At 74.9% G+C, this 115343-nt stretch carries 107 protein-coding genes and 1 riboswitch (1 of these 108 running past the window's edge); of the genes, 52 read left to right on the forward strand and 55 right to left on the reverse strand.

Going from position 1 to position 115343, the window contains the following annotated elements; translation table 11 throughout:
* Positions 1–136: 136 nt before the first annotated feature.
* Positions 137–430: a hypothetical protein gene (locus ACI79Y_RS09170; RefSeq protein ID WP_457158177.1), complete on the forward strand. Its 294-nt coding sequence runs from the start codon at positions 137–139 to the stop codon at positions 428–430.
* Between the two features lie 24 nt (positions 431–454).
* On the opposite strand, the gene ACI79Y_RS09175 is transcribed toward ACI79Y_RS09170, so the two are convergent.
* From ACI79Y_RS09175 to ACI79Y_RS09185, 3 genes are all read right to left on the reverse strand, one after another.
* On the reverse strand, positions 455–757 hold the full coding sequence (locus ACI79Y_RS09175; RefSeq protein ID WP_457158178.1) for a thiamine-binding protein: 303 nt from the start codon (positions 755–757) through the stop codon (positions 455–457).
* Positions 754–2676, reverse strand: a complete 1923-nt coding sequence (gene dxs / locus ACI79Y_RS09180; protein WP_457158179.1) for a 1-deoxy-D-xylulose-5-phosphate synthase — start codon at positions 2674–2676, stop codon at positions 754–756. The genes ACI79Y_RS09175 and dxs overlap by 4 nt, the downstream gene beginning before the upstream one ends.
* A 103-nt stretch (positions 2677–2779) precedes the next feature.
* Positions 2780–3148, reverse strand: a complete 369-nt coding sequence (locus ACI79Y_RS09185) for a hypothetical protein (protein ID WP_457158180.1) — start codon at positions 3146–3148, stop codon at positions 2780–2782.
* 161 nt (positions 3149–3309) lie between these two features.
* Here ACI79Y_RS09185 and ACI79Y_RS09190 point away from each other — a divergent pair, with 161 nt between their 5' ends.
* Positions 3310–3747: a hypothetical protein gene (locus ACI79Y_RS09190; protein WP_457158181.1), complete on the forward strand. Its 438-nt coding sequence runs from the start codon at positions 3310–3312 to the stop codon at positions 3745–3747.
* Positions 3748–3783: 36 nt separating this feature from the next.
* Positions 3784–4446: a class I SAM-dependent methyltransferase gene (locus ACI79Y_RS09195; RefSeq protein WP_457158182.1), complete on the forward strand. Its 663-nt coding sequence runs from the start codon at positions 3784–3786 to the stop codon at positions 4444–4446.
* On the opposite strand, the gene ACI79Y_RS09200 is transcribed toward ACI79Y_RS09195, so the two are convergent.
* From ACI79Y_RS09200 to ACI79Y_RS09210, 3 genes are read right to left on the reverse strand one after another with little or no spacing between them, the layout of a single operon-like run.
* On the reverse strand, positions 4422–4691 hold the full coding sequence (locus ACI79Y_RS09200) for a hypothetical protein (RefSeq protein ID WP_457158183.1): 270 nt from the start codon (positions 4689–4691) through the stop codon (positions 4422–4424). The genes ACI79Y_RS09195 and ACI79Y_RS09200 overlap by 25 nt on opposite strands.
* A 60-nt stretch (positions 4692–4751) precedes the next feature.
* Positions 4752–6041, reverse strand: a complete 1290-nt coding sequence (locus ACI79Y_RS09205; RefSeq protein ID WP_457158184.1) for a class I SAM-dependent RNA methyltransferase — start codon at positions 6039–6041, stop codon at positions 4752–4754.
* Positions 6034–8070, reverse strand: a complete 2037-nt coding sequence (locus ACI79Y_RS09210; protein WP_457158185.1) for an APC family permease — start codon at positions 8068–8070, stop codon at positions 6034–6036. Before ACI79Y_RS09210 ends, ACI79Y_RS09205 begins: the two co-directional genes overlap by 8 nt.
* A 188-nt stretch (positions 8071–8258) precedes the next feature.
* On the opposite strand from ACI79Y_RS09210, the gene ACI79Y_RS09215 reads away from it, so the two are divergent.
* Positions 8259–8930, forward strand: a complete 672-nt coding sequence (locus ACI79Y_RS09215) for a potassium channel family protein (protein WP_457158186.1) — start codon at positions 8259–8261, stop codon at positions 8928–8930.
* Positions 8930–9598: a potassium channel family protein gene (locus tag ACI79Y_RS09220; protein WP_457080761.1), complete on the forward strand. Its 669-nt coding sequence runs from the start codon at positions 8930–8932 to the stop codon at positions 9596–9598. Before ACI79Y_RS09215 ends, ACI79Y_RS09220 begins: the two co-directional genes overlap by 1 nt.
* 58 nt (positions 9599–9656) lie before the next feature.
* Here the strand turns inward: ACI79Y_RS09220 and ACI79Y_RS09225 are convergent, their stop codons facing one another.
* The 7 genes from ACI79Y_RS09225 to ACI79Y_RS09255 form a co-directional block, all read right to left on the reverse strand.
* Entirely contained in the window at positions 9657–10472 is an 816-nt protein-coding gene (locus ACI79Y_RS09225) for a DUF3159 domain-containing protein (protein WP_457158187.1), read from the reverse strand.
* Complete coding sequence (locus ACI79Y_RS09230; protein WP_457158188.1) at positions 10469–10873, reverse strand: OB-fold nucleic acid binding domain-containing protein; 405 nt, start codon at positions 10871–10873, stop codon at positions 10469–10471. Before ACI79Y_RS09230 ends, ACI79Y_RS09225 begins: the two co-directional genes overlap by 4 nt.
* Entirely contained in the window at positions 10870–11667 is a 798-nt protein-coding gene (locus ACI79Y_RS09235) for an alpha/beta hydrolase family protein (protein ID WP_457158189.1), read from the reverse strand. Before ACI79Y_RS09235 ends, ACI79Y_RS09230 begins: the two co-directional genes overlap by 4 nt.
* A complete protein-coding gene (locus ACI79Y_RS09240; protein ID WP_457158190.1) occupies positions 11664–12401 on the reverse strand; it encodes a DUF3710 domain-containing protein in 738 nt (245 codons plus the stop codon). Before ACI79Y_RS09240 ends, ACI79Y_RS09235 begins: the two co-directional genes overlap by 4 nt.
* Position 12402: 1 nt before the next feature.
* The gene (dut, locus tag ACI79Y_RS09245) at positions 12403–12939 is read right to left on the reverse strand and encodes a dUTP diphosphatase (protein WP_457080751.1); all 537 of its coding nucleotides are present in this window, start codon (positions 12937–12939) and stop codon (positions 12403–12405) included.
* Positions 12940–12948: 9 nt separating this feature from the next.
* Positions 12949–13878: a hypothetical protein gene (locus tag ACI79Y_RS09250; protein ID WP_457158191.1), complete on the reverse strand. Its 930-nt coding sequence runs from the start codon at positions 13876–13878 to the stop codon at positions 12949–12951.
* Between the two features lie 113 nt (positions 13879–13991).
* Entirely contained in the window at positions 13992–14315 is a 324-nt protein-coding gene (locus ACI79Y_RS09255; protein ID WP_457158192.1) for a DUF4193 domain-containing protein, read from the reverse strand.
* A gap of 248 nt (positions 14316–14563) precedes the next feature.
* On the opposite strand from ACI79Y_RS09255, the gene ACI79Y_RS09260 reads away from it, so the two are divergent.
* Positions 14564–15610: a phosphotransferase family protein gene (locus ACI79Y_RS09260; RefSeq protein WP_457158193.1), complete on the forward strand. Its 1047-nt coding sequence runs from the start codon at positions 14564–14566 to the stop codon at positions 15608–15610.
* A 30-nt stretch (positions 15611–15640) separates the two neighbouring features.
* Positions 15641–16183: a LytR C-terminal domain-containing protein gene (locus tag ACI79Y_RS09265; RefSeq protein ID WP_457158194.1), complete on the forward strand. Its 543-nt coding sequence runs from the start codon at positions 15641–15643 to the stop codon at positions 16181–16183.
* Between the two features lie 99 nt (positions 16184–16282).
* Here the strand turns inward: ACI79Y_RS09265 and ACI79Y_RS09270 are convergent, their stop codons facing one another.
* Complete coding sequence (locus ACI79Y_RS09270) at positions 16283–17152, reverse strand: inositol monophosphatase family protein (RefSeq protein WP_457158195.1); 870 nt, start codon at positions 17150–17152, stop codon at positions 16283–16285.
* Positions 17153–17227: 75 nt separating this feature from the next.
* On the opposite strand from ACI79Y_RS09270, the gene ppgK reads away from it, so the two are divergent.
* A complete protein-coding gene (gene ppgK, locus ACI79Y_RS09275; RefSeq protein ID WP_457158196.1) occupies positions 17228–17971 on the forward strand; it encodes a polyphosphate--glucose phosphotransferase in 744 nt (247 codons plus the stop codon).
* Positions 17972–18304: 333 nt separating this feature from the next.
* Positions 18305–19615 carry an RNA polymerase sigma factor gene (locus tag ACI79Y_RS09280; RefSeq protein WP_457139462.1) on the forward strand — a complete coding sequence of 437 codons (1311 nt, stop codon included), beginning with the start codon at positions 18305–18307 and terminating at the stop codon, positions 19613–19615.
* Between the two features lie 133 nt (positions 19616–19748).
* Here ACI79Y_RS09280 and ACI79Y_RS09285 read toward each other — a convergent pair whose 3' ends face one another.
* Entirely contained in the window at positions 19749–20651 is a 903-nt protein-coding gene (locus ACI79Y_RS09285) for a PaaX family transcriptional regulator (protein WP_457158197.1), read from the reverse strand.
* A 399-nt stretch (positions 20652–21050) separates the two neighbouring features.
* Here ACI79Y_RS09285 and ACI79Y_RS09290 point away from each other — a divergent pair, with 399 nt between their 5' ends.
* The 3 genes from ACI79Y_RS09290 to ACI79Y_RS09300 all read left to right on the forward strand — a co-directional run bounded on the left by ACI79Y_RS09290 (position 21051) and on the right by ACI79Y_RS09300 (position 24897).
* Positions 21051–21275 (forward strand): DUF7455 domain-containing protein, encoded by a 225-nt coding sequence (locus ACI79Y_RS09290; RefSeq protein WP_457080732.1) that lies wholly within the window; start codon positions 21051–21053, stop codon positions 21273–21275.
* Positions 21276–21421: 146 nt separating this feature from the next.
* The gene (locus ACI79Y_RS09295) at positions 21422–23770 is read left to right on the forward strand and encodes a VanW family protein (RefSeq protein WP_457158198.1); all 2349 of its coding nucleotides are present in this window, start codon (positions 21422–21424) and stop codon (positions 23768–23770) included.
* Between the two features lie 77 nt (positions 23771–23847).
* Complete coding sequence (locus tag ACI79Y_RS09300) at positions 23848–24897, forward strand: YihY/virulence factor BrkB family protein (protein WP_457158199.1); 1050 nt, start codon at positions 23848–23850, stop codon at positions 24895–24897.
* A gap of 89 nt (positions 24898–24986) precedes the next feature.
* Here the strand turns inward: ACI79Y_RS09300 and ACI79Y_RS09305 are convergent, their stop codons facing one another.
* The 4 genes from ACI79Y_RS09305 to ACI79Y_RS09320 form a co-directional block, all read right to left on the reverse strand.
* A complete protein-coding gene (locus ACI79Y_RS09305) occupies positions 24987–25214 on the reverse strand; it encodes a DUF3039 domain-containing protein (protein ID WP_457075486.1) in 228 nt (75 codons plus the stop codon).
* Positions 25215–25435: 221 nt separating this feature from the next.
* Positions 25436–25780 carry a DUF3099 domain-containing protein gene (locus ACI79Y_RS09310; RefSeq protein ID WP_457158200.1) on the reverse strand — a complete coding sequence of 115 codons (345 nt, stop codon included), beginning with the start codon at positions 25778–25780 and terminating at the stop codon, positions 25436–25438.
* Positions 25781–25938: 158 nt separating this feature from the next.
* On the reverse strand, positions 25939–26529 hold the full coding sequence (locus ACI79Y_RS09315; protein WP_457158201.1) for an HhH-GPD-type base excision DNA repair protein: 591 nt from the start codon (positions 26527–26529) through the stop codon (positions 25939–25941).
* Between the two features lie 63 nt (positions 26530–26592).
* Positions 26593–27669, reverse strand: a complete 1077-nt coding sequence (locus tag ACI79Y_RS09320) for a polysaccharide deacetylase family protein (RefSeq protein WP_457158202.1) — start codon at positions 27667–27669, stop codon at positions 26593–26595.
* A 250-nt stretch (positions 27670–27919) separates the two neighbouring features.
* Between ACI79Y_RS09320 and dtd the strand changes: the two genes are divergently transcribed.
* Positions 27920–28342, forward strand: a complete 423-nt coding sequence (gene dtd / locus ACI79Y_RS09325) for a D-aminoacyl-tRNA deacylase (protein WP_457158203.1) — start codon at positions 27920–27922, stop codon at positions 28340–28342.
* A 247-nt stretch (positions 28343–28589) separates the two neighbouring features.
* Complete coding sequence (gene sigB, locus ACI79Y_RS09330; protein WP_457080694.1) at positions 28590–29573, forward strand: RNA polymerase sigma factor SigB; 984 nt, start codon at positions 28590–28592, stop codon at positions 29571–29573.
* Between the two features lie 116 nt (positions 29574–29689).
* Here sigB and ACI79Y_RS09335 read toward each other — a convergent pair whose 3' ends face one another.
* Complete coding sequence (locus ACI79Y_RS09335) at positions 29690–32392, reverse strand: bifunctional acetate--CoA ligase family protein/GNAT family N-acetyltransferase (protein WP_457158204.1); 2703 nt, start codon at positions 32390–32392, stop codon at positions 29690–29692.
* A 66-nt stretch (positions 32393–32458) separates the two neighbouring features.
* Entirely contained in the window at positions 32459–33643 is a 1185-nt protein-coding gene (locus ACI79Y_RS09340; RefSeq protein ID WP_457158205.1) for an acetoin utilization protein AcuC, read from the reverse strand.
* A gap of 199 nt (positions 33644–33842) precedes the next feature.
* On the opposite strand from ACI79Y_RS09340, the gene ACI79Y_RS09345 reads away from it, so the two are divergent.
* The gene (locus tag ACI79Y_RS09345; RefSeq protein WP_457158206.1) at positions 33843–34562 is read left to right on the forward strand and encodes a metal-dependent transcriptional regulator; all 720 of its coding nucleotides are present in this window, start codon (positions 33843–33845) and stop codon (positions 34560–34562) included.
* Positions 34563–34723: 161 nt separating this feature from the next.
* Positions 34724–36799 carry a S9 family peptidase gene (locus tag ACI79Y_RS09350; protein WP_457158207.1) on the forward strand — a complete coding sequence of 692 codons (2076 nt, stop codon included), beginning with the start codon at positions 34724–34726 and terminating at the stop codon, positions 36797–36799.
* A gap of 4 nt (positions 36800–36803) precedes the next feature.
* Here ACI79Y_RS09350 and ACI79Y_RS09355 read toward each other — a convergent pair whose 3' ends face one another.
* Together ACI79Y_RS09355 and ACI79Y_RS09360 are read right to left on the reverse strand one after the other, a co-directional pair.
* A complete protein-coding gene (locus ACI79Y_RS09355) occupies positions 36804–37886 on the reverse strand; it encodes a DUF4192 domain-containing protein (RefSeq protein ID WP_457158208.1) in 1083 nt (360 codons plus the stop codon).
* A 243-nt stretch (positions 37887–38129) separates the two neighbouring features.
* The gene (locus tag ACI79Y_RS09360) at positions 38130–38423 is read right to left on the reverse strand and encodes a Dabb family protein (RefSeq protein WP_457158209.1); all 294 of its coding nucleotides are present in this window, start codon (positions 38421–38423) and stop codon (positions 38130–38132) included.
* Between the two features lie 100 nt (positions 38424–38523).
* Here ACI79Y_RS09360 and ACI79Y_RS09365 point away from each other — a divergent pair, with 100 nt between their 5' ends.
* The 6 genes from ACI79Y_RS09365 (at position 38524) to ACI79Y_RS09390 (ending at position 43989) form a co-directional block, all read left to right on the forward strand.
* Positions 38524–39798 carry a glycosyltransferase family 4 protein gene (locus ACI79Y_RS09365; RefSeq protein ID WP_457158210.1) on the forward strand — a complete coding sequence of 425 codons (1275 nt, stop codon included), beginning with the start codon at positions 38524–38526 and terminating at the stop codon, positions 39796–39798.
* On the forward strand, positions 39792–40520 hold the full coding sequence (locus ACI79Y_RS09370) for a class I SAM-dependent methyltransferase (RefSeq protein WP_457158211.1): 729 nt from the start codon (positions 39792–39794) through the stop codon (positions 40518–40520). The genes ACI79Y_RS09365 and ACI79Y_RS09370 overlap by 7 nt, the downstream gene beginning before the upstream one ends.
* Positions 40513–41571, forward strand: coding sequence for a prenyltransferase (locus tag ACI79Y_RS09375; protein WP_457158212.1), 1059 nt, complete (start codon positions 40513–40515; stop codon positions 41569–41571). Before ACI79Y_RS09370 ends, ACI79Y_RS09375 begins: the two co-directional genes overlap by 8 nt.
* Positions 41568–42461: a glycosyltransferase family 2 protein gene (locus tag ACI79Y_RS09380; RefSeq protein WP_457158213.1), complete on the forward strand. Its 894-nt coding sequence runs from the start codon at positions 41568–41570 to the stop codon at positions 42459–42461. Before ACI79Y_RS09375 ends, ACI79Y_RS09380 begins: the two co-directional genes overlap by 4 nt.
* The gene (locus ACI79Y_RS09385; protein ID WP_457158214.1) at positions 42458–43393 is read left to right on the forward strand and encodes a glycosyltransferase family 2 protein; all 936 of its coding nucleotides are present in this window, start codon (positions 42458–42460) and stop codon (positions 43391–43393) included. The genes ACI79Y_RS09380 and ACI79Y_RS09385 overlap by 4 nt, the downstream gene beginning before the upstream one ends.
* Positions 43394–43473: 80 nt before the next feature.
* Complete coding sequence (locus ACI79Y_RS09390) at positions 43474–43989, forward strand: GNAT family N-acetyltransferase (protein ID WP_457158215.1); 516 nt, start codon at positions 43474–43476, stop codon at positions 43987–43989.
* Between the two features lie 339 nt (positions 43990–44328).
* On the opposite strand, the gene ACI79Y_RS09395 is transcribed toward ACI79Y_RS09390, so the two are convergent.
* The 4 genes from ACI79Y_RS09395 to ACI79Y_RS09410 all read right to left on the reverse strand — a co-directional run bounded on the left by ACI79Y_RS09395 (position 44329) and on the right by ACI79Y_RS09410 (position 46713).
* Positions 44329–44658 carry a hypothetical protein gene (locus ACI79Y_RS09395; protein ID WP_457158216.1) on the reverse strand — a complete coding sequence of 110 codons (330 nt, stop codon included), beginning with the start codon at positions 44656–44658 and terminating at the stop codon, positions 44329–44331.
* Entirely contained in the window at positions 44580–45113 is a 534-nt protein-coding gene (locus tag ACI79Y_RS09400) for an alpha/beta fold hydrolase (protein WP_457158217.1), read from the reverse strand. Before ACI79Y_RS09400 ends, ACI79Y_RS09395 begins: the two co-directional genes overlap by 79 nt.
* A 16-nt stretch (positions 45114–45129) precedes the next feature.
* Positions 45130–45750, reverse strand: a complete 621-nt coding sequence (locus ACI79Y_RS09405) for a TPM domain-containing protein (RefSeq protein ID WP_457158218.1) — start codon at positions 45748–45750, stop codon at positions 45130–45132.
* A 246-nt stretch (positions 45751–45996) separates the two neighbouring features.
* Positions 45997–46713 carry a 4'-phosphopantetheinyl transferase family protein gene (locus ACI79Y_RS09410; protein WP_457158219.1) on the reverse strand — a complete coding sequence of 239 codons (717 nt, stop codon included), beginning with the start codon at positions 46711–46713 and terminating at the stop codon, positions 45997–45999.
* 282 nt (positions 46714–46995) lie between these two features.
* Between ACI79Y_RS09410 and ACI79Y_RS09415 the strand changes: the two genes are divergently transcribed.
* The 3 genes from ACI79Y_RS09415 to ACI79Y_RS09425 are packed head-to-tail and all read left to right on the forward strand — an operon-like array spanning position 46996 to position 53206.
* Positions 46996–51150 (forward strand): Pls/PosA family non-ribosomal peptide synthetase, encoded by a 4155-nt coding sequence (locus tag ACI79Y_RS09415; RefSeq protein WP_457158220.1) that lies wholly within the window; start codon positions 46996–46998, stop codon positions 51148–51150.
* On the forward strand, positions 51147–52496 hold the full coding sequence (locus ACI79Y_RS09420; protein WP_457158221.1) for a heparan-alpha-glucosaminide N-acetyltransferase domain-containing protein: 1350 nt from the start codon (positions 51147–51149) through the stop codon (positions 52494–52496). Before ACI79Y_RS09415 ends, ACI79Y_RS09420 begins: the two co-directional genes overlap by 4 nt.
* Positions 52497–52498: 2 nt before the next feature.
* Complete coding sequence (locus tag ACI79Y_RS09425) at positions 52499–53206, forward strand: BPL-N domain-containing protein (RefSeq protein WP_457158222.1); 708 nt, start codon at positions 52499–52501, stop codon at positions 53204–53206.
* 86 nt (positions 53207–53292) lie between these two features.
* On the opposite strand, the gene ACI79Y_RS09430 is transcribed toward ACI79Y_RS09425, so the two are convergent.
* Positions 53293–54012 (reverse strand): hypothetical protein, encoded by a 720-nt coding sequence (locus ACI79Y_RS09430; protein ID WP_457158223.1) that lies wholly within the window; start codon positions 54010–54012, stop codon positions 53293–53295.
* Positions 54013–54862: 850 nt separating this feature from the next.
* Here ACI79Y_RS09430 and ACI79Y_RS09435 point away from each other — a divergent pair.
* Positions 54863–56149: a M1 family aminopeptidase gene (locus tag ACI79Y_RS09435; RefSeq protein ID WP_457158224.1), complete on the forward strand. Its 1287-nt coding sequence runs from the start codon at positions 54863–54865 to the stop codon at positions 56147–56149.
* A gap of 27 nt (positions 56150–56176) precedes the next feature.
* Here ACI79Y_RS09435 and ACI79Y_RS09440 read toward each other — a convergent pair whose 3' ends face one another.
* The 4 genes from ACI79Y_RS09440 to ACI79Y_RS09455 form a co-directional block, all read right to left on the reverse strand.
* Entirely contained in the window at positions 56177–56509 is a 333-nt protein-coding gene (locus ACI79Y_RS09440) for a TraR/DksA family transcriptional regulator (protein ID WP_457158225.1), read from the reverse strand.
* A gap of 83 nt (positions 56510–56592) precedes the next feature.
* On the reverse strand, positions 56593–57213 hold the full coding sequence (locus tag ACI79Y_RS09445; RefSeq protein WP_457158226.1) for a class I SAM-dependent methyltransferase: 621 nt from the start codon (positions 57211–57213) through the stop codon (positions 56593–56595).
* 32 nt (positions 57214–57245) lie between these two features.
* Complete coding sequence (locus ACI79Y_RS09450) at positions 57246–58604, reverse strand: YibE/F family protein (protein WP_457158227.1); 1359 nt, start codon at positions 58602–58604, stop codon at positions 57246–57248.
* A complete protein-coding gene (locus tag ACI79Y_RS09455; protein ID WP_457158228.1) occupies positions 58601–59803 on the reverse strand; it encodes an MFS transporter in 1203 nt (400 codons plus the stop codon). The genes ACI79Y_RS09450 and ACI79Y_RS09455 overlap by 4 nt, the downstream gene beginning before the upstream one ends.
* Positions 59804–59823: 20 nt before the next feature.
* Between ACI79Y_RS09455 and ACI79Y_RS09460 the strand changes: the two genes are divergently transcribed.
* The 4 genes from ACI79Y_RS09460 to ACI79Y_RS09475 all read left to right on the forward strand — a co-directional run bounded on the left by ACI79Y_RS09460 (position 59824) and on the right by ACI79Y_RS09475 (position 62730).
* Positions 59824–60429 (forward strand): TetR/AcrR family transcriptional regulator, encoded by a 606-nt coding sequence (locus ACI79Y_RS09460; protein WP_457158229.1) that lies wholly within the window; start codon positions 59824–59826, stop codon positions 60427–60429.
* 149 nt (positions 60430–60578) lie between these two features.
* Positions 60579–61094 carry an Hsp20/alpha crystallin family protein gene (locus ACI79Y_RS09465; protein ID WP_457158230.1) on the forward strand — a complete coding sequence of 172 codons (516 nt, stop codon included), beginning with the start codon at positions 60579–60581 and terminating at the stop codon, positions 61092–61094.
* An 85-nt stretch (positions 61095–61179) separates the two neighbouring features.
* Positions 61180–61554, forward strand: a complete 375-nt coding sequence (locus ACI79Y_RS09470; RefSeq protein WP_457158231.1) for a MerR family transcriptional regulator — start codon at positions 61180–61182, stop codon at positions 61552–61554.
* A gap of 183 nt (positions 61555–61737) precedes the next feature.
* Entirely contained in the window at positions 61738–62730 is a 993-nt protein-coding gene (locus ACI79Y_RS09475; protein ID WP_457158232.1) for an IS481 family transposase, read from the forward strand.
* On the opposite strand, the gene ACI79Y_RS09480 is transcribed toward ACI79Y_RS09475, so the two are convergent.
* Positions 62727–63674, reverse strand: coding sequence for a M56 family metallopeptidase (locus tag ACI79Y_RS09480; protein WP_457158233.1), 948 nt, complete (start codon positions 63672–63674; stop codon positions 62727–62729). The two genes, ACI79Y_RS09475 and ACI79Y_RS09480, sit on opposite strands and share 4 nt — an antisense overlap.
* A gap of 2 nt (positions 63675–63676) precedes the next feature.
* A complete protein-coding gene (locus ACI79Y_RS09485) occupies positions 63677–64054 on the reverse strand; it encodes a BlaI/MecI/CopY family transcriptional regulator (protein ID WP_457158234.1) in 378 nt (125 codons plus the stop codon).
* 148 nt (positions 64055–64202) lie between these two features.
* Between ACI79Y_RS09485 and ACI79Y_RS09490 the strand changes: the two genes are divergently transcribed.
* The 6 genes from ACI79Y_RS09490 to ACI79Y_RS09515 all read left to right on the forward strand — a co-directional run bounded on the left by ACI79Y_RS09490 (position 64203) and on the right by ACI79Y_RS09515 (position 74582).
* Complete coding sequence (locus ACI79Y_RS09490; protein WP_457158235.1) at positions 64203–65804, forward strand: cytochrome ubiquinol oxidase subunit I; 1602 nt, start codon at positions 64203–64205, stop codon at positions 65802–65804.
* Positions 65805–65847: 43 nt separating this feature from the next.
* On the forward strand, positions 65848–66864 hold the full coding sequence (gene cydB / locus ACI79Y_RS09495; RefSeq protein WP_457158236.1) for a cytochrome d ubiquinol oxidase subunit II: 1017 nt from the start codon (positions 65848–65850) through the stop codon (positions 66862–66864).
* The gene (gene cydC, locus ACI79Y_RS09500) at positions 66861–70394 is read left to right on the forward strand and encodes a thiol reductant ABC exporter subunit CydC (protein ID WP_457158237.1); all 3534 of its coding nucleotides are present in this window, start codon (positions 66861–66863) and stop codon (positions 70392–70394) included. Before cydB ends, cydC begins: the two co-directional genes overlap by 4 nt.
* A 140-nt stretch (positions 70395–70534) precedes the next feature.
* Positions 70535–71716, forward strand: coding sequence for an HD domain-containing phosphohydrolase (locus ACI79Y_RS09505; protein ID WP_457158238.1), 1182 nt, complete (start codon positions 70535–70537; stop codon positions 71714–71716).
* Positions 71716–73725: a PAS domain-containing sensor histidine kinase gene (locus tag ACI79Y_RS09510; RefSeq protein ID WP_457158239.1), complete on the forward strand. Its 2010-nt coding sequence runs from the start codon at positions 71716–71718 to the stop codon at positions 73723–73725. The genes ACI79Y_RS09505 and ACI79Y_RS09510 overlap by 1 nt, the downstream gene beginning before the upstream one ends.
* Positions 73726–73841: 116 nt before the next feature.
* Positions 73842–74582: a GAF domain-containing protein gene (locus ACI79Y_RS09515; protein WP_457158240.1), complete on the forward strand. Its 741-nt coding sequence runs from the start codon at positions 73842–73844 to the stop codon at positions 74580–74582.
* Between the two features lie 6 nt (positions 74583–74588).
* Here ACI79Y_RS09515 and ACI79Y_RS09520 read toward each other — a convergent pair whose 3' ends face one another.
* Positions 74589–75266, reverse strand: a complete 678-nt coding sequence (locus ACI79Y_RS09520; RefSeq protein WP_457158241.1) for a hypothetical protein — start codon at positions 75264–75266, stop codon at positions 74589–74591.
* Positions 75267–75285: 19 nt separating this feature from the next.
* Here ACI79Y_RS09520 and ACI79Y_RS09525 point away from each other — a divergent pair, with 19 nt between their 5' ends.
* Complete coding sequence (locus ACI79Y_RS09525; RefSeq protein ID WP_457139518.1) at positions 75286–75588, forward strand: hypothetical protein; 303 nt, start codon at positions 75286–75288, stop codon at positions 75586–75588.
* Between the two features lie 57 nt (positions 75589–75645).
* Positions 75646–76911 carry a PP2C family protein-serine/threonine phosphatase gene (locus ACI79Y_RS09530; RefSeq protein WP_457158242.1) on the forward strand — a complete coding sequence of 422 codons (1266 nt, stop codon included), beginning with the start codon at positions 75646–75648 and terminating at the stop codon, positions 76909–76911.
* 4 nt (positions 76912–76915) lie between these two features.
* Here ACI79Y_RS09530 and eutC read toward each other — a convergent pair whose 3' ends face one another.
* The 4 genes from eutC to ACI79Y_RS09550 form a co-directional block, all read right to left on the reverse strand.
* Entirely contained in the window at positions 76916–77719 is an 804-nt protein-coding gene (eutC, locus tag ACI79Y_RS09535; RefSeq protein ID WP_457158243.1) for an ethanolamine ammonia-lyase subunit EutC, read from the reverse strand.
* Positions 77716–79125, reverse strand: a complete 1410-nt coding sequence (locus ACI79Y_RS09540) for an ethanolamine ammonia-lyase subunit EutB (protein WP_457158244.1) — start codon at positions 79123–79125, stop codon at positions 77716–77718. The genes eutC and ACI79Y_RS09540 overlap by 4 nt, the downstream gene beginning before the upstream one ends.
* Positions 79122–80534 (reverse strand): ethanolamine permease, encoded by a 1413-nt coding sequence (gene eat / locus ACI79Y_RS09545; protein ID WP_457158245.1) that lies wholly within the window; start codon positions 80532–80534, stop codon positions 79122–79124. Before eat ends, ACI79Y_RS09540 begins: the two co-directional genes overlap by 4 nt.
* Before the next feature lie 197 nt (positions 80535–80731).
* The gene (locus ACI79Y_RS09550) at positions 80732–82150 is read right to left on the reverse strand and encodes an MFS transporter (protein WP_457158246.1); all 1419 of its coding nucleotides are present in this window, start codon (positions 82148–82150) and stop codon (positions 80732–80734) included.
* A gap of 207 nt (positions 82151–82357) precedes the next feature.
* Between ACI79Y_RS09550 and ACI79Y_RS09555 the strand changes: the two genes are divergently transcribed.
* Entirely contained in the window at positions 82358–83320 is a 963-nt protein-coding gene (locus tag ACI79Y_RS09555) for a hypothetical protein (RefSeq protein ID WP_457158247.1), read from the forward strand.
* 6 nt (positions 83321–83326) lie between these two features.
* Here the strand turns inward: ACI79Y_RS09555 and ACI79Y_RS09560 are convergent, their stop codons facing one another.
* From ACI79Y_RS09560 to ACI79Y_RS09580, 5 genes are all read right to left on the reverse strand, one after another.
* On the reverse strand, positions 83327–83935 hold the full coding sequence (locus ACI79Y_RS09560) for a TIGR03086 family metal-binding protein (RefSeq protein WP_457158248.1): 609 nt from the start codon (positions 83933–83935) through the stop codon (positions 83327–83329).
* Positions 83932–84348: a hypothetical protein gene (locus tag ACI79Y_RS09565; protein ID WP_457158249.1), complete on the reverse strand. Its 417-nt coding sequence runs from the start codon at positions 84346–84348 to the stop codon at positions 83932–83934. The genes ACI79Y_RS09560 and ACI79Y_RS09565 overlap by 4 nt, the downstream gene beginning before the upstream one ends.
* 4 nt (positions 84349–84352) lie before the next feature.
* Positions 84353–84511, reverse strand: a complete 159-nt coding sequence (locus ACI79Y_RS09570) for a hypothetical protein (protein WP_457080599.1) — start codon at positions 84509–84511, stop codon at positions 84353–84355.
* A gap of 32 nt (positions 84512–84543) precedes the next feature.
* Positions 84544–85506 (reverse strand): siderophore-interacting protein, encoded by a 963-nt coding sequence (locus ACI79Y_RS09575; RefSeq protein WP_457158250.1) that lies wholly within the window; start codon positions 85504–85506, stop codon positions 84544–84546.
* A 197-nt stretch (positions 85507–85703) separates the two neighbouring features.
* The gene (locus ACI79Y_RS09580; RefSeq protein WP_457158251.1) at positions 85704–89159 is read right to left on the reverse strand and encodes a TM0106 family RecB-like putative nuclease; all 3456 of its coding nucleotides are present in this window, start codon (positions 89157–89159) and stop codon (positions 85704–85706) included.
* 129 nt (positions 89160–89288) lie between these two features.
* Between ACI79Y_RS09580 and ACI79Y_RS09585 the strand changes: the two genes are divergently transcribed.
* The gene (locus tag ACI79Y_RS09585; protein WP_457158252.1) at positions 89289–90302 is read left to right on the forward strand and encodes a LacI family DNA-binding transcriptional regulator; all 1014 of its coding nucleotides are present in this window, start codon (positions 89289–89291) and stop codon (positions 90300–90302) included.
* Positions 90303–90314: 12 nt separating this feature from the next.
* Here the strand turns inward: ACI79Y_RS09585 and ACI79Y_RS09590 are convergent, their stop codons facing one another.
* From ACI79Y_RS09590 to ACI79Y_RS09600, 3 genes are all read right to left on the reverse strand, one after another.
* Positions 90315–91532, reverse strand: coding sequence for an acetyl-CoA C-acetyltransferase (locus tag ACI79Y_RS09590; protein WP_457158253.1), 1218 nt, complete (start codon positions 91530–91532; stop codon positions 90315–90317).
* 127 nt (positions 91533–91659) lie between these two features.
* Complete coding sequence (locus ACI79Y_RS09595) at positions 91660–92445, reverse strand: SDR family NAD(P)-dependent oxidoreductase (RefSeq protein ID WP_457158254.1); 786 nt, start codon at positions 92443–92445, stop codon at positions 91660–91662.
* 1648 nt (positions 92446–94093) lie between these two features.
* Positions 94094–94420, reverse strand: coding sequence for a hypothetical protein (locus tag ACI79Y_RS09600; RefSeq protein WP_457158255.1), 327 nt, complete (start codon positions 94418–94420; stop codon positions 94094–94096).
* A 146-nt stretch (positions 94421–94566) separates the two neighbouring features.
* On the opposite strand from ACI79Y_RS09600, the gene ACI79Y_RS09605 reads away from it, so the two are divergent.
* The 3 genes from ACI79Y_RS09605 to ACI79Y_RS09615 all read left to right on the forward strand — a co-directional run bounded on the left by ACI79Y_RS09605 (position 94567) and on the right by ACI79Y_RS09615 (position 97173).
* Entirely contained in the window at positions 94567–94776 is a 210-nt protein-coding gene (locus ACI79Y_RS09605; protein ID WP_457158256.1) for a hypothetical protein, read from the forward strand.
* 4 nt (positions 94777–94780) lie between these two features.
* Positions 94781–94889: riboswitch (TPP riboswitch) on the forward strand.
* A complete protein-coding gene (locus ACI79Y_RS09610; protein WP_457158257.1) occupies positions 94880–95890 on the forward strand; it encodes an alcohol dehydrogenase catalytic domain-containing protein in 1011 nt (336 codons plus the stop codon). It overlaps the preceding riboswitch by 10 nt.
* Before the next feature lie 32 nt (positions 95891–95922).
* A complete protein-coding gene (locus ACI79Y_RS09615) occupies positions 95923–97173 on the forward strand; it encodes an MFS transporter (protein ID WP_457158258.1) in 1251 nt (416 codons plus the stop codon).
* A 3-nt stretch (positions 97174–97176) separates the two neighbouring features.
* On the opposite strand, the gene ACI79Y_RS09620 is transcribed toward ACI79Y_RS09615, so the two are convergent.
* Entirely contained in the window at positions 97177–98076 is a 900-nt protein-coding gene (locus ACI79Y_RS09620) for a potassium channel family protein (protein WP_457158259.1), read from the reverse strand.
* 154 nt (positions 98077–98230) lie between these two features.
* Here ACI79Y_RS09620 and ACI79Y_RS09625 point away from each other — a divergent pair, with 154 nt between their 5' ends.
* The 3 genes from ACI79Y_RS09625 to ACI79Y_RS09635 are packed head-to-tail and all read left to right on the forward strand — an operon-like array spanning position 98231 to position 101617.
* Positions 98231–99895: an FAD-dependent oxidoreductase gene (locus tag ACI79Y_RS09625; protein ID WP_457158260.1), complete on the forward strand. Its 1665-nt coding sequence runs from the start codon at positions 98231–98233 to the stop codon at positions 99893–99895.
* Positions 99892–101319, forward strand: a complete 1428-nt coding sequence (locus ACI79Y_RS09630; protein ID WP_457158261.1) for a sensor histidine kinase — start codon at positions 99892–99894, stop codon at positions 101317–101319. Before ACI79Y_RS09625 ends, ACI79Y_RS09630 begins: the two co-directional genes overlap by 4 nt.
* 10 nt (positions 101320–101329) lie before the next feature.
* Positions 101330–101617: a UBP-type zinc finger domain-containing protein gene (locus ACI79Y_RS09635; RefSeq protein ID WP_457158262.1), complete on the forward strand. Its 288-nt coding sequence runs from the start codon at positions 101330–101332 to the stop codon at positions 101615–101617.
* Between the two features lie 107 nt (positions 101618–101724).
* Here ACI79Y_RS09635 and ACI79Y_RS09640 read toward each other — a convergent pair whose 3' ends face one another.
* Entirely contained in the window at positions 101725–102183 is a 459-nt protein-coding gene (locus tag ACI79Y_RS09640) for a hypothetical protein (RefSeq protein ID WP_457158263.1), read from the reverse strand.
* 142 nt (positions 102184–102325) lie between these two features.
* A complete protein-coding gene (locus ACI79Y_RS09645; protein ID WP_457158264.1) occupies positions 102326–103309 on the reverse strand; it encodes a ferritin-like domain-containing protein in 984 nt (327 codons plus the stop codon).
* Positions 103310–103504: 195 nt separating this feature from the next.
* Here ACI79Y_RS09645 and ACI79Y_RS09650 point away from each other — a divergent pair, with 195 nt between their 5' ends.
* A complete protein-coding gene (locus ACI79Y_RS09650; RefSeq protein WP_457158265.1) occupies positions 103505–104308 on the forward strand; it encodes a TetR/AcrR family transcriptional regulator C-terminal domain-containing protein in 804 nt (267 codons plus the stop codon).
* A gap of 18 nt (positions 104309–104326) precedes the next feature.
* Here the strand turns inward: ACI79Y_RS09650 and ACI79Y_RS09655 are convergent, their stop codons facing one another.
* Positions 104327–104503: a hypothetical protein gene (locus tag ACI79Y_RS09655; protein ID WP_457158266.1), complete on the reverse strand. Its 177-nt coding sequence runs from the start codon at positions 104501–104503 to the stop codon at positions 104327–104329.
* Positions 104504–104734: 231 nt separating this feature from the next.
* Between ACI79Y_RS09655 and ACI79Y_RS09660 the strand changes: the two genes are divergently transcribed.
* The 4 genes from ACI79Y_RS09660 to ACI79Y_RS09675 all read left to right on the forward strand — a co-directional run bounded on the left by ACI79Y_RS09660 (position 104735) and on the right by ACI79Y_RS09675 (position 112870).
* On the forward strand, positions 104735–105553 hold the full coding sequence (locus ACI79Y_RS09660) for a DUF2382 domain-containing protein (RefSeq protein ID WP_457158267.1): 819 nt from the start codon (positions 104735–104737) through the stop codon (positions 105551–105553).
* Positions 105554–105626: 73 nt separating this feature from the next.
* On the forward strand, positions 105627–106274 hold the full coding sequence (locus tag ACI79Y_RS09665; protein WP_457158268.1) for a hypothetical protein: 648 nt from the start codon (positions 105627–105629) through the stop codon (positions 106272–106274).
* 168 nt (positions 106275–106442) lie between these two features.
* Positions 106443–106682: a hypothetical protein gene (locus ACI79Y_RS09670; protein WP_457158269.1), complete on the forward strand. Its 240-nt coding sequence runs from the start codon at positions 106443–106445 to the stop codon at positions 106680–106682.
* Between the two features lie 101 nt (positions 106683–106783).
* Positions 106784–112870: a DUF3320 domain-containing protein gene (locus ACI79Y_RS09675; protein WP_457158270.1), complete on the forward strand. Its 6087-nt coding sequence runs from the start codon at positions 106784–106786 to the stop codon at positions 112868–112870.
* A 24-nt stretch (positions 112871–112894) separates the two neighbouring features.
* Here the strand turns inward: ACI79Y_RS09675 and ACI79Y_RS09680 are convergent, their stop codons facing one another.
* The 4 genes from ACI79Y_RS09680 to ACI79Y_RS09695 form a co-directional block, all read right to left on the reverse strand.
* Complete coding sequence (locus ACI79Y_RS09680; protein WP_457158271.1) at positions 112895–113488, reverse strand: HD domain-containing protein; 594 nt, start codon at positions 113486–113488, stop codon at positions 112895–112897.
* Positions 113489–113595: 107 nt separating this feature from the next.
* Positions 113596–113754, reverse strand: a complete 159-nt coding sequence (locus tag ACI79Y_RS09685) for a hypothetical protein (RefSeq protein WP_457158272.1) — start codon at positions 113752–113754, stop codon at positions 113596–113598.
* A 160-nt stretch (positions 113755–113914) separates the two neighbouring features.
* A complete protein-coding gene (locus ACI79Y_RS09690; RefSeq protein WP_457158273.1) occupies positions 113915–114586 on the reverse strand; it encodes a hypothetical protein in 672 nt (223 codons plus the stop codon).
* Positions 114587–114617: 31 nt separating this feature from the next.
* On the reverse strand, positions 114618–114974 hold the full coding sequence (locus ACI79Y_RS09695; RefSeq protein WP_457158274.1) for a winged helix-turn-helix transcriptional regulator: 357 nt from the start codon (positions 114972–114974) through the stop codon (positions 114618–114620).
* Between the two features lie 71 nt (positions 114975–115045).
* Here ACI79Y_RS09695 and ACI79Y_RS09700 point away from each other — a divergent pair, with 71 nt between their 5' ends.
* Positions 115046–115343, forward strand: partial view of a zinc-binding alcohol dehydrogenase family protein gene (locus ACI79Y_RS09700; protein WP_457158275.1) — the start only. The gene runs 707 nt beyond the window's last position; only the first 298 of its 1005 coding nucleotides appear in the window; it begins with the start codon at positions 115046–115048; its stop codon lies off the right edge, out of view.

Below are 115343 nucleotides of genomic sequence, written 5' to 3' on the forward strand. Positions count from 1 at the left end.
CCCCCCCCCCCCCCCCCCCCCCCCCCCCCCCCCCCCCCCCCCCCCCCCCCCCCCCCCCCCCCCCCCCCCCCCCCCCCCCCCCCCCCCCCCCCCCACGGTGAGCCAGGACGCGGCCGATCGGTGCGAGCATGCGGGCATGAGCAGCGACGTCGGCCCCGCGGTGAGCGCACTGGCCATCAACGTCACGGTGCCCGAGGCGCTCCGCTGGACGGACACCCGGCGGGGCGAGGAGTTCGTGCTGACGACGCTCAACGTCCGGCTGCTCCCGGACGGGCACGTCGCGGCCAAGGCCTACGGGCGACCCACCGCCGGTGGCCGCGGCGGGTACGTCTCGTTCCCCGTGCCCGCCCGCGGCGAGCTCACCGCGCTGGTGGTCGCGGCAGCCGACCGGGCGGCACAGCTGTGGGCGGCCCACCGCGGACTCGGCTGACGCCAGCGGCCCCGGCCGGCGGGCTCAGCGGAACTTGTGGGTGAGGCTGTCCATCGTGCGCTGCACGGAGGCGATCTTCACGTGCGACAGCCCGCCGTCGGCACCGGCCAGCATCATCGCCTCGTGCGCGGCGCGCAGGGTGTCCCAGACGACGTCCGCCGGGCCCTCCAGCGTGGTGCCCAGCGCGCCGACCTCGTAGCGCAATCCGGAGCCGGCGATCGCGCCGATCGCCGCCTCCACGTGCGCGTGCGGGTTCCCGGGGGTGCCGGGCGGCGAAGGCGCGACCTGGATCTCGGCGATCACCCACTCGCCGCTGGGCTCGGTCACTGCTGCTGGCCCTCGACGTCGGCCACCCGGTTCTCCCCGGCACTGCGGTCGGCGACCCGGGCCGCCCACTCGACGATCCGGCGGGCGACGTCCTGCTCGGTCAGCCCGGCGTCGGCCAGCACCTGACCGCGGCTGCCGTGGTCGAAGAAGCGCTGCGGCAGGCCCAGGGTGCGCACCGGCACGTCGCAGTCGCGGTCCTGCAGCGCCTGGCTGAGCGTCGTCCCCACGCCGCCGGCGCGGCCGCCGTCCTCGACGGTGACGACCAGCCGGTGCTCGCCGGCGAGCGCGACCAGCTCGTCGGCGACCGGCAGCACCCACCGCGGATCGACGACCGTCACATCGATGCCGTGGTCGGCCGCGCGCTCGGCGACGGCCAGGCACATCGGCACCAGCGAGCCGACGGCGACCAGCAGCACCTCCGGCGTCGCCGCCCGGCGCAGCACGTCGACCGGGCCGCGACGCTCCAGCGCGGGCACCTCGACCGGCAGCGCGCCCTTGGGGAAGCGGACGACGGTGGGCGCGTCGGCGACCTCCATCGACTCCCGCAGCGCCTCGCGCAGCGTCGGCTCGTCCCGCGGCGCGGCCAGGCGCAGGCCGGGGACGACGGAGAGGATCGACATGTCCCACATGCCGTTGTGCGAGGCGCCGTCGGAGCCGGTGACCCCGGCGCGGTCGAGCACCACGGTGACCGGCTGCCGGTGCAGCGCGACGTCCATCAGCAGCTGGTCGAAGGCCCGGTTGAGGAACGTCGAGTAGACGGCGACGACCGGGTGCAGCCCGGCCATCGCCAGCCCGGCGGCCGAGGTCAGCGCGTGCTGCTCGGCGATGCCCACGTCGTAGGTGCGTTCGGGGAACCGCTCGGCGAACGGCGCGAGGCCGGTGGGGTGCAGCATCGCGGCGGTGATCGCGACGACGTCGGACCGCTCGGTGCCGATGCGCACCAGCTCGTCGGCGAAGACGTCGGTCCACTCCGGCCCCTTGGCCGCCGACGAGAGTCCGCTGTCGGGCTCGAAGACACCCGTGGAGTGCCAGGCGTCGACGGTGTCGGTCTCCGCCGGCGGGTAGCCGAACCCCTTGGTGGTGACCGCGTGCACGATCACCGGCCCACCGAAGGAGCGGGCGCGGCGCAGCGCGTGCTCCATCATCTCGACGTCGTGGCCGTCGACCGGGCCGACGTACTTCATGCCGAGGTCCTCGAACATGCCCTGCGGGGACAGGACGTCCTTGAGGCCCTTCTTGATCGCGTGCAGCGCGTCGTAGAGCTTCGTGCCCACCACCGGCGCCTTGTGCAGCGCCTGCCGGACGGCGGCCAGCGCCTCCTCGTAGCCCGGGCGCAGCCGCAGGCTGGCCAGCGCGTCGGCGACGCCGCCGATGGTCGGCGAGTAGGAACGGCCGTTGTCGTTGACCACGATGACGACGGCGCGGTCCTGGGCGGCGGCGATGTTGTTCAGCGCCTCCCAGGCCATGCCGCCGGTCAGCGCGCCGTCACCGATGACCGCGGCCACCGGCCGCACGTCGCCGCGGACGGCGAAGGCCTTGGCCAGCCCGTCGGCGTAGGACAGCGAGGTGGAGGCGTGGCTGTTCTCCACCCAGTCGTGCGGGCTCTCCGCCCGGCTCGGGTAGCCGGACAGGCCGCCCCGCTGGCGCAGCTGGGCGAAGCCGTCCAGGCGCCCGGTGAGCAGCTTGTGCACGTAGGACTGGTGCCCGGTGTCGAAGACGATCGGCTCGCGCGGGGAGTCGAACACCCGGTGCAGCGCGATGGTCAGCTCGACCGCGCCGAGGTTGGGGCCGAGGTGCCCACCGGTCTTCGCCACGCTGGCGACCAGCGCGTCGCGGATCTCGGCGGCCAGGACCGGCAGCTGGTCCGGTCGCAGCGCCCGGAGGTCGGCGGGCCCGGTCAGCGAGCTGAGCAACGACACGACGGGGCAGGGTCCTCTCGACGACGACGGCGCCCGGGAGGGCACTGCCGGTGGGATCCCAACTGTAACTGCGAACCGGCGAGCTGCCCGGTGAGCGGCGGATCTACAGCCGCGGTACCCAGCGTTCACCGCGCAGCGCGCCGGCGACCACCTCGACGCCCCGCGCCGCCCGGTTGAGCCGGGCACCCTCGCGCTCGTAGGCCGTCATCGCCGCCTCCATGGCGTCGGGCGGCAGCTGGTCGGCCAGCTCGACCCGCACCGTCCGCCAGCCGGCGCGGGCGGCCTCCAGGCCCGCGGCCACGTGGTCGGCGGCGAAGCGGGCCAGCAGCACCGGGTACCGGCGCAGCACCTCGTGCGCGCGGTAGTCCGGCGGCACCAGGTCGTAGAGCCAGGCGACGGCGGTCTGCTCCCAGTCGGGGGCGCCCGGCGGTGCGACCTCGTCCGGCCAGCCCGGGGGCAGTGCGTCGCTCACCGGACCAGTGTGCGGCCGACCCGGCCGCCACCCCGGCACCGGATCGCACGTGTGTTCGAAGTGTGACCCGGCGTCGCGGTCGCGCTGCAGGCCCACCGTCCGTCCATCATGATCAACTCGCCCCCTCCCCCCGGGAGCAGCGGCACGAGAGAGGAGCTCGGGTGAACGGCGGGACGGCATCGGTCAGCGGCGGGTGGTCCAGTCTCGTGGCCACGGTGGTCACGGTCGCCCTCGTGGTGGTCTTCCACCGGCTGCGCGACCGCAGGGTGCTCGCCGGCGACGCCCGGTCGGTGTTCTCGACGCGCCTGGCCGGCAGCTACCTCGCCGGAGTGCTGGCCTTCTGGGCGGCGAACGTCGTCGGGTTCACCTGGCTGGCGGTGACCGGCCGGACGTCGGCCAGCACGTCGGAACCGCTGATCGCCCTGCCCGCCGGACTGGCCATCCTGGCCTACGCCGTCCTGGCGGCGCTGGTCTGGAACCGGGTGGCACGGGCCGATCCCGAGCTCTCGGGTCCGGTGGCCCAGCTCGGCCGGTTCGTCCGGGTGGCCTACGGGTCCGCCGCGCCCGCCGCGTGGCGCCGGCTCCGCGCGGACGCCTGACGCCGTCCCGTCGGACCCGCTCCCTACGGTCACGGCGTGCCCGAGACCGACGCCACCGACCACCTGACCGAGACCCGCACCGCCTACGACACGGTGGCGGCCTCCTACGAGGAGCTGGCCCGGTCGCTGCTCGCGGAGAGCCCGATGGACCGGGCGCTGCTGGGCGTCCTCGCCGAGCAGGTGCTCGCCGGCGGTGGTGGTCCGGTCGGCGACCTCGGGTGCGGGCCGGGGCGGATCACCGCCCACCTCGCCGGCCTCGGCCTGGACGCGTTCGGGGTCGACCTCTCCCCCGGCATGGTCGAGGTGGCCCGGGGGTGCCACCCGCAGCTGCGCTTCGAGGTCGGGTCGCTGCAGGCACTCGACCTGCCGGACGGCGGCCTGGCCGGCGCGCTCGCCTGGTACTCGGTGATCCACACCCCGCCCGAGCGGCAGCCGGCCGTCTTCGCCGAGCTGGCCCGGGTGCTGCGGCCCGGCGCACCGCTGCTGCTGGCGTTCCAGGCCGGCACCGACGAACCGGTGCACCACCGGCAGGGTTACGGCCACGAGATCTCGCTGCACGGCTGGCGCCTGGACCCCGACCGGGTGGAGCGGCAGCTGGCCGACGCCGGCCTCGCCGTGCGCGCCCGGGTGCTCCGCGAACCCGACGGCTCCCCGTACGAGAAGAGCCGCCAGGCCTACCTGCTCGCCGCTCGGTCCTGACCCGCCGGCCGCCCGGCCCGCACCGCAGGGCGCAGCGTCCACAGCCGGGCGCCGGCCACCGCGGCGAGCAGACTCCCCAGCAGCGCCGACAGCCGGTCGCCGTCGGCCGCGTTGACGACGGTGGTCCCGACGGTGAACAGCAGTGCCGCGAGCCAGAAGCCGCGGCTCACCGGGCGCAGCAGCAACCAGGCGTACGCCGAGCGCGCCCAGCCGGCCAGGCGCGCGCCGCCCGTCGGATCAGCCACGGCGCGAGCGTAGGGGCGGAGGCGGGTGACGCCGTGGCGACGCCCCGGGCAGCCCCGAGCTCAGGCGGGCACGAGCAGCGCGACGCACTCCACGTGGGCGGTCATCGGGAAGCAGTCGAAGGCGCGCAGGTCGGCCAGCCGGTACCCGGCCCCGGCGAACGCGGCGACGTCCCGGGCCAGCGACGCGGGGTCGCACGCCACGTAGACGACCGCCCGTGGCCGCGCGCCGGCGATCACCCGGCTCACCTCCGGCCCGGCGCCCGCCCGCGGCGGGTCCAGCACGACGACGTCGGGCCGCTCCAGGTCGCCCAGCAGCTCGGTGAGCCCGGCGGCGTCCACGTCGCCCTGCCACACCTCGGCCTGCGGCAGGCCGGCCAGGTTGGCGTCGGCGGCGGCGCAGGCGGCCTCGTCGGACTCCACGCACACCACCCGCCCACGCTCCCCCACCGCGGGCGCCAGCGCGCCACCGAAGAGACCGGCGCCGGCGTAGAGGTCCAGCACCGTCTCCTCCGGCTGCGCCGCGGCGAACTCCCGGACGGCGCCGACCAGCGCGTCGGCGGCGGCCGGGTGCACCTGCCAGAAGCCGGTGCCCTCGACCTCCCAGTCTCGGCCGCCGGCGGTGCGCTGCGCCCTCCCGGCCGGCTCCTCGGGCACCTCGGCCCCGGGCCGCAGCACCTGGGTCTCCAGCGGCCGGCCGCGGCGGTCCAGCGTCGTCGTCGTGACCACGCCGGCCGAGTCCAGCGCGACGTCCACCGCGCCGGCGTCCAGCCAGCGGCGGGACAGCACCGCCTGCGCGGCGGGCTCGGCGGTGATCGGGCAGTCGTCGAGTGGGACGACGTCGTGCGAGCGGTGCCGGCGCAACCCGGGCGCACCGGTGCGGTCGACGGCGAACCGGGCCCGCGAACGCCAGCGCAGCGGGCCCCCGGGCAGCGGCTCGACGGCCACGTCGACGTCCAGCCCGGCCAGCCGGGACAGCTGCTCGCGCACGACGTCGGACTTCAGCCGGAGCTGGCCCTCGTGGCTCACGTGCTGCCAGTCGCAGCCACCGCAGCGCCCGGGCCCGCTGTAGGGGCAGGGCCGCTCGACCCGATCCGCCGCGGCCTCGAGCACCTCGACGGCGTCGGCGCGGCAGAAGCCCTTCTGCCGGTCCTCGGTCACCTCGACGACGACCCGTTCACCGGGCAACGTGTGCCGGACGAACACCACCCGGCCCTCGTGCCGGGCCACGCAGTGCCCCCCGTGCGCGACGGGGCCCACGGTCACCTCGAAGCGGCGGCCCGTCCATCCGCCGGACGAGTCCGGCGCCTGGCGCTGCGTCCGGGCCGGGGGACGTCGGCGGCGCTCAGCCATAGGGCGTGTGCTCGCTCTCGTCGGTCAGCCCACGGCGCAGGTCGCCCGGCGCGGGGCCCCCGGCGGGGGTGCTCTCCCGGTCCATCGAGCTCTCCAGCTGCCACGGCACGCTGGTGATCATCACGCCGGGCTGGAACTGCAGCCGGGTGCGCAGCCGCAGCGCGCTCTGGTTGTGCAGCACGTTCTCCCACCAGTGGCCGACGACGTACTGCGGGACGAACACCACCACCAGCTCCCGCGGGCTGGCGCGGCGGATGTCCTTGACGAAGTCGACGACCGGCCGGGTGATCTCCCGGTAGGGCGACTCCAGCACGGTGAGCGGGACGGGGATGTCGTAGCGGTCCCAGTCGGCCTGCAGCGCCCGGGTCTCGGCGTCGTCGACGTTCACCGTCAGTGCGGTGAGCACGTCCGGGCGGGTGGCCCGGGCGAACGCCAGCGCCCGCAGCGTGGGCTTGTGCACCTTGGAGACGAGCACCACCGCGTGCACCTTGCTCGGCAGCGTGCGGGCGTCGGTGTCGGGCACCAGCTGCCGGGAGACGTTCGAGTAGTGCCGGTTGATCGCCCGCATCAGCAGGAAGATGAACGGCATCACCAGGATGACCAGCCACGCCCCGCGGGTGAACTTGGTGATCACGATGATCACCAGCACGACCGAGGTCAGCGACCCGCCGATGGTGTTGATCAGCTGCGAGCGGCGCATCCGGGCCCGCTCCTGGCGGTCCTCGGTGCCCCGCAGCTCCCGGTTCCAGTGCCGGACCATGCCCCACTGGCCGATGCTGAAGCTGGTGAAGACCCCCACGATGTACATCTGGATCAGCCGGTTCGGGTCGGCGTCGAACCCGACGATGAGCAGTGCGGCGAAACCGGCCAGCAGCAGGATCCCGTTGCTGTAGACCAGCTTGTCGCCGCGGGTGTGCAGCTGGCGGGGCATGAACCGGTCCTGGGCGAGCACCGAGCCGAGGAGCGGGAAGCCGTTGAACGCGGTGTTGGCCGCCAGGATCAGCACCATCGCGGTGGCCGCCTGGATGTAGAAGAAGCCGACCGAGGTGTCCCCGCCGAAGGTGGCCGCCGCCAGCTGCGCGATGACGGTGCGCTGCGGGTCGGTCTCGCAGTCGCCCGGGAAGCCGACCAGGTCGCAGGTGTGCTCGGCGTACTTGACGTCGGCGAGCAGGGCCAGCGCCGTCACCCCGGCGAACATCGTCGCCGCGATGCCGCCCATCAGCGCCAGCGTGGTGGCGGCGTTCCTGCTCTTGGGCGGGCGGAAGGCGGGCACCCCGTTGGCGATCGCCTCGACACCGGTCAGCGCGGTGCACCCGGACGCGAAGGCGCGCAGCGCGAAGAACACCAGGGCCAGCCCGGCGAGGTTGTCGTAACCCGGCTCCGGGGTGATCGACCAGCCCGCGCTCTCGGCGATCACCGGGGAGTCGGTGGCGAAGTCCCGGATCAGCCCGGTGACGATCATGATCATGATGCCGGCGACGAAGAGGTACGTGGGGACGGCGAAGGTCTTCCCCGACTCCCGCAGCCCCCGCAGGTTCGCCGCGGCCAGCAGCGCGACCAGCCCGACCGCGATGAGCACGCGGTGCTCGTTGAGCGTCGGGAACGCCGAGATGATGTTGTCGGTGCCCGCCGACACCGACACCGCCACGGTGAGCACGTAGTCGGTGAGCAGCGCGCTGGCCACGGTCAGCCCGGCGAACTGGCCGTGGTTCTTCATCGCGACCTCGTAGTCGCCCCCGCCGGAGGGGTAGGCGTGCACCACCTGCCGGTAGGACAGCACGACCACGGTGAGCAGCAGCACCACGACCACGGCCAGCCAGGGCGCCAGGAACAGGAAGGCCGTGCCGGCCAGCGTGAGCACGATCAGGATCTCCTGGGTGGCGTAGGCCACGGAGGAGAGCGGGTCGCTGGCGAAGATGGGCAGCGCCAGGTGCTTGGGCAGCAGCGACTCACCGACGCGGTCGCTGCGGACCGGCCGGCCGAGGACGAGTCGCTTCGGGAGTTGTCCGAGGTCGGACAGGGATGGCACGGCGGCGATGGTACGGACGCGCGGGGTCGCTGGACGCCCGGACGGGGCGACCTCACTCACACGGGCCCCCCGGTGGGGTCGGCAGCGGCCGTGCGCACCCGCCGTCGCCCTGACCCGGGTGTAGCTTCGCCCGCTGGGACCCGGGCGTCGCGCGCGGGCACGAGATGTCGATCGGGCGGGGTGGGACAGTGCACGTGGTCGTCATGGGCTGCGGCCGCGTCGGGTCGGCGATCGCCCGGCGCCTGGAGACGATCGGGCACAGCGTCGCGGTCATCGACCAGGACCCGGAGGCGTTCCGCCGGCTCGGCCCGGAGTTCGGCGGCCGGCAGGTGACCGGGCTCGGCTTCGACCGGCAGACGCTGCTCGACGCCGGCATCGACTCCGCCGGCGCCTTCGCCGCGGTCAGCAGCGGCGACAACTCCAACATCATCAGCGCCCGGGTCGCCCGGGAGACCTTCGGCGTCGAGCACGTCGTGGCGCGCATCTACGACTCCAAGCGCGCGGAGGTCTACGAGCGGATGGGCATCCCGAGCGTGGCCACCGTCCCGTGGACGGTGAACCGGCTCATGCGCGAGCTGCTGTCGGTCAAGGTCACCGAGATCTGGCGCGAGCCCACCGGACAGGTGCTGCTCATGCGGGTCACCGTCACCGACAGCTGGGTGGGCCGGCGGCTCACCGAGCTGGAGGCCGCCTCCGGCGCCCGCGCCGCCTGGTTGCTCCGGTTCGGGGAGGCCCAGCTCCCCACCCCGGCCACCGTGCTGCAGACCGGCGACCACCTGGTCGTCGCCGCCACCGACGACATCACCGACCGCGTGCACGAGGTCATGAAGCAGGCCCCGGCCGCAGGAGGGCACCGCTGATGCGCGTCGCCATCGTGGGGGCCGGGGCCGTCGGCCGCTCCATCGCCACCGAGCTGCTCGGCAACGGGCACAGCGTGATGCTCATCGAGCGCAACGGCTCGCGGGTCAAGCCCAAGGCCGTGCCGGGCGCCGAGTGGGTGCAGGCCGACGCCTGCGAGGTCTCCTCGCTGGAGGAGGCCCAGCTGGCCACCTGCGACGTGGTCATCGCCGCCACCGGTGACGACAAGGCCAACCTGGTGGTCTCCCTGCTGGCCAAGACCGAGTTCGCGGTCAACCGCGTCGTCGCCCGGGTCAAGGACCCGCGCAACGAGTGGCTCTACACCGAGGCCTGGGGCGTCGACGTCGCCGTCTCCACCCCGCGGGTGCTCGCCGCCCTGGTCGAGGAGGCCGTCACCGTCGGCGACGTCGTCCGGCTGATGAGCTTCCGCAAGGGGGCGGCGAACCTGGTGGAGATCACGCTGGCCGAGGACACCCCCTGGGTGGGCCGGCCGCTGCGTGAGGTGCCGCTGCCCCGGGAGACCGTGCTGACCACGATCCTGCGCGGTGACCGGGTGATCACCCCGGCTCCCGACGAGCCGCTGGAGGCCGGCGACGAGCTGCTGTTCGTCACCCACGGCGACATCGAGGAGGAACTCCAGCGGATCCTCTGCCCCGACGGCAGCTGTTGATCGAGGGGCCCCCTCCCCCACGCCTCGCGAGCTCGGCGCAGGCCCCTGAGGGTGGCCGTCAGGCGGGGCGCTGCTCCTGGTCGGGAGTCGACTCCGGAGCGCGGTGGCGGTGCAGGCGGGCCACCACCCACAGCGTGACCACCAGCTGGACGGCGGTGACCGGCAGGCCCAGCACCACCGACGAGGTGCCCAGCCAGCCCACCTCGTTCTGCCAGTAGAAGAGGCCCTGGACCAGGGCGCGGAGCAGGAACACCCCGCCCCACAGCACGGTGAGCCAGGAGTAGGCCCGCAGCATCCGCGGGTCGTCACGCCAGTGCACCTCCGGGGCGGCGTCCGGCTGCCGGGCCCGGACGACCACCTCGGCGGCGGCGTCGACGTCGACCGCGGGCACCGCGCTCCGCCGACCGGGGAGCCGGCCGCGCAGCGACGACAGCCGGTGCCCCGACATGGCCCCGAGGTGGCTGGGCGCCAGCCACTCGGCGACCACCCCGACCAAGGGCCGGCGGAACAGCAGCGACCCGAGCAGCACCACGGCGATGCCGGCGTTGCGCACGATGCCGAGGACGAAGAAGTCGCGGGCCTCCCCGGTCCGCCAGGCGATGGCCACGGCGACGGCGACGGCGAACAGGCCGCTGATCGCCTGCTGGACGGTCTGCCGGCGGACCAGCCGCAGCAGGAACACCACCAGCGCAGCGACGACCGCCGTCCAGATGCCGACCCGCAGGCCACCGATGGCGTTGGCGACGACGAACGCCACGGTCGGCAGCGAGGCGTCGACCATGCCGCGCCACCCGCCGAGCTGATCGAGCACCAGGTGCCGGTCGAAGGTGAACGCCTCGTCGTCGGACCGGCCGGCCCCCGACGGGCGGGTCACCCGGCGCTCAGCTCGTACCGGGGGTTGTAGATGACCCGCCGCCCCTCGAACGCCGCGAAGCGGCCACGGGCGGTCAGTCGCCGGCCGGGCTCGATCCCGGGGATCCGCCGCCGGCCGAGCCAGACGAGGGTGACCGACCCGGAGCCGTCGAACAGCTCGGCCTCCAGGGTGGGCACCGTCTCCCGCGGGGTGTAGACGACCGACTTCAGCCGGCCGGTGACGGTGACCACCTCACCCTTGCGGCAGTCGCTGAGCGGCTCGCATCCGGAAGAGGCGACGTCGGACTGCAGGGCCTGGGCATCGACCTCGTGGTCGTCGGCGGTGAGCTTCTGCAGGGTGCGGGACAGCCAGCCCCGCGCTCCCGGCTGGGCGGCCGGTGCCCCGGCCCTGGTCTCGGTCACGCGCCCAGGGTAGTGCCGTGCCGGGCGGCTGTCCGGCGTGTGCTGAGCCACTCGACGGTGCGTCGCCAGGGGTCGCCGCCGACGTCGATGAGGGCCATGTGGTCGCCGTCCACGACGTCCACGTCGACCCGGTCGCCGGCACGCGCGGCCGCCGCGGCGTACCGCTCGCTCTGCGCCTGCGGGACGGAGGTGTCCCGGGCGCCGTGCACGCACAGCGTCCTGGCACCGGTGGGCAGCAGCCGGACCGGGTCGGCGAGGGCGTACCGGTCGGGGACGTCGTCCGGGCCGCCCCCGAGGAGCTCCTGGGTCGCGCCGTTCCCGAGGCCCGCCGCGGCGGCGGCGGCGAGGTCCAGCACGCCGGCCTGCAGCACCGCGGTGGTCACCCGCACCCGGGGGGTCGCACCGGGCGCACCCGGCGGCAGCGACCCGCGCCCGGCCAGCCAGGCGGCCAGGTGCCCGCCCGCCGAGTGGCCGACCACCGTCACGTCACCGAGATCGAGGCGCCCCCGGTCGGGCAGCTCGGCCAGCGCGTCCACGGCCGCCGCGACGTCGGCGAGGGTGGTCGGCCAGCCCCCGCCGGCACCGACCCGGCGGTACTCGACCGCGACGGCCGCCCAGCCGCGCCCGGCCAGGTCGGCAGCCAGCGGGCGGGCCAGCTCGATGCCGTAGGGGGCGCGCCAGAAGCCGCCGTGCACGACCACCGCGACCGGCGCGGGCGCATCGCCGCCCGGCAGGGTGAGCTCGAGGAACTGGTCGGTCGCCGGCCCGTAGCGGTGCACCGCCGGTGCGGTCACCCGGCGGTGCCGGTCGGCGGGGCCGCCGGGCGGCCGGTCGGCGGTGCCGCCGGGCGGCCGGCCTGCTGCTGGCGGGCCAGCTGCTCGGCCGCCTGCGGCGGCAGGGTGAGGGGCAGCGGGTCGCGCACCGGCATCGGCTGGCTGCCGCGGACCACCACGATCTCCCGGAACGCGCCCTCCAGGGCGGTCGCGTCGCCGTCCGGCGCCGCGGCCGGCCCGCTCAGCAGCCCGCGCAGGAACCACCGCGGGCCGTCGACGCCCAGGAACCGGGCCGCTCGCCGCTCCGGCTTGGGCGGGGCCGGCTGACCGGGCTGCGCCCCCGCGGTGGCCACCACCGTGCCGGTCAGCTCCGCACCGAACGGCCCCTCGGACTCCGTCAGCCGCCCGCCCTGGCCGCTGGCGCTGCGGGCCAGCTCCGCGCGGACCTCGTCCCACAGGCCACCGGCCCGCGGCGCGGCGAACACCGAGACCTGCAGCAGCGACTCCCCCGCCCGCAGGGTGGCAGCGACCACCTGCTGCTGCTGGTTGACCTCGACCCGCAGCTCCATCCCGGGCAGGGCCGGCAGGCGCAACGACCCGAGGTCGATGCGCGGCATCCCGTCGTCCGGGGCGTCGGCGACGTCCCACGGACCGGAGGTCTCCAGCTCGACCCGCTCGCGGACCTGCGGCTCCGGCGGGACACCGCGCTCGCGCAGGGTCCGGTCGATCCGATTGCGCCGTCGTCCGATGGGCATGTCAGGGCCGTCCTTCCGTGGGGTCTGCGGCCAGCGCCGTGTCGTCTGCGACCAGTGCCGTGGCGCCGCCGGTGGAGCCGTGGCCGCCGCTGCCGCGCTCGCTGCCCGGCAGCTCGGTCACCGGCACGAACCTGGCCCGCACCACCGGCTGCACGACCAGCTGGGCGACCCGGTCACCGCGGGAGAGCCGGAGGGTGGCGCCGGGATCGAGGTTCACGAGGTTCACCTTGATCTCGCCGCGGTACCCGGCGTCGATCGTGCCGGGGGCGTTGACCAGGCTCAGGCCCAGCCGGTGGGCGAGTCCGGAGCGCGGGTGCACGAACCCGGCGTACCCGGCCGGGATGGCCACCGCCACCCCGGTGCCGACGAGCGCCCGCTGGTGCGGGGCCAGCTCGACGTCCTCGGCCAGGCAGAGGTCGGCGCCCGCGTCACCGGGGAGGGCGTAGGCCGGCGCCACCGCACCGGCGGAGGTGAGCAGCACCGGGACGTCGACGGCGTCGTCGGCCGGGGCCGGACGGCCGGGAGGGAGTGCGGACACGCCGCGAGGCTAGCCGCGCGGCGTGGCTCCGGACCGGGGCGGGGGCAGCGGCGTCCGCAGGTCCGCGCGCACCCGCTCGGCCAGTGCGGTGGTCGCCTTCCGGTTGCCCCGCGCAGCGAGGGTGGCGCCGACCAGCAACGGCGCCAGGGACGTGGTGCTGCGGGCCAGCCGGCGGGTGAGCTGGCGGCGCAGGGCCGCCGCCCCGGCCGAGCCGATCATCCCGAACAGCCCGCCGGAGGAGGTGGTCCCGACGGCGTGCTGGGTGCTCCAGCTGGCCAGGTAGGCGGAGGCGCGCCGGCGGGCGTCACCGGCGGCCGGCCGGCCGGCGAGCTCGTGCAGCTCGCCGACGAGCACCACCTCGACGGCGGCGGTGAGCGCCGTCTGCGCGCCGAGCTCCAGCGGCACGGCGAGCATCGTCGGCGGGGCGAACCACTGGGCCGCCGCCAGCCCACCCGTGGCCGCGCCGACGGCCCCGGTCAGGCGGGCCGCCCGGGCGACCAGCGCCTCGGCGATCTCCTCGTCGGTTGCACCCGGGTGGGCGGCGCGCAGCCGCGCCCGGTCCCGGATCGGCAACCGTGGGGCGGCGGCGTCGAGCAGGTCGCCCAGCAGCCCGCCCGGAGCCGTGGCCCCACGCGACCGGCCGCTGCCGGCAGCGCGGTCGTCCCCGCCCCGGGCCGATCGGGCGGCGCCGGCGATGGCCGCGGCCACCTCCGACAGCACCCGGCCCGCGGCACCCGCGCCGGTCCGGTCCTGCCCCGGGGAGGAGGCCGAGGCCGCCTCCCGGCCCAGCAGGCCGGCGACGGCGTCGGCCAGTGCCCGGGCCGCCGCTCCGAGGCCGGGGCCGACGACCTCGCCGACCAGCGGCTCCTCGGTGGCGCCGACGGGGCGCGCCGGCGGGACGTCCCGCGGCGCGCCGTTCCGGTGACCGGACTCGCTCATCGTCGTCCCCCAGGTGAGGTGCTGGAACGGCCCCCGTGCCGGGCCCCGCCGCGAGCGTGCGAGTGGTGGGGGCACGGGGGTCCTTCTTCAGGAGCAGTCGCGGCAGAACAGCTTCAGGAGCAGTCGCGGCAGAACAGCTGGTCGCCACGGCTGGAGGCCAGCCGGCTGCGGTGCTGCACGAGGAAGCAGCGGGAGCAGGTGAACTCGTCCTCCTGCTTGGGCAGCACCCGGACCGTGAGCTCCTCGTTGGAGAGGTCGGCACCGGGGAGCTCGAGGTTCTCGTTGAAGTCGGTCTCGTCGACGTCGACCGAGGACGACTGCGCCTCCGCGCGGCGGGCCTTGAGCTCCTCGAGGGAGTCCTCCCCGAGCTCGTCGGCCTCGTTGCGGCGGGGGGCGTCGTAGTCGGTGGCCATGGGGTGCCCCTTCTCTCTGTTCATCGCGGGCGTGCTGCCCGTTCGTCGCCGGCGGCGCCGTGGCGCCGCCGGCCGGTGGTTTCGGCCGCCGGAGCGGCCGGGTGTCGGTCGCCGGCCGGGGCCCACGGGGTGGACGCCAGCACTCCGGCAGGCCCCCCAACGTGGTCCGGCCCCGGTTTGTGCCCGCCCGGGCGAGGGCGACACATCGGGCGCACGGAGCGACCACCGGGCGGCCGCCCAGCACGGGGAGCGCCAGAGGCTACCCTGCGCCGATGGCGACTCCGGTGGGTGTCGATCCGACCGTCCTCGGGCCTCATCTGGCCCGGGTGCTCGGGGACGACGCTTGGCGTTCGGTGCGGGTGGAACTGATCACCGCGGGCATGTCCAACCTCACGTACGTCATCACCCCCGAGAGCGGCTCGGCCGACGACGCACTGGTGCTGCGCCGGCCGCCCACGGGCGCCGTCCTGGCGACCGCGCACGACATGGCGCGGGAGCACCGGGTGATCTCCGCGCTGGCCGGCACCCCGGTGCCGGTGCCCCGGACCGTCCACCTGGAGACCGACCCCGCCGTGCTGGGTGCGCCGTTCTACGTGATGGAGCGGGTGGTCGGCGTGCACGTGGCCGCGGACCTGCCGCCCGGCTACGCCGACGAGCCCGACCGGCGCCGGGCGGTGGCCGACGGCCTGGTCGACGTGCTGGCCGACCTGCACGCGGTCGACCCGGCCGCCGTGGGCCTGGCCGACTTCGGCCGGCCGGAGGGGTTCCTGCAGCGGCAGGTGCGCCGCTGGACCACGCAGTGGGAGGCCACCCGGGACACCGACCGCCCGGCCCTGGACGCCCTCGCCGCCGAACTGGCCGCCCGGGTGCCGGCGAGCCGACGAACGGGCATCACCCACGGCGACTACCGGCTGGACAACTGCCTGCTCGACCCGGCCGAGCCGGGCCGGGTGCGGGCGGTGCTGGACTGGGAGATGTCGACCCTGGGCGACCCGCTCACCGACCTGGGCATGCTCTTCGTCTACTGGCCGCAGGCCGGGGAGGACACGGGGCTGACCATCTCGCCGGTGACGACCCTGCCCGGGTTCCCCACCCGCCGGGAGCTGGCGCAGCGGTACGCCGCCCGCACCGGCGCCGACCTGACCGACCTGTCCTGGTACGTCGGCTTCGCCTGGTTCAAGTTCGCCGCGATCGTCGCCGGCGTGGTGGCGCGCTCGCGCGCCGGCGCGATGGCCGGCAAGGACACCACGGGCTTCGCGGACAAGATCGGCCCCTGCGTGGAGCGGGGACGCGCCGCGCTGGCCGACGGTTCGCTCTGACGATCCCACGCGCCACTAGAGTCACGGGCCGTGAGCGAGCCGGGAAGTGACAGCACGCAGCGTCCCCCCGGCACCCGGGGGCGCAGACCCCTGCCGGCGCTGGTCTTCCTGCTGGTGCTCGCCCTCGCCGCCCTCGGCGTGTGGTGGAACGTGCTCGGGGACGAGCGGGCCCGGGACCGGGCCGAGGCGGCCCCCTGCAGCCGGGCCGAGGAGGCCCCGCCGTCCCTCGACCCCGCCACGGTGACGCTGCGGGTGCTCAACGCGACCGACCGGGGCGGGCTGGCCGGTGAGGTGTCCGCCGCACTCGCCGCCCGTGGCTTCGTCGTCGACGAGGTCGCCAACGACGCCAGCGGCGCAGAGGTCACCGGGGTCGGCGAGCTGCGGTTCGGCCGCCGTGGGCGGGAGGCCGCCAGTTTCGTGGAGGTCCACGTGCCCGGCGTGGCCGACCGTCCCGACACCCGGGCCGACGCCCGGGTCGACGTGGTGCTCGGCCCGGACTTCAACGGGCTCGCCACCCCGGAGCAGGTCACGGCGGCCCTGGCCCCCGCAGCCGACGCCGACCCCGCCTGCTGACGGCCCAGCTGCACCGTCCCGCCGCACGTCCGGACGACCCGTCGGTCAGGCCCCCGTGCCCCCACCGCAACTCGCGGTGGGGGGCACGGGGGTCCTTCGTCAGCGCCCCGCGTCCAGCCGTTCCAGCAGCTCCACCAGCGCCCCGGCGACCTGCGGGGCCGCCGCCACCGCCATCGGCTCGGCGAACGGCCGCCCGCCGGTCCCCGTGACGACCAGGCCCGCCTCCGCCGCCACCAGCGCACCGGCCGCGTGGTCCCACGGCTTGAGGTCCAGCTCGTAGTAGGCGTCGACCCGGCCGGCGGCTGCCGCGCACAGGTCCAGCGAGGCGCAGCCGACGCGGCGGATGTCCCGCACCTCGGGCAGCAGTTCGGCCACGACGGCGCCCTGGGCGCGCCGCTGCTCGACGCGGTAGCCGAACCCGGTGGCCACCAGTGCGCGGTCCAGCGAGGCCGGCCGGCTGCCCTGCAGCTGGATCGCGGCGGCACCCGGGGCGGTCGACCACGCACCCCGGCCGCGCACCGCGGTGAACAGCTCCCCGGTGGACACGTTGAGCACCACCCCCACCTCGGTCCGCCCGTCGACCTCGGCGGCGATGGAGACGGCGTAGGCCGGCAGCCCGTAGAGGAAGTTCACGGTGCCGTCGATCGGGTCGACCACCCACCGGACGCCGCTGGTGCCCTCGCGGGCCGCCCCCTCCTCCCCCAGCACGCCGTCGTCGGGCCGGGCCTCGGTGAGCCGCCGGACGATCAGCGCCTCGCTGGCGGTGTCCACGGCGGTGACGACGTCGACCGGGCTGGACTTGGTGTCCACCTGGTCGGCCGCGGTGCTCCGGCCGGCCCCGACCAGGGCTGCGGCCTCCTCGGCCGTGGCGCGGGCCAGCTCGAGCAGCTCGGTGTGGAGGTCGGGCGCACTGGCGCCGGAGGCGGACGCGCTGGTGCCGGACGTGGACGCGCTGGTGCCGGAGGTCATCACGGAGAGGGATCCTGCCCGACCCGCGTGCCCGACCCGTGTGCCGTCACCCCGGGCGGTCGCTAGCCTCCCCCCGTGCAGGGCTTCGGAGTGGACATCGGTGGCAGCGGCATCAAGGGTTGCGTGGTCGACCTGGACAAGGGCGAGCTGGTCGGTGAGCGGGTGCGGATCCCGACGCCGCAGCCGTCGCTGCCCGGGGCCGTCTGCGAGGTCGTCGGCGAGATCGTCGGGCGCTTCGGCTGGGAGGGGCGCATCGGCGTCACCTACCCCGGGGTGATGAAGCACGGCGAGGCCTACACCGCCGCGAACATGGACAAGAGCTGGATCGGCACGAACCTGGCCGCGGAGCTGGAGGCCGAGATCCCCGGCACCGTGCAGACGCTCAACGACGCCGACGCCGCCGGGATCGCCGAGATGGCCTACGGCGCGGGCCGGGGCGAGCGCGGCCTGGTGCTCATGCTGACCTTCGGCACCGGCATCGGCAGCGCGCTCTTCATCGACGGGCGGCTGGTGCCCAACACCGAGTTCGGGCACATCGAGGTCGACGGCGAGGACGGCGAGAAGCGCGCCTCCGCCTCCGCCCGCGAACGGGAGGGCCTGAGCTACCCGGAGTGGGCCCAGCGCGTGGACCGGTACCTGGACGTCCTGGAGCTGAGCCTCTGGCCCGACCTGATCATCGTCGGCGGCGGGGTCAGCAAGAAGTCCGACAAGTGGGTCCCGCTGCTCTCCACCCGCACCCGGGTGGTGCCCGCCCAGCTGCTGAACGACGCCGGCATCGTGGGCGCGGCGCTCGCCGCGGAGGAGCACATCGGGCAGTGAGGCCGGCCGGACGCCGGGGGTGACGTCACCGGGGCCGGGCGCCTCCCCCGGCGGGGGGACGGCGCAGGTGGCGGCGCCTCTTCCCGGTGAGAACCAGTGGACCGGCGCCGGGGCGTCGCTACAATGGAGGAGCCCCACCACCGCCGCTGCCCCAGCCAGCAGGTCATCCCCTGTCGATCACCCGGCCAAACACCGGGCGATCCGCCGTCGGGGCCTGCCGCCGGGCCGGCGTCGGGGCCGCTGCCCGCGGGCCACACGGTCCTCGAGGAACGCACCGCAGTACGGGAAGGAACCTGAGTGCCCGCCGATCAGCAGGGTCCGGAAGCAGCCGCCGTGAGCCGCCCGAGGACGGTCGCCGCGCGCTCCAGCGCCACGTCGCAGTCCACCGCCACCGTGGCCGCCGCGAAGAAGGCCCCGGCCAAGAAGGCCGCCGGCACGACCACGGCGAAGAAGGCCCCGGCGCGCAAGCCGACCATCACCCCCTCCCCCGGCAGCGGTGAAGGCACCGTGCTGACGGCCGTCGCGTCCGACGGCGCAGCCGTCGCCGTCGTCGACGCCGGCGCGGAGGGCCTCAAGCTCGACGAGACCGTCGTCACCGGCAAGGACGGTGTCGCGGTCGCCGAGCCCGAGGAGAAGGAGGCCGAGGGCGGCACCGACTTCGAGTGGGACGACGAGGAGGAGTCCGAGGCGCTGCGTCAGGCGCGCAAGGACGCCGAGCTCACCGCGTCGGCCGACTCCGTCCGCGCCTACCTCAAGCAGATCGGCAAGGTCGCCCTGCTCACCGCCGAGGAGGAGGTCGACCTCGCCAAGCGGATCGAGGCCGGGCTCTACGGCGCCGAGCGGCTGCGCCAGGTCGAGGAGGAGGGCCAGAAGCTCTCCCCGCAGATGCGCCGCGACCTCAACTGGATCGTCCGCGACGGCGAGCGCGCCAAGAACCACCTGCTGGAGGCCAACCTTCGCCTGGTGGTCTCCCTGGCCAAGCGCTACACCGGCCGCGGCATGGCCTTCCTGGACCTGATCCAGGAGGGCAACCTGGGCCTGATCCGCGCGGTCGAGAAGTTCGACTACACCAAGGGCTACAAGTTCTCCACCTACGCCACCTGGTGGATCCGCCAGGCCATCACCCGCGCCATGGCCGACCAGGCCCGCACCATCCGCATCCCGGTGCACATGGTCGAGGTCATCAACAAGCTCGGCCGCATCCAGCGCGAGCTGCTCCAGGACCTGGGCCGCGAGCCCACCCCGGAGGAGCTGGCCAAGGAGATGGACATCACCCCGGACAAGGTGCTGGAGATCCAGCAGTACGCCCGGGAGCCGATCAGCCTCGACCAGACCATCGGCGACGAGGGTGACAGCCAGCTCGGTGACTTCATCGAGGACTCCGAGGCGGTCGTCGCGGTCGACGCGGTCAGCTTCACCCTCATGCAGGACCAGCTGACCAGCGTGCTGCAGACCCTGTCGGAGCGGGAGGCCGGCGTGGTCCGGCTGCGCTTCGGTCTCACCGACGGCCAGCCGCGCACCCTCGACGAGATCGGCCAGGTCTACGGGGTCACCCGCGAGCGGATCCGGCAGATCGAGTCCAAGACGATGTCGAAGCTCCGGCACCCGAGCCGGTCGCAGGTGCTGCGCGACTACCTGGACTGACAAAGGACCCCGTCCTCCTCACCCTTCGCAAGCTCAGGGCGAGCCTCGGGACGGGGCCAACGGGCAGGCCACACAGGGCCCCCGAGCGATCCGCTCGGGGGCTCTGCTGTGTCCCGGCCCGGGGACGGCGGCCTCAGGCGCCGCCCTCCTCCTCCGGGATCGTGTCCAGGACGGCGTCGGCGACCGCACGGGCCTCCGCCTCGAACTCCGCGTGCAGCGACCGGAACACCTGCTGCGCCCGGGCCGCCGGCCAACCCGGCGGCAGGTGCCGGGCCGGCAGCCGCGGATCCCGGCGGATCACCTGCAGCCAGTCCGCGTCGAGGGTGAGCTGCTGGGCCAGCCCGGGCAGCCGCGGCCGGTGCTCCGGGCGCTCCCAGCGCTCCAGGAAGCCGGTGTACCGGCCCGCGATCGCCGCCAGGTCCCAGGCGTCGCGCACCATCGCATCGACGTCGGTCGGGGGCAGCGCACTGGCGGCGAAGACCCGGATGAGCGGGGCGACCGCCGGATCCTGGCCCACGGCCGTCAGGTCGACACCGGACGGCGCCACCCAGAGCCCGCCCTGCAGCGGGGCGAACCCGGCCCACGCCAGCTGCGAGCGCAACTCGTGCCGCTGGCGCTGCCAGGACTCGGGCAGCGAGAAGCCGAGCAGCACCCACGTGCCGTCCCAGTTCTCGTTCACCACGCCGGAGTGCCACACCCGCCGGCCGCCGTCGCGCAGCACCTCCTGGGAGCGACGGGTCAGCCCCAGGTAGACCTGCCGCCCACGCCGCACCCGGGTGAGCAGGTCATCGCGGGCCATCCTGCTCAGCGTCGAGCGCGTCGCGTGCTCGGACACGCCGGCCCGCTCCAGCACCTCCAGGAGGCTCCCGGTCGCCACCAGCACACCCCGGTCCAGGACGTGCTCGGCGAAGAACGCCAGCAGCAGCGCCTGCGGCCGGAGGCCCCCGGTGACCACCTCGGTCATGCCCTCGGCCCGGCCGGCGAGCCCGGCCTCGACCATGCCGGCCATCGGATCCGCCTCGTCGGACAGCGCCACGCGCACGACCCTAGCCGGACACCGGGCGGACACCCGCCGGGCCGCTCCGGTGTGCGCCTCGCGGGCGACCCGAGCGCCTCTGACGGGTGACGGCTCGGTGTACGGCGGCACGGACCGGGTAGACGGCGTAGCGTGGGCCCCATCAGAACAGCAGCGGACCCACCGTCGGCCTGAGCCGGCGAGCACGACCAGCACGTGAACCACCCGGACCGAGTTCCGAAACCAGTGACGTCCCCTGCTGACCCGATCACCAGCACCACCGCACCCCGTCGGTCACGTACTCATCTCATTCGGCGAGTCCGTGCACACCGGAGTGTGGATCGGGAACACGAGGGGCCATCCTGGCGCTGTGCAGGAGGCCGATCCGCAGCCGCGGGTCCGTGCGGTAGAGAGCGAGTGATGAGCCAGATGACCCAGACGCTGACGACGACCCCGCCGACTGACGACCTCGTCGTTCCCTTCCACTGCGACCGCTGTGGGGCTCTGGCCAAGGTGCGCGTGGTCCTCGGCAACGGCAGCGACCTCGTGTTCTGCGGGCACCACGCCCGTGAGTACGACAGCAAGCTCCGCGACATCGCCGTCGACATCATCGACACCGACGGCGAGGCGCGCCTCAGCAACTGAGGAGGGCCTCTATCGTCGCGCCAGCGATGAAGCCCTCACTCGACGAAGCCGCCGACTCCCCGCCCACGCCTCGCGCGGACGGGGGGCCGGCGGCTTCGTCGTCCCCGGGACGGCCCGGCCGGCCCGATCGAGCAGGAGTACGTGTCATGCCGCAGGACCCCGCCCGAGACAGCGACACGGTGCGACTGCACCCGGACGGCACGGTGAGCAGCGGTCGCCCCACCCCGCCACCGGCCGCGGTCTCCCCGCCCCGCGCTCCGGAGGCCGCCGAGCCCACGAGGCCCACGGAGGCCTCCGGGACCACGGGCCCCGACGGCCCCGATGCCGGCGCAGCACCGGACCGCGCGGCAGCGCCGGACGAGGTCGTGGCGGCGCCGCCGGCCGAGGAGACCGCCTCCTGGTCGGCCACCCGGCCGGTCGAGGTGCCCGCCGCCGACCCGCCCGCCCCGGAAGCCACCGCCGCCGGTGACGACCCCGGCCCGGCCGACGGCACCGGCCCGTCCCGCCCCGATGCCGACCCCACCCCCGAGGAGTCCACGGCGCTGCTGCCGGCCGACCCGGGAACCCCCGACGACGGCGACACCACCGCCGCCGCGGCCCCCACCGCCGGGCACGACGACGGCCCCGACAGCCCCGACAGCCCCGACAGCGACAGCCCCGACAGCGCTGGCCCCGACGGCCCGCCCGCCGACGACGCCGGCCCCGGCCGCCCGTGGTGGCGACGGACCGCCGTCCTCGCCCCGGCGGCAGCGGTCGTCGTGCTCGGCGCCGCCTACGGCATCGACCTCGCGGTCGCCTCGGGCGACGTGCCCCGGAGCACCGTGGTCGGCGGCGTGGACCTCGGTGGGCTGACCCCGGCGGCTGCCTCGGCGCGGCTGGAGGACGAGCTGGCGCCCCGCGTCGCCGCCGACCACCCGGTGCGCGCCGATGACGTCGAGGGCGTCGTGCACCCCCCGGCCGCCGGGATCACCCTCGACGTGCCGGCCACCGTGGACGCCGCCGACGACCAGCCGCTCAACCCCTGGACGCGGCTGTCCTCGCTGTTCGCCGACCGCACCGTCGCCCCGGTGCTCACCGGCGACGAGACCGCGCTCACCGCCCAGGTCGACCAGCTGGCCGCCACCGTCGACCAGCCCCCGATCGAGGCGACCGTGGCCATCGAGGGCACCGAGCCCCGCGTGATCCAGGCCGAGGACGGACGCCGCCTGGACCGCGAGGGCGCCGCCGAGGCGATCACCGACGCCCTGGCCAGCGGAGGCGATCCGAGCCAGGTCATCGAGCTGCCCGTCGACGTCGACCCGGCGACGGTGCCCGTCAGCGAGGCCCAGCGGGTGCTGGAGGAGACCGTCACCCCCGCCCTGTCGGCCCCGGTCCGGGTCGTGGGCGCCGACGGTGCCGACTCCGCGGAGGTCCCGGTGCCGGCGATCGCCGCGTCGCTGACCTTCACCCCGCAGGAGGACGGCACCCTCGACGTCGCCATCGACCCCGACGTGCTGCAGGCGCAGATGGGCGAGCAGTTCGCCGTCTTCGGCTCCCCCGCGCAGGACGCGCGCTTCGAGGTGTCCGGTGGCTCGATCGCCGTCGTCCCGTCGGTCGACGGCGAGGGCATCAACCCCGCCGACCTGGCCGAGCAGCTCCTCCCGGTGCTCACCCAGCCGGCTCCCCGCGAGGTCACCGCCGTCCTCGGCCCGGTGCCGGCCGCCTTCACCACCGAGCAGGCGGAGGCGCTGGGCATCACGGAGGAGGTCAGCTCCTTCACCACGAACTTCACCAACGCGGCCAGCGGCACCAACATCCGCGTGGTCGCCGCCGAGGTGGACGGTGCGCTGGTGCGCCCCGGGGAGACCTTCAGCCTGAACGGCTACACCGGCCCCCGCGGCACGGCGCAGGGCTACGTGCCGGCCGCGGTGATCAGCGGCGGCGAGATCTCCCAGGCGGTCGGTGGCGGGATCAGCCAGTTCGCCACCACGATGTTCAACGCCGTCTTCTTCGCCGGCCTCGAGGACGTCTACCACAAGCCGCACAGCTTCTACATCAGCCGCTACCCGGCCGGCCGGGAGGCGACGGTGTACGAGGGGCAGATCGACCTCAAGTGGCGCAACGACACCGACACCGGCATCTACGTGCAGACCGAGTGGGTGCCCGGGTCGATCACGGTGACCTTCTGGGGCACCAAGCGCTACGACATCGAGTCGATCAGCAGCGAACGCCGCAACCTCCGGGCCCCGGCGGTGCAGGAGAAGATCGATGACGGCAACTGCACCCCGCAGTCCGGCTCCACCGGCTTCGACATCACCGTGACCCGGGTGTTCCAGGACCTGAACACCGGCGCCGAGCTCCGGCGGGAGGCCTTCGAGACCCGCTACGCCGCCGAGGCGGTCATCCGGTGCGTCCCGCCGCCGGCCGAGCCGGCAGCGGGCGAGACCGCGGGGGGCGAGGCGGCAGGGGGCGAGACGGCCGCTCCCGGCACGCCGACGGCGACGCCGGGCGGCTGAGGCCTCCTCCCTCGCGCGGGGGCGGCCGGCCCGGTGGACCGGGCACGCGCCGACAGGCGGGCGTGCACACTGAGCGGGTGGCCGCCGCTGTTCCGCGCTCCTCCGTGGAGCAGCCGACCCCGGACCGGGACCCGGTGGATCCGGCACCCGCGGGTGCCACCCGCGTCCGGCGCACCCGCGTGGCCGGCTGGCCGGCCACGATCCGGGTGCCGCTGCACGTGCTGGGTCGGACGCTGGCCAAGGCCTGGCAGGACCGCATCCTCGGGCTGTCCGCCGAGGCCGCGTTCTGGCAGATCCTCTCGGTCCCCCCGCTGCTGATCGGGCTGCTCGGGTCGCTGGGCTACCTGAGCTCGTGGATCGGCACCGACGCAGTCGAGCAGATCGAGGCCGAGCTGGTCGCCGCGTCCGCGGAGGCGCTCACCGAGGGCGTCGTGGCCGACCTGGTCCAGCCGACGCTCAACGACATCCTCGGCTCGGGGCGGCTGGACATCGTGAGCCTGGGTTTCCTGGTCTCACTGTGGGCCGGCTCCTCCGCCACGGCGACGTTCATGAACACGATCGTCATCGCCTACGACCAGCGGGACGTCCGGGGCCCCATCCGGACCCGGCTCATGGCCCTGTGGCTGTTCGTCATCGGCCTGGTCATCGCCGTGGTGACACTGCCGCTGCTGGTGCTCGGGCGCGGGACCCTGGTGGCCCTGCTGCCCACCGACTGGCAGGACACCGCCACGCTGCTCGTCGACGCCGTGTACTGGCCGGTCGTGGTGATCGGGCTGATCCTGGCGCTCACGAGCTTCTACCACGTGATCCTGCCCCGGCGGATCCCCTGGCACCGGCACCTGCCCGGCGGGCTGTTCGCCGTCGGCTTCTTCATCGCCGCGGCGGTGGTGCTCCGCGGCTACGTCGCCGACATCCTCACCACGGCACTGCCCTACGGCGCGCTGGCGGCGCCGATCGCGGCGCTGCTGTACTGCTTCCTGCTGGGCTTCTCCATGCTGCTGGGCGCCGAGCTCAACGCCACGGTCGAGTCCCGCTGGCCGGCGCCACGCAAGCGCCACGAGGACCGCCGGCAGCGCCGTCGTGCCGCCAAGATCGAGCTGGAGGCCCACAAGCTCGGCCTACGGTGACCGGCCCCGTCCTTGATGGGACGGCCCCCGTGCCCGGCCCCGTCCAGAGGCTCACCCGAGCTTGCGAGGGGTGAGGAGGACGGGGTCCTTCACTTCTTCAGCTGGTTGTAGACCTCCTGGCAGGCCGGGCAGACCGGGCTGCCCGGCTTCGGGCTCTTGGTCACCGGGAAGACCTCGCCGCACAGCGCCTCGACCATGGTGCCCATGACCGCGCTCTCGGCGATCTGGTTCTTCTTCACGTAGTGGAAGACCTCGTTGGCGTTGCCGGTGTCGGCGTCGCGGACGTCCGGGCGCTCGAGGATGTCGGCGCTGCTCATGGGCTGCTCCCTCAGTTCTCGGGTTCGGGCCGGGATCCGGCCGTCACGGGGCGCCACCATGATGACAGGCCGCCCAACGCCTCCACCGGATCTCCGTCCGTCCTCTCCCCCCTGAGGTGGACGACGCCCTCACCGCCGGGGTGCTGGCCGTCTGGCACGCGGCCGGGGGTCGTCCGGAGGCCGGGCCGCCGTGGTGGTGGCCCGAGTCGGAGCCCGCTGGCTCACATGTCGATGACGCGGGCCTTGCTGCTGCCGGACTCCAGGATCCGATCCGGCGGGGAGGGCCGGTAGCGGTTCGGGTCGAGCTTCTTCTTCGGCGGGCGGTCGTTGGCCATGACCACCGCGATCCACGGCAGGATCGTGCCGAGGACCGCGAAACCGATCATCAGCCACACCGAGTACTGGTAGCTGACCGCTGCGGCGATGACGCTGAGGCAGCGGATGCCCATCGTGATGAGGTAGCGCCGCACGCGGGCGTCGTGCTGTTCGGAGAGGCTGGGGGCAGCCTCGGTGATGAGCAGCGGCTCACTGCGCTGCTGTCGGCTGGTCGGCTGGCTGGAGGCCACGGACGCCCTTCCTGGACCGGGCCGGGGGAAGGGCGGCGGTGGTCGGCTGTGGGTCGCGCTGGGTGGAACGACCGGCCCCCGGAGCCCCCGGCTCCTCACCCGCCCATCGTGCCACCCGATCGCGCGCCATGCAGGTGGCGGAGCACGAGCCCGGCCGGTCAGCCCCGGGCTGCCCTCGCTTCCTTGGCGGCCTGCTTCACCGACTGCTTGTGCGCGCGCACCTCGGCCAGCGAGGCCGGGTCGGTGATGTCGGCGACCGAGCGGCGCGAGCCCTCCTCGCCGTACTCCCCCGCTGCCTCCCGCCAGCCCGGCGGGGTGACGCCGTACTGCTTGCCGAGCAGCGCGACGAAGATCTTCGACTTCTGGGCGCCGAAGCCCGGCAGCTCCCCGACCCGACGGAGCAGCGTCGCGCCGTCCGGGGCGTCGGTCCACAGCCGCTCTGCCCGGCCGTCGTAGCGCTCGACGAGCAGCTGGCACAGCGCCTGGGCGCGGGTCGCCATGGAACCCGGGTACCGGTGCACCGCCGGCGGTCCCTGGAACACCTGCGCCAGGTGCTCCGGGTCGGCGGTGGCGATCGCCGGGGCGTCGAGGGTCGCCACCCCGAGCCGGTCGGCCAGCAGCCGCGGGCCGGCGAACGCGCGCTCCATCGGGAACTGCTGGTCGAACAGCATGCCGAGCAGCAGGGCGAGCGGGTCGCGGCTCAGCAGCTCGTCGGCGGCGTCGTCCTGGGTCAGGCGCAGCGGGGGCACCCGGGCATTCTGCCGCACCGCCTGACCCACGGGTCCGCGCCGCCGGCGCACCCCGGGGCGGATTCAGCCGCCGGGGATGGTCAGCCGCTGCCCGGCCCGGATGACGTTCGGGTCCGGCCCGATCGTGGCCCGGTTGGCCGCATGGATCTCCCGCCAGCTCACCTCGAAACGTGCGGCGATCGAGCTGAGCGTGTCTCCCGGCTGGACGACGTACGTGGTCGACCCGCCGCCGTTCGAGCCACCGGAGCCGCCGCCTGCGCCAGGGATGGTGAGCCGCTGGCCCACCTGGATGACGTTCGGGTCCGGCCCGATGGCGGCCCGGTTGGCTGCGTAGATCTCCCGCCAGCTGGCCCTGTAGCGGGACGCGATGGAGCTCAGGGTGTCGCCGGGCCGCACCACGTGGGTGCCGTCCTGGCCCGGAGCAACGGGCAGCGCCCGTCCCAGTGGATCGGTGAAGGTGTACCCGCGCGAGGCGTAGTACGTGATGACCTCGTCCACCGCCGCCACCGTGTTCTGCCGGTAGCCGCCGCCGTCGTGCATGAGCACGATGGGGTGCGCGCTGCCCGGCGAGGTGGCCCGGGTGACGATCTGCCGCTGGAACGACGGGCTCCAGCTCGACGGCGTCGACCAGTCGCGGGTGTCGAGCGACCAGTCGACGACCGTCATGCCCCGCTCCCATGCCAGGCCGGCGATCGACTCACTGTGGTGGACCCCGAAGGGCCCGCGGAAGAAGCACGGGCGCGTGCCGGTGGCGTCGACGATCGTCTGCGTCGCCCGTTCGACCTCGGCGACTCGGCCCGCCGGGGAGAGCTGGCTCAGGTCCGGATGGGACCAGGTGTGGTTCCCGACGACGTGCCCCTCGGCGACGATGCGCCGCACCAGGTCGGGGTGTCGGGAGGCGTGGTCACCTCGCACGAAGAACGTGGCCTTGACACCTCGCGACGCCAGCACGTCCAGCAGGTCGGGTGTGTTCTGCGGTGACGGGCCGTCGTCGAACGTCAACGCCACCGTGCGCTCAGCCGTGGCCGGCGTCGTGTCCAGGACGGTGCGGAGCGGGGCGGGGCAGTCGGCCGCGTGAGCGGCAGGGCCGCTGAGCCCCAGGACGGTGCTCACCAGCACCGTCGCAGCGACCACTGCCACCAGCCGCGTGCACTGTCGGTGTCCGCCCGCCCTGGCCCACTCCACCGTTCGCATGCCGTTGCCCTCCCATCCAGGATCGCCGTCCCGCCCAGGCTGGCACGAACGGTGTACCGCGCAAGCGTCGCCAGCAGGCCCGGCAGCAACGTCACAGGACCGCCATCGAGCCGGGCCAGCACCCCACTCGTGGCCGAGCGGGACCTCCGCGAGACCGGCCACCCCGGCCGCACGTCAGGATGACCGGGTGCGGGCGGTGGTGACGAGGGTGAGCTCGGCGTCGGTGACGGTGGACGGCGAGGTCGTCGGGGAGATCGGTGCCGGGCTGCTGGCCCTGGTCGGCGCCGGGCGCGACGACGACGCCGACCGGGCCCGGGCGCTCGGCAGGAAGTTGCACGAGCTGCGGGTCTTCGCCACCGACGACGGCGCCCGGTCCGTGGGCGACCTGGGCCTCCCGGTGCTGGTGGTCAGTCAGTTCACCCTCTACGCCGACACCCGCAAGGGCCGCCGTCCCTCCTGGCAGGACGCGGCGCCGGGCGAGGTCGCCGAGCCCCTGGTGACGGAGGTCGTCGCCGAGCTGCGCCGCCGGGGAACGGCGGTGGCGACCGGGCGCTTCGGCGCGCGGATGCAGGTGGCCTCGATCAACGAAGGCCCGATGACCTTGCAACTGGAGGTCTGATCCGGTCGGCGCCGGGTACGGGAGAGAGTGCTCTCAGTCACACCTGGCCGTTGCCTGTGAGTTGTCCCGGACCGGAACACCCTCCCGGTCCGGTCCGTTGCACACGACGTACCACAACGGACCTCACGGGCGGAGAGCCACCCCGGGCGCCACCGGGCCGACGCTCTGACCGACCACGCCGGGATGTGCCGCGAGCCGACGACGGCCGCGATGCATCCGGACACCGAAGCAAGGACGAAGACTCATCGTGACGCTGCTGCAGTCCTCCACCACCGACACCCTCGAGGTGCGCTCGCCGCGCCGTGCCCCGGACACCAGTGGCCTGGTGTCGACGGACCTGGTGCGCGTCTACCTCAACACCATCGGCAAGACCGCGCTGTTGACCGCCGAGCAGGAGGTCGAGCTGGCCAAGCGGATCGAGGCCGGCCTCTACGCCGACCGGCTGCTGGGCGAGAAGAAGCTCACCCCCGCGCTGACCCGCGACTACAAGCTGCTCGCCGCGGACGGCAAGGCGGCCAAGGCCCACCTGCTGGAGGCCAACCTCCGGCTGGTCGTCTCGGTGGCCAAGCGCTACACCGGCCACGGCATGACGTTCCTGGACCTCATCCAGGAGGGCAACGTCGGCCTGATCCGCGCGGTCGAGAAGTTCGACTACACCAAGGGCTTCAAGTTCTCCACCTACGCCACGTGGTGGATCCGTCAGGCCATCACCCGCGCCATGGCCGACTCCGGCCGCACCATCCGGCTGCCCGTGCACCTGGCCGAGCAGGTGAACAAGGTCGTGCGCACCCGTCGCCGGATCCACCAGGAGCTGGAGCGGGAGCCCACCCCCGAGGAGCTGGGTCTCGAGCTCGACATGACCCCCGAGCGGATCACCGAGCTGCTCGAGTACTCCCGCGACCTGGTCAGCCTCGACCAGACCGTCGGCGCCGACGAGGAGTCCCGCCTCGGTGACTTCATCGAGGACGCCGACGCCGCGGTCGCCGAGGACGCCGTCGCCTTCCAGATGATGAAGGGCGACGTGCGCAACGTCCTGGAGACCCTGGAGGAGCGCGAGCGCGACGTCGTGATCATGCGCTTCGGCCTGGACGGTGAGCAGCCGCGCACGCTGGAGCAGATCGGCAAGCGGTTCGGGCTCTCCCGCGAGCGGGTGCGCCAGATCGAGCGCGAGACGATGACCAAGCTGCGCGACCCGCAGCGCGCCGACGCCCTGCGGGACTACTTGGGCTGAGGTCCTACCGGACCTCACCGCGGCCAGGCGCCGTGCCCCTGTGGCGCTGAGCCGCTGCCCGGCTGGAGCATCGGCGAGCCGGTCACCCTTCCCCGGGTGACCGGCTCGTTCGCGTCTCAGGAGCCGGCGGGACGGAACATCCTCCGGGGGCCCTGGTCGATGCGGGCGGTGGCTGGCCCCACCCGGACCGCCGCACCGGCCACCACCAGAGAGCGGCCACCGTGCCAGGCGTCGGCCGGTCCGACGATCACCGGCTCCAGGGTCAGCCCGAGCACCTCCGGCAGGTCGTCGGCCAGCCGGGCCACCCGCAGCAGCAGCTCCTCCAGGGCGGCGGTGTCCACCGGTGCGCTGCCCCGGTAGCCGTCGAGCAGCGGCCACGCCCGGGGCTCGCGGACCAGCTCGTGGGCGTCCAGGTCGGTCAGCGGCAGCGTCCGGTAGGCGCGGTCGCCCAGCAGGTCGGTCGCCACCCCACCGAGGCCGAAGCTGACCAGCGCACCGAAGGACGGGTCGTCGACCACCTCGACGACCGTGCCCACCCCCGGAGCCGCCTGCTCTTGCACGATCACCGGATCGCCGGCCGGGATGGCGGCGAACGCGGCGCGCACGTCCTCGGCGTCGGCCAGGTCGAACCGCATCCCGCCCAGGTCCCGGCGGTCGCGGAGCCACGGCGCCGTCGACTTCAGCACCACCGGGTAGCCGATCTGCTCCGCGGCGGCGACCGCCGCATCGGCGTCCTCCACCCGGCGGGTGCCCAGCAGCGGGATGCCGTAGGCCCGCAACAGGGTCATCGTCTCCTCGTCGGTGAGGTCGCGGCCGGCGGGCGTGCCGGTCAGCGCGCCGAGCACCGCCGAGCGGCCGGCCTCCTCGTCGATCCCGTCCAGGTCCGGGACGACGCCGATGGGCCGTCGCCGCCAGCGGGCGTACTCGCTGACCTTGGCCAGCGCGATCACCGCCCGCTCGGGAGTGGAGAAGGACGGCACCGACCCGCGGGCCGGCATGCCGTGCTCGTCGCGCACCGCCAGCTCGTCGGGGATGCCGTCGGTGGACAGGTAGTTGGCGACCACCGGCTTCGCCGCCCCCTCGGAGACCTCGCGCAGCACCCGGCCGAAGGTCTGCTCCCCGCTGAGCAGCGGCGGGAGGAACACCGCGACGACCGCGTCGACCGCGTCGTCGTCGACCGCGGCCTGCAGGGCGGCCCGGAAGTCCTCCGGGCCCCCCTGGGTGCCGATGTCGACCGGCCGGTCGTGGGCCAGCTGCAGGCCCCGGTCCAGGACGGCGTCGGCGACCAGCACGCCCATCGCGGTCGAGTTGCCGACGATCGCCACCCGGTCGCCGGCCGGCAGCGGCTGGTGGGCCAGCAGGGTGCCGACGTCGAACAGCTGGGCCAGGGTGTCGACCCGGATGACGCCCGCGGAGGCGAACAGCGCCGCGACCGACTGCTCGGGCACGGCGACGCTGGTGCCGGCCAGCCCGGCGGTCATCTTCACGTGCCGGCCGCTCTTGACCGCGACGACCGGCTTGGTGCGGCCGACGCTACGGGCCAGCCGGGCGAACTTGCGCGGGTTGCCGAAGCTCTCCAGGTGCAGCAGCACCACCTCGGTGGCCGGGTCGGTGGCCCAGTACTGCAGCAGGTCGTTGCCGCTGACGTCGGCGCGGTTGCCCGCGGAGACGAAGCTGGACAGCCCGATGCCGCGGCCGCGGGCCCGCTCCAGCAGGGCGACGCCCAGCGCGCCGGACTGCGCGAAGAACCCGACGCGGCCGCGCCCGGGGACCTGGGGCGCCAGGCTGGCGTTGAGCCGGATCGCCGGGTCGGTGTTCACGATGCCCAGGCAGTTGGGGCCGACCACCCGCATGCCCGACGCCCGCGCCGAGGCCACCAGCGCGCGCTCCGCGGCTCGCCCCTCCGGCCCGGTCTCGCCGAACCCGCCGGAGATCACCACCAGCCCCTTGACCCGCTTGCGGCGGCAAGCCTCGACCACCCCGGCGACCTCCTCGGCCGGCACGGCGAGCACCGCCAGGTCGACGTCGTCCGGGATCGCCTCGATGTGCGCGTACGCCGGCACGCCGCGGACGTGCCGCACCGCGGGGTTGACCGGGTAGATCGGCCCGGCGAACCCGTAGTCCAGCAGGTCGTGCAGCACCGCCGACCCGACCTTGGTGGGGTCGTTGCTCGCGCCGACCACCGCCACCGAGCCGGGGGTCAGCAGCCGGCCGATGGACCGCGACTCGCTGCGCTGCTCCCGCTCGTGCGCCACCGCCAGCGACTGCTCGGTCGGGGCGATCGGGAAGGTCAGGTGCACGACGCCGTCCTCGTAGGACCGCTTGGCCGAGTAACCGGCGTCCTGGAACACCCGCACCATCGCGCTGTTCTGGCTGAGCACCTCGGCGACGAAGCGGCTGATCCCCCGCTCACGGGCGGCCGCGGCCAGGTGCTCCAGCAGCACCGACCCCAGGCCGCGGCGCTGGTGCGCGTCCTCGATGAGGAAGGCCACCTCGGCGTCGACGGTGCCCGGCAGCCGGTCGTAGCGGCCCACCCCGATCAGCTCGTCGCCGAGCAGGACGACGAAGGCCACCCGGTCGACGTGGTCGACGTGGGTGAACCGGTGCAGGTCCTTGTCCGACAGGCGCCGCACCGGGCCGAAGAACCGGTAGTAGCGGGTCTGCTCGCTGCTGCGGTCCATCAGCCCGACGATGCCGTCGGCGTCCTCGGGCGTGATCGGCCGCAGGTGCACGGTGCCGCCGTCGGCGGCGACGACGTCGGCCTCCCAGTGCGGCGGCGGGGGCGCGGGGCTCACGGGTGACTGCTCGTTCGTGGTCATGAGTTCTCCCAGGCCAGCCGGCAGGGCCCCCCGCGAGCCTGCGAGTGGCGGGGGGCCGGGTGGTCCTCAGTCACGGGGGTCGTCCGGGTCCAGTCCGAAGTAGGGGAAGGCGGCCGTGCGGGTGCGCAGGATGGCGCGGTCGACCCGGTTCTCGGTGAACGGGTCCCACCGGGAGAAGCCCACGTAGCCGCCCTCGGTCATCGACTCGGGAGGCTCGGCCCGCAGACCGCGGCGGCGGACGTCGTCGCGCCACGTCTGCGGGATCTCCGTGGACGGGGCCAGCCGGTCACCGCTGGCCTCGGCGATCAGGTGGGTCCAGGCGCGCGGCACGCAGCGGACCAGTCCGTAGCCGCCCCCGCCCAGGGCGATCCACCGGCCGTCGCAGACCTCGTGGGCCAGGTCGTGCACCGCCCGGTAGGAGGCGCGCTGACCGTCGACGGTGAGCCCGAGGTCGGCCAGCGGGTCCTCGCGGTGGGCGTCGCAGCCGCACTGGGTGACCAGGATCTGCGGGGCGAAGGCCCGCACCACGCTGGGCACCACCGCGTGGAACGCGCGCAGCCAGCCGGCGTCGTCGGTGCCGTTGGGCAGCGCCAGGTTGACCGCGCTGCCCAGCGCCCGCTGCGGGTCACCGGTCTCCTCCGGGTAGCCGGTGCCCGGGAACAGGGTGAGCGGGGTCTGGTGGACGCTGACCGTGAGCACCCGCGGGTCGTCGTAGAACGCGACCTGCACGCCGTCCCCGTGGTGGACGTCCAGGTCGACGTAGGCGATCCGCTCGTAGCCCTGGCGCAGCAGCCAGGCGATCGCCACGGCCGCGTCGTTGAACACGCAGAACCCGGAGGCCGTGTCGCGCATGGCGTGGTGCAGCCCGCCGGAGATGTTGACCGCGTGCTGGGCCTTGCCGGAGTGCACCTGCTGGGCGGCGAGCACGCTGCCGCCGGTGATCAGCGCGGCCGCCTCGTACATGCCCGCGAAGACCGGGTTGTCCGGGGTGCCGAGGCCGTGCCCGGCGGCGGAGGGGTCGTCGGGGGCCCGCCGCACCGCGTCCAGGTAGCCCTGGTCGTGCACCAGCCGGAGCAGGTCCTCGTCGGCCGGGGTGGGCCGCAGCACCTCCAGCCCGGGCCGGTCCAGCACGCCGAGCGACTGCGCCAGCTCGATGGTCAGCTCCAGGCGCAGCGGGTGCATCGGGTGGTCGCCGCCCATGGTGTAGCCGAGCAGCGCGTCGTCCCAGACGACCGCGACCGAGTCGCTCACCGGCCCTCCCTCGGTCGTGCCCACCCGCCGGCCGGTCGCGGCCGGGGCCGCGGCCGCCGCTGCTCCTCGGTGAGCAGGCGGACTCTGCCGACCCGGACGCTACCGGGCGCCGACCACCAGGCACCGCCGCCGGGCTCGTCGCGGCCCACCGGCTGGCCCGGGCCTCGTAAGATCGGCGGCACCTGACGGAGGAGTGGACGTGAACGACCTCATCGACACCACGGAGATGTACCTCCGGACCATCTTCGAGCTCGAGGAAGAGGGCATCACCCCTCTCCGGGCCCGCATCGCCGAACGCCTGCACCAGAGCGGTCCCACCGTGAGCCAGACCGTGGCCCGCATGGAGCGCGACGGGCTGCTCACCGTCCAGGGTGACCGCCACCTGCAGCTGTCCGACGAGGGGCGCGAGCTGGCGACCGCCGTCATGCGCAAGCACCGGCTGGCCGAGTGCCTGCTCGTGGACGTCATCGGCCTGGACTACGCCGACGTCCACGAGGAAGCCTGCCGCTGGGAGCACGTGATGAGCGAGGCGGTGGAGCGCAAGATCCTCACGCTGCTCGACAACCCGACGGTCTCCCCGTTCGGCAACCCCATCCCCGGCCTCGACGCCCTCGGCGGCGACACCTCCGCAGTGCTCGACGCGCTCACCCTGCTCTCCACCACGGCCACGTCCGAAGGGCGCCAGGTGGTGGTCCGCCGGATCAGCGAGCAGCTGCAGGAGGACGCCCAGCTCCTCCGGTCGCTGGCCGACCAGGGGGTCCGCCCCGGTTCGACGGTGACCGCGTCGCTGTCCAACGGCGCCGTGCTCGTCGACGGGGTGCCGCTGCAGCCCGGGGTCGCCCAGCACGTCTTCGTCAGCGCCGTCGACGACGACCTCACCCCGGTCGAGGCCGCCGAGGCGACCGCTGGCGTCGGCTGACGGCACCACCGGCAGCTCCCGCGAGCCGCGACCCCTGCCGGGGCCGCGGCTCGCGTCGTTCCGGCGCCCCGCCGCCGGGCCGGGCAACTCCTTCGCCGGGCTCACGATCTCCTCACTAGGCTCGGCGGTGACCCGCCCGGACGCACAGAGAGAAGGCACCGGTGAGCGACTCCGCAGCTCCCTCCGGCGAACAGCCGCAGGCCACCCCGTTCCACCGGCTCGCCGACTTCATGGCCCTGCCACGCCTCGGCGGCCTGGCGCTCTCCCCCGACGGCACCCGGCTGGTCACGGCGGTCGCGACGCTGAACCCGGCGGGCACCGCCTGGCAGTCGGCCCTGTGGGAGGTCGACCCGGCCGGGCGCCGCTCCGCGCGGCGGCTGACCCGGGGGCCGGTCGGTGAGTCCGCGCCGGTGTTCACCCCCGCGGGCGACCTGCTGTTCACCTCCGCCCGCCCCGACCCCGACGCCCGCAAGGACGCCGGTGAGCCGAAGCCGGCGCTGTGGTGCCTGCCGGCCGACGGCGGGGAGGCGCGGCTGGTCCTGCAGCGTGCCGCCGGCATCAGCGGCGTGCTGGTCGCCGCCGACACCGGCGAGGTGGCGGTCCTCGCCTCGACCACGCCGGGCGCCCCGGACGCCGCCGACGACGAGCAGCGGCGCAAGGAGCGCGCGGACGCCGGCGTGACCGCGGTGCTGCACGAGGGCTACCCGGTGCGCTTCTGGGACCACGACCTCGGCCCGGCCGTCCCGCACCTGTACTGGGTCGGGCGGCTGCCCGCCGACCCGGCCGCCGGCAGCCGTCCCGAACCCGCGGAATGGCGGGACCTGACCCCCGACGCGGGCGCTCCGCTCGGCACGGGCGACGACGTCGCCGTCTCCCCCGACGGCCGGTTCGTGGCCCGCGGCGAGGACGTGCCCGACGGGCCGGCCGGCCGCCGCTCCCGGCTGGTGCTCACCGAGGTGGCCACCGGGCAGACCCGGGTGCTGGTCGACGACCCGCAGGCCGACGTCCACTCCCCCCGCTTCTCCCCGGACTCCACCCGGCTGGTGTGCGTGCGGGAGTCGGCCTCCACGTTCAGCGAGCCGCCGGACTACACGCTGCTGCTCGTCGACCCGGCCACCGCGGACACCCGCGACCTCACCGCCGGCTTCGACCGCTGGCCCAGCGCGCCGCAGTTCGCCGCCGACGGCACCGCGGTGTACTTCCTCGCCGACGAGGACGGGCGGCACGCGGTCTTCCGGGTCGCTCTGGACGGCGCCGCGCCGGTGCGGCTGACCGGCGACGGCGCCTACAGCGACCTGCAGGTGGCCCGCGACGGCAGCGCGCTCTACGCCCTGCGCTCGGCCTACGACTCCCCGCCGGTGCCGGTGCGGCTGGACCCGGTCGCGACCGGTCAGCAGCCCACCCCGCTGCCCAACCCGGGCACCGTCGACTCCCTCCCCGGCACGCTCCGCGAGCTGGACGCCACCGCTGCCGACGGCACCCGGGTGCAGTCCTGGCTGGTGCTGCCCGACGGCGCGAGCGCCCGGCAGCCGGCGCCGCTGGTGCTGTGGGTGCACGGCGGCCCGCTGATGAGCTGGAACGGCTGGTCCTGGCGGTGGACACCGTGGCTGCTGGCCGCCCGCGGCTACGCCGTCCTGCTGCCCAACCCGGCGCTGTCGCAGGGCTTCGGACAGGACTTCGTCCGCCGGGGCTGGGGTGAGTGGGGCGGCGCCCCGTACACCGACCTGATGGCCGCGGTGGACGCCGCCGAGGCGCTGCCGGAGATCGACGCGACCCGTACCGCGGCGATGGGCGGCTCCTTCGGTGGCTACATGGCCAACTGGATCGCCACCCAGACCGACCGGTTCGCCGCGATCGTCACCCATGCGAGCCTGTGGCACCTGGACCAGTTCGCCGGGACCACGGACTCGGCCTTCTACTGGGAGCGGGAGTTCGGTGACCCGCTGACCGAGCCCCGGCGGTACGAGCAGAACTCGCCGCACCGGTTCGCCGACGCGATCCGCAGCCCGATGCTGGTCATCCACGGCGACAAGGACTACCGGGTGCCGATCGGCGAGGGGCTGCGGCTCTGGTACGACCTGCAGAAGCGCGGGGTGCCGTCGAAGTTCCTCTACTTCCCCGACGAGAACCACTGGGTGCTCACCCCCGGCAACGCGACGGTCTGGTACGAGACCGTGCTCGCGTTCCTGGCCGAGCACGTGCTGGGCCAGGAGTGGGAGCGCCCCGCCCTGCTGTGACCCCTCACCAGGGCCACCAGTCCGGCGAGGGCGGTCGGACCCGGGGCACGACGGGCGGGTCGGCGGCCTCGCGGACCAGGTCGCGGATGGCCGCCGGCGGCAGGCACGCGTCCAGCGCCCGCCGCAGCAGGACCGCGAGGGTGTAGCCCGGTTCACTGGCCAGCGCCCGGTCCAGGGACACGTTGGCCAGCGCCCCGCTGCCCCGGGCCCACGCGGTGACCGCGAGCAGGGTGGCCGGCGCCGCGTCCAGCGGCGTCGGCGCCCGCCGGGTCAGCTCGGTGAACACCTGCTCGGCACCGGCCGCCGACGGTCCGGTGCACAGCCCCATCGCGCGGTCCCGGACGTCGATGTCGCGCAGCCCCCAGGCCAGCCGGGCGGCCTCGGCGTCGGTCAGCGCGGCGGTCTCGCCCGGGCCGCAGCGGTCGACGGCGGCGCGGAGCAGCTCCCAGGACTCCTCGGTCACCTCCTCCCATGCGGTGCCCAACAGCCGCCGGGCCATGACCTGGCCGACCTCGTCGCAGGCGCGGGCCATCCCCTCGGCCGCCAGGAAGCCGACCGGGGCGACCCGCCGGACCAGCGCGGCCCGGTCGGCCTCCACCACCTGGCCCTCGACCGTCGCCGCGAGGGCCAGCTGACTGGTGCCCGTGGGGACCGGGCGCCCGGCGCCCGGCGCGCAGCACGGGTCGGCACAGTCGTAGGACCACCAGCGGCCGCCGCGCACCAGCAGCACGTCCCGGACGGCCACCCCGGCCGCGTCGAACCCCAGCACGGTCCGGTGCAGCAGCTCCCGCTGCGGCAGCTGGGGGTCCGGGTCCGGGTCGTCGGCCTGGTCGGTCACCGCCAGCACGACGACCGCCGACGGGGCGTCGGTGAGCACGGAGTGGACCAGCCCGCGCACCACCTGGTCGCGGTCTGCCGGGGACGGCAGGTCCACCCGCGCGGTCAGGCCCACGCGCGTCCCCCGGTCCCGCAGGCTCAGGACGACCAGCGACTCGGCCGGGTGGAAGCCGACCAGGTGCGGGAGGGCGGCGGCGATGTCACCGGGGCCGCTGAGGCGGACGGGAGCAGGGCGTTCGGATGCGGTCATGGCGACGAGGCTCGCCCTGCGCCGGCCGTCGATCGCCGGTCCGGGCCAAGTTGTGGACGACGCCGTCAGCTGTGGACGACGACCGACCGAGGACCTCCCCGACCGGCCAGGCTGCTGCCCGTGCTCCCCGCCGTACCCGTGCTCCCCGCCGTACCCGTGCTCCCCGCCGTGCCCGTTCCCGGTACCGCCCCCGCGGTGGCCCCGCACCCGCGCCGCGGTGACGACCCGGGGCGCTCCTCGCGCTCAGACCTCGTACTGGACCGCCGCCCTGCTCGCCAGGTGCGGGCGCACGTGCTCGGTCAGCACGGCCAGGTGCCGCGGGTCGTCGGCGTAGGCGCGGAAGGCCTGCACGTCGGGGAAGTCGGCCACCAGCGCCACGTCGGCGTTGCCGTCGACCAGGTGGGCGTCCGGCCCCACCGCGAACGAGGTCATGCCCCCGACCTCCGCCGGCAGCCGGCGCAGCGCGGCCACGGCGGCGGCACGCACCTCCGGGGAGGTCTCCGGGGTCCAGGTGAAGAGCACGACGTGACGCAGCATGCCCGCACCCTGCCAGGCCGCCGACCGGCGGGCGACCGGGCGCTCCGTACCGTCCCGGCCGTGCGCTGGGCGGACCTGCGCTGCTGGTTAGAGTCCGGGCATGGGACGGTCGTTGCGCGTCGCACTGCTGTCCTACCGGAGCAAGCCGCACGGCGGCGGTCAGGGCGTCTACGTCCGGGCCCTGTCGCACGAGCTGCGCGAGCTCGGCCACCGGGTCGAGGTGCTCAGCGGCCAGCCGTACCCGGAGCTGGCCGACGGCGTGCCGCTGACCGAGGTGCCGAGCCTCGACCTCTACCGCGAGCCCGACCCCTTCCGCACGCCCCGGCCCAGCGAGTTCCGCGACCTGGTCGACGTCCTGGAGTGGGCGACGATGTGCACCGCCGGCTTCCCCGAACCGCTCACCTTCAGCCTGCGGGCTGCCCGCCTGCTCCGCCGCCGCGCCGGCGAGTTCGACCTGGTGCACGACAACCAGTCGCTGGGGTGGGGCCTGCTCGGCCTGCGCCGCGCCGGGCTCCCGACCGTCGCCACGGTCCACCACCCGGTCGCGATCGACCGGGACCTGGAACTGGCCGCCGCCCCCGGGCTGCGCCGGCAGCTGACCCTGCGCCGCTGGTACGCCTTCACCGGCATGCAGGCGCGGGTGGCCCGCCGGCTGGACGGGATCACCACCGTCTCGGAGAACAGCCGCGCCGACATCGAACGGCACATGGGGGTGCCGGCCCGCGCCGTCGACGTCATCCCGGTCGGCATCGACCCGGACGTGTTCCACCCCGGCACCGCCCCGCGCGACCCGGCCACCGTGCTGGTCACCACGAGCGCAGACGTGCCGCTGAAGGGGCTGGTGCCGCTGCTGGAGGCGGTCGCCAAGCTGCGCACCGAGCGGGAGGTGCGCCTGGTCGTGGTGGGCAGCGTCCGCCCGGGTGGCCCCGCGGCCGCCGCCCTGGCGCGGCTCGGGCTGCAGGAGGCGGTGCGCGTCACCGGGCCGGTTCCGCAGGCGGAACTGGTGCGGCTGCTGCAGACCGCCACGGTGGTCGCCGTCCCGTCGCTGTACGAGGGCTTCTCGCTGCCCGCGGTCGAGGCGATGGCCTGCGCGACCCCGCTGGTGACCACCGACGCCGGGGCGCTGCCGGAGGTGGTCGGTTCGCACGCCGGCGTGCAGGTGCCCGCCGGCGACGTCGACCGGCTCGCCGCCGCGCTGCACCTGGTGCTGGACCACCCCTCGCTGCAGGACCAGCTGGGCCGGGCCGGGCGCGCCCGCGTGCTGGCCAACTACACCTGGCGCCGCACCGCCGAGCGCACCGCGGCTTGGTACGAGGAGGTGCTCGTCCGGCGCGCGCCGGACGGGCCCCGGGCAGGGAGCGCTCCCGCGTGCTGACCGTCGACTACGACCTGCTCGGCGTCGCCCCCGGCATGCGGGTGCTCGACCTGGGGTGCGGCGAGGGCCGGCACGCCTTCGAGGCCTACCGCCGGGGCGCCTCGGTGCTCGCCGTCGACTGGGGCGCGTCCGAGGTGTCGACCACGCGGACCTGGCTGCACGCCATCGCGGCCGCCGGCGAGGCGCCGGCCGGGGCCGCGGCGGAGGTCGCGCGCGCCGACCTCCGCGCCCTGCCGGTGCCCGATGCCAGCGTCGACCGGGTCATCGCCTCGGAGGTGCTCGAACACGTCCCGGACGACCGGACGGCGATCGCCGAGATCGCCCGGGTGCTCAGGCCAGGTGGCCGGGTCGCGGTCACCGTCCCCCGGTACGGACCCGAGCGGGTGTGCTGGGCGCTGTCCGACGACTACCACGCCAACGAGGGCGGGCACATTCGCATCTACCGCGGCGACCAGCTCTGGGAGCGGCTGGCCGCGGCCGGGCTGCGCCCGACCCGCACCCACCACGCGCACGCGCTGCACGCGCCCTACTGGTGGCTCAAGTGCGCCGTCGGCGTCGACCGGGACACCTGGGCCACGCGTGCCTACCACCGGCTGCTCGTCTGGGACCTGGTGCGCCGCCCGTGGGTGACGCGCACCGCCGAGCGGCTGCTGGACCCGGTCCTCGGCAAGAGCCTGGTGGTCTACGCCGAGAAGCCGGCGGCGAGGGGCACCGATGACTGACCACCTCCCCGAGGTGCCCGGTGTGCTGCGCGCCGACCAGCTGCGGGCGACGGTCGCCGCGATCGCGGCCGAGCAGGCGGGTGACGGTGCGCTGCCCTGGTTCCGCGGCGGGCAGCTGGACGCCTGGGACGCCGTCGAGGCGGCGATGGCCCTGGACGTCGGCGGGGAACACACGCGCGCCGCGGCCGCCTACGAGTGGCTGGCCGCCCGGCAGCGGCCCGACGGGTCGTGGGCCGCGGAGTACCGGGACGGCGCCGTCGTCGCCCCCGGGACCGAGAGCAACCACGCCGGCTACCTGGCCGTCGGCGTCTGGCACTCCTGGCTGAGCTGCGGCGACGACGGCCTCGTCGACCGGCTGTGGCCGGCCGTCCGGCGGGCACTGGACCTGGTGACGGCGATGCAGCTGCCCACCGGGACGATCGGCTGGGCCCTGCGACCCGACGGGACACCCGACGACACGGCGCTGCTCACCGGCAACGCCAGCCTCTTCCAGTCGCTGCGCTGCGGGATCGCGCTGGCCGACCTGGTCGGGCAGCCCCAGCCGGACTGGGACCTCGCCGCGACCGGCCTGGGTGCGGCGCTCCGCGCCCGCCCCGAGGTGTTCGCCGACCGCTCCCGGTGGGCGATGGACTGGTACTACCCGGTGCTCGCCGGCGCGGTCACCGGCCGCGCCGCGCACGAGCGCCTGGCCGCCGGGTGGGACACCTTCGTGGTGCCCGGCCTCGGGGTGCGGTGCGTCGCCGACCGGCCCTGGGTCACCGGGGCCGAGACCTGCGAGCTGGCCCTGGCGCTGGCCGCCTGTGGGCGACCCGACGACGCCGCCGAGCAGCTGGCCGCGATGCAGCACCTGCGGGCCGACGACGGCTCGTACTGGACCGGCTTCGTCTACCCGGACGACGCGCGCTGGCCGGTCGAGCGCACCACCTGGACCGCCGCCGCGGTGGTGCTGGCCGCCGACGCCATCGCCGGCACCGGCCCGGCCAGCGGCCTGTTCGCCGACCCCGCTCACCTCTGCGGCCCGGTGGCCGATGTGATCGAGGACCGGGGTTGACCGGCCCCGACGCCGGGCACGGTGCGCAGGTGATCACCGAGCTCGACCCCGCGCGGCCCGCGGTGACCTGCGTGGTGGCCAGCCGCAACCGGCGCGACGACCTGCTCGCCAGCCTGCCCCGGCACGAGGCCCCGGTCGTCCTGGTCGACAACGCCTCCACCGACGGCACCGTGGCAGCCGTCCGGGCCGCCCACCCCGAGGTCACGGTCGTCCCACTGCCCGACAACGCCGGCGCCCTGGCCCGCACCGTCGGCGTCGAGCGCGCCGGCACCCCGTTCGTGGCCTTCACCGACGACGACTCCTGGTGGGCGCCGGGCGACCTGGCGCGCGCGGTGGAGATCATGCGCGCCCACCCCCGGCTCGGCTTGCTGGCCGCCCGGATCCTCGTCGGACCGGAGGAACGCCTCGACCCGGTCTGCGAGGTGATGGCGGCCAGCCCGCTGGGCACCGACCCGGACCTGCCCGGCCCGTCGCTGCTCGGCTTCGTGGCCTGCGCGGCCCTGGTGCGCACCGAGGCGTTCACCACCGCCGGCGGGTTCGACCCGGTGGTCCGCTTCCCCGGCGAGGAGGAGCGCCTCGCGCTGGACCTGGCCGCCGCCGGCTGGGGCCTCGCCTACGTCGACGGGGTCACCGTGCACCACCACCCGTCACCACGCCGCGAACCCGCAGCCGACCGGCAGGCCGGCCTGTGGCGCAGCCGGGTGCTCACGGCGCTGATGCGCTACCCGCTGCGCGACCTGGCCGGTCAACTGCTGCGCGCGCTGCGCGCCGGCCGGCCGGGCCTGCGGGGTCTGGCCGGCGCCCTCCCCCGGGTGCCCGCCGCCCTGCGCCGGCGCCGCGTCCTGCCCACCACCGTGATGTCCGGAGTCCGGGAGCTGCAGCACTCATGACGAGCGAACTGGCCGAACCGGCCACCACCGGCACCGACGCCGACCCGCGGGTGGCCGTCGTCGTCATCACGCACAACCGCCGCGACGAGCTGCTGCTCGCGCTGACCCGGCTGCGCGCGCTGCCCGAGCAGCCGCACGTGGTGGTCGTCGACAACGGCTCGTCCGACGGCACCGCCGACGCGGTCCGCCGGGAGCACCCCTGGACCGAGCTGATCGCCAGCCCGCAGAACCTGGGCGCAGTGGGCCGCAACCTCGGCGTCGCCCGGCTGGACACCCCCTACGTCGCCTTCTGCGACGACGACACCTGGTGGGACCCGGGCTCGCTGCGCGCCGCCGCCGACGCCTTCGACGCCCACCCCCGGCTGGCCGTGGTCACCGCCCGCATCCTCGTCGAGCCGGGCGGCACCGAGGACCCGATCGTGGCCGAGCTGCGCGACTCCCCCGTCGTCGGCGCCGACTGGCTGCCCGGCCCCGCGCTGGGCAGCTTCCTCGCCGGCGCCAGCGTGGTCCGCCGCGAGGCCTTCGACGAGGTCGGCGGGTTCAACGAGCGGCTGTGGCTGGGGGGTGAGGAGGAGCTGATGGCCGGCGACCTCGCCGCCCGCGGCTGGGAGCTCTGCTACCTGCCCGAGCTGACCATCCACCACCAGGCCAGCACCGCGCGCGACCCGCACAAGCGGCGGGCCGACGGCATCCGCAACACCCTCTGGACGACGTGGCTGCGCCGGCCGCTGAAACCGGCGCTGCGCCGCACGCTCCACCTGCTGCGCACCGTGCCGAAGGACCGGGTGACCGCCCGCGGGCTCCTCGCAGCGGTCCGCGGGCTGCCGTGGCTGGTGCGCGAGCGGCGGGTGCTGCCGCCGCACGCCGAGGCGCGGTTCGCCGCGCTGGAGGACGCGCAGCGGCGATCGACCGCCCGGCGGTACGTCAGCTGAGCACCGTCCGCCCGGCGCGGGCGACCGACGCGCACGCCATCGGCGAGGCCCTCGCCGACGCGTTCACCGACTACCCCTGGGTGCGCTGGGCCCTCGGGGACGACGGGCTGCACGAACGACTGACCGGGCTCTACCGGCTGGAGGCCGGGCTGCTCGGGGTCGAGACGCACGGCACCTGGCTGGCCGAGGACCACGGGCTGGTGCTCGCCGCGGCGTGCTGGGTGCGGCCCGACGCCGCCCCGTCGGCGGCGACGGCGCAGCTGGTCGCCGACCAGGTGGAGGTGCTGCTCGGGGACCGCAGACCGGTGCTCGCCGCCGCGGAGGAGGCCAGCACCGCCCTGCACCCACCGGGCGAGCACTGGTTCCTGGCCTGCGTCGGCACCCGCCCCACGGCCCGCGGCCGCGGCCTGGCCACGGCCCTGCTGCGGGCCGGGCTCCAGGCGGTCGACGCAGCGGGGGCGAGCGCCCTGCTGGAGACCTCGGCCGCGGGCAACGTCCGGCTCTACGAGCGCCTGGGCTTCGCCGTCGTCGGCGAGGTCGACCCACCCGGCGGCGCACCGCACACCTGGGTGATGCACCGGGCGCCGGCCCGGTGACCGCGCCGTCGAGCGCGGGCGGGCTCGGCCCACAGGTCCGCCTCTTCCCCGAGCACAGCGCCGAGTGACCGCTGTGGACCACCGGCATGACCCCCCGGGTACCGGCTCGGTCTCTCCCCCGAGCTGCAGCTCCGGCTCCGTGAGTGGGCGGCCTTCTTCAACGCCCACGTCCACCACGAGGAGGGCTGGGACGACCCTGGGCACCGGTCCGAGTTCGCCGCACGGGACGAGGAGCTCGCCGCCGCGCTGCGCGCCGAGCTGCCCGGCTCCGACGTGCGCTACGACGACTGGGCCACCCGCGACCCGTCCGAGGGACCCCGGGGGCTGAGGGCGGGAGGGTCAGCGGCGGTCGGCGAACCGGTCCAGCGCCGCGACCAGTGGTGCCGACATGCTGCCGCCGGAGTGCCCGGCGTCGCCGACGACCACCAGCTCGCTGTCCGGCCACGCGGAGTGCATGCGCCAGGCGGTGTCCAGCGGTCCGCTCACGTCGAACCGGCCGTGCACCATCACGCCGGGGATCCCAGCCAGCCGATGCGCGTCGCGCAGCAACTGGCCGTCGTCGAGGAAGCAGCCGTTGCCCCAGTAGTGCGTCACCAGTCGGGCGAAGGCCAGCTGGAACGGCGGGGCGGCCACCGACAGCGACGGCTCGGCGTCCGGGGCGAGCGACACGTGGACGTCCTCCCAGGTGCACCACTCCAGCGCGGCCCGCGCCCGGGGAACGCCTCGGCATAGGCGAACGCCAGGGTCACGCCCCACGACCCGCCCCAGACCAGCCAGCGGTCGATGCCCAGGTGCTCCCGGAGCCGCTCCAGGTCGGCCACCAGGTGCGGGGTGGTGTTCGCCGCGAGGTCCACCTCGGGCTCCCCGGCCCACGGGGTGCTCCGTCCGGCGTTGCGCTGGTCGACCAGCACCACCCGGTAGCGCCGCGGGTCGAACTGGCGCCGCATCCCCGGGGTGCAGCCCTGCCCGGGGCCGCCGTGCAGCACGACCGCCGGCTTGCCGTCGGGGTTGCCGCAGACCTCCCAGTAGAGCCAGTGGCCGTCGCCGACGTCGAGCATCCCGGTCGCGTACGGCTCGATCGGCGGGTACAGCCCGCTCACCGGGCCCGCCGGTGCAGGGGTCACGTCGTGGACCGTCGGGTCACCTCGGCCCCACCGGGCTGTCGGGCTCGGCCGGGGCAGGCTGCCGTCCGACCGGGTCGCTCCGCCGGGAGACGAGGTAGAGCGCGGTCAGCACGGCACCCAGGGCGACCACGACCACCGCCGTCCGCGCCCCCGACCACGACGGCATGGCCGGGTCGACGACGTCGGTCGACTGCAGCCCGTCGGCCAGGGCCACGACCGCGCCGGACCAGTCCCCGTCCACGACGGCCGGCTCGACCTCCTCGCTCATCAGGGTCTCGACCGCCTCCGGCTCGACCGGCGCCTCGTCCCCGATCCACCACTCGTACTCGGCCTCGTCCGTCGCGACGGCCAGCAGCAGCTCCTCGTCACCCAGCTCCGACTCCGCCGCGGTCAGCTCCGCCCAGTCGGCGTCGTCGTCCTCGCCGTCGAAGGAGGGCACGAAGACGGCGGACAGCATGAGCCCCGTCTCCGAACGCAGTTCCGCCAGGGCGTCCTCGACCGCCGCGGCGCCGTCCCCGAGCACGCCGGCTTCGTCCGCGATCGGGTCTTCGACCGCGACCGGCTGCTCCGCCGACGCGACGGCGGCGGGCAGCGAAGCGGTGATCAGGACGGTCAACAACGCGATTCGGGCGCGCACACACACTTCCTCTGGATCGGTGACCGGGTGCCCGCGGCGGACATCGTCTCCCCGCGGTCCTCGCGGCAGGCGCCGGACGTCGCCGAGGCCCCTCTGCGCGATCATGAACGGCAACTGGGTGCATGGCAGGAGAAAGCCACCACCTTCCCCGCCACGCGGAATGTCGACCGGTTCCCGTCAGCGTCCGATGACGGAAAGCAATGACGCGTCGCCGTTCTCCGAGGCGCGTCCCTGCCCGATTCACCATCACAGGTGCACGGGGGCCAGGTCGGAGAACGACCGGACGTCCGGCGTGCACGCACCCGCGACCGAGACCACCGCGCCCCGCGCCGGGTCGCACCAGTCGACGAGGTGGAGGCCGCGGTAGCGGGCGACCGACCAACCGGCCTGCTCCCGGCGCTCCGCCACCCGGGACAGGTCGAGCCGGTGCACCCCGCTCAGCGACGCCATCCCCGTCTTCACCAGGCACTCCTTGCGCACCCAGAACCGGAGGGCGAGCAGCGACGGGTCGGCCGCCGAACGCACCTGCCGCTGTTCGGCCGCAGCGAGCCCGGGGAACGGTCCGGCCGCGGCACCGCCCGTCGGCAGCGCCTCGACGTCCACCCCGACCGGGTGCCACGCGGCAGCCGCCACCACGGCACCGCGGGTGTGGGCCCAGCTGACCTGCACGTCGGGCAGGTCCACGAGGGAGGGGCGGCCGTGCCCCGGCGTCCCGCAGTCGGAGCACCACTGGCGCACGGCCAGCTCAGCCACCGGCCGTCCGGTCAACGCGGCGGCGCACCGACGCACCAGCAGGTGCGCGGCGACGTAGGCGGCCCGGTCCGCGGGGTCCCGGAGCGCCCCGCTGCGCGCCCGCTCGGCGCCGTCGAGGAGCCGGAGGTCGGCTCCGGCGAGCACCTCGGCCGGGCTGGCCACCACGACCAGCGGTCGCCGGACCAGCAGCCGGCGGGCACGTTGCAGCACCACGTCCACCCTTCCGTCGACCGACCTCGTCACCGGCCCCCCGCGCGCCGCGTTGCGGCGGTGAGCGGCAGTGCGGCTGCTCACACCGCGGAATTGTTCAATCACGCAGCGGCGCGCACAACGAATTCTCGGTCGAAATCATATGACACTCCGAATTCGACCTCTCACGAATAGTCATGGTCGCGCCGCGTACGCGAAATTCGCCTCATAGTTCTGGTCAGCAACTGTGTTACTCCCTAGCGTCGACAAAGGTTCGAACATGTCAACTGCGAGAGCGAGTCGATGGCGACGCACAGCGACAGCCCGGACTTCATCCCCGGCTTCACCACCCCGAGGGACCCAGCACTCGATCGCGCACCGTCGCGCTTCCACTTCAGCGACAACGTCGCGGGAACGTCACCTCGGCAACAGTCGCCGGACACGACCCGCCTGTCCCAGTACTTCGAGCGGACCTGCGACCACCGTCCCTCGGCGACCGCGCTGGAGTGCGAGGGTGAGCGGCTGAGCTATGCGGACCTCGACCAGCGGGCCAACCGGCTGGCGAACCACCTGCTGAGCCTCGGCGTCCGGGCCGGCGTCCGCGTCGGCATCCTGCTGGACCGCTCGGTCAACACCTACGTCAGCCTGCTCGCGGTGACGAAGACCGAGGCGACGTTCGTCCCGATCGACCCGGCGGCCCCGGCCGACCGCGTGCAGTTCATCGCCGAGGACTCCGACCTGGGGCTCGTGGTCAGCACCACCTCGTTCGCCGCGACCACCGGCGGGCTGCCCTGCCCGGCGCTCCACCTGGACGAACTGGGTGGCGACCTCGCGAGCGCGCCGAGCTGGCGTCCCGAGCTCGACACCGGCGGTGACCCCGTCTGCTACATCATCTACACGTCCGGCTCGAGCGGCCGGCCCAAGGGCGTCGAGATCGCCCAGTCGAGCATCTGCAACTTCATCGGCATCGTCCCGGACCTCTACGGCGTGGAGCCGACCGACCGGGTCTACCAGGGCATGACGATCGCCTTCGACTTCTCCATCGAGGAGATCTGGCCGACCTGGGCGGTGGGGGCGACCCTCGTCGCCGGTCCCACGGACGGGCGCCGGGTGGGCAGCGGACTGGCCGACTTCCTGGCCGAGCACGAGATCACGATGATCTACTGCGTCCCCACCGTGCTGGCGACCCTGGACCGCACGCTCCCGCTGATCCGCACGGTGAACGTCGGCGGCGAGGCCTGCCCGCGGGAGCTCGTCGACCGCTGGGGCCCCGGCCGGCGCATCCTCAACACCTACGGCCCGACCGAGACCACGGTCACCTGCACGATGGCCGAGCTGTACCCCGGCAAGCCGGTGACCATCGGGCGGCCCCTGCCGACCTACCGCGTCACCCTGCTGAACGACGAGCGCCGCCCAGTGGCCAACGGTGAGGTCGGCGAGATCTGCGTCGGCGGCCCCGGAGTGGCCCTCGGGTACGTCAACCGCCCCGACCTGACGGCCGACCGTTTCCTCCCCGACCCGCACGGCTTCCCCGGGGAGCGGCTCTACCGCACCGGCGACCTGGGCCGCTTCCTCCCCGACGGGGAGCTGGAGTACCTCGGCCGAGCCGACAGCGAGGTGAAGGTGCGCGGCCACCGCGTCGACCTGCAGGAGATCGAGGGCATGCTCCTGCAGCACGACCGGGTCACCGCGGCCGTGGTGAAGCTGATCCCGGCACCGGAGACCGGCGGAGAGCTGGCCGGGTACGTGATCCCCCGCTCCGCGGACGACCCCGACGGACTCGTCGCCGAGCTGCACGACATGCTGCTGCGGCAGCTGCCGCCCTACATGGTCCCGAGCTTCCTCGACGTGGTCGACACCATCCCGATGCTGCCCAGCGGCAAGGCCGACCGGAAGGCCCTGCCGGACCCGCAGGGCCCCCGACTGGTCCGGGACACCGGGGAGTTCGCGCCCCCGGAGACGCCGGTGGAAGCCTGGATCGCCGGGCTGTGGGAAGAGGCCTTCGGGCTGCCGGCCGGGTCGGTGTCGGTCGAGGCCGACTTCTTCGACGCCCTCGGTGGCCACTCGCTGCTCGCTGCGAGGATCGTCTCGACGATGCGCTCGAGCGACCTGGGCGCCGGCCTCTCGATCCTGGAGCTCTACCGGCACCCGACGGTCCGTTCCCTCGCCGCACACCTCGAGGAGGACGCCGGGTCCGGAGCGGCCGCCGAGCCCCACCTGCGCCGCCCGGCACAGTCCTCCCGACGACGGATCACCGCCTTCGGCTCGGCGCAGCTGACCACCCTCTTCGGCATCGTGCTGCTGTTCCTGCTCCCGGCGGCCGTGCTGTACTCGCTCAACGACGGGGAGCCGTCGGCCACCCTGGTGGTGCAGCTGGCCCTCGCCCTGCCCGCGTTCTTCCTCCTCGTCCGCTGGGTGCTCCCGGTCGTCGGGGCCCGGTTGCTCTCGCGCGGGCTGCAGCCCGGTGACCACGCGCTGTGGAGCTGGACCCACCTCCGGGTCTGGACGGTGCAGAAGCTGATGGTGATCTCCCCGATGACCGTCCTCAGCGGATCCCCGTGGGCGGCGACCTACCTGCGCCTGGCCGGCGCGCGGATCGACGACGACTGCCACATCGGCACCGCGGAGATCAGCCTCCCGGCGATGCTGGACGTCGGCCCCGGCGCCACCCTCGGGTACGGCACCCAGCTGCACGGCCACCGGGTCGCCGACGGCGTGCTCTCGCTCGGGGTCGTGACCGTGGGCGCCGGCGCCACCGTCGGCTCGCAGTCCCTGCTGGAGGCCGGCTCCGCGGTCGGCGAGGGCGCCGTGCTGCGCGAGCAGTCGCTCCTGCCCGCCGGGCAGGTGGTCCCCGACGGGGCCACCTGGACCGGTTCGCCGGCCCGGGCCACGACCGAGGCGCCCGACCCGGTGATCGAGGTGATGACCAGCTGCGACCGGGCACCCCGCACCTGGTCGCGTCAGCTGCGGACCGGTTTCGCCGCCGGCATCACGCTGCTGGAGCTGCTGCCCTTCTTCGTGCTGCTCCCCGTGGTGGCCCTGGTGTGGTGGGTGCTGCTCACCTTCGGACTGGGCGCCGCCCTCGTCGCGACGGCCCTCTCGGGCCCGGTCTTCGTGGCGGCCTCCTGCGCGCTGATCCTCGGGTGCCGCCGGCTCGCCCTGACCGAGACACCGCCAGGCGTGCACCACCTGCGGTCCAAGCTGGGCCTGGAGAAGTGGCTGGGCGACAAGCTCCTCGAGATGAGCCTGATGCTGAACAACAGCATGTACGCGACGCTCTACACCTCGATCTGGCTGCGGGCCCTGGGCACCAAGGTGGGCCGCGGCGCCGAGGTCTCCACCATCGCCAACATCGACCCCGACCTCCTCACCCTGGGCGAGGGCAGCTTCGTCGCCGACATGGCCAGCGTCGGAAGCGCGACCTACGCCAACGGGCACGTCGCCTTCCAGGCCACGGAGGTCGGCTCCCGTGCCTTCGTGGGCAACGCCGCGTTCATCCCCTCGGGGTCGCACCTCGGCGAGGGTTCGCTGATCGGCGTGCGGAGCGTGCCGCCGACCGGGGGCGTGCCGGCGGACTCCTCGTGGCTCGGCTCCCCGCCGATCAACCTGCCGCGTCGGGAGCTGTACGAGGGCTACACCGAGGCCGAGACCTTCACGCCCAGCCGCCGTCGGGTGCGGGCCCGCTACGCCATCGAGTCCCTGCGCATCGTGCTCCCCAGTTCGATCCTGGCGCTGGCGATGTTCGGCACCCTGTACGGCGTCTCCGTGCTCTCGGCGAACCAGGGGCTGCTCGTCACCGTGGTCGGTGCGCCGCTGATCGCGCTCCTGTCCAGCCTCGCCGTCGTGGTGGCGGTGGCCCTGCTCAAGTGGGTCGTCGTCGGCCGTTACCAGCCACGGGTCCGTCCGCTGTGGAGCGGTTTCGTGCGCCGCACCGAGTTCGTCACCGGGATCTACGAGGCGGCCGCGGTGCCGGCGCTGCTCACCTGGCTCACCGGCACGCCGCTGCTGGGCCCGTTGCTGCGTCTCTACGGAGCCAAGGTCGGCCGCCGGACGCTGATCGACACCACCTACCTCACCGAGTTCGACCTGGTGACCCTGGGCGACGACGTCTCCGTGGGCACGAACGCCTCCCTGCAGACCCACCTGTTCGAGGACCGGGTGATGAAGATGGACCACGTCATCGTCCGGGACCGGGCCAGCGTCGGGGACAAGTCCGTGGTGCTGTACGGCTCGGTCGTCGAGGCGGACGCCACGATCGCCGACCTGTCCCTGGTCATGAAGGGCGAGGTGCTGCCCCCCGGCACCGCGTGGAGCGGGATCCCGGCGCAGAAGGTCGGCCGGGCGCCGGCCAGCACGCTGCCGGTGCGGGACGTCCCGTCCGCCGACGCCGCCGCAGTGGACAACCCCGCCACGGAGAGCCGACAGCTCAGCACCGCGTCGACCAGCCGGGAGGCATGAGCGTGTCCCAGACCAGCGAACACCAGAACATCGTGGCCCCCCTGCCACCGGAGACCCCGGCCGCACCGGCGCTCCCGCACAGCTGCGCACCCGCGCCGGCCGGCGACGTCGCCGGCACCCCGGCCGAGGGCAGTCCCAACACGGAGACCACCGCGCCGCCGCGCCGCCCGCGGGCACGGCTGGTCGGCATCGACGCCGCCCGAGGCGTCGCCCTCATCGGCATGATGTCGGTGCACCTGATCGCCCCGGCCACCGACGACGGGGACGTGTCGCTGGCGTGGGTCCTGGCCAACGGCAAGGCCTCGGCGCTGTTCGCCTTGCTCGCCGGTGTCGGCATCGCCTTCTCCACCGGCGGTCGCCGCACCCTCCGTGGCCTGGCCTGGCGGGCCGGCGTGCTGTCCCTGCTGACCAGAGCGGTGATCATCGCGGCGATCGGCCTGGCGTTCGGGTACGTCGTCGGCACGGACGACGCCGCGGTGATCCTCGCCTACTACGGCGTGCTGTTCGCCCTCGCCATCCCCTTCCTCAAGCTCTCGACCCGCGGCCTGGTCGTGGCGGCCGCGGTGGTGGCCGTCCTCATGCCGCTGGCCAGCCATGCGCTGCGCAGCGGGATGGCACCCGTGACCGAGGCCAACCCGACACTGACCGACCTGGTCACCGACCCGCTGGGCCTGCTGTCCCGGCTGACCCTCACCGGGGTGTTCCCCGCCCTGGTCTGGCTCGCCTACCTGCTGGCGGGCATGGCGGTGGGCCGGGCGGTGCTCTCCTCGCGACGGGTCGTCGGCCAGATCACCTTGCTCGGCCTGGCGCTCGCCCTGGCATCCAGCCTGCTGTCCATGCTGCTGCTCACCGTCGGCGGCCTGGGGCGCGCGCTCCGCACGGACGCCCTGGCGACCATGCACTTCGAGGACTACCAGGAGGCGCTGATCTGGGGCCCCTCCGGGACGACGCCGACCAACAGCCCGTGGTGGCTGGCGGCGATGGCTCCGCACAGCGGCAGCCCGCTGGACCTGCTCTTCACCACCGGGGTGGCGCTGGCCGTGCTGGGCGGCTGCCTGCTGCTCGGTCGGGGCCTGCAGCCGTTGCTGCGCCCGCTGGCCGCCGCCGGCGCCATGACGCTGACCCTCTACAGCGTGCACCTGCTGCTGGTCGCGGCCCCGTTCCCCCGCGGCGTCGGCAACTTGGTCCTGCAGATCCTCCTGCTGGTGACCTTCGCCGTCGTCTGGAGCAGGAGCCACCTGCGCGGGCCGCTGGAGGACCTCGTCTGGCGGTCGACCAGCGCGGTGCGCCGGAGGGTGCTCGGCTCCTCCGGTGCCGACGGGTCGCGCGGCACCACCGGGAGCTGACCGTGTCCGACCGCCGGGGCGGTGACCGGCCGCTGGCGCTGGTCTACCGGGGGCCGGCCACCACCTCCGGCTGCCCGGAGGCGGTGGCCGGCGCGCTGGCCCGGAGCCGGTGGGACCTCGACGTCCGCTTCGTCGGGCCCAAGGAGCGTCTTGCTCTGGAGCCGGGGGTGCTCGCCGCCGCCGTGCTCTACGCCCAGCCCGGCGGCGGCGAGCTGGAGAAGGCCTGGCGCAAGCTCCGCAAGCAGGCGCCGGCGGTCCGCGACTACGTCGCGGGCGGCGGCCGCTACCTGGGCTTCTGCCTGGGCGGGTACCTGGCCGGGGAGACACCCGGTTTCGGGCTGCTGCCCGGGGACGCCGACCAGTACATCTCCTCCCCCGGTGCGTGGCCGACGCACACCGACGACGCGGTCACCACCGTCATCTGGAACGGCCGCCGCCGGGAGGTGTTCTTCCAGGACGGCGCCTGGTTCGACCTGGACCCGGCCCGGGGAGAGGCCGAGGTGCTGGCCACCTACGAGAACGGGCTGCCCGCCGCCGTGGTCGCGCCCTTCGGCGCCGGCGCGGTCGGCGTGGTCGGGCCGCATCCCGAGGCGACCCCGGACTGGTTCACCGACTGCGGCCTGCCGGTGCCGGCCGACCTCCGGGCCGACCTGACCCAGGACCTCGTCGACCGGGTGATGCACCTCGGGCAGGTGTCCCGGATCGGCTGAGCGGACCCGAGACGCACGCAGGCCACCGCGGGAGCACGAACTCCCTGCGGTGGCCTGCGCCGTCCGGCGTGCTGCTGGCTGCTGGCTCAGCCCTCGTCGAGGAAGGCGGCCACGATGCTGCCGAACTGCCCGGACCTGTTGTGCCCGACGCCGGCGGGGGCGACCAGTCGGGTGTTGAGGCCCTGGGCCGAGTACCACTGCTGGCCGGCCTGTGCGCCGTAGGGCCCGGAGAGCGCGTTGAACCCGCCGCCCGCGCCGGTGTCCTGAGCGCCGGTGTCCCAGCGCAGGACGACCTTGCCCTTCACGTCCGCGGGGATGGTCACCCGCCCGGCCGGGGCACCGCCGCCACCGATCGCGATGACCCCGCCGCCGCCGGACCACAGCCCCGGGTGGGCCGGGAAGACGAACCGGGTCGCCGCCTGTGCACCCGACGAGTAGCCGGAGAACCAGAGCTCACCGGCGCCGTACTGGGCCTTGGTCTCGGCGATCAGCGCGGCCAGGTAGTTGGCGTACCCGGCTGCGTCGCCCCGCTCCCAGCACTGGCACGAGCGGTTCGGGCTGAACGGGGCCACCAGCACCATGTTGTGTGCTCGCGCCACGGCGGCCAGCCCGTTCGACCCACCGATCGCGTAGGACTGGGTCGGGTTCTCGATGCCGTACTCACCGGTGCCGTCGGCGTACACCAGCAGACCGATCGGCTTCGCCGGGTCCACCCCCTCGGCGAAGACCCGGTAGTCCGCGGTGTAGCCGGCGGCGCTGAAGGACGTGGTGCGGTTGGTCAGCGGCGCCGTGGGTGCCTGGTGCACCGGGGCGGCCGTGACCGGGACGGGGGCCGGGGCAGGAGCCGGCTTCGGGGCGGGAGCCGGAGCAGGGGCCGGCTTCGGGGCGGGAGCCGGCGCCGAGGGGGTGCTCGGCACGACCGTCGGCGCAGGTGCGGGAGCCGGCGCGGTGGTCGTGGGGGCCGGTCGGGGGGTGCCCCGCCGGGCCCGGTCGGCCTCCAGGCGCGCCGCCCGCTCGGCCCGAGCGGCCTCGACCTGGACCGTGGCGCGCGCCGGGTCGGCAGTGGAGGCACTGCTCGCCGCCGTCGGGTCCGACGGCGCCTCCGTGACCGTGGCCGCGCCGAAGGCGGCGGTCATGCACAGGACGGCGGCGGCCGCACAGCTCCGCGCGTGCCGCCGCCCTCGGGTGGACAGGACGGACGAGAAGCGGCGACGACGGCCACCGATGTGACGTCTGGACAAGAAGAGACCCCTTCGAGCGTCCCGCACCGGGGTGCCGGACGGTGTGCGGCAGTTACGGAACGAATCGTTGCACGCACTCAATGCGTCCGTAAGGTCACGGAGGGTCCACAATGACCTCATTCATCACACCAGCCACCCTCATCTCGCCAGCAGGTGCACTGACGGCTCACCGGCGCCGATGGCCACGGGTTCGCCCGAGTTGCGACCGCGCGGGAAGATGGCGGGAACGGGAACGTCCCGTCCATCTCGAAGGGCAGTGATGCGCGCGGGTCGTCGACGGGCCGCGGTCGCTGCACTCGCCGGGGTCGTCCTGCTCGGCGGCTGCTCACCCGGCGCCCCCGATCCGGACGCCGGCCCCACGTCCACCGCCTCCCCGGACGGCCCGTCCTGGACGGAACCCTGGGCGGACCGACCCGTGGTGGACCTGCGCTTCGACGTCTCGGGGGACCTGGAGACGGTCTCCGGCGCGGAGCGGGTCGTCTTCACCCCTGACCTGAGCACCTGCGTGCTGGTCTTCCGCGCCTGGCCCAACAAGCCGGCCACCGCACGGGCAGGCAGTGGGCTGACCGTGTCCGAGGTCAGGGTGGACGGCGACCCGGCCGAGGTGCGTGACGTGCCGGCCGGAGCCCCCGACAGCGCGCCCGCCGGCACCCTGCTGGAGGTGCCGCTGGCCGAGTGCGCGGAACCCGGCGAGCAGATCACCGTCGAGCTCGAGTTCGACGTCGAGCTCGGCACCGACGTCAACGAGCGGGTCGGCACCTCCTCCGAGGCCGATGTCGCCTGGTTCGCCACCGCGTTCCCGTTGCTCTCCTGGGAACGCGGTCGGGGATGGGACCGGAACCCCGCCGTCGCCGTCGCCGGCGAGATGGCGGTGAGCGAGAACTTCGAGCTGGCCTCGCTGGAGGTCGTCGCGGACGCCGGCCACGAGGTGCTGGGCACCGGCCGGGTGGTCGGCACCTCCGACGGCCCCGGCGGCACCACCGTGCACGAGTTCGCCGCCCCGTCGGTCCGGGACGTCGCGGTGACCGTCGGGGAGCTCGACGTGCGGACGGCGGAGATCGGCGGCGTCCGGGTGCACGTGGGCGTGGACGAAGGGGTGGACCAGGCGACCCCGGCGGAGTGGCTGACCCAGCTCGAGAAGTCGATGGAGGCCCTGGTCTCGCTCCTGGGCCCCTTCCCCTACGACGACCTCTGGGTCTCGGTGCTGTCCAGCCAGACCAGCGGCATCGAGTTCCCCGGCGCGATCCAGTTCGGCGACGCCGACCCGGACTTCCGCCGGGCGCTGGTGACCCACGAGCTGGCGCACATGTGGTTCTACGGCCTGGTCGGCAACAACCAGGGAGTGCACCCCTGGCTGGACGAGTCGTTCGCGACCTTCGCGCAGATGGTCGTGCACGGGGAGGGCTCGGCCGGGCTGGCCGCCCTGCCCGAGTCCACCCGGCACGGCGTGGGCGAACCGATCCAGTACTGGGAGCAGTTCCGGCGGCCCAGCTCCGCCTACTACGACACCGTCTACACCGTCGGCGGGGCGACCCTGGTCGCGGCCCGGGACCAGGTGGGCGCCGAGGCGTTCGACGCGGCGCTGCGCGAGTACCTGCGCGCCAACGCCTGGTCGATCGCCACCCCGGCCGACGTCGAACAGGCCTTCGCGGAGCTGCCCGCAGTGCTCACCGAGCTGGAGCAGGTCGGCGCGCTGCCCTGACGGACACTGCGGCCGGGTGCCCCCGGCTCAGCGCGCGCAGCCGATGCAGGTGCGGGCCTGCGGCCGGGCGGTCAGCCGCTCGGCCGCGATCGGCTGCCCGCAGCTCTCGCAGACCCCGTAGCCGCCGGTCGCGGCCCGGGCGAGCGCGTCGTCGACGTCGGCCAGCCGGCGCCGCGCGGACTCCAGCAACGCGGCGACCTGCTGGCGCTCGAAGGCGATCGTCGCCCCTTCCGGGTCGTGCTCGTCGTCGGCGTTCGAGGCGGCCGAGGCGGCCACCACCTCGTCGAACTCGCGGGTCAGCGCGGCGATCTGGGCCAGCGTCCCGGCCCGGGCCCGGGTCAGCTCGTCCAGCGCGGTCACTGCTCCATCGTCCCCGTCAGCCCGCGTCAGTGCGATGACGGCGCCGCCGGCACGCCCGGCGTGGTCCGTCCCCGGCCACGGGCTCAGCGAACCCGGCGCAGCAGGCGCAGCGAACCGGTGCCGGGCAGCTCGGTGAACTCCCCCGAGGCCAGCACCCGCTGGTGGACGCCGAACGGGGCCTGCCCGCCGTCGGCCGGGTCGGGGAAGACGTCGTGGATCGCCAGCGTGCCCCCGACGGCGACCTTGCCGACCCAGGCGTCCTGGTCGCGGCGGGCGGAGGACTCGGTGTGGCTGCCGTCGAGGAACAGCAGCGCCAGCGGCGTCGACCACAGCGCCGCCAGCACCTCCGACCGGGCGACCACGGCGACGACGACGTCCTCCGCGCCGGCCTCGGCGATCGTGCGCCGGAAGCCGGGCAGCGTGTCGATCCGCCCGATCCGGGGGTCGACCAGCGAGGGGTCGTGGTACTCCCAGCCGGGCTGGTGCTCCTCCGAACCGCGGTGGTGGTCGACGGTGACCACCTGCCGGTGCGCCTCCCGGGCCGCGGCGGCCAGGTACAGCGCCGACTTGCCCAGCCAGCTGCCGATCTCCAGCAGCGGGCCGGGCACCGCGACCGCACGGGCGGCCTCGTACAGCGCGCGGCCCTCGTCGGGCGGCATGAAGCCCGGTGCGGCGGCGGCCGCGGCCAGCAGGTCGGTGCTCACCGGCACAGCATCGCCGGTGCCGTGGGCCCCGGTCAGCGGGGGTCCCGGGGCTGGGGCGGCCGGCCGCCGTCGCGCTCGGTCGCGGCCTCGCGCATCGCGCGCAGGCGTTCCCGCCGGCGCTCGGCCTCCCGCTCCTCGGCGGTGGGCTCCGGCGCGGGGGCCGACGGCGTGGCGGCCGAGGCCGAGCTGGCCGCCACCAGCGCACCCACCAGGGTGGTCACCGGCACGGCGAGCACGAGCGCGATCCCGCCGACCAGGGTGCGCACGACCTCCTCGCCCACCTCGGCGCCGGTGAGGGTCGTCCAGAACGGCCGCTGGTAGATCTCGAAGAGCATCAGCAGCGGGAGCGCCGCCCCGGCGTAGGCGAAGACGATCGTGTAGACGGTCGAGGCGATGTGGTCCCGCCCGATCTGCATCCCCCGGGCGAACAGCTGGCGCCAGCCCATCTGCGGGGACACCTCGTGCAGCTGCCAGACCGCCGACGCCTGCGTGATGCTGACGTCGTTGAGGATGCCCAGCCCGGCCACCACGCTGGCGGCGATGACCAGCCCGCCGAAGTCCAGGCTCCGGTCGAGCTGGAGCAGCTGGAGGTTCGCCTCGTTGTTGAACCCGGTCAACCGGGCCGCGCCGACCGCCACGGTGCCGAGCACCGCGCTGAGCGCGAGCCCGAAGAGGGTGCCCACCAGCGCCGTCGTCGTCCGGGCGTTGAACCCGTGCGCCAGGTAGAGGACGACGAACATGATCGCCGTCGAACCGATCAGGCTCACCCACAGCGGGGAGCCGCCCTGCAGGAGGGCGGGGAGCATGAACTCCAGCAGGACGACGAAGGCGAACCCCAGCCCCAGCAGCGCCAGGAGTCCGCGCAGCCGGGCCACCGCGCCCACGACCAGGACGAAGGCCAGCGCGAGGACGACGATCGGGGTGCCCCGGGCGAAGTCCTGGAACTGGTAGGTGGCCTGCCCGCCGTCGACCACGTCCCGGGTGAGCACCAGCTCGTCACCGGCCGAGACGCCGGCGGCCACCACCTCGGGGGGCAGGTCGACCTGGACGAAGTCGCCACGGCTCTCCCCCTCCCCCACGACCATCACCGCGGTGGCGCAGGTCAGCGGCTCGCCGGTGCCGTCGGAGCAGTCGTAGGGCTGCAGCGAGGAGACGGTGGCCACCGGGTAGGTCTGCCCGGGCGGGAAGTAGTCCGCGGCGGCCTGCTCGGCGGCGGTCGGCTCGTCCTCCGGCCAGAACACCACCAGCCCGACGACGGTGGCCAGCCCGACGGGGACGAGCAGCCACAGCATCAGCCGCACTGCCCAGCGGCGCCGGGCGACGGCGGCGGGGTCGGGAGGCGGCAGGTCGCCGCCGGCGGCGGGTGCGTGACCGTGGGAGTGTGCCGTCACCCGGTCAGGCTAGGCGGCGCCTTGCCCGGATCCCGTCCGGACAGGCGGACCCGGCCGCGTCGCCCCAGTTCCGCGGCCGGCGCCGCCGCGAGGACCAGGGCAGCGGCCACCACGAACGCCGTCCGGGTGCTCGTCGCGCCGGCGACCGCGCCGAGCACCAGGGCGCCGCCCGCCTGCCCCACGGTGAGGGCGATGAACAGCACCGCCGCGGCCTGTGGTGCCGCGACGGGGAGCCGGTGCCCGCCCCAGACGATGAGCACCCCGCTGAGCGCGACGAAGGCGGCCCCGAAGCCGGCCAGCGCGAGCGCCACGACGGCCGGCGAGCCGGGCAGGGCGGCGAGCAGCAGGGTCGCGGCCGCCGCGGTCCCGGTCGAGCAGAGCCAGGCGCCGCGCAGCCCGATCCGGAGCACCAGGTCGCCGCTGAGCCCACCGACCAGGCCGGCGCCACCCAGCACGCACCAGAGCAGCCCGGTCGTGCCGTCGGGCAACGCGCCGTCGACGGTCATCAGGTCCCGCCCGAACGTCCACACCGCGGCACAACCCGCGCCCGCCAGCAGCGCGGCGACCAGCGGCCGGACGAGGTCGCCCAGGGGCGCCTCCGGCCGGGACGCCGGGACGGCGGGCCAGCGGCTCGCCCGGTCGGCCCACACCGTGACGAGCACGGCCGCCACGGCGAACGCCGCCCAGGCCGGCCGCCAGGCACCGGGCACGGTGAGCACGAGCAGCCCGCCGACGACGACGCCGGCACCGGTGCCGCTGTTGACCAGCGCCTGCGCCCGTGGCTCGGCGTCCGGTCGCACGGTCGCCGCCACCGCGGCGACCAGCGCCGGGGTGGCCGCCCCGGCGCCGCTGCCCGCGACCAGCGCCCCGACCGCCAGGGCCGGCGCGGACCACGAGGTGGCCACCAGCAGCGACCCCAGTGCGGCCGTGCCCCCGGCCAGCCACAGCGCCCACCGGCCCCGGGCGCGTCCGGCCAGCCGCTGGCCGGTGGAGGCGGCGAGGCAGTAGGCGAGGTAGCCGGCTGCCGCGATGGCCCCCGCAGCGCCCGGGGAGAGACCGAACGCAGCGCGGAACTGCGGCAGGTACAGCCCGAAGCCGTAGCGGGCCAGCCCGTAGGTGACCGCGATGACCGCCAGCCCGGGCACGACCAGGGCGGCCGGCCGGTCGAGCGCCGTCGACTGTAACGATCGTTTCGCCATAACGAGCGTTACGCTAGGGCATGACCGCACGACCGGCGACCCGATCAGCCCGGGAGCGCCTGCTGACCGCCGCCGCTGAGCTCTTCTACGAGGGCGGGATCGCCGCCACCGGGGTGGACGCGGTGCTGCGCCGGGCAGGCGTCGCGCCGGCCACCATGTACGCCCACTTCGCCGGCAAGGACGCCCTGGTCGCCGCCTACCTGCAGGAGCGGCACGAGCACTGGCGCGCGACCTGGGACGAGGTGCTGGAGGAGTGCGGCGACCCGGTGGCGCGCCTGCTGTCACTGTTCGACGCGGTGGCCCGCCATCGCGCGCGGGAGCGGAACCGGCGGGGGTGCGGCTTCCTGGCCGCCGCCACCGAGCTGCCCGGCGCGCATCCGGGCCAGACCTGGCTGACCGCGGACACCCGGCTGCTCGTCGAACGACTGTCGACCCTGGCGCGCGAGGCGGGCGCGGGTGACCCGGAGTCGCTGGCGGGTGAACTGCTGCTGCTCTACGACGGTGCGCTGGCCCGGTACGCCCGGAACGCGACGACGCCGGAGCTCGCGAGCGAGGACCCGCTGACCCGGGCCCGCGGGGTCGCCGAGGACCTGGTGCGGAGGCGCGTCGGAGGCGGCACGAGCTGACCGGATCTACAGCGGCGGCTGGAACATTTCTGCGGTCGGGACGTTTACTCAGGTGCGCACCCGAGGTAATCTGCAGTTGCCGCTGGAGGTTCGCCTCGGGCAGCGGCCTCGACAGACAGCGACACAGCACGAATCGGAGGTACTCGGCCATGATGCTGAACTCCTACGACCCCTTCGCCACCACGTCCGCCGCGTTCCGCGCGCTGGACCAGCTGACCGGTCGATCGGGCACCACCACCGCCCGCCCGCTCGCGGGCATGCCGATGGACGCCTACCGGGTGGGTGACAACTTCGTCGCCCACTTCGACCTCCCCGGCGTCGACCCGGGCTCCATCGACCTGCAGGTCGAGGGCACCACGCTGACCATCAGCGCGGAGCGCTCGGTCCCGCAGATCGAGGGGGCGCAGTGGCAGGTCGCCGAGCGTCCGTTCGGCAGCTACACCCGCCAGCTGGTGCTGGGCCGCAGCCTGGACACCGACCGACTGGAGGCCAGCTACCACGACGGCGTGCTCACCGTGAGCATCCCGGTCGCGGAGCGGGCGAAGGCCCGCAAGATCACCGTGACCCGCGCGGACACGCCGGCCGCGGTGGAGGCGCACACCATCGAGGGCGAGCAGCCCGCGATGGAGGCGGCGGAGCAGTCGGCGGAACCCGCCCAGAGCTGACGCCGACCGACCCTCGACGGGGGCGGGGCCCGACGGCCCCGCCCCCGTCGCCGTCCCGACCCCTGTCCCGAGCACTGGAGGACCCGTGAGCGCCGACCCGCTCGACCGGCTGGACGACCCGGACCACCCAGCGCTCACCATGAGCCAGGCGGCGGAACTGCTCGGCGTGCAGGCCGCGTTCCTGCGCAGCCTCGACTCCTCCGGCGTCCTCCACCCGCACCGCTCCCCCGGTGGTCACCGCCGCTACTCCCGACACCAGCTGCAGCTGGCCGCCCGGGTGCGGGTACTGCTCGACGACGGTCACCTGCTGGCCTCCGCCCAGCTCATCGTCGGCCTGGAGGACGAGCTCGCCGAAGCCCGCGCCGACGCCGAGCAGGCCCGCGACGAGCGCGACACCGCCCGCCAGGAGCTGCGCGACCGCCCCCGCGTCCTGACCCCCGTTTCGCCAGAATGGCCATGATGGCGACGTCGTGCGTCGCCATCATGGCCATTCTGGCGGGGCAGGACGGCTAGCTGTACTGACCGGAGACGTTGGTCGAGGACGTGTGACCGCGAGATCTGATCTACGGGTCTTGTGAGGGAGGACCTCCGGACGTGGAGTGGAGCTGCTGAAGGCGACCACTGACACGACCCGGAGGTCCTCGTGTCCCACGCTAATGCCGCGCTGACTCCGCGCCACCGGCTCAAGCTCGCTCGGCTGATCGTCGATCACGGCTGGCCGGTCAGCCACGCCGCGGCGGCGTTCCAGGTGTCCTGGCCGACGGCCAACCGGTGGGCGATGCGCTACCGGCAGGCCGGCGAGGCGGGCATGGCCGACCGCAGCTCACGGCCGCATCGCAGCCCGCGGCGGACACCCCAGCCGGTGGTGCGCCGGATCGTGCACCTGCGCTGGAAGCAGCGCCTGGGCCCGGTCGAGATCGCCGCCCGCGTCGGCGTCGCGCCCTCCACCGCCCACCAGGTGCTGCGTCGCTGCCGGCTGCACCGCCTGTCCCACGTCGACCGGGTCACCGGGGAACCGATCCGCCGCTACGAACACGACCGGCCCGGAGCGCTGCTGCACGTGGACGTGAAGAAGCTGGGCAACATCCCCGACGGCGGCGGCTGGCGCTACGTCGGCCGCGCCCAGGGCGAGAAAAACCGGGCCGCCACGGCGGGCAAGCCCCGCAACCGGCACTACAACCCGGTCCTCGGCACCGCCTTCGTTCACACCGTGATCGACGACCACAGCCGAGTGGCCTACGCCGAGATCCACGATGACGAGACCGCCGCCACCGCCACCGCCGTACTGCGCAACGCCGTGGCCTGGTTCGCCGCCCGCGGCATCACCGTTGAGCGCGTCCTGAGCGACAACGGCGCGGCCTACCGCGCTCACGCCTGGCGGGACACCTGCGCCGAGCTGGGCATCAAGCCCAGCCGCACCCGCCCCTACCGCCCACAGACCAACGGCAAAATCGAACGCTTCCACCGCACGATGGTCGATGGCTGGGCCTACCGGCGGCCCTTCACCAGCGAATCAGCTCGCCGCAAGGCACTTCCAGGCTGGCTGCACGAGTACAACCACCACCGACCCCACACCGGGACCGGACGACGCCCACCCATCACCCGCTTGATCAACCTGTCCGGTCAGTACAGCTAGCCGAGGGCGGGGAGCAGCAGCAGGACGGTCGGCACCAGGAGCAGCGCGAGCGCGGCGGCGATCGCCGCGACCCGGCCGGCCCGGGGCAGCGGGGCGGCCGGGGCGAGCAGCCGGCGCACCCGGACCGCGACCGCTCCTCCGGTCACCGCCAGCGCGCCGGCCGGCACCCCGCCGCCGGCGCCGCCCGCCGAGGCGACGATCGCCGCGGCCAGGGTCCGCCGTGGGTCCGGGCCGGGGAGCGAGTGCAGCGCCACGTCGTCGGCCCGCATCTCGACCAGGTCGCGGACGGCGTCGTGCGCCCGGCCTGCGGCCGGGAGGACCGGCAGCGCGGCCCGCCAGGCGACGAAGGGCAGCAGCAGCAGGTGGTGGTGCTCGCGCAGGTGTGCCCGTTCGTGCGCGACGACGGCGGCCAGCTGGTCCCGCGGCAGCTCGGCGACCATCCCGGAGGAGAGCACGAGCAGCGGCTTGGCGCCCGGGATGCAGAAGGCGACCGGCGCCGGGTGGTCCAGCAGGAGCGTCTCGGCAGCGGGGTCGAGCGCGCCGGGCGGGCGGGGGGCGACGACGAGCTCCAGCAGCTCCCGGTGCCGCCGCCGGGTCCGGGCGGTGCGCACCCAGGACAGGGCGAGCACCCCGAGCAGCTCCACCGCGAGCACCGCGGCGAGGGTCTGTGCCACCCAGTGGTCACCGCGCACCGGTTCCGTGGCCGACTGTCGGGTGACCCAGTGCCACCACGCCTCGGGCAGCGAGTGGCCCCACGGCGCGAGGCCGTGCACCAGCAGCGCGCCGATGATGGACAGCCCGCCGGCCAGCCCGATCGCCTGCCAGCAGACCAGCGCGGCCAGCGGGTCGCGGCGCGCCCAGCGGGCCCTGGCCAGCGCCGCGGGCACCGGCCAGGCCAGCAGGGCGGCGAGGACGGCGAGCGCGGTCGCGGTCGCGGGCAGCACGGTCAGCGGGCGCCGGCGTCCTGCCCGGGCCGGTCGGCGCCGGCCAGCAGCTCACGCAGCATGCGAGCCTCCTCGGCGTCGACACCACCCACGAACCGGGCGAGCACGGCCTGCCGGTCGGCGGCCTGCCCGAGCACCTCGCGCATCAGCTCGGCGGCGTGGTCCTCGCGCGAGGCCCGCGGCGCGAACCGGCGGGGACGCGCGTCGTCGTGCACGAGGAAGCCCTTCTGCTCCAGCCGGCCGAGGACCGTGTGCACGGTGGTGAGAGCGAGGCCACGGTCGCCACCGGCCGCATTGAGGCCGTCCCGCACTTGTGCGGCGCTCGCCGGACCGCCGGCGGCCCACAGCCAGTCCATGACGGTGCGTTCCAGCTCTCCCATCGAGGCCAAAGGTCCCTCCCCTGTCCGGCGTCTCACAGCCGATTGTCTCTACCGGTCGTAGAACTTTGCTTCTACGAAGCGTAGAAAAGAGTTCTACGAACCGTAGAAGAACGTGTCGATCGTACGACGCGAGAAGAGGGGCAGGCCCGTGGACGTCCTGGACGTGGCGCGCTGGCAGTTCGGGATCACCACCGTCTACCACTTCCTGATGGTCCCGCTGACCATCGGGCTGGGGATCCTGGTGGCGGTCATGCACACGATGTGGGTGCGCACCGACAAGCCCGAGTGGCTGCGGATGACCCGCTTCTGGGGGCGCGTCTACCTGATCAACTTCGTCCTCGGCGTTGCGACGGGGCTGGTGCAGGAGTTCCAGTTCGGCCTGGCCTGGAGCGAGTACAGCCGGTTCGTCGGTGACGTATTCGGCTCGCTGCTGGCGCTCGAGGCGCTGCTCGCCTTCTTCCTGGAGTCGACCTTCCTCGGCCTGTGGATCTTCGGCTGGGGCCGGATCCCGAAGAAGCTGCACCTGGCGTCGCTGTGGGCCGCGGTGATCGGGTCGATCGTCAGCGCCTACTTCATCATCGCGGCCAACTCCTGGATGCAGCACCCGGTCGGCGTCGTCACCAACGACACCACCGGCCGCCCCGAGCAGGTCGACTTCCTCGCGGTGCTGAGCAACAACACCGCGCTGGCTGCCTTCAGCCACACCATCGCCGGTGCGCTCATGGTCGCCGGCGCCGCCCTGGTCGGCGTCGGCCTCTACCACCTGCGCAAGCGCCGGCTGGCCGGGCTGAGCCCGGAGGAGACCGCGGGCCGGGATGGTGGCGACGACGGGGTGTGGCGCCGCTCGGCCCGGCTGGGTGGCGCGGTCTCGCTGCTCGCCTTCGTGCTGGTCGCGGTCACCGGTGACTACCAGGCCAAGCTGATGTACGAGCAGCAGCCGCTGAAGATGTCCTCGGCCGAGGCGCTCTGCACGACCGAGGCGCCGGCGCCGTTCTCGATCTTCGCCTTCGGCAAGCTGGGCAGCAACGAGTGCGACGACGTGCACTCCTGGACCGTCCCCTACCTGCTCTCCTACCTGGCGCACGGCGACTTCTCCACCGCCGTCCCCGGCGTGAACGAGCTGCAGCAGGAGTACTCGGCCGCCTACGGCGCCACCTACCCCGACGACCCGTCGTTCGGGGACAAGGCCGGCGAGGAGATCGACTACACCCCGCTGCTGGCGGTCACCTACTGGAACTTCCGGATCATGATCGGCATGGGCGTGGTGTCCGCCGCGGTCGGGGCCTACGCCCTGTGGGCCACCCGCCGGGGCCGGGTGCCGACGTCGAGGATCGGCGTCCACGGCTCGCTGCTGGCCATGGGCACGCCGTTCCTGGCCAACGCGGCGGGCTGGATCTTCACCGAGATGGGCCGCCAGCCCTTCGTGGTCTACCCGAACCCGGACGTCCCGCGCGAGGAGCAGGTCTACTTCTTCACCGCCCAGGCGGTCTCCCCCGGCGTCAGCGCCGCCGAGGTGTGGACCTCGCTGATCGCGCTGACCTTGGTGTACGGGGCGCTCGCGGTGGTGGAGCTGTGGCTGCTCACCCGCTTCGTCCGCCGGGGCGTGACCACCAGCGACGGCGCCCCCACCCCCGGGCACACCCCCGAGGGCGGCCCGGACGACGACGTCAGCGGCGGCGCCGACGTCACGCCGGGCAGCGCCAGCACCCGCCGCGCCGACGAGGACGACGTCCTCTCGTTCGCCTACTGAGCCGTCCCAGCCCACGATCTGACGAGACGCGAGAGAGAACGACATGGACCTGCAGACAGTCTGGTTCGCCGCCGTCGCGGTGCTCTGGATCGGTTTCCTGCTCCTGGAGGGCTTCGACTTCGGGGTGGCCGCCCTGCTGCCGGTGATCGGCCGCCGCGAGGCCGACCGCCACCTGATGCTGCGGAGCATCGGCCCGCTGTGGGACGGCAACGAGGTGTGGCTGATCACCGCCGCCGGCGCCGTCTTCGCCGCCTTCCCCGGCTGGTACGCCACCTGGCTGCCCGCGCTGTACCTGCCCTTCGTGCTGGTGCTGTTCGGCCTCATCATCCGGGCGGTGGCGTTCGAGTGGCGCCACTCGCACCACACCGCTCAGTGGGACAGCACCTGGACGCACGTGATCACCGCCGGGTCGCTGATCGCCGCCCTCGGCATCGGCGCAGCGCTGGGCAGCACCACCCTCGGCCTGCCCATCGACGCCGACGGCACCCGGGTCGGCGGCGCGTTCGCCGGCGTCGGCTGGGCGGCGCTGCTCGGCGCCGTCGCGGTGCTCGCCTTCTCGATGGTGCACGGCGCGGTGTTCCTCACCCTGAAGACCGACGGTCCGGTCCGGCTGGCCGCCCGCCGGTTCGCCACCCGCTGGTCCCCGGTCGCCGCCCTGCCCCTGCTGCTGTGGGCCGGCCTGGTCCAGCTCCGCTCGGGCACGATCGTCACCGCGGTCCTCTGGCTGGTCGCCGCGCTCGCGGTGCTGCTCACCTGGAGCTACCTGCGGGTGGACCGGGAGGGCCCGGCGTTCGCCGCGTGGGCGGTCGTCATGCTCGGCTCGGCCGCGACGATCTTCGGCGCCGCGTACCCGGTCGTCGTCCCCTCGACGATCTCCCCGGCCTTCGACGTCACCATCGCCGACGCCTCGGTCAGCGACTACACGCTGACCGTGATGACCTGGGCCGCCGGCTTCGGTCTGCCGATCGTGCTCGGGTACCAGGCGTGGACCTACTGGGTCTTCCGCAAGCGCCTGACCGCCGAGCCGCAGACCCCGCACGAGGAGCCGGTGTCCGCGTGAGCTCTGCGGTACCGACTCCGGCCCCCGCGACCGAGCAGGTCGCCGGGGCCGGCGGCCGTTCCGCAGGGCGGGGGCCGTTGGGCGCGCTCGCCGGCGTGCCGGGGCTGCCCGGTGCGATCGCCCGGGCGGCCCTGCTCGCGCTGGTGCAGACCGCCGGCGTGGTGCTGCTGGCCGCCGGGCTCGCCCGGGCGGTCGCCGACGTCGCCGCCGGGCAGACCGAACCGACGGGGCTCGCCCCGGCGCTCGGCGTGGCGCTGTTGGGTGCGGCGGTACGGGCGCTGGCCGGTGGGCTCGGCACCGTCGTCGCCACCCGTGACGCCCGCCGCGCCGAGGACGCCCTGCGCCGCCGGTTGCTCGTGCGGCTGCTGGGCGGGCAGGGCGAGGCGGTGACCGCCGCCGGCGGCACCGGACCCGCGGCGGTGCTGGCCACCACCCGGCTGCACGACCTCGGCCCGGCGCTGGCCACCTACCTGCCGGCGGTGGCGCAGGCCGCCGTCGTCCCGCCGGTGCTGCTGGTCGTCCTCGGGGTGACCGACTGGCTCTCCGCCCTGCTGGTCGCGGTGACCCTGCCGCTGGTGCCGCTGTTCATGGCGCTGGTCGGCCTGCACACCCGCGACGAGACCGCCGAGGCCGCCCGCGCGCTGGACCGGATCGCCGGCCACGTCGCCGAGCTGGTCCGCGGGTTGCCGGTGCTCAGCGGCCTGGGCCGCGCCGCCGACCAGCTGACCGCGCTCGCCGACCTCGGCGAGACCCACCGCCGTCGCACCCTCGCCACGCTGCGCACCGCGTTCCTCTCCTCACTGGTGTTGGAGGTGCTCGCCACCCTGTCGGTCGCGCTGGTCGCCGTCACCGTCGGCATCCGGCTGGTCGAGGGCGGCATCGGCCTGGACACCGGGCTGCTCGCGCTGCTGCTGGCCCCGGAGGCGTTCGCCCCGCTGCGCGCGCTCGGCTCGGCCCACCACGCCGCCGAGGACGCCGCCGAGGCCGCGGCCGCCGCGCGTGGGGTGCTGGCCACCCCGCTGCCGCGCCCGGTCGTCGGGTCACCGCCGGCCGGGGAGCCGCGCGGCATCACCGTCACCGACCTGACCGTCCGCTTCCCCGGCCGCGGGGTCCCCGCGGTCGACGGCGCGACGCTGCCCGTCGCGCCCGGGGAGCTGGTCGCGTTGCGCGGGCCCAGCGGCTCGGGCAAGTCCACCGTGCTCGCGGTGCTGGCCGGCCAGCTGCTCGACGGCGCCGGCGTCGAGGTCACCGGTACCGCGCTGGTACCTCCGGACGTCGCCGTCGTCCCGCAGTTCCCGCGCACCGTCGCCGACACCGTCATCGACGAGCTGCGGCGGCACGCCGGGGACCTCACCCCCGAGCGGGCCACCTCGCTGGCGGAGACCGCGCTGGAGTGGGTGGAGGGCGAGCACCTGCGCGACCGGGTCTGCCGCACCCTCTCCCCCGGTGAGCTGCAGCGCGTGGCCCTGGCCCGGGCCCTGGTGCGGGTGCAGCGGGGCGCCCGGGTGCTGCTGCTCGACGAGCCGACCGCCTCGTTGGACACCGCCGCCACCGCCCGGGTGGCGGCCGTGCTGCACCGGCTGCGCGGATCGCTGTGCACCGTGCTGGTCACGCACGAGCCGGCGCTGGCCGCGCTCGCCGACCGCACCGTGGAGCTGCCCGCGCCTCCCGGCACCCCGCCGCTGACCTCCGTCCCCCTCGCCCCGACCGACGAGTCGCACGGTTCTCCGCGCGAAACCACGGGTGCTTTTCCGCGCGAAACCGCGGGTGCTTTCCCACCCGAAACCGCGGGTGGTTATCCGCGCGAAACCGCGGGTGCTTATCCGCGCGAAACCGTCAGGGCGGGGACGGCGACGGCGGTCGCGGGGCCGGGCTGGCCGCGGCGGGTGCTGGCGAAGGCGGTGGGGTACGGCGCCGCCTCGAGCGCGGCCGGCGTCGCGCTCACCGCCGTCTCCGGCTGGCTGATCGTGCGGGCCGCGGAGCAGCCGCCGGTCCTCACCCTGATGGTCGCCATCGTCGCGGTGCGCGCCTCCGGCCTGGGCCGGGCGGTGCTGCGCTGGCTGGAGCGGCTGGCCACCCACGACGCCGCCTTCCGGCTGGCCTCGGCCACCCGGCTGCAGCTGTGGCGGGCGCTGGTGGCCCAGGGCCCGGCCGCCGACCGCACCCCCGGGCGGGCGCTGGCCCGGCTGGTCGGCGACGTCGGCCTGGTGCAGGACCTCTCGGTGCGGGTGGTCACCCCGCCGCTGGTGGCCGGCTCGGTGCTCGTGCTCACGACGACGGTGCTCACCGTGCTGGACCCGCTGGCCGGCGCACTGGTGGCCGCGGTGCTGACCGGGGCGGTGCTCCTCGTGCTGCTGGTGCACCGCTGGGCCGACCGGGGCGTCTCCCGCGCCGCCGCCGAGCTGCAGACGGTGACCCTCCGGGAGACCAGCGCCACCCTCGAGGCGGCCGCCGACCTGCGCGCGCACGGTCTGGTCAGCGACTCCGTCGACCGGCTGGACGCCCTGGGTCGCCGCCAGGGGCGGGCTGCCCGGTCCGGCGCCGCCGCCGTCGCGGTCGGGGACGCGGTCGCGGCGTTCGCCACCGGTGCGGGCGCCGTCCTGGCGCTCGCCGCCGGCGCGGCGGCGGTGCGCGCCGGGGAGGTCTCCGCCCCGGTGGCGGCCGTCCTGGCGCTCGCGCCGCTGGCCCTGCTGGAGCCGCTGGCCGCGATCAACACCGCCCGGCGCCACCGGCTGGCGCTGTCCGACGCACAGGCGCGGATCGCAGCGGTGCTGGCCGAGCCGGTGGCCGCCGACCCCGCGCCGACCGACCGGCTGCCCGCGCCGCGACCGGTCCACGAGCTGGCCACCGAGTCGTTGTCGGCCGGCTGGCCCGGGCGCCCGGGCGTGCTGCGCGACCTGGACCTGGTCGCCACCGCCGGCAGCGGCTGGCTCGTGGTCACCGGCCCGTCCGGGTCGGGGAAGTCGACGCTGCTGTCGGTGCTGCTGGCCGCGCTGCGGCCGTCGTCGGGTGAGTACGTGCTCGGCGACGGCCGGCGCCCGGTGCCGGTCTCCCGGCTGACCCGCGCCGAGGTGCAGGCGGCGATGGCCTGGTGCCCGCAGGACGCCCACGTCTTCGACGCCTCGCTGCGCGCCAACCTCGCCCTGGCCCGGCGGCGCGGGGAGCTCGCCGGCGAGGCCGGGGAGAAGGCGATGCGCCGGGCCCTGACCGACGCCGGGCTGGGCCCGCTGCTCGCCTCGCTCCCCGCCGGGCTGGACACCCCGGTCGGGGCCGGCGGGACGTCGCTGTCCGGTGGGGAGCGCCGGCGGCTCGCCGTCGCCCGCGCGCTGCTGGCCGACCGGGAGGTGGTGCTGCTCGACGAGCCCACCGCCCACCTGGACCCGCCGACGGCGGCCGCGCTGGTGGCCGACCTCCGGCGGGCGCTGGCCGGCCGGCTGGTGGTCTGCGTGACCCACGACCCGGCGCTGGCCGACGAGGACGACACGGTGCTCACCCTGGCCGGAGCGGCGGTGCAGTCCGCGCGCCGCTGACCCGGGACCTCGAGTGGCGCAGGTCACCCGTGCGGGTCACCCCGGCCCGTGCCGACTCCAGCCGAGCCTGAGCGGTACCGAAACGATCGTGTACGCCCATTCAGGCGGCTCGACCGCATCGGCACCGGAGGCACCTCCCCATGACCCACCTCTCCGCAGCGCCGCAGCGCGCCGGGCGCGACTCCTCGTCCATCCTGCTGGTGGACGACGAGGTCGCGATCCTCGACGGCCTGCGCCGCCAGCTGCGCAAGCAGTTCACGGTGCACACGGCCACCGGTGGGGCCGCCGCCCTCGAACTGCTCGAGACCGAGTCCGTGCACGTCGTCGTCTGCGACATGCGCATGCCCGAGATGGACGGGGCGACGTTGCTGTCCCGCATCCGCGACCGGCACCCGGAGATCGTCCGCGTCCTGCTCACCGGCCAGGCCGACACGCAGGCCGCCATCGCTGCGGTGAACGAGGGGCACGTCTACCGGTTCCTCACCAAGCCCTGCCCCCCGGACGTCCTGCTCGAGGAGCTGGACAACGCGGTGGAGCTGAACCGGCTGATGACCGCGGAGAAGGAGCTGCTGGCGACGACCCTGCGGCGCACCGTCGACGCACTGGCCGCCACGCTCGCGATCGCCCAGCCCACCGCGTTCGCACGGACCTCGCGGGTCACCCGCACCGTCCTGGAGCTGGCGGAGGCGCTCGAGGTGGAGGACCCCTGGGAGATCGAGATCACCTCGATGCTCGGCGCCCTCGGCGTGGTGAGCATCCCCCCGTCGGTCTTCGCCAAGATCGACGGCGGGCGGCCGCTCGACGAGGAGGAGCAGGCCATGCTGGGCCGGATCCCGCAGGTCAGCCGTGACCTCGTCGCCCGCATCCCGCGGCTGGAGCACGTGGCCGACGCGATCGGCTGGCAGCCGTTCCGCTACGACGGCCGCGGCTCGGGGACCGGCGTCCCCGTGGGTGCGGACCTGCCCGTGGCGTCCCGGGTCCTCAAGGTGGCGGTGGACTTCCACATGGGCCTGGACCGGCGCCCCTCGGTGCAGGACTCCATCGCCGCGCTGCGGGCCGACGCCGGTGCCTACGACCCCGAGGTGCTCGACGCGCTCATCCGCTGCCATGCGACCGAGGAGGCAGCCGCGGTCCCCTACGAGGTCACCGTCGCCGAGCTGCGCCCCGGCATGCTGGTGTTCGACGACGTGACCACCACGTCCGGCGTCCTGCTCGTGGGCCGCGGGACGACGGTCACCGAACCGCTGGTGCACCGACTGGAGAACTTCCTCCAGCAGGGGCAGATCACCGGCCGGCTGCTCGTCATCGGGACCGGTGCCTGATGACCGACGCACGCACCGCCGAGCTGACGGCCGCTGTCGAGGAGGCGTTGGTGCCCCGGACACACGTGCGGGCGCTGCTGGACGCCTGTGCCGACGGCATCTACTCCATCGACGCCGACGGCGTCTGCCGCTACGCCAACCCGGCCGCCGCGGCAGTGCTCGGCCACCACCTGCACGACCTCGTGGGCGCGCAGCTGCACTCGCTCATCCACCACTCCCGCCCGGACGGCTCACCCTTCCCCTTCCACGAGTGCCCCCAGCGCCAGGTGGTCACCGACGGGATCCCCTTCGTCGACGAGGACACGATCGTCTGGCGGGGCGACGGCTCCCTGATCGCGATCGAGGGCCGCAGCCTGCCGGTGCTGGTCGACGGCCGGGTCGTCGGCGCGGTCAGCAAGTTCAGCGACGCCACGCGACGGCGCGAGAGCGACGCCCAGCTGGGCGGGGTGCTGGCCACCACCGGTGACGGCTTCGTCGGCATGGCCCACGACGGGACGATCAACGCCTGGAACGGCGCGGCACGGTCGCTGCTGGGCTGGTCCGCCGAAGAGGCGCTCGGGCAGCCACTGCTGGACCTGATCGTCCCTCCCCGACTCCGCCACGAGTACCGGGATGCCCTGACCCGGCTCCACGAACTGGACGACGCCGAGCTGCCGCTGGGCCCGATGGAGATGCGCGCCCAGCACCGGGACGGCCGGCAGATCGAGATCGAGCTGACCGTGGGACGGATGCGGTGGGGCGGCACGTGGCGGTTCCACGCCTTCCTGCGGGACATCAGCGGGCGGCGCGCCGCCGAGGTCTCGCTGGCCCGGTCGGAGGCGCTGCACCGGCTGCTGGCCGAGAACAGCGGTGACCTGATCAGCCAGCACGACCCGGACAGCACCATCCGGTACGTCTCCCCGGCGATCGCCTGCGTCCTGGGCATGAGCCCCGAACAGGTGATCGGCACGCGTGCGCTGGACCTCGTGCACCCCGACGACCTCGGCACCCTGCTGCACAGCGACGGGCAGTTCCGCGCCGACGCCGGCCGTGGCGAGCTCACCTTCCGGCTGCGGCACCGGGACGGCCACTGGGTGTGGGTGGAGGCCATCTCCTCCGTGCTGCGCGACGCCGACGGCCGGATCGCCGAGGTGCAGATGTGCACCCGGGACATCACCGACCGCAAGGCCCGCGACGCCGAGATGCACCGGGAGTCCAAGCTCGAGTCGCTCGGGCGGCTGTCGGCGGGGCTGGCGCACGAGATCAACACCCCGATCCAGTACGTCGGGGACAACGCCCGGTTCCTGGCCGACGCGTTCGCCGACCTCATGTCGATGCTCGTGCTCTACCGCGGGATGCTCGACCGCGAGGAGCCGATGGAGTGGTCCGAGCGGCAGGCCCGGATGCGGGAGGCCGAGGAAGGCGTCGAGTTCGACTACCTGCAGGAGGAGGTGCCCAGCGCGGTCGCCCAGACGCTGGCCGGGATCGACCGGGTGGCGACGATCGTCCGTGCGATGAAGACCTTCAGCCACCCCGGGCACGCCGAGCACGTGCCGGCGGACCTGAACGAGGCGCTCGCCGCGACGGTGACCGTGACCCGCCACCAGGTGAGCAGCGTGGCCGACCTGGAGCTGGACCTCGGTGCGATCCCGCCGGTGCGGTGCAACATCGCCGACCTGAACCAGGTCTTCCTCAACCTCATCGTGAACGCCGCCGACGCGGTGGAGGAGACCGGCCGCCGCGGGACGATCGGCATCAGCACCGCCGCCGAGGGCGAGCAGGTGGTGATCCGGATCAGCGACACCGGCACCGGCATCCCCGACCACGTACGGGCGAAGATCTTCGACCCGTTCTTCACCACCAAGGACGTGGGACGCGGCACCGGCCAGGGGCTCCCGCTGGCCCGGGCGGTCGTCCAGGAGGCGCACGGCGGCACGCTGACCGTGCGGTCCGAGCCGGGGGCCGGGAGCACCTTCACCGTGCGGCTGCCGATCCTCGGCGCGCGGCCGGAGGAGCCCGTGGCCGCCTGACGGTGGGCCGGCACCCGACCGGCAGCCAGCGGCATCGTCGCGCCGCCGTGGTCTCCCCGGGACGGCGCGGTCGCGGTCGGGTGGACCGGGGGCGCGGCTACCAGGAGGCTGGCCGGGTGAGCCTGGCGGAACGCTTCTCGGCAGCCCTGGCCGCCGAGACGCCGGGTCCGGCCGGCGCCGGCGAGCTGGAGCTGCTGCCGGACCGGCTGGCGCGGGCAGCCGCGCGGGTGCTGGCCGTCGACGGCGTCGGGTTCAGCGTGCGGGCCGGCGCCCGGGGCCGCACTCCGCTGGGCGCGAGCTCACCGGAGGCGGGCCGGGCCGAGCGGCTGCAGTTCACCGCCGGTGAAGGGCCGTGCGCGGCGGTCTACGGCACCGGGCAGCCGGTCTTCGCGGTGTCGGCGGACCTGCACCGGCGCTGGCCCGCCTACGCCGACCTCGTGCTCGCCGGCACCCCGTTCCGCGGCGTCGTCTGCCTGCCGCTCCGGTCCGCGCTGACCGGCGTGGGCGTGCTCGACGTCTTCCTCGCCGATCCCGAGGACGTGCCGCGGCTGGACGTCTTCGACGCGTTCGCGGTCGGCGCGCTGATCACCTCGGCGCTCGGTGACGCGGCGCTGTGGTCGTCCTGGACGGCGGAGGACGGCCCGGGCTGGCTGCACACCCCGGCGGCCGCCCGGCGAGCGACGGTCTGGGAGGCGGTCGGGCGGTCCGCGACGGCGTGGGACGTCGATGCGCCCGCGGCGCTGGCCCTGCTGCGGGCGCACGCGTGGGGCACGGGGCGGTCGGTGGACTCGGTGGCCGCGGACCTGCTGGCCGGGCGGCTCACCCCCGCCGACGTCGCCGGGCGTCTCCCGGACTGACCGGCGTCAGCGGCAGGGGGCGTCGAGCGCGACGTCGACCCGGATCTCCGGGCCGAGCTGGGCGTCGACGAGCTCCAGGGCGTCGCCGGACCAGAAGCTGCCCGGGTCGTAGGAGTTCAGCGGCCGGTCGGCGGGCAGCAGCCCCATCGCGGTGTAGGTGGCGGCGACCAGCTCGGCGCAGAAGACGGTGTCGTTGGTCTCGTGCCGCCGCAGCCGGCCGTTGACCCAGCCCCGGGCCAGCCCACGGGTGGTCGGGAACGGCTTGCCGTCCAGCCGGGCGACGGTGCGCAGCACGGCGTCCTCCATCGCCCGGGTCACCCCGCCGTCGTCGGCGGGGCCGACCAGCTGGCGCAGCCAGGCCTGCTGCCCGTACCGCTTCCGCCAGACGCAGACGGCGTCGGCGAGGTCGTGCAGCTGCACGCCCCGCTGGTGCCGCCCGGTCCAGACGTCGGCCAGCGAGTGACCGAGCTCCGCGTGCCACAGCAGCGGCGGCAGGTCGTCGAGGACGACGGCCATGCCGACGTGGTTGACCGGGGCGTTGGTGACCGTCTGGACGGCGCGGTCGGCCAGCGAGCCACCGCGGAACACCCACACGTCGCCGGTCCGGGTCAGCTCGCCGGCCTCGTGCAACGAGAGGGCCCGCGCGGAGGTGCCGCGCACGAACCCGGTGCGATTGTGAGCCACGCCACTACGGTACGGGGTCATGCGGGTCGGGAAGCTGCTCGGAGTCGCCGGAATCGCCGGGGTTGCCGCCACCGGAGCGGTGCTGCTGCGCCACGAGCGGCACCGCCGGTCCTACACCGCGGAGGAGGTGCGGGCCCGACTGCAGGGCCGGGTGGCCGAGGCGGAGGCCGCTCCCGCCGATCCGGACATGGTGCCGGACTGGCCGGCCGAGGTGCAGCGGCCCCAGCGGCACCCGATGGAGGCGCTGCTCAGCTCGGTCATGCGCATCGGTCCGCTGCGCCGGCTGCCCCGGACGACCCCCGCCGACCCCGCGGGCGTGTGATCGCGCCTTCACCGACGGTCGTGTTTGCCCCGCCTGCCCGGCGATCATGGTCTTCGAGTGACGAACGGCGACGGCTTCGGCGAACCCGGACGGCAGCACCCGAGCACCGAGAGCGTCGGTGAGCGGCTGCTGGGCGCGCTGCTCGACCGGGCGCACCTCATCCCCCCGCGGCTGGTGGGCCCGCTCGTGGCCCAGGAGGCGGGCGTCGCCGGCGCCCGCGACGTGAGCATCCACCTGCAGGACTACGACCAGGTGTGGCTCCAGCCGCTGACCGGCCGGGGCCTGGTCGGCGACCCGGTGCGCATCGACGGCAGCGACGTCGGGCGGGCCTTCACCACCAACGCCCCGGTCGAGGTGCGGCAACCCGGCGGTGCGGTGCGGCTGCACCTCCCGATGCTCGACGGCTCCGACCGGGTCGGGGTGCTGTCGCTGACCCTGCCCCGCCTCGACGACCACGACCGCCGGCTGGCCCAGCGACTGGCCGGGCTGGTGGCCGACATGGTGGTGACCAAGTCCGACTACACCGACACCTTCATCCAGGCGCGCAAGACCCGGCCGATGACCCTGGCGGCACAGCTGCAGTGGCAGACCCTGCCCCCGCTGATGATGACGACCCCGGACATCGACCTGGCCGGGGTGCTCGAGCCCGCCTACGAGGTCGGCGGGGACGCCTTCGACTACGCCCTGAACGAGCACCTGCTGCAGCTGGCCGTCGTCGACGCCATGGGCCACGGCCTCGACGCGGCGACCATGGCCACCGTCGTCGTCGGCGCCCACCGGCACGGGCGGCGGGCCGACGCGCCGCTGGACGGGATCTACGCCGAGATGGACCAGGTGGTCGCCGACTCGTTCCCGGGCCGGTTCGCCACCGCCCAGCTCGGTCGGCTGGACACCCGGACCGGGGAGTTCACCTGGGTCAACGCCGGCCACCCGGCCGCCCTGTGGGTGCGCCGCGGCCGCGTGATCGGCGAGCTGACCGGTCCGGTCAGCCGGCCGGTGGGCCTGGGTGCCGGACGCCCGCAGTCGCGGTCGGTCCGTCTGGAGGCCGGGGACCGGCTGCTGTTCTTCACCGACGGGGTGGTCGAGGAGCGGCTCGACGGCGGGGAGCAGTTCGGGGAGGCCCGGCTGCAGGCCCTGCTGGAGGAGCACACCCGCGCCGGGCTGAGCTGCGCGGAGACCGTGCGCAGGCTGTCGCACGCCCTGATGGCCGCCCGCGCCGGGCGGACCAGCGACGACGCGTCCCTGCTGCTCGTGGAGTGGAAGAACCCGCCGCGGGACGACGAGCTGGACCCCGGGATCCCGGAGGCCACGCCGGCGGACTGACCGGTCAGCCGGCCCCCGGTGGCAGCGCCGCGCCCTCGTCCTTGAGGACGACGCCGGAGGCGCCCAGCTGCCGCGCGGCGTGCAGCAGTCCGGCCAGGGTGTCGGCCGCCTGCGCGTAGCCGAGCCCGTGCGGCGGACGGACGTTGGAGATGCAGTTGCGCTCGGCGTCCGCCCGGCCCGACCGCGGGCCCCAGGTCAGGTAGAGGCCGAGGCTGTCGGCGGAGGAGAGCCCGGGCCGCTCCCCCACCAGCACGACGACGGCCGCCGCGCCGAGCGCCGCCCCGATCGGATCACCCAGGGCCACCCGCGCCTGGGCGGCCACCACGAGCGGCGCCACCGACCAGCCGGGCAGCCGGTCCAGCACCGCGGCCACGGTGCCGGCCGCGTGCTCGTGCACCGCCCGCGGGGAGAGTCCGTCGGCGATCACCAGCGCCAGGTCGTGCGCACCGCCGGGCAGCCGGGTGTCGGCGGCGAGCTGCCGGCCGAGGTCCGGCCGCTGCAGGTAGGTGGCCCGGTCCGGGGCGGCGCTGCGCACCTCCAGCACGTCCAGGCCGACGCCGGCCGCGGTCAGCGCGGCGCGCAGCCGGCCGCCGTCCAGCGGGGTGTGCACGGCGTCGCGGGCGGCGGCGTGCGCGGCGCGGAACTCCAACTCCCGGGCGGTGGGCAGCGCGTCGCCGGCCCGGCCCAGCGCCACCCGCGCCCGGGTCGCGTTCCGCAGCACCCCCCACGGGTCCCCGCCAGCACGGCCATTCTGGCGGTCAGCAGGTTCGCCAGAGTGGCCATTCTGGCGGGCCTCGGGGGTCGTCATCGGGCGGCCGCCAGCAGGGCCCGGGCGGCGGGGGCGTCGGGGGGCAGCTCCCGCACCCGGCCGGCGTCGTCGAGCAGGTCCATCCGCGCCAGCCACGCCTCGAACTCCGGCGCTGGCCGCAGGTCCAGCACCGAGCGGGCGGTCAGCACGTCCTGGAACGACAGCGACTGGTAGTGCAGCATCACGTCGTCCGACCCCGGGACGGCGATGACGAAGGCGCAGCCCGCCGCGCCGAGCAGCAGGGTGAGGGTGTCGGTGTCGTCGCCGTCGACGTCGGTGTGGTTGGTGTAGCAGACGTCGACGCCCATCGGCAGGCCGAGCAGCTTGCCGCAGAAGTGGTCCTCCAGCCCGGCGCGCACCACCTGCTTGCCGTCGTAGAGGTACTCCGGGCCGATGAACCCGACGACGGTGTTGACCAGCAGCGGCTCGAAGTGCCGGGCGACCCCGTACGCGCGGCACTCCAGGGTCTGCTGGTCGACCGGGCCGTCGACGCCGTGGTGCGCGTCGGCGGACAGCGCCGAGCCCTGGCCGGTCTCGAAGTAGGTGACGTTGCGCCCGACGGTGCCCCGACCCAGCTCCAGCGCGCCGGTCCGGGCCTCGGCGAGCAGGTCGAGGGTGACGCCGAACCCACGGTTGCCGGCCTGGGTGCCGGCCACCGACTGGAACACCAGGTCGACCGGGGCGCCCGCCTCCAGTGCCCGCAGCGTCGTCGTCACGTGGGCGAGCACGCAGGACTGGGTCGGGATCTCGTAGCGGCTGACCACCGCGTCGAGCAGCTCCAGCAGCGCGATGGTCTGCGCCGGGGAGTCGGTGGCCGGGTTGATGCCGATGACCGCGTCGCCGCAGCCGTGCAGCAGCCCGTCGAGGACGCCGGCGGTGACGCCGACGGGGTCGTCGGTGGGGTGGTTGGGCTGCAGCCGGGAGGCGAGCCGGCCCGGCAACCCCAGCGTGCTGCGCAGGCCGGTGACCACCCGGGTGCGGCGGGCGACGGCGACCAGGTCGGCGTTGCGCATCAGCTTGGACACCGCCGCGACCATCTCCGGGGTGAGGCCGCGGGCCAGGGCGGAGATCGCCGCCTCGTCCCGCTCCGCCGCGCGGGCCAGCAGCCAGTCGCGGAACTCCCCCACGGTCAGCGACGCGACCGGGGCGAAGGCGGCCGGGTCGTGGGTGTCCAGGATCAGCCGGGTGACGTCGTCCTCCTCGTAGCCGACCACCTGCTCGGTGAGGAAGGTGGCCAGCGGCAGGTCGGCCAGCACGTGCTGGGCGGCGACCCGCTGCGCCGCGGACTCCGCCGCCACCCGGGCCAGCACGTCACCGGAGCGGTGCGGAGTGGCCTTGGCCAGCAGGTCGGCCAGCGAGGCGAACTCGAAGGTGTGCCCGCCCAGCGTGGTCCGGCGGACGGTCATCTCACCTCCTCCTCCGCGGCGGCCAGCAGCTCGAACTCCTCCTCCGGTGCGGAGGCGACGAGGTGGTGGCGGCTGTAGAGGGCGAAGTAGGCCATGAAGGCGAGGAACGCGCCGAGGGTCCAGAGGGCGGCGGTGCGGTCGACGAGGAAGGTGGCGATCACCGCGGCGGCGGCCAGCACCAGGGCCACGCCGGTGGTGACCGTGCCGCCGGGCGTGCGGTAGGGCCGCGGCAGGTCCGGCTCGCGGCGGCGCAGCAGGATGTGGCTGACCATCATCAGCACGTAGGACACCGTGGCGCCGAAGACGGCCATGTTCAGCAGCATGGCGCCCTGCCCGGTCAGCGAGAGCACGAAGCCAATCACGCCCGGGACGAGGAGCGCGAGCATCGGCGCCTTGCGCCCGTTCGTCACCGACAGGGCACGGGGCAGGTAGCCGGCCCGGGACAGCGCGAAGGTCTGCCGGGAGTAGGCGTAGATGATCGAGAAGAAGCTGGCGACCAGCCCGACCAGGCCGGCGTAGTTGATCACGGTGGCCAGCCAGCTGGCCGACCCGGCCACCTCGAGCGCCTCCACCGGCGGGTTGCCGCTGGCCGACATCGTCTGCGCGCCGCCGGCCCCGGCGGTGAACACCAGCATGAGCACGGCCAGCACCAGCAGCAGGCCCATCGCCGCGACGATGCCGCGCGGCATGGACCGAGCCGGGTCGCGGGCCTCCTCGGCGGCCAGCGGCACGCACTCGACCGCGAGGAAGAACCAGATGGCGAACGGGAAGGCCGCCCAGATGCCCATCAGGCCGAAGGGCAGGAACTCCGAGGCGCCGGCGGCGTCGGTGGGCGCGATGTCGGTGAGGTTGCCGGCGTCGAAGGCGGGCACCGCCCCGACCAGGTAGAGCACCAGCCCGGCCACCGCCACCGCGGCGATCCCCAGCATCACCTTCAGCGCCTCACCGACGCCGAGCAGGTGGACGCCGATGAACAGCGCATAGGCCACGAGGTACACCCACCAGCCGTCGGTGATGCCGAACAGCCCGAGCGACTCCACGTAGGCGCCGATGAAGGTGGCGATCGCGGCCGGGGCGATCGCGTACTCGATCAGCACCGCGACCCCGGTCGCGTAGCCGCCCCACGGGCCCAGCGCCCGGCGGGCGAAGGTGTAGCCGCCGCCCGCGGTGGGCAGCGCCGAGCCCAGCTCGGCCAGGCCGAAGACCATCGCCGAGTACATGACCGCCATGAGGACGACGGCGATCAGCAGCCCGCCGAACCCGCCCTCGGCGAGCCCGAAGTTCCAGCCGGCGTAGTCGCCGGAGATGACCGCGGCGACACCGAGCCCGGCCAGCAGGACCCAGCCCGCCGTCCCGCCGCGGAGCTGCCTGCGATCGAGGTAGCCGGCGTCGACCGTCTCCGCCTCCACCCCCCGCCCAGGTCCGTGCGGTGCTCGGGCGGGTGCGGGTTCGACGGTCATCGCGGTCCTCCGGCTCGTGGCCCCGGGTGAGGCGGGAGCCAGCGTGTTCTCCCCGCCCCCGCCGGTCAACGGGGTGCGAGAGATCGGAACACCGAGTTCACGCACGGCTCGACGGACCCGCGGTCGGCGCGATGGGCGAACCCCGGTCAGCCGACCTCGAGCAGCTGCAGGTCCCGCACGTAGCTGCAGACACCGACGTGCGCGCGGACCGCGGCCGGGCGCAGCACACCTCCGACCGGACGCAGCACGACCGCCACCGGACGCCGCCCGAACAGCACCGGCTGCGCCCAGCCCCGCCGGGGCAGCACCGGGCGCCGCACCTGCTCGCCCTCGACGCCGAGGACGAGCACCGCAGCCAGCACCGCCACCCCCGCCACCGTGCCCAGCGCCGCGGGCAGCCCGGCGTGCTCGGCGAGGAAGCCGATCACCGGCGGGCCACCGAGCAGGCCGGTGTACCCGACCGTGGTGGACAGCGCCACGCCCGAGGGGCCGCCGAGCGCACCGGCCCGGGCGATCGCCAGCGGGAAGACGTTGGCCAGCCCGAGACCGACGACCACGAAGCCGGCCAGCGCGACCGGCAGCGACGTCGTCGTCACCGCGGCGAGGGCGCCGGCTGCGGCCAGCAGCGAGCCACCGACCAGCAGCCGCCGCTCGCCGAGAGCGAGCACCAGCCGGCCGCCGGCCAACCGGCCGGCGGCCATCGCGGAGGAGAAGCCGGCATACCCGGCGGCCGCGAGTGCGGGCGCGGCGGACAACTGCTCGCGCAGGTGCAGCGCGCCCCAGTCGCTCAGGGCGCCCTCGCCGTACGCGGTCGCACCGGCCACCGCGCCGAGCAGCACCAGGACACCGGTCGGCCGGCGCCCACGCGTGACGTCGGCGACGTCGGCGAGCGGGTCGGCCACCGGCTGGACGACGTCGCCGCGGACGAGCACCGGTCCGGCCCACGCCATCGCGACGAGCCCGGCGATCGCCACGGCGGCCAGGTGCGGTGCCACGCCGGTCACGGCCGAGGCCAGCCCCCCGATCAGCGCACCGAGCAGCCCGCCACCGCTGAAGGCCGCGTGCAGGCCGGACAGCAGCGGTCGGCCGGCCTGCGCCTCCACCCGCACCCCGACACTGTTGGCGGCGACGTTCACCGCACCGGTGACGGCACCGAACAAGAGCAGCCCGGCGCACAGGGCCGGCACCGAGCCGGCCAGCCCGGGCAGGACGGCGCTGACGCTGGCGGCCACGCCGGCCAGCGCCGCCACCCGCCCGGTGCCGAACCGGGCGCACAGCCCGCCGGTGGCCTGCATGCAGGCCAGCGCGCCCAGCGAGAGGCACAGCAGCGCGACGCCCAGGGCGGTGTGGCCCGCGCCGGTGGCGGCGCTGACGTCGGGCACCCGGGCGGCCCAGCTGCCGAAGACGAAGCCGTCGAGGCCGAACAGGACGGCGACGGCGACCTGCATCCGGCGCAGCGTGGGCGGTGCCGCGGGCGGGGCGGAGAACAGCGCGGCCCGGCTCGCCGCCGAGCGCAGCAGAGCGGGGGCCCGGTCGCGGAGACGGGTGGGGGCAGGCAGGACCATGGCAGACCTTCGGGGAGTGGACGCGCAGCACCGCGGAACGGCTGGCGGGGGTCGGGGAGCACACGACCTCGGGCGCTGTCGTCCACGGTGCCACCCGGACGGGTGCGCTGTGCGTCCTGACGTGGTGAGAGCGCCCACGGTGCCGCCCCACCGGGCCCATCCGGCCCTGCGGTTGCCGGTCGCCGGATCCCCGCGCAGGGTCAGGGCATGACCGGGATCTTCACCCGCGGCCTGCTCGCCGGCGCCGCCGGGACCACCGCCCTCAATGCCGTCACCTGGCTGGACGTGGTCGTGCGCGGCCGCCCGGCCAGCGACCTCCCCGCGCAGACCGCCGATGCCCTGGCTTCCGCGGTCGGGACGCCGATCCCCGGCAGCGGCCGGGAGCGGGAGTCCCGCCGCACCGCGCTGGGCGCCCTGACCGGGATCGCGAACGGCATGGCGTTGGGCGTCGTGTCCAGCGTCGTCCGGTCCGCCGGTGTGAAGCTGTCCTTCCCGGTGGGCGCGGTGGTCAAGGGCGCCGCCTCGAGCGCGGCCACCAACGTCCCGGTCGGCGCGCTGGGGGTCGACGACCCGACGACGTGGAGCCGCCGGGACTGGGTCGCCGACGCGCTTCCCCACCTGGCCTACGGGGCGACCGTGCAGGCGGTGGTCTCCGGGCTGCCGACCCCGCGGGAGCGCGTGCTCCCCCGGCAGAGGGCGCGCGCCGGGCTGGTGTGCCGATCCCTGCTGCTCGGGGTGGCCACCGGTGGCCGCAGCTCGCTCGGCATCGCCGCCCCGACGGTGACGGCGCAGGACACCGGGGCGCTGAAGAAGCTGGCCTCCCTGGCGTCGGTGGGCGGGGAGGTCTACGCGGACAAGCAGCCGGGCGTCCCGGCGCGCACCAGCGCGCAGGCGCTGCCGGCCCGGCTGGTCAGCGGCGCCGGTGGCGGGGCGCTGCTGGCCCGGCGTGCCGGGGCCAACGCCGCCCTGCCGGCGACCGCGGGGATCGCCGGAGCGCTGGCCGGCTCCTACGGCGGTGTCGCCTGGCGGCGCTGGGCCGGCCGGCTGATGCCCGACTGGCAGGCGGCCGTCCTGGAGGACGCCGCCGCTGTGCTGCTCGGCCTCGCCGCGTGCCTGCCGGGGCGGCGCCGGTCGACCCGGCTGAAGGTGGTCCGCCTCCCCGCGCGCTGATCGCGGTCAGCGCGCGGGAGCGCGGCCGGTCAGCGCCAGCGCCCGGTCCAGCGGGTCGGCGTCGGCCGGCACCGGGACGGCGGGGCCGTACCAGCCGCCGTCCCGGCCCATCGGCGCGAGCTGCTCGACGGCAGCGAGGGTGGCCCGGGCCAGGCCCGCCGAGACGAACAGCGGCGCGTCCACGGCCATGGCCAGGTCCCAGCCGTGCAGCACGAACTCGGTGAGCATCAGCGACCCCACGACGGCGCCGGGCAGCGGGGCGCCAGCCAGCACCGTGTCGCCCTCCCACGCAGCCGGGTCGGCCCAGGCGTCGGCGGCGGCGTCGAGCTCCGGGACGATCGCCGCCGCCCACTGCTCGGGGAGCAGCCCGTCGAGGAAGGGCGCGGGCCGGCCGGGGGCCGGCGGGTCGAGCGGCATCCGGGTGGCCGACCGCTGGGCGATCAGCGCCGCCCAGGCCAGGTGGTCCAGCAGCGCGCGGACGTCGAAGTCGGCGCACGGGGTGCGGGCGGGCAGGTGCTCGGGGCGGACGGCGGCCAGCGCGGTGGCGGCCAGGTCGGCGGCGGATCGGACGGCGGCGGGTCGGTCGGTCAGGGGCCGAGCGGCGGGGTCGGTCACGGAGCCTGGTCCTGCCCGGCAGCGGAGTCTGCCGCGGCCAGCAGCCAGCCGGGGCCGGTGACCCGGGCCGCCGCCGGCAGCCGCGCGCGCAGGCCGCGGTCGGCGGTCACCACGAGCAGGTCGTCGGCCTCGTCGGCGAGTTCCCCGGCGGTGGCGGCGAGCGCGTCGTCCCCGCTGCCCGCGGCGCGGACGAGCCGCATCCCGACCGGTGCGTCGACGTCCCGCGCCTGCCCCTCGACGACGGCGACCAGCTCGGTGACGGTGACCTGCCCGCCGTCCGGTGCGTCGAGGGTCGCCGTCCGCAGGGCGGCGAGCCGGTCCAGCAGCCGGGCCGTCGCACCGGCGCGGTCCCGCCACCAGCCGTCGGGGCGGGAGCCGAGCACGTTGGCGACGTCGACCAGCAGCACGGTCACCGGGTCAGCCCCGCCGGGAGGAGCCGAGCACGGCGGTGCCGGCGGCCACGGCCAGGGCGACGACGGCCAGCCAGAACAGCCCCTTGAGCACCCACCCGACCACGGTCAGCGCGATCCAGACGAGCACCACCAGGGCCAGCAGGAGCAGCAGGGTCCGCAGCACATCCCGACGGTAGAGCACCGGGGCGGCTCCGCTCAGCCGCCTTCCGCCGCGCCGATCCGCCAGTAGCCCATGAACGCCACCGAGGTGCGCGGGACGCCGAGGTCGCGCACCAGCCGGCGGCGCAGCTTCTTGACCATCCCGGCCTCCCCGGCGAGCCAGGCGTAGCAGCCGTCGGCGCCTGCCTCAGGGACCTCCCAGAGGATCCCGCTCTCCAGGTCGACGTCCTCGGGCTCCTGACCGGCGGTGGGCTTGGCGACGCCCAGCTCGCACAGCGCGGCGTGCACGGCCGGGCCGAGCGCCTCGCCGCGGGCGCGCCCGCCGCGGACCAGCCAGCGGACCTCCACCCCGGCCGGGACGGTGAGGGAGAGGACGTCGCCGGCGACCGGGACCTCCAGCACCGCGATCGTGCGGCGGCCGGCGGGCAGCGCCTCGACGATCGCGCTGATCGCCGGGACCGCGGTCTCGTCGCCGGCCAGGAAGAGCGTGCCGTCGGCCGGCGGCGCCCACTCGACACCCCAGGCGCGGCCGGTGCCCGGCCGGTCGGGGCCCAGGAGAACGACCCGGTCGCCGGGGACGGCGGCCGCGGCCCAGGAGGCGGCCGGGCCGGCGTGGCCGTCGTCGATGCCGTGCAGCACGACGTCGACGTCCACCTCGCCCAGCTCCGGACGGGCGTCGCGCACCGTGTAGGTGCGCAGATGGGGCCGTCGGTCGTCGGGCAGCGCGCAGTAGTCCTGGTACCAGCCGGGGCCATCGGTGAGCAGCTCCTCGGCGGGGGCGCCGTCGCGGGAGATGACCAGCTTGATCCGCTGGTCGGCCCCGCCGACGCCGAAGCCGGTCAGCGCCGACCCGGCCAGGGTGAGCCGCAGGAAGGTGGGGCTGATCCGCTGGACGCGCGCGACCCGCACGGGGAAGAAGCGGTACTCGGGAGCCGCGGCCGGGGCGGAGGCCGCTGCTGAGGCAGTGCGGGCGGGACGTTCGGTCGTCGCCGTGCTCATGGTGCTCTCCCGGTTCGGCAGACCGGCGCTTCCGCGACCGGACATTGGTGAGGCTAGCCTAACCAGCCCGTCCGGGGGAACCGCCTGCCCGGAGCCGCTGTCCCTCGGTCTCTGCCCCGCCGGCTGCTGCACAGCCCCCGCCGCCCACCGCTGAACCTGCACGGTCCAACGTCGCCCCCCTTCCGGACCGCCCGCGTTCAGCGCTCCCCGGCCACCGAAGGTCGCGGCGGCGGTGAGCCGGTGGCGACCTCCACCAGCCGGCACAGGCCGTTGACCAGCCGGAGCTGCTCGGGGGTGTGCACCGGCGAGGTGAGCAGCGCGGGGCTGCCCACCAGGTAGGCGACGGTCTTCGCCCGGGACAGCGCGACGTTGAGCCGGTGCCGGTCGAGCAGGAACTCCAGCCGGCGCGGCACGTGGGCACCGCTGGACGCCGCCAACGAGAACACCGTCACCGCAGCCTCGCGCCCCTGGAACTTGTCGACGGTGCCGACCTCCACCCCGCCGAGCCCGGCGGCGGCCAGCGCGCTGCGCACCTGGTTGACCTGCGCGTTGTACGGCGTGACCACGAGGACGTCGGCCTGGCCCATCACCCGCTCCCGGCCGCCCGCCCGCCAGGGACGGCCCATCAGGTCACCGACCAGCTCCGCGACGACCGCGGCCTCCTCGGCCGAGGCGGCGCCGTTGCCCTCGTGCACCACGGGGATCCAGCCGACGCCGGCGGGCGCCGCCCAGCGTGGTGGCGCATCGAGCGCGTTGTCGGCGGTCACCCACGCCGGCTGCAGCTGCCCGTCGTAGGCGAGGGCGCTCACCACCGAGCACAGGGCGGGCGCCATCCGCCAGGAGCGGTCGAGGAAGACGCCGCGGTCGGCCGGGAGCACCTCGTCGGCGCCGAGCACGTGCTCGAGCGCGGAGACGTCGGCGCCGTCGGGGTGGATGCCCCGGCCGGGCTGCCGCAGCTGCTGCGGGTCACCGAGCAGCAGCAGGTTCCGGGCGGCGCGGCTGACCGCCAGGGTGTTGGCCAGCGACAGCTGACCCGCCTCGTCGACCACCAGCACGTCGAGCCGGCCGGCGAGCTCCTCGCGGGCGAACAGCCACGAGGTGCCGGCGACCAGGTCGACGTCGCCGCCGTCCAGGGCGTCGACCACCTGACCGTTGGTGCCGACGCACTGCACGTCGCGGTCGCGGCAGCGCTGCACGTCGTCGGCCTTCTGCAGCGCGCGGACCGGGGTACCGGCCTCCCGGGCGGCGGCCATCACCGCGTCGAGCAGATTGCCGATCACCTTGTGGCTGGAGGCGGTCAGCCCCACCCGCCGGCCGGCCCGGATCAGGTCGACGACGGCCCGGGCGCCGGTGTGGGTCTTGCCCGCACCCGGCGGCCCCTGCACCGCCAGCACGCCGCCGTCGAGGGCCGCGGCCAGCCGGCGCACCGCGGCACCCGGCTCCTCCCCTGGCTCACGCAGCCGGGTACCGGTGACCAGCCGGGGCGGACGCCGCAGCAGCAGGTCACGGGCGGCTCGGTGCGGGCCGTCGGCGTCGATGCCGCTGGCGGCGACCTGCTCGCCCAGGTCGGCCAGCGCGGCCCGGAACAGCGCATCGCTGGGCGGGGCGGTCGGCAGCAGGCCGGTCGGGTGCTCGGCAGCCATCGCCGTTCCGCGGGCGAGCACCACCCAGCCGGCGGTCGGGTCGACGTCGACGACCGTGCTGGTGACCCGCGAGCCATCGGCGGCGGGCAGCAGGTGCTCGAACCGGGAACCGGCCGACACCTTGGTCTCCTGCGGTGGGAACGTGTAGCGCCAGTGCTGCGAGCGCCGCTGGGCACCGAGGAACTCGGCGTCGGTCAGCGGCCCGAGCGCGGCGGTCTCCCGCTCGAGGTCGTCGGCGGGGAGGTCGTGCAGGCGGAAGTACTCCCACCAGGCCGACCGCGCCTCCCGCGCGTGCCAGCCCAGCTGCTGGGCGAGCAGCCAGGTCGCCTCCTCCTCGGCCCGGCGCCCGGCCGGCGGCAGCCCGGCGGTCAGCCGCTCCTCGAGCTCCTCGCGCACCACCTGCGCCGCGACGGCCTCCGCGGACGCGTCCGGGTCGCCGTCGGCGGGCCGGCGCAGCTCCGCGCCGGAACGGAGCAGTTCGGTGCGGCGCTCCTCCAGCCAGTCACGTAGCTGCCGGGTGGAGACGCAGTCGTCGCGGTTGTAGTGCTCGATCTGGTCCAGCAGCCCCTGGTCGCGGGTGGCCAGCCAGCGCTCGAACGCGACGATGCTCTCCCCGGCGTCGGAGACCTCGGCACCGTGGGCGCGGGTGGAGCCGCGGTAGTAGTCCTCGACCTGCTTGATCGAGTACGACTCCTTGCTCAGCCGCAGCCCCTGCCGGACCACCGCGTAGAGATCGACCAGGACGTCGGCCCGCAGCAGCCGGTCGACCTCGGCCTCCCGGGTGCCCAGCCGGGCGGAGAGCGTCTTCAGCCGGGTCGGTTCGTAGGGCGCGTAGTGGTAGACGTGCATCGTCGGGTCGGCGGCGTGCGCCGCGATCAGCTGGTCGACCAGCGCCTCGAAGGCCCGCTGCTCGGCGGCCGCGTGCTCGTTCCCGGTGGGGTCGCAGCCCCAGTGGGCGGTGAACCCGCCAGAGGTGTCGAGGACCCCCCACAGGTACTCCAGTCCGGTGTCGCCGGCGAACGGGTCGCCCTCGATATCGAAGAAGAGGTCACCGCGGCTCGGCGCGGGCAGCAGCTCGAACCCGCGGCCGGGCTCGCGGGGCAGGAACTCGTAGGAGGGCCGGCCGGTGTCGCGCTCGGCCACCTGGAGCCGCGCCTGCTGGGTGAGCCGCTCCCGGGAGGTGCGGCCGATCGCGTCGGGCAGCTCGTCGGGGCCGCGCTCGGCGAGGGCGCGCACCGTGGGGATCCCGGCGTCGGTCAGGGCGAGGGCGTGGTCGCGGCGCATGAACGCCACCAGCGACAGGGAGTCCTCGCCGCGCCAGCGTTCGGTGCACGTCTCCCGCCACGGGCAGACGCCGCAGTGCGCGTTCGGGTAGGGCGGCGCCAGCTCGCCGTCGTCCAGCCGGCCGAGGAAGCGCTCCCGGGTGCTGCGGGTGTACGCCTCCGCGTCGGCGTGGCGGAAGACGAGCTCCTGCTGGTCGCCGGTGATGACGGTGAGCAGCTCGGGCGGGGTGCCCTGCAGGGACGCCAGCAGGTCGCCGTAGAGCGCCATCTGCAGGAGGGCGGGGACCTTGATCCGGCGGGCCAGCTTGGTGTCGGCGACGTCGTAGGCCCAGGGGCCCAGGTCGCTGACCCGGTCGGTGCGTTTGAGCAGGAAGTCGGCGTGCCCCCGCCAGGTGCCGTCGGTGAAGGTGGCCTGGTAGACGACGTCGGCGCCGGCGCGCATCGCGGCGAGCGTCTCGGCCTGGGCACGGCGCAGGGCCGCCGGGTCCTTGCCGGTGGGGGCGGCGATCTCGGCGACGGACAGCCCGCGGTCGCGCAGCCGCTGGAGGTGCCGGGCCTCGTGCTCGATGCCGTGGGCGGCGACCAACTCGGTCATCGGGTCGACGGCGGGAGACCGGGCCCGCTCGCCGCGGGCCACCTCCAGCGAGAGCCGGGTCAGGTGCTCGCACTCCAGGAAGCCGGTCAGGTCGCTCGCGCTGACCACCAGCCCGCCGTCGATCTCGTACACCGCGCCCCCCGTTCCCTCCCCCGGCGGAGGAGCTGCCGACGACGCTAGGGGCAGGGTCCGACGGTTCCAGCTCCGGGCGTCTCCGGGACTGACGGAACGATCATGAACCGGTACCTATAGTCATGAGTCGTGTCTGCCACGCTGTCCTCCGTCGCGGCCTACGCGGGGGTCAGCACCAGCACCGCCAGCCGGGCGCTCTCCGGTCACCCCGCGGTGCTGCCCAGCACGCGGGCCCGGGTCGAGGCCGCCGCCGCCGCACTGCAGTACCACCCGAACCGGATGGCCAGCGCGCTGCGCACGCGGCGCTCGGGGCTGCTCGGCCTGGTGGTCAACAACCTGCGCAACGCCACGTTCCACACCATCGCGGAAACGCTGCAGAACTGGGCCGCCGGGCATGGCTACCAGGTGCTGGTCTGCACGACCGGTGGTGATCCGGCCCGCGAGGCGGCATTCCTGCAGACGGCCCGCGCCCACCACTTCGACGGGCTCGTCGTCGCCGGATCGGGGTCGAACACCGAGCTGGTCAACGCCCTGGTCGCCGACGGCCGGGCAGTGGTGACGATGAACCGCGAGGTGCCCGGGTCGCTGGCTCCGTCGGTGATGTCGGACTACCGCACCTCGACCCGGCTGGGCACCGAGCACCTGCTCGGGCTCGGTCACGTCCGGATCGGGGTCGTGGGAGGCCAGCCCCAGGCGACCTCCGGGCAGCTCGGCGACGCCGGCTTCCGGGAGGCGATGGCGGCGGCAGGCGTTCCGGTCGATCCGGAGCTGGTCCTGCGCGGGCCGTTCGTTGCCGACTTCGGCCAGGAGGCGGCGACGGCGTTGCTCGGGCTCGCCGCGCCTCCCACGGCGCTGCTGGTCAGCAACCACGAGGCGTCCCTGGGCGTGCTGCAGGTGGTCGCCGCGTCCGGCGCCCGGGTGCCGGACCAGCTCTCGGTGATCTGCACGGAGGACGAGCCCTCGTGGGCGTGGTGGACCCCGCCGATCACCACGGTCGACAACCGTGCCCCGGTGCTCGCGGAGCGAGCGGCGGCCGTGCTGCTGGCGCAGCTGACCGGCACCGAGAGCGCCTACCCGGTGAGCCGGGAGGAGCTGGTCGAGCCCGTGCTGGTCGAGCGGGCGTCGACGGCACCGCCCGCCTGAGGGACCGCGCCCTCAGCTCACCCGCTCGAAGACGGCGGCCAGGCCCTGGCCGCCGCCGATGCACATCGTCTCCAGGCCGTAGCGGGCCTCGCGCCGGCGCATCTCGTGGGCCAGGGTGGCGAGGATGCGGGCGCCGGTGGCGCCGACCGGGTGGCCCAGGGAGATGCCCGAACCGTTGACGTTGACCCGCTCGCGGTCGTCGGGACCCAGCCCCCAGGCCTGCAGGCAGGCCAGCACCTGGCTGGCGAACGCCTCGTTGAGCTCGATCAGGTCCAGATCGGCCAGCGTCAGACCGGTGCGCTCCAGGACGGCGGCGGTCGCCGGGACCGGGCCGATGCCCATCGTCTCCGGCGGCACCCCGGCCACCGACCAGCCGACCAGCCGGACGAACGGCTCCCAGCCCCGCCGGTCGGCCTCGGCCCGGGTGGTCACGACGCACGCTGCGGCGCCGTCGTTCTGCCCGGAGGCGTTGCCGGCGGTGACCGTCGCCTCGGGGTCGACCCGGCCCATCACCGGCCGGAGCTTCGCCAGGTCCTCCATGGTCGTGTCCGGCCGGGGGTGCTCGTCCTCGAGGACGACGCGGGCGGGGGTCTTCCGCGTGCCGGGGACCTCGACGCCGATGATCTCGTCCTTGAACCGGCCCTCGCGGATCGCGGCGCCGGCCGCCTGCTGCGAGCGGAGCGCCCACGCGTCCTGCTCGAGCCGGTCGATGCCGTGCTCGCGGCGCACGTTCTCCGCGGTCTCCAGCATGCCGCCGGGCACCGGGTGGTCGACGCCGCCAGCGGTCTCGCGGGCACGGGCCAGACGATCGTGCAGCATCACGCCGTCCCCCTTCGCGCCGGTGCGCAGCCCGAGTGCGTAGTGCTCGACGTTGCTCATCGACTCCACGCCGCCGGCGATGACGACCGTCCCGGCGCCCGAGGCCACCTGCATGGCCGCGTAGATGACCGCCTGGAGCCCGGAGCCGCAGCGCCGGTCGAGCTGCAGCCCGGGCACCTGGACACCGAGGCCCGCGTCGAGGGCGGCGATGCGGCCGATGGCCGGGTTCTCACCGCTGGGGTTGCAGTGGCCGAGCACGACGTCGTCGACCTCGCCCTCGGCCAGGCCGGTCCGCTCGGCGAGGGCCCGCAGGGTGGTGGCGGCGAGCTGGTTGGCGCTCAGGCCGGCGAAGACGCCGCCCATGCGGCCGACGGGCGTGCGCACCGGGGAACAGATGACGACGTCGTCCATGCACCCACTGTGCCAGCCCTCCCCCGCCCCGGCGCTGTGGCGGCGTCCGCTCAGCGGAAGCCCGAACCGGACGACGCCCCTCCCGGCGGACCGGGAGGGGCGTCGCGTGGAGCGGTCGAGCGGGAGGTCAGTCGCGCGGCTTGGCCATCGCCTCGTGCGCGGAGGTCTTGAAGGCATCCGGCAGGACCTTGTTCATCGCGCCCTGCGCCTTGGTCATCAGCGAGGCGGCGACGACCTGCTTCTCCCCCTTCATCATGGCCTCGAAGCCCTGCTCGGCGACCTCGGCGGCGCCGTCCTTGGGGCCCTTGCCCATGGCGGTGTCCTCCAGGTCGGCCCGCCGGAAGAAGTCGGTGTCCGTGGGGCCGGGCATCAGCGAGGTGATGGTGACGGCGGAGTCCTTGAGCTCCTGCTGCACAGCCTCGGTCAGCGACTGGACGAAGGACTTCGAGGCGTTGTAGACCGGCTGGTAGGCCCCGGGCATCGTCGAGGCGATCGAGGAGGTCACCAGCACCCGACCCTCGTTGCGGCCGGTCATCTCCACCAGCACCAACTTCAGCAGCGCGGCGGTGGAGACCACGTTGAGCTGCATGACCTCGAGGTCGTCGGCCCAGTCGGTGTCGACGAAGGCGCCACCACGGCCGACGCCGGCATTGAGCGCGGCAGCCCGCAGCGGCCGCCCGAGGCCCTGGACCCGGGTCCACAGCTGCTCGATGCCCTCCGGGGTGCGGAGGTCGGCCTGGACGGGGATCACCTCGGTGCCCTCGGCGCGCACCTTCGCAGCGGCGGTGTCGATGGTGTGGTCCTCGGCGTTCACCACGACGTCGTAGCCGTGCTGGGCGAACTGCTTGGCGAGCTCCAGCCCGATGCCGCTGGAGGCGCCGGTGACCAGGGCGAGCGGCTTGGTCTCAGTCATGGGCGTGCGGATACCCCGACCCGGTGGAACGGAACCGTGCGCCGGGCAGGCCAGCTCCGCCCCGGCTGTCTCCTCGTTGAGGTGACGGCAGCGATGCTGTGGACGAGCACACAGCGGCGTCCACGACCGGCTGGCTGCATCCCGGACATCGTCTGGCGGATGCCGACCCCGCAGTGGGTCGCGCGAAGACGAGCCTCGCTCCGTCGACGAGGAACGCTGTCGGCTCCTAGTACGGGGGTAGTGGGGCCGACTCGTCCGGCGTCCCCAGCTCCCACTCGCGGTCGTCGACCGCATGCTCTTGAGCCCGTTGTGCTCGACGGCCTGGGTCATCGTCGCGTGCCGCACCGTCCGGGTCAGCTCCGCCTGAGCACAATTGACCACCCGCACCAGCAGCGCCGTCCGGTCCAGCACCGCCCCGTCGGACAACCCGTGCAGCTCATCGGTCGCCAGCGCGTCCAGTGCCGAGCACAACCGCACCGCGAGCGGACACTCCGGGTCATCGGCAGGGAGTCCGGCCACCACGTTCGGCGCAGGGGCGCCCATCGTCCGTGCGTCGCCCACGGACACCTCCCGGCCGCTCGAACGGATCCGGGGCTGGCAGCAACAACCCAGCCAGGGCGCTGGCACGGAGGATCCCGGCGAGCCTGACCGGGTCAGGAAGGCCGAGCAGGTCGAGGAGAAGCAGACGAACTAGCCGTGGGACGGGTGGGCCGGCCGCGCAGACGTCGCAGGCCTGATGCCGAATCGGATGGTGCCCGAGATGGTCGGGTCCCTGCAACGACTTCTAGGTTCAGCCTCGGATGGCGAATACATGGCGCCGACCGCTCAACTTGGGCGACCCGCGGAGAGCACTTTGACTAGAACCCAGTGCGCCTAGCTCGCCTCTCCAAGAGTTCCGCAAGCAACCACATGGCGAAGGTCAGCAGAGACGCCACGACGGCGACCACGAATATAATGTTCAGCCACGATGGGACGGTGTTCTCAAGTGCGTTGCACTGAATCCCAAAAGGGAATACTCCGTCGTCTGCATTAGGATGTTCAATCCGGTAAGAGTCATCCCAGCGAGTTGCTGCAGCGGCGCATGAGTCATCCGCGCCGGTTAGATTGAGGGTCCTCCAAATCCCATAGGCTCCAAGCCCGACTGCTAACAATAAGGTGCTGGCCGCTGTGTACAACAAGACCGCCGGTCGTCGCAGCAGGGATGAAACGGTCATGGCGCAAGCGTATAGCTGGCAGTTGCTGGCCAGTCATGCCGACAGGGTCACGGCGAGGATGGCGAGCCGGCACAGAAGAGCAGTACGCCCGCGTTCAAGGCGTTCGAGAACCAGTCGTCGTTGCCCTGGCCAAACCCTGCGGCTGCCTCATCGACGAACACGCGGCCACACTGCACAGACCGCCCAAGTTCTCTCGTCCCCAAGCCTCCGCCGGTTTCATCCCCGTGGCCCCGGCGGAGGCCCAGCCCGCCCCGGATCGATCAGGCCCTCCCGCCCTCGTCTCTGCCCGCGCGGGTTCGCCCCGGCTCGGTTTCCCGGGTCACGCCGTTGACGCCGAACTCGCGTGGTGTATCGAGCCAGTCGAGGAGCACTACGCCGATCTGAACTCCACTTGCGTTTCGCCCTCGGACCCTGCCCAGCTGCGCGTCGCCATCTCAGAGCGGCGGGAGGACCATCACCGCGGTTTCGGTACGGAACACCCCGTAGTCGTCGGTGTCGATACCCTGCGGCAGCAGTGTGCCGACCGGTAGCCGGGTCACCTGCGCGTCGCGCGAGTCTAGAACGGTGACCAGGTCACCCTTCTCCAGCTTCCCGTTGCCGTGGGCCTGGTCATCGATTGCCGAGTACAAGTGCGGCTGGACCAGCGGATTCGGATGGGGTGTCAGCGGGTCGGCGACCTCGACCCGCCACTGGTTCACCCCGGTCAGGGTCGTCGACTCGATCACCGGCGGTCCGCCGGCCTCCATCAGGTAGGACGCCACCCCGAACTCCGTCAGCTCCCAGGTTGTGTTCGGGAATCACCGAACCTGGGCGCCGACCACCACCCGAATTCGCGAGTCACAACCCTGTCCACAGACGCATGACCGGCCTTGACAGGCACGTCGGCGGCGCCCGGCAGACTGCGCGGATGACCGATGCGACGACCCCGATGATCTGCTCGGGCAAGGGCTGCACCAACCAGGCCCGCTGGCGGCTGGTCTGGAACAACCCGAAGCTGCACACCCCGGACCGGGAGAAGGTCTGGACGGCCTGCGACGACCACCGGGAGTCGCTCTCCCATCACCTGGCCATCCGCTCGTTCCTCCGCCGCGTCGAGCCGCTGGAGGACGCCGGGTAGGTTCTCCGGTGCACACGGGAGCCCGGGCGCGGGCTGAGACGGCGGACGACCCCCGCCGACCGTCCAACCTGATCCGGTTCGTACCGGCGGAGGGAGCTGCCCGATGCTCGCTGCCCGTTTCCACGCGGCGCACCAGCCACTGGCCCTGGACGACGTCCCGGTGCCCGAACCCGGCCCGGACGAGGTGCGCGTGCGCATCGGTGCCGCCGGTGTCTGCGGCACCGAGCTGCACTTCACCGACGGGCTCTACGAGCCGGCGAAGAAGCCGATGACGCTGGGCCACGAGGCCGCCGGCACGGTCGAGGCGGTCGGCTCCGCGGTCACCGGCTGGGCCCCGGGCGACCGGGTGGCCGTCTACTACTACCTCTTCTGCGGCTCGTGCCGCTGGTGCCTGCGCGGCCGGCAGAACCTCTGCCTGGCGCCGCGCGGTGTGCTCGCCTTCGCCGCGGACGGCGCCTTCGCCGAGCAGCTCGTCGTCCCCGCGCACTGCCTGGTTCGGCTGCCCGACGAGCTGTCGTTCGAGCAGGCCGCGCCGCTGTGCTGCGCCGGCACCACGGCCGTGCACGCGCTGACCGAGGCCGCCGTCGAACCCGGTGACCTGCTGGTCGTCATGGGCAGCGGCGGGGTCGGGCTGGCCACGGTGCAGGAGGCCCGCCGTCGGGGCGCGACCGTCGTCGCAGTCAGCCGGGACGACGCCCGGCGCGCCGCCGCCCGCGCGACCGGGGCGACGGCGGCGGTGGCCCCCGCCGACCTGGCCGACACCGTGACGCGGCTGTCCGGCGGCCAGGGCGCCGACGTCGTCGTGGAGCTGGCCGGCGTCTCCGCCACGCTGGAGCTGTCCACCGCCGTGCTCGGCCGGCGCGGCCGGCTGACGTTGGTCGGGTACAGCGCCGACTCCCTCACCGTCAGCCCGCTGGCGATGGTCGTCGCCGAGCAGCGGGTCATCTCCAGCGTCGGCAACACCCTCGCCGAGCTGGAGCAGGCCGTGGCCCTCGCCGCGGCCGGCCAGCTCGCTCCCCCGGTGGCCGGGACCCTGCCGCTGAGCCAGGTCAACGACGCGCTCGACCGGCTGCGCACCGGCGACGTCGCCGGCCGGCTGGTGCTCACCCCGTAGCGGCCCGCGGGGCCGTGCCAGGATCGCTCCTCGTGCGACGCCGCCGCGGGGAGACCGCACTGCCCCGCGAGGTCGGCGTGCTCGCCGTCGTCGCCTTCGTCGTCGCGCTCGGCTTCGGCGTGGTCGCGCCGGCGATCCCGCTGTTCGCCCGGTCCTACGGGGTCGGGACGACGGCCGTCGGCTTCGCGGTCAGCGCCTTCGCCTTCTTCCGGTTCGTCTCCGCGTTCGCCGGCGGCTCGCTGGTCGAGCGGATCGGTGAGCGGGTGGTGCTGGCGGCCGGGCTGCTGATCGTCGCGGTCACCACCGGTGCGGCGGGGCTCGCCGGGAGCTACCCGGTGTTCGTGGCGCTGCGCGCGGCCGGCGGCGTGGGCAGCGCGATGTTCACCGTGGCCGCGCTCTCGCTGCTGCTGCGCACCGCCCCGGCGGCGCAGCGTGGCCGGGCCGCGGCCACCTACCAGGGCGGCTTCATCCTCGGCGGCATCGCCGGTCCGGGCGCCGGCGGATTCCTCGCCGAGATCTCCCCTCGGCTGCCCTTCTTCGTCTACGCCGGCTTCCTGCTGGTCGCCGGGGCGGTCGCACTGGTCCTGCTGCGGACCCCCGCGCGGCCGGCAGCCGAGGTGCCGGCCGAGCCGGTGGCCTCCGGCGTCGACCAGGGCGGCGAAGCCGACACGGCGGCCGCCCCTGGCGCGGAGGCGCCCAGCGGAGGCCTCCGGGCAGCTCTGCGGTCGCGGGCCTACCTGGCCGCGCTGGTGGCCAACCTCGGTGTCGGCTGGGTGCTGTTCGGGGTGCGCAACTCACTGGTTCCGCTGTACGTGACCGAGGAGCTCGGCAAGACGGTCGCCTGGGCCGGCGCCGGGCTGCTGGCCGGCTCGGTCGCCCAGGCACTGGGGCTGCTGCGCGCCGGAGCGCTGGCCGACCGCTGGGGCCGTCGCCCGTCGCTGGTGCTCGGCGCGGCGCTGGCCACCGCGTCCCTCGCCGTCCTGGTGCTGCCACCGGCGACCGGGCTGTTCCTGCTGTCCATGGCGAGCTTCGGGCTGGCCGCCTCGCTGCTGGCGAGCGTGCCGGCCGCGGTGGTGGGCGACGTCAGCCCCGCGCGCAGCGGCCGGGTGGTCGCGGTGTTCCAGATGGTCGCCGACCTGGGCGCGGTCTGCGGACCCCTGGTCGCCGGCTGGCTCACCGACGCCCTCTCGTACCAGTGGGCCTTCGGGGTGAGCACCGCGGTGCTGGGCCTCGGCCTGGTGATGGCGCTGGCGATGCCGCGCACCATCCGCCCCGTCAGCTGACCGTCAGCCCGGGCGTAGCCCCGGGTGACCGTGATCGGCGGCATAGGCCGCCAGCACGTCCTCGAGCCCGGCGTCCAGGTGCAGGAACTGCTCGTCGAGGACCCTCGTCAGGTCCTCGACCGCCAGCCGGAGCAGCTCCCCGGCGACCCGGACGTCCTCCCGGGGGGCCTCCCCGGCCGCCCGCTGCAGGTCGACGACCGTGCCGAGCGTGGCGGCCAGCGAGGCGTCCCCCTCGCCGTCCCGGAAGTAGTAGGTCTCGGAGTACTGGGTGAGGTCGACCCGGATCTGCACCAGGTCGGCGGCGAGCCCGTCGAGCAGCGGCGCGGCGAGCCGCCCCTCCGGGTCACCGACGAGCCGGTCGATCGGGCCCGCGCGCAGCCCGGCCAGACGGAGCGCCAGCACCCGCCGCCGGACCAGCGCCGGGTAGATCTGCAGCACCCAGGTCACCGAGGCGGTGAGCAGGCCGAAGCCGAGGAGCGCCTGCATCGGCACGACGATCCGCAGCCAGCCGGCGGACGGCACGACGTCGCCGAACCCGAGGGTCGCCAGCGTGACCGTGGAGACGTAGAGCGCGTCGAGCCAGCCGGCCCGGCTGTCCGGGTCGAGTTCACTGCCCAGCAGGAAGCCACCGGACAGGTGCGGCCAGTACACCAGCGAGCAGCCCAGCGTGATGGCGGCCACCCAGACGACGATCACCAGCACCAGCGCCGTCGGGCCGGCCAGCATCCCGGTGCGCGCCCGTCGGCGGCGCCACCGCGAGACCCGCCAGACGGCCGCCACCAGGTGCCTGCTCAGCCAGCCGCTGCCGCTCGGGTGCCAGAGGGTGTGGAACACGTCCCGCAGCACGGCCAGGACGACCAGTGCGCCGACGACGGTCACGATCCAGCCCCACAGCCCGTCCACCCGGCCAGCCTGCCAGGGACCGGCGCAGGCACCCGCGGCCGGGCGGGAACGGAACGGCTACCGGTGGACGGCCCGGAGGGGTTGGATGGCCGGTGCCACCGGGGGCGCCCCCACCCGGGGACGACCATCCCTCGCGGCCTCGACCGGAGGTGCCGTGCCCGCAAGACCCGTCCTGCTCACCGTCGACGACGACCGCGCCGTCAGCCGTGCGGTCGCCCGCGACCTCCGCCGTCACTACGGTGACCGGTACCGCGTCGTCCGTGCCGAGAGCGGCCCCGACGCGCTCGCCGTGCTCCGCGAGCTCACCGCCCGCGGCGAGGTGACCGCCCTGCTGCTCGCCGACCACCGGATGCCGGGGATGACCGGCGTCGAGTTCCTCGAGCAGGCGATGGACCTCGTCCCCGGCGCCAAGCGCGTGCTGCTCACCGCCTACGCCGACACCGACACCGCGATCCGGGCGATCAACGACGTCGACCTGGACCACTACCTGCTCAAGCCCTGGGACCCGCCGGAGGAGAAGCTCTACCCGGTGCTGGACGAGCTGCTGGAGCAGTGGGGCCGGACCGCGCCGGCGCCGTTCGAGGGCATCACCCTGCTCGGTCACCAGTGGTCGGCGGAGACCCAGGAGCTGAAGGAGTTCCTCGCCCGCAACCAGGTGCCCTACCGGCACCTGCAGGGCGACGCCGCGACCGCGGTGCGCTCCGCCGCCGGGCTGGCCGACGACGCCGAGCTGCCGGCCACCGTCTTCCCCGACGGCGCGGTGCTCAGCCGGCCCGCGCTGCGCGACGTCGCCGAGCGGTGCGGCCTGCCGACCAGCGCCGGCAGCCCCTTCTACGACGTCGTGGTCGTCGGCGCCGGCCCGGCGGGCCTCGGGTCGGCGGTCTACGCCGGCAGCGAGGGGCTGCGCACCCTGCTCGTCGAGCGGACGGCCACCGGCGGCCAGGCCGGCACCAGCAGCCGGATCGAGAACTACCTGGGTTTCCCGCGCGGGGTCTCCGGCGCCGAGCTGGCGATGCGGGCGCGGGACCAGGCGGTGAAGTTCGGCGTCGAGGTGCTCACCACCGCCGAGATCACCGGGATCGCCCCGCACGGCGACGGACGGGTGCTGCGGTTCGCCGACGGCAGCGAGGTGACCGCGCACGCCGTCGTCCTGGCCACCGGGGTGCAGTGGACCCGGCTGCCGGCGACCGGCGCGGAGGAGTTCTCCGGCCGTGGCGTCTACTACGGCGCCGATCCGCACGAGGCGCTGGGCTGCCGGGACGAGGAGATCTACGTCGTCGGCGCGGCCAACTCCGCCGGCCAGGCGGCGCTGCACTTCGCCAAGTACGCCCGCCGGGTGGTGATGTTGTGCCGCGGCCCGGACATCCGCCGCGGCATGAGCGAGTACCTGGTGTCGCGGATCGAGGCCTCCGACGTCATCGAGGTGCGCACCTGCACCCAGGTCGTCGCCGTCGAGGGCGGTGACCACCTGGAGCGGCTGGTGCTCAGCAACCACGTCACCGGCGGCACGGAGACCGTGGACGCCTCCCGGTTGTTCGTCTTCATCGGCGCCCGGCCGCTGACCGACTGGCTCGGGGAGGCCTTCTCCCGCGACGACCACGGCTTCCTGCGCACCGGCCCCGCCCTGCTCGACGGCGACGGCCGCCCGCCGGCGGGCTGGCCGCTGACCCGCGCGCCCTACCACCTGGAGTGCTCGGTCCCGGGGGTGTTCGCCGCCGGCGACGTCCGCTCCGAGTCGGTCAAGCGGGTGGCCGGCGCCGTCGGCGAGGGCGCGATGGCCGTGACCCTCGTGCACCGCTACCTGGCAGGCACTCGATGACCAGCACCGGCCCGCGGGTCGGCGTCGAGGAGCTGCGGTCGCTGTTCCTGTTCGAGTCCCTCGACGACGACGTCCTGGCCTGGCTGGCCGCGCGCGCGGAGGTGCGGGTCTTCGACGCCGATGCCCTGGTCTTCGCCGAGGACGAGCCGGCCGAGGCGCTGTTCGTGCTGCTGGAGGGCGGGCTGCTGCTGACCAAGCACGCGACCGGCGAGGACGTCGTCATCAACGAGACGTCGCACCGCGGGTCGTACTCCGGCGCCGTCCGGGCCTTCACCGCCGGGCCGCCGCAGCGCTACCAGACCTCGATGCGCACGAACCGGCCCAGCAGGTTCCTGCGGATCGCGTCTGCCGACTTCGCCCAGCTGGTGCAGCAGCAGTGCCCGATGGCGGTGCACCTGCTCGACGGCATCTACGAGGGCGTGCGGGCGACCGAGTCGACCATGCGCCAGCGCGAGCACCTGGTGCAGCTCGGCGTGCTGTCGGCCAACCTCGCGCACGAGCTGAACAACCCCGCCGCCGCCGCGGTGCGCGCCACCGAGCAGCTGCGCACCCGGATCTCCGGGATGCGGAGCAAGCTGGGCCTGCTGGCCAAGGAGGGGCTGTCCCCGGAGATGGTGGCCAAGCTGGTCGCCGTCCAGGAGCAGTCCGTCGAGCGGGCGCAGAAGCCACGGCCGGAGCTCACCGCCCTGGAGGAGAGCGACCTGGAGGAGGAGATCTCCGACCGCCTGGCGGAGCGCGGCGTCGCGCACGCCTGGGAGCTCGCCCCGGTGTTCGCGGCCGCGGGGCTGGACGCCACCTGGGTCGACGACGTCGTCGAGCAGGTCGACGGTGGGCTGAAGTGGGACGCCGCCTTCGGGTGGATGCGCTACACCCTGGAGACCGAGGCGCTGATGAGCGAGATCGAGGAGGCCACCACCCGGGTCTCCGCGCTCGTCGGCGCGGTCAAGCAGTACTCCCACATGGACCAGGCGCAGCACTCCGAGGTGCCGCTCAAGCCCGGCCTGGAGAGCACGCTGGTGATGCTCGCCCGCAAGCTGACCGGCATCGAGGTGCACCGCGAGTACGCCGCTGACCTGCCCGTCGTGCCCGGCTACCCCGCCGAGCTGAACCAGGTGTGGACCAACCTGATCGACAACGCCGCCGACGCGATGAACGGCTCGGGCGTGCTCACGCTGCGCACCCGCGCCGACGACGCGTCGGTGTTCGTGGAGATCGGCGACGACGGGCCCGGCATCCCCGCCGAGCTGCAGCCGCGGCTGTTCGAGCCGTTCGTGACCAGCAAGCCCGCGGGCCAGGGCAGCGGCCTGGGCCTGGAGAACGCCAAGCGGATCGTCGAGCGCCGGCACGGCGGCTCGCTGACCTACACCACCGGGCCGGCGGGGACGACGTTCTGCGTCCGCCTCCCCCGGCGCGGCAGCTCCTGAGGAGGGCACGATGACCACCTGGCAGGTGCAGGACGGCGTGCCGTGCGCGCACGCGACCGGGTTGCCCGAGCCACCGGCGCCGGCGTCGGTGTGCGAGGACTGCCTGGCGATCGGTGGCACCTGGGTGCACCTGCGCCGCTGCCTGAGCTGCGACCACGTCGGCTGCTGCGACTCCTCACCCCACCGGCACGCGACGGCGCACTTCACCGCCACCGCGCACCCGGTGGTCGCCTCCGCCGAGCGGGCCGAGCACTGGGCCTGGTGCTACACGGACTCCGCGGTGCTGCTCCCCCGCTGACCGGTCCGGCCCGTCGCCTCCCGCCGGCGCGCACCTGCACGCGACGGCGCCCGGACGCGACGACGGCGCCGCCCCGGTCGGGGCGGCGCCGTCGTCGGGGTGGTGTCTCAGGCGGGGCGGCGGCCGGCCTGCTCGCGGGCCGCGGTGACCGCCGCGGCGTCCAGCGCGTCGGCGTCGCCACGCTCGCGGGCCTCTGCCTGCCCGTCGAGCCAGGCGATGTGGCGCTCCCACGCAGCCCGCGGGGAGACGCCCAGCGCCCGGGCGATCTGCTGCCAGTCGGCGCCGCCCCGGAGGGCGGCGCGGATGCCCAGGTGCCGGCTGCCGTGCGCCTTGCGGGCGACGACCTCGCCGAGGGCCAGCAGCTCGAGGGCCTCCTCCACGTCCAGGGAGGTGCCGACGTCCTTGATCGCCAGCCAGTCGTCATCGGTGTCGGCATCGTGGATCGGCTTGTCGATGACGACGTTGTCCCGGCGGCTCAGGAAGTCCAGCCGGATCACGGCGGTCATGAGCGAGAACTCGCTCTCCAGCACCTCGGGGGTGAGGGCGACCTCAGGAGGAGTGCTCATGAGGATCTGTGTTTCCCGGAGCGCCCGTTGCATAACCGTGATCCACGCGACACCGTCCCGGCACGGGCGGTCGCTCCGGTCGGTGACCGGGCACGGACGCCCGGCGCGCGGCCACCGACCGGGCGCGACCCGGACGGGACGGTCAGTCGGTCACGCCGACGGCCTCCTTGGCCAGCGCCGCGAGCCGGGTCTGGGTCGCGCTGACCACGCTGGAACGCGCCTTGTGCGTCTCCTCGTACCGGATGATCGTGTTCACGTCGGCGGGGTCGTCGAGCTGCTGGACCGCGCGGGCGATCTCGGCGGCCGACATCGAGTCGTAGCCCTTGATCGGCAGCTCGTCGGCGGTCACGTCGCCGAGCTCGCGCCGGGTGGCGGCGACCGCCTCGGCCGCCTCGGTGTCGCCCTCGCGCTGGGCGATGCGCTCGGCCCGGCGCAGCGAGGCGAGCCGGCCGACGGTGAGGGTCTCCCGCACCGCACCGGTCAGGGACGTGACCCGGCCGCGCACGTCGTCGACGACACCCGCCAGGGTGCCCTCGGCCGAGTCGCCGGCCTGCTGCGCGCCGCCCACGGCCCGGTTGACCGTGTCGGCGGCGAACCGGACCGGCATGTTCACCAGCTTCGTGGCACCGCCGGCCACCTTCTGGAAGGGGGTCGCCTGCAGGGCGGCCGGGCCGCCGAGCGCCTGCTCGGCCAGGACCACGGTGAGCCACTCGACGGTCGCGGAGTGGGCGGTGACCAGCCGGTCGGCGAGCTCCTCCACGGCCGGCTGCTCGGCGGCCTGGGCCAGCACCTTGAGGTAGGTGGCCCGGTCGAGCAGCTGGTGCTCCAGCTGCAGGTCCTGCAGCAGGGCCTCGTCGATCGGTTCGGCCTGCTCCAGGGTGCCCTTGACCAGGGCGGCCAGCCGGCCGATGACGGGGGCGACGACGTCACCGACGCCGGAGAGCGCCCGCAGCTGCTCGGTGATCGCCGCGGCGCGCGCCACGGCGTTGTCGGCGTTCTCCTGCAGCTCGCGGCGCACGGCGTCGGTGCGCGCCTGGGTGGTGCGGATCCGGGCGATCTGCTCCTCGGTCCGGGTGAGGGTGAGCAGTGCCCGCAGCTGGGTGATGAGCGTGGTGTGGTCGGTCACGAGGACTCCCGGGTGGCGGATGGCCTGACGGGACACCGCTACCCGCACACCTCGCCTCGCTAACAACTGCAAGCACCGTGCTAGCAGTGTGGGCACATCGGGTCCCCCGGGTGGGGTAGTGCGGCCAGGGGAGGCGACCGGTGACCCCGCCCGACGGGGGACACTGGCCGCGGGGGCAGGTCGAGGAAACGGGCAGTGGTGGAGACGACGAGCGACGACGGACGCGACCCCGATCTGGTGGCGGTGACCGAGGGCACCGAGGCCGCCACCGAGATGACCCGTCCGACGGGGCTGGACCGGGAGCGGATCCTGCAGGCGGCGATCAGCTTCATCGACGAGCACGGGCTCGCCGCGCTGACCATGCGCCGGCTGGGCGCCTCGCTGGGGGTGGAGGCGATGGCCCTCTACCGCTACGTGCCCGGCCGCGAGGACCTGCTCGACGGCGTGGTCGACGCCGTGGTCGAGCGGCTGTTCGACGACGACGACGAGCCCGACGACATCCACCTGGAGCACGCCAGCGGGTGGCAGGACTACCTGATGCGGCTGGCCCACGGCGTGCGGCGGGTCGCCCTGGCCCACCCGGCGGTCTTCCCGCTGGTGGCCAGCCGCCCGCCGGCTGCGCCCTGGGTCCGCCCGCCGCTGCGCAGCCTGCGGATGGTCGAGTCGTTCCTGCGCACCCTGTGCGACAACGGCTTCTCCGACCAGGCCGCCGTCGCCGCCTACCGGGCCTACTCCAGCTTCCTGCTCGGGCACCTGCTGCTGGAGGTCACCCAGATCGGCGCGCAGGTCAGCCTGCTCGACCAGCCGGAGGGCGACGCGCAGGCCCAGCGGACCACCGACCTGACCGACTTCCCGGCGCTGATGCGCACCGAGCCGCTGCTGGCCCAGGACAAGTCGGCCGCGGAGTTCGAGGAGGCGTTGGAGAACCTGCTCGACCGGCTGGAGCGCGTGCTGCACGAGGCGAAGAACTCCGACGACGGCTCGGTGCTGGACCTCTGACGCGCCGGCGGGTCACCGTCAGCGGTACTCGTGCTCCGGCCGCCCGGCGCCCCTGTACCGCGGGATCCGGTCGGCCACCCCGGTCCCTGCGAGGTACTCCAGATAGCGGCGGGCGGTGATCCGGTCTCGGCCACCAACGCGGGCCCTGGTCAGGCCGACGCCGGCCGGGCGCAGCGCGAGGCCGCGCTCCGGCACTGGCCCGTCCTCCCCGACAGCGGCGCCGTCCCGGTCCCCTCCGGGGCGGCGCCGCTGCGCGTCCGGGCACGAGGTGGTGCCGGAGCGTGACCGCCGCGCTCCGGCACGCACCTGGACGTCCAGGGTCGTTTACGGCGTAAACCGGTGGGCTACCTGAGGTCCGCCAGGCCGGCCGGCGCGCACGGCGCGAGGCCGCCCGGGCCCACCCACCCCCTTTGCTGAGGAGCACTCGTGATCACCGAGCAGGACATCCAGACCGTCATCGGCACCACCGCCGTGGACGCCGACGGCGACAAGCTCGGCAAGGTCGGCCAGGTCTACCTGGACGACCAGACCGGCCGCCCCGAGTGGGCCACCGTGAGCACCGGCCTGTTCGGCACCTCGGAGACCTTCGTCCCGCTGGCCGAGGCCCAGCTCGCCGACGGCGCCCTGCGCGTGCCCTACCAGAAGGCCAAGGTCAAGGACGCGCCGCGGATGGACGCCGACTCCGGGCACCTCAGCCCCGACGAGGAGGCCGAGCTCTACCGCTACTACGGCGTGGGCACCGGCACCGACACCGACACCGCCACCGGGTACACCGACACCACCGCCGGGCGCACCGAGGGCTTCGACGACACCAACCGGCACGGCACCACCGGGCACGACACCTCCGGCCCGACCACCGACGACGCCATGACCCGTTCGGAGGAGCAGCTCCGGGTCGGCACCCAGCAGGTCGAGACCGGCAAGGCCCGGCTGCGCAAGTACGTCGTCACCGAGAACGTGACCACCACCGTGCCGGTCTCGCACGAGGAGGTCCGGCTCGAGCGCGAGCCGATCACCGACGCCAACCGCGAGGCCGCCCTGGACGGCCCGGCCATCTCCGAGGAGGAGCACGAGGTCGTGCTGCACGCGGAGCGTCCCGTGGTCGACAAGGAGGCCGTCCCGGTCGAGCGCGTCCGGCTGGACACCGAGACCGTCACCGGGGAGGAGACGGTCAGCGACTCGGTGCGCAAGGAGCAGATCGAGGCCGACACCGACGGCCGCACCGAGGGCCGCGGCACCCGCTGATCCACCCCCGGTCGGCGGGTGCGCGCCCGCCGACCGGGGTATCCCTCCAGCCACCGACCCCCCGGGAGATCCCATGGCCACCAACTCGTCCCCCGATCCCACCGGCGCCGCCACCAGCGCCCGGGACACGGAGTTCCGCAACAACTCCGCCGGCGCCCGCGCCACGCGGGGCACCGCCCGCGACGCGGTCGACGCCCAGCACGCCCGCTTCGGCGGGATCAAGTGGGGCGCGGCCTTCTTCGGCTGGCTGTCCGCCAACGGCCTGGCCGTGCTGCTGATCGCGCTCGTCTCCGCCGCCGGCGTCGCCCTCGGTCTCACCGAGAACCTCGACGTGGCCGAGGCCACCGACCAGCCCGGCACCGTGGGCATCAGCGGCGGCATCGCGCTGCTGGTGGTGCTGTTCCTGGCCTACCTCGCCGGCGGCTACGTGGCCGGCCGGATGGCGCGCTTCGACGGCATCCGCCAGGGCATCGCCGTCTGGGTGGTCGGGCTGCTCGTGGTCATCGCGCTCGCGGTCGCCGGCGCGGTGCTCGGCTCGCAGTACAACGTGCTGTCCCAGCTGAACCTGCCGCGCATCCCCGTCGACGAGGGCACCGCCACCACCGCCGGGATCATCGCCCTGGTCGCCGTCCTGGTGGTCACCCTGATCGGCGCGATCCTGGGCGGCAAGCTCGGTGAGCGGTTCCACCGCAAGGTCGACCGCGCGGGCTTCACCGCCTGATCAGCACCTCCGAGCACGTCTCCACCGCCGTCGGCCCGCACCGGGCCGGCGGCGGTGGCGCGTCCGGGACCGTTCCGGTGAGGCGCCTGGGGTGGCTGGGACGGCCCGCCCCCGACCGTCCGCGTGTTGGTCGGCGGAACAGCGTCGCCGTCTCACATGGTGGCGGGCATGGGATTCACCTACCGCACGGCACGCGCCGTGATGATGGTCGGGTCCATGTCGGACCCGGCCGGCCAGCAGGCCCGCCTCATCGGCCCCGCCCACGCGACCCTGGGGCTCAGCGGCGCCCGCGGCCGCACCGCGCTGTGCGGTGTCTACGTCGCCCGGGACGAGCAGGTCCCCTGGCCCCCGCAGCCCGAGGTCTGCGACTCGCTCTGCCCCGCCTGCAGCCAGCTCGCCCTGCTCTGAGACGGGTGCCATCCGTCCCCACCAGGCACCTGTCGCCACACCCGCACCACCTGTCGGCCGGGTGCGCCGGACCGGTCCGTCCGAACCGGTAGACAGACCCCATGGGGAACGTCGCCGACCTGCACCACGAGGCCGAGGGGGCCGTTCCGCCGCCCACTGAGCAGCCGGTCTCCCTCGAGCTCACCGCCACCTCGGTGCTCAGCCACGCACTGGCGTACAACGAGGTGCCGGTCGTCTCCCGGCTGGCGGTGCACAGCGCCACCACCACCGTCCGCGGCGCGACCGTGCGGCTGTCGGTGGCCGACGGCGTCGGGCCGGTCGGCCCCCCGGTGGAGCGGCTGGTCGACCTGGAGGCCGGGCGCACGACGGTCGTCGGTGACGTCGGGCTCGCCCTGGACGCCGGCGCCCTGCTGCAGGTGCCCGAGCGCCGGTCCGGCTGGGTCCGCGTCGAGCTGACCGCCGGCGACCGCACGCTGGCGTCCCGTCGGCTCCCGGTGCACGTGCTGGCCCCGGGCCAGTGGCTGGCCACCCCCCTGCCGCTGGCGCTGGAGCTGCTCGCCGCGCACGTGCTGCCGCACGACCCGGCGATCGGCCGGCTGCTCGACGACGCCTGCGACCTGCTGGAGGAGGGCACCGGCAGCCGTGCGCTCTCCGGCTACGACGAGGGCCCGGAGCGGGTCGACGAGGTGGTCGACGCGCTGGTGTGGGCGATGCGCCGGCGCAGCGTGCGGCCCACCCTGCCGCCGGTGAGCTGGACCGAGGTCGGCCAGGTCGTGCGCACCCCGGACGAGGTGCTCGACGGCGGTGTCGGCACCAGCCTGGACACCACGCTCGCCCTCGCCGCCGCGTGCGAGCGGGCCGGCGTCCGGCCGCTGGTCTGGGTGGCCGACGGCCACGCCTTCTGCGGCTACTGGCGCGAGGAGCGCAGCACCGAGACCGCGGCCACCACCGACGTGGCCGGACTGGTGGACCTGGTCGACCTCGGCGTGATCCGGCTGGTGGAGACGACGCTGCTCGCCGCCGGTGGGAGCAACGTCGCCGACCTGCACCGCCCGGCCTACGCCGCCTGGCTCACCGGCGACCTCGGCCGGCTGCTGGGGGTCACCGACGTCGTCCGCGCCCGACGCGAGGGCGTGCGTGCGCTGCCGGTGCGCACCGCCGGCGACGTCGTGCTGGAGCACCGGGCCGCCGCGGCTCCCGCCGAGGCAGCCGTCGAGGCCGCCGCCGGATCGGAGCCGGCCCCGCCGGCACCCGACGCCCGCCCCGAGGTGCCCGCGCGCGTCCAGCAGTGGAAGAACGCCCTGCTGGACCTGAGCCCGCGCAACCGGCTCATCTCCTACGGCGAGCGCGCCGGAGTGCCGCTGACCGTCCCGCACGACGTGCTGCCCCTGCTCGAGGAGCTGCTCACCGGCGGCACCACGCTCACCCTGCTGCCGGGAGACGCGCTCTCCGAGGTGCAGCGCGAGCGCGGTGTGCGGTCGGCGCGCGAGCTGCCGGCCGAGCTGCTCGCCGAGACCCTGGCCGAGCGCCGCGCTGTGCACGCCGACGTGCCCGAGGCCGGGTACCTCTCCCGGCTGCGCGGTCTGGCGCACCGGGCCCGCACCGTGGTCGAGGAGACCGGGGCGAACAACCTCCACCTCGCGCTGGGCAGCCTGGTCTGGGAGGCCGACGGCCGGCCGCTGCGCTCGCCGCTGGTGCTGCTGCCGGTGCTGCTGAGCCCGGCCTCGGGCACCGGCGCCTACCGGCTGACCGCCGACGAGGCCGGTGCCGCCACCCCGAACTGGTGCCTGCTGGAGAAGCTGCGCCAGCTGCACGGGCTGACCGTGCCGGGCCTGGCCGAGGGGGCCGACGGCGTGCGGCTGGGCGCCGCCGTGCAGGCGGTGCGCGAGGCGCTGGCCGAGCGCGGCCTGCCGTGGCGGGTGGAGCCGACGGCCGACCTGGCGGTGCTCCAGTTCGCCAAGCACCGGCTCTGGCAGGACCTCGACCAGCACTGGGCCGACCTCGCCCGCAGCCCCCTGGTCGCCCACCTGGTCCGCGACCCGAACGCCCCGTTCACCGACCCGGCGCCGGACACCGCCGGGACGGTCGACCTGGACGAACTGGCCGCCGGCTGCCCGCTGCCCGCCGACGCCTCGCAACTGCGCGCGGTCGCCGAGGCGGTCGCCGGACGGACCTTCGTGCTGGAGGGCCCGCCCGGCACCGGCAAGTCGCAGACGATCACGAACCTGCTCACCCGGGCGGTCGCCGAGGGCAAGCGGGTGCTGTTCGTCGCCGAGAAGCGAGCCGCGCTCGACGTGGTCGCCCGGCGGCTGGACGCCGTCGGCATGGGCCCGTTCGCGCTGGACCTGCACGACAAGGGCAGCCGGCCGGCCGTCGTCCGGGCGCAGATCCGGGCGGCGCTGGACTTCGCGGTCGAGGTCGACGAGCAGGGTCTGGCCGCCGACGCGGAGGACCTGCGCTCGGCCCGCCGGAGCCTGGACCGCTACGCCGAGCGCCTGCACGCCCCCAACCCGGCCGGGCTGTCGTACTACTCGGCCCGCACGGCGGTGCTGGCCGCCGGGGACGCGGTCCCGCCGCTGCCGGTGCCACCGGCCTTCGCCGGCCAGGCCGACGCCGAGACGGTCACCGCGGTGCGTCGGGCGCTGGCGCTGCTGCCGGACATCGCCGACCTGGCCCGCCCCTCGGCCGGCCACGCGTGGGCCTTCCTGGACACCGTGGACATCGACATCGAGGCCGTGCAGCGGGCGGCGGTCGCCGTCGACAGCGCCATCCGCGAGCTGCCCGGCGAGGGCGCCCTGGCCGCGGTGCTGCGGGCGGTCCGCACGCCGGAGGACCTGGACGACCTGGCGCACCTGCTGGCCGGGCCGCCGCTGGGCCTCGACGTGCTCGACCAGGTGCACAGCCCCCGCTGGGCGGCGGCGCTCGACGACCTGCTCGCCGACGTGGAGGCGCTGGCCGAGGCAGGTTCCCCCGCCTTCGACGTCGTCACCCCCGAAGCGCTCGGCCTGCCGCTGGGTGAGCTGTTCGTGCAGGCGCAGGAGGCGGTCGCCGGCTCCTTCCTGGGCCGGCGCGGCAAGCTCGCCGAGGTGCGCGCCCGGTTCGCCGGGGTGCTGGCCGACGGCGCGACGGTGCGGACCAAGGACGTGCCGGAGCTGACCGCGTCGCTGCGCACCGTGCAGTCGGCCGTGCAGGCCCTGGCGGCGCGCGCGACCGCCGTCCCGGGGCTGCAGGTGCCCGCCGGCTGGAACCCCTTCACCGACGCCGGTCGCACGCTGCTGGCGGCCGAGGCCCGCTGGCTGCGGCGGGCCGCGGCGACCGTCGACGGTTCCGCGGGGCTGGCCGGCGCGGTGCGCCGGCTCCTGGCCGCGGGGCCGGCCTCCGACCCTGCCGCCGCGCGCCTGGTGCTCCGGCTGCGCGACGCGGTCACCGCGCTGCTGACCGCCTGCGGCAGCTCCTCGGCGCAGCTCGCGGCGTGGAGCGGCGAGCAGGGGCTGGTGCTGCACTGGACGATGACCCGCCCCGAGCGGGGCGTGGAGTACATCCACCCGATGTCGCTGCGGCGCTGGGTGAGCCTGCTGGACACCCTGGAGCCGCTGCGGCTGACCGGGCTCACCGAGGCCCGCCGGCTGCTGGTGCACGGTGAGCTGCCCGCCGAGGACGCGGTGCGCGCCTTCGACCGCGGGCTGGCCGAGGCGTCGCTGGCCGAGCGCCGGGACGCCACCGGGTTGAGCGCCTTCGACGCCGGCCGGCACGAGGCGACGATCACCCGGTTCGCGGCGGCGTCCCGGGCGGTCCGGTCGCACCTGACCTGCGCCGTGCCCGCCGGGGTGCTGGCCGCCCGCCCGTTCGACCCGGCGACCGGGGACAGCCGGCTGGGCGCGCTGCAGCGTGAGCTGGCCAAGCAGCGCCGGGGGCTGGGCGTGCGGGGCCTGCTGGCCGCGCACGGCGACGTGATCACCTCGGTGCTGCCCTGCGTGCTGGTCAGCCCGGACTCGGTGGCCCGGTTCCTCCCCGCCGACGCCGACCTGTTCGACCTGGTCGTCTTCGACGAGGCCTCGCAGATCCGGGTCGCCGACGCCATCGGCGCGCTGGGCCGGGCCCGCGCGGCGGTCGTCGTCGGGGACAGCAAGCAGCTGCCGCCGACCACGTTCGGTGAGCCGTCCGCGGCCGACGACGAGCCGGCGGAGGACGCCGTCGCCGACGAGGAGTCGATCCTCTCGGAGTGCGTGCAGGCCCGGGTGCCGCGGCAGTGGCTGTCCTGGCACTACCGCAGCCAGGACGAGACGCTGATCGCCTTCAGCAACGCCCAGTACTACGACAACCGGCTGGCCACCTTCCCGGCGCCGGCGCACGGGCGCGCGTCCTCGGGGCCCGGGGGCCGCGGGGTGTCGCTGGTGCAGGTCGACGGCACGTTCCACCGCACCGGCGGCGGGAAGCTGCTGCGGACCAACCCCGTCGAGGCGGCGGCCGTGGTGGCGGAGGTGCGGCGCCGGTTCGAGGCGGCCGCACCCGCGGTGCCCTCGATCGGGGTGGTCACCCTCAACGCGCCGCAGCGCTCGCTGATCGAGGCCCAGCTGCGCGACAGCGGTGACCCGCGGGTGGTCGACGCCCTCGACCGCACCGACGGCGACGGCCTGTTCGTGAAGCACCTGGAGCACGTGCAGGGCGAGGAGCGGGACGTGGTGTTCCTCTCCACCGGCTTCAGCCCCGACGAGCGTGGGCACCTGCCGCTGAGCTTCGGCCCGCTGAACCGTGCCGGGGGTGAGCGGCGGCTCAACGTGGCCGTCACCCGGGCCCGCCGCCAGGTCGTCGTCGTCACCTCCTTCGCCCCGGAGCAGCTGCGGGCCGAACAGACCGCCTCGCTGGGCGTGCAGCACCTGCGCGCCTACCTGGACCTGGCGGCGCTGGGCACCGACGCGCTGCCGCGCGGCGCCCGCCCGGCCGGGGCGCCGGACCGGCACCGCGACGAGATCGCCGCCGCGCTGCGCGAGCGGGGGCTGGTGGTGCGCACCGACGTCGGGCTGTCGGACTCCCGGGTCGACCTCACCGTCGCCCGCGCGGCCGCCCGGGACGCCCCGGTGCTGGCGGTGCTGCTGGACGGGCCGGCGTGGGCGCGGCGGAAGACGGTCGGCGACCGCGACGGGCTGCCCACCGAGGTGCTCTCCGGGCTGCTGGGCTGGCCGGCGGTGGAGCGGGTGTGGCTGCCGACCTGGCTGGCCGACGCCGACGCCGTCGTCGACCGGCTGGTCGCCGCGGTCGAGGCCACTCCCCTGCCCCGCCCCGCCGGCGAGGCGGAACCGGCGCAGGCCCCGACGGCCGAGGCCGTGCCCGAGCAGGACGCCCGGCTGACGGGCGGCGAGGTGACGGGCGGCGAGGTGACCGGCGGCGAGGTGACGGACGCCCGCGCCGACGACGAGGGCCCGCTGGCCGACGTCATCCCCATCCGCCCGGTGGCACGAGTGGCCGAGCCGCCCGTCGTCGCGGAGCCCGTCGTCGCGGAGCCCGTCGTCGCGGAGCCCGTCGCCGCGGAGCCCGTCGTCGCGGAGCCCGTCGTCGCGGAGGTCGTCACCGAGGCGGTGGCCCAGGCGCCTGCTGCCCTCCCCGCGTCACGGACCCGGTCGGCGGAGCCGGCCGGGCCGCTGGACGAGGAGCTGCCGTTCATCGCCTGGTCGCCGCGGCGGGCCGGGGAGAAGGCGCAGCTCGACCAGTTGGGCGACCCGGCGGTCGCGCGGGTGGTGCGGCGGCTGCTGAACGCCGGCATCAAGGCCGAGGGCCCGGTGCACCGCGATCGGCTGGCCCGGCTGACCGCCGGCGCGTTCGGCCTGACCCGGGTCGGGGTGGCCCGTCGGGACGCCCTGATGGACCTGCTCCCGCCCAGCGCGCTGCAGGGCGAGCACCTGTGGCCCAAGGGCACCGACCCGGCGGAGTGGACCTGGTTCCGCCGGCAGGCCACCGCCGCCGAGCGGCCGCTGGAGCACGTCGCCCCGCGAGAGATCGGCAATGCGATGGTCGCCCTGGTCCGGGCGGCCGGGAGCCTGAGCGGTGACGAGCTGCAGGCGCGCACGGCGGAGGTCTTCGGGCACCGCCGTCGCACCCCGACGGTCCAGGCGCTGCTCGAGGCGGCGCTGCAGGCGGCCGTCGAGGCCGGGCGCCTGACGGTCGCCGCGGACGGGACGGTCACCGCCTGAGGCACTCCGCGGTGGCCGGCCGGGTCAGCGGTCCAGCGGGTTGCCGCGCACTCGCTCGGCGAAGCCGCCCGCGACGAACTGCCCGGCGAGGGAGCCGGGCTTGCGGCGGGCCTGTGCGGTGAAGCAACCGAGGAACTCCTCGGCCAGCCCGAGCCGGGGGTGGCGGGCCAGCACCTCGGCGCGGAAGCCGGCCGGCCAGTCGTCGGGCCGGCGACCGGACACGTCCAGGCCGGTGGCCAGCTCCAGCAGGTGACCCTCGGGGTCGGCGTCGACGTCGACCTGCGGCCACATGTGCCGCACGATCACCTCCGAGACCCGGCGCCGCCGATCGGTGTCCCAGCCCGCGCCGGCGGCGAACACCCAGGCGACCGCGCCCCCGGCCTCCTCGAACGGCTCGGTGACGCTGTCGAACACCGGCACCAGGCCGAGGTCGTGCAGCATCGCGGCGACGTACAGCAGCTCGGCGTCGAAGCTGATGCCGCGGGCCCGGCCGTACTCGGCGGCCCAGAGGTACGAGCGGTCGCAGTGGGCGAGCAGCGCGGGCGAGGAGAACGCCGCGGCCACCTCACGGGCGGCGCGGGCGGCGGAGGAGCTGGGCACCAGTTCGTCGAGGGGCACGGACGGCAGTCTGGCCGCCGTCCGTGCCCTCACCTCGCCGATCCCGGCCGGATGGCAGGAACCCTGCGGAGGTCGGCAGGGTGCCCGGCCGTTCCTCCGCAGCGGGGTCAGCCGCGGCGCGTGCCGCTCGACTTGCCGCCGCTGTTGCCGCGGTTGGTCAGCGACGAGAACGCGCTCTTGAGCTTCTGCTGGTTCTGCGGCTTGCGCGCCTCGTTCATCGCCTTCTTCGCCACGCCTGCCTTGGCCATCTTGCCGAACAGCCCCATGGCTGCCTCCTCACGTCTCGTTGTGGTCCAGGACTGGTGGGTGCCCGGGGTGACGCTGCCCCAACCACCGCCGGCCAGGCGTTCCAGTCCACGGCGTCCAGGTGGCGCCGGAGGTCGCGGAGCCCAGGGGGGACGTCGCCGGCGAAGGCGGGCAGTACCTCTAGCCGGCGGCGGGCCGGACGCCGTCCCCGGCCTCGTCCCCCTCGTCCTCGTCCCCCTCCTCAGCACCGTCGTCCTCGTCACCCTCGCCGTTGTCCCGGGCGAGCAGGTAGGTCGCACCACCCAGCAGCGCCCCGGCCAGCACCGACAGCACGACGACGACCGGGGTGCTGATCGGCCCGACCACCGCGGTCAGCAGCGACCGGGACCGCGACGTCGGATCGGCCAGCACCACCCCGACGAAGACGGCGACCAGCGTGCCGGCGATCCCGGCGAACAGGTGCGCGCCCCGGCCGGCCAGCCCGATCCGGGCGGCCAGCACCCGCGCGGCCCGCACGATCCGGCCCGCCCGCAGCACCCGGAGCGCGCCGACCGTGCGGATCAGCCGCAGCACCTGGACCGGCCCGACCGCGAGCACGATGGCCAGCAGCACCCCGCCGGTGAGCAGCAGCATCCCGCGGTGACCGCGGATCCAGGCCCGCTTGTCCTCCGCCACCCACAGCAGCACGACCGACTCGGCGACCAGCACCAGGCCGCTGACGGCGTCGACCATCCGGCCGGCGGTGCCCAGCGTGCCCCCGGCGAAGGTCAGGAACATCGCCGGGATGGAGGCCAGGGCAGCCACCAGCACCGGCAGCGCCAGCCGCCGTTCCCAGCGTTCCTCACGGCTCATCGTCGACGACGCGCGAGCAGGGGCATCGCGCTCAGGCTCCCGCGGGGAAGCGGTCGATGTTCGCCTCCACCCAGTCGCGCAGCGCGGCGAGTGGCACGGTGGCGTCGACGCCGAGCGGGGTGAGCGAGTACTCGACGTGCAGCGGCACGGCTGGGTAGACCGTCCGGTTGACCAGCCCGTGCTGCTCCAGCCGGCGCAGCACCGCGGTGAGCACCTTGGGGCTGATGCCCTGCAGCCGGGTACGCAACTGGCCGAACCGCTGGGGCCCGTCCTCCAGGGCGCCCAGCGCCAGCGCGCTCCACTTGTCCGCGAGCAGGTCGAGCATCGACCGGCACAGACAGTCGGCCGAGTAGACGTCGTTCGGCGGGCGGGTCGGCACAGCAGTCACGATCACCATGGTATCTGCGGGGTACTTGGCACCCTGGTGGGTTACTGAGGTCACCGGGATAGCGTTCGGTCATGCAGATCCCCACGACCAACCGCGCCGTCGTCGCCACCGCGAGCGGCCCGGTCGACGTCCTCACCGACGTCCAGCTCGACGTGCCCACCCCCGGCCCGCGCGACCTGGTGGTCGACGTCCGCGCGGTCTCGGTCAACCCCGTCGACGTGAAGCTGCGGGGCGGCGCCCTGCCCGGCGACGGCGGCCCGCAGGTCCTCGGTTACGACGCCGCGGGCGTCGTGCTCGCGGTGGGCGAGGAGGTCAGTGCCTTCACCGTCGGCGACGAGGTGTACTACGCCGGCTCGATCGCCCGGCCCG

It is taken from the genome of Modestobacter sp. SYSU DS0875, assembly GCF_054050915.1.

Excerpts from the sequence above, each read along its gene's own strand:
- ACI79Y_RS09375 (WP_457158212.1), top strand. The coding sequence starts at position 40,513 with ATGACTGACCACCTCCCCGAGGTGCCCGGTGTGCTGCGCGCCGACCAG.
- ACI79Y_RS09550 (WP_457158246.1), bottom strand. The coding sequence starts at position 82,150 with ATGGTCCTGCCTGCCCCCACCCGTCTCCGCGACCGGGCCCCCGCTCTG.
- ACI79Y_RS09240 (WP_457158190.1), bottom strand. The coding sequence starts at position 12,401 with ATGCCCATCGGACGACGGCGCAATCGGATCGACCGGACCCTGCGCGAG.
- ACI79Y_RS09205 (WP_457158184.1), bottom strand. The coding sequence starts at position 6,041 with ATGGCTGAGCGCCGCCGACGTCCCCCGGCCCGGACGCAGCGCCAGGCG.
- ACI79Y_RS09460 (WP_457158229.1), top strand. The coding sequence starts at position 59,824 with ATGACCGCACGACCGGCGACCCGATCAGCCCGGGAGCGCCTGCTGACC.
- ACI79Y_RS09335 (WP_457158204.1), bottom strand. The coding sequence starts at position 32,392 with ATGACCACGAACGAGCAGTCACCCGTGAGCCCCGCGCCCCCGCCGCCG.
- ACI79Y_RS09605 (WP_457158256.1), top strand. The coding sequence starts at position 94,567 with ATGACCGATGCGACGACCCCGATGATCTGCTCGGGCAAGGGCTGCACC.
- ACI79Y_RS09575 (WP_457158250.1), bottom strand. The coding sequence starts at position 85,506 with ATGAGCACGGCGACGACCGAACGTCCCGCCCGCACTGCCTCAGCAGCG.
- ACI79Y_RS09675 (WP_457158270.1), top strand. The coding sequence starts at position 106,784 with ATGGGGAACGTCGCCGACCTGCACCACGAGGCCGAGGGGGCCGTTCCG.
- ACI79Y_RS09505 (WP_457158238.1), top strand. The coding sequence starts at position 70,535 with ATGACCCACCTCTCCGCAGCGCCGCAGCGCGCCGGGCGCGACTCCTCG.
- ACI79Y_RS09525 (WP_457139518.1), top strand. The coding sequence starts at position 75,286 with ATGCGGGTCGGGAAGCTGCTCGGAGTCGCCGGAATCGCCGGGGTTGCC.
- ACI79Y_RS09595 (WP_457158254.1), bottom strand. The coding sequence starts at position 92,445 with ATGACTGAGACCAAGCCGCTCGCCCTGGTCACCGGCGCCTCCAGCGGC.
- ACI79Y_RS09355 (WP_457158208.1), bottom strand. The coding sequence starts at position 37,886 with ATGACCGCATCCGAACGCCCTGCTCCCGTCCGCCTCAGCGGCCCCGGT.
- ACI79Y_RS09465 (WP_457158230.1), top strand. The coding sequence starts at position 60,579 with ATGATGCTGAACTCCTACGACCCCTTCGCCACCACGTCCGCCGCGTTC.
- ACI79Y_RS09420 (WP_457158221.1), top strand. The coding sequence starts at position 51,147 with ATGAGCGTGTCCCAGACCAGCGAACACCAGAACATCGTGGCCCCCCTG.
- ACI79Y_RS09690 (WP_457158273.1), bottom strand. The coding sequence starts at position 114,586 with ATGAGCCGTGAGGAACGCTGGGAACGGCGGCTGGCGCTGCCGGTGCTG.
- ACI79Y_RS09455 (WP_457158228.1), bottom strand. The coding sequence starts at position 59,803 with ATGGCGAAACGATCGTTACAGTCGACGGCGCTCGACCGGCCGGCCGCC.
- ACI79Y_RS09685 (WP_457158272.1), bottom strand. The coding sequence starts at position 113,754 with ATGGGGCTGTTCGGCAAGATGGCCAAGGCAGGCGTGGCGAAGAAGGCG.
- ACI79Y_RS09635 (WP_457158262.1), top strand. The coding sequence starts at position 101,330 with ATGACCACCTGGCAGGTGCAGGACGGCGTGCCGTGCGCGCACGCGACC.
- ACI79Y_RS09270 (WP_457158195.1), bottom strand. The coding sequence starts at position 17,152 with ATGACCTCCGGCACCAGCGCGTCCACGTCCGGCACCAGCGCGTCCGCC.
- ACI79Y_RS09415 (WP_457158220.1), top strand. The coding sequence starts at position 46,996 with ATGGCGACGCACAGCGACAGCCCGGACTTCATCCCCGGCTTCACCACC.
- ACI79Y_RS09540 (WP_457158244.1), bottom strand. The coding sequence starts at position 79,125 with ATGACCGTCCGCCGGACCACGCTGGGCGGGCACACCTTCGAGTTCGCC.
- ACI79Y_RS09260 (WP_457158193.1), top strand. The coding sequence starts at position 14,564 with ATGGCGACTCCGGTGGGTGTCGATCCGACCGTCCTCGGGCCTCATCTG.
- ACI79Y_RS09555 (WP_457158247.1), top strand. The coding sequence starts at position 82,358 with ATGACCGGGATCTTCACCCGCGGCCTGCTCGCCGGCGCCGCCGGGACC.
- ACI79Y_RS09305 (WP_457075486.1), bottom strand. The coding sequence starts at position 25,214 with ATGAGCAGCGCCGACATCCTCGAGCGCCCGGACGTCCGCGACGCCGAC.
- ACI79Y_RS09485 (WP_457158234.1), bottom strand. The coding sequence starts at position 64,054 with ATGGGAGAGCTGGAACGCACCGTCATGGACTGGCTGTGGGCCGCCGGC.
- ACI79Y_RS09665 (WP_457158268.1), top strand. The coding sequence starts at position 105,627 with ATGGCCACCAACTCGTCCCCCGATCCCACCGGCGCCGCCACCAGCGCC.
- ACI79Y_RS09295 (WP_457158198.1), top strand. The coding sequence starts at position 21,422 with ATGCCGCAGGACCCCGCCCGAGACAGCGACACGGTGCGACTGCACCCG.
- ACI79Y_RS09610 (WP_457158257.1), top strand. The coding sequence starts at position 94,880 with ATGCTCGCTGCCCGTTTCCACGCGGCGCACCAGCCACTGGCCCTGGAC.
- ACI79Y_RS09290 (WP_457080732.1), top strand. The coding sequence starts at position 21,051 with ATGAGCCAGATGACCCAGACGCTGACGACGACCCCGCCGACTGACGAC.
- ACI79Y_RS09170 (WP_457158177.1), top strand. The coding sequence starts at position 137 with ATGAGCAGCGACGTCGGCCCCGCGGTGAGCGCACTGGCCATCAACGTC.
- ACI79Y_RS09220 (WP_457080761.1), top strand. The coding sequence starts at position 8,930 with ATGCGCGTCGCCATCGTGGGGGCCGGGGCCGTCGGCCGCTCCATCGCC.
- ACI79Y_RS09360 (WP_457158209.1), bottom strand. The coding sequence starts at position 38,423 with ATGCTGCGTCACGTCGTGCTCTTCACCTGGACCCCGGAGACCTCCCCG.
- cydB (WP_457158236.1), top strand. The coding sequence starts at position 65,848 with ATGGACCTGCAGACAGTCTGGTTCGCCGCCGTCGCGGTGCTCTGGATC.
- ACI79Y_RS09630 (WP_457158261.1), top strand. The coding sequence starts at position 99,892 with ATGACCAGCACCGGCCCGCGGGTCGGCGTCGAGGAGCTGCGGTCGCTG.
- ACI79Y_RS09670 (WP_457158269.1), top strand. The coding sequence starts at position 106,443 with ATGGGATTCACCTACCGCACGGCACGCGCCGTGATGATGGTCGGGTCC.
- ACI79Y_RS09255 (WP_457158192.1), bottom strand. The coding sequence starts at position 14,315 with ATGAACAGAGAGAAGGGGCACCCCATGGCCACCGACTACGACGCCCCC.
- ACI79Y_RS09510 (WP_457158239.1), top strand. The coding sequence starts at position 71,716 with ATGACCGACGCACGCACCGCCGAGCTGACGGCCGCTGTCGAGGAGGCG.
- ACI79Y_RS09640 (WP_457158263.1), bottom strand. The coding sequence starts at position 102,183 with ATGAGCACTCCTCCTGAGGTCGCCCTCACCCCCGAGGTGCTGGAGAGC.
- ACI79Y_RS09590 (WP_457158253.1), bottom strand. The coding sequence starts at position 91,532 with ATGGACGACGTCGTCATCTGTTCCCCGGTGCGCACGCCCGTCGGCCGC.
- eutC (WP_457158243.1), bottom strand. The coding sequence starts at position 77,719 with ATGACGACCCCCGAGGCCCGCCAGAATGGCCACTCTGGCGAACCTGCT.
- ACI79Y_RS09250 (WP_457158191.1), bottom strand. The coding sequence starts at position 13,878 with ATGAGCGAGTCCGGTCACCGGAACGGCGCGCCGCGGGACGTCCCGCCG.
- ACI79Y_RS09365 (WP_457158210.1), top strand. The coding sequence starts at position 38,524 with ATGGGACGGTCGTTGCGCGTCGCACTGCTGTCCTACCGGAGCAAGCCG.
- ACI79Y_RS09385 (WP_457158214.1), top strand. The coding sequence starts at position 42,458 with ATGACGAGCGAACTGGCCGAACCGGCCACCACCGGCACCGACGCCGAC.